Here is a 91,353-nt window from a genome sequence, read left to right as displayed (position 1 = left end):
CAAATGATTATGAAGAACTGTATCGTAGAATCTAGAAAGACGAATTGCTGATGGCAAGTTAAGATGAGGAAAACCTCATTTTAACTTGTACTAAATCTTGACATAGGACCATGATGAGTCAGATAGTCTTCGATATCTTCCTCAAATCGTTTCTCTTTTACATCAAAATCAGACATGAGCTACACCTCCTTTTTGCCTGTGACAACTTCGTAAATGAGGGATTTTTTGTATTCTTGATATTTCTTAATAAGTTTATTTCTTTTATCAATCTCAACTTCAATATGATTTACCTTATCAGTTATGTAATCAGCTATTTTCTTCTGCTCATCATATGGTGGAATAGGAATATAAAAATTCAAAAACTTATCTGCTTGTAGTCTCCATCTTCCCATACCACTTACACCTTGTCCTAATCCATAAAAAATTCGTGCACTATAACACATTTGCATCATATACAAATAATACTTTGGACACATACCATTCTTATCATTTAATACAAAAACCCTATAATCAGGACTTGTAACTCCTTCGTACTTTGAAATATCTACCCAACCGGTCAGCAAATCCATATGATTCATTGCGAAATCACCTTTATGGACTAACTGATAATTTGCATAGCTATTTGCAAACTGTCCTTCATTGTTAGAAAAATCTTTAGGAATTATTCCTCTTTGTGTAATTGACAAAACAGTATGTCCTTCTTCTCCTGCAATATCTTTCTGAATATGGAATACATACTTTAATCTTTTCATTTCCCAATTTATAGGAATATTTCCAAACCATACACTTCCGCTATCCTTCATCTCTACATCTGGATTTATTCCACTGGTTAGGTCAGTTTACAAGGAACTACACGCAGACCGTGAAACGGGCTGCTGACAACAAACGGCGCTATGCTCCCGGCTGGGTGCATAGCACCTGTTTGTTGCGGGGGTTTCCAAAGGGGGCAGCGCCCCATTTGGCACACGACTTTGCGGAGCAAAGTGTAGTGTGTTATACGCTCTGTCGGCGTTGCCCTGAAAATACCGTTGCCGCCGGGGAGGGCAAGGGCATTTGACGCGGCAGGAAAGCAGGGCTTTGTTTGGGGCTGGTAAGCCGGAAACAAAGGGCTGATTTCAGCAGCAGACAGGGCGTATTATGAAAGCCCCCGTCCCTCGTCCTCCGCCCCCGGCCTATGGGACAAAAAGTCCCAAAGCTCTGGACACCGTGACCAGATGTGTGGCCACACTCCGGGAAAAGTAGCAGGACGGCAGGAAACCGTCAAGGCTGAAATGAATGGGCTGACGCCCGGCCTTGACCGTTCCCCGCCGCCCCGCTGGATGGGTGGACAAGGTGGCCAATCCCTAAAAGTGTTTGGCCGCACTCGTTCATTTTGGGGCCTTTCTTCTCCCAAAATTGAAATGGGCGGGAAAGCCCTAAAATGGCTTTCCCGCCTTGATTACCCATTAGCAAAGACGGGCGAGACTGTCAACGGCGGCGCTGAAAGCGCCGTTCATCTTGACCGTTGACTGGCTCGCCTGGCTTTGCTACTGCCCGTAAGAGATGGAAAAACAAGATGGAAAACAAGGTTAAAAATGGTTGACAAGTCTATCGGATGTGTGTTATACTGTGCGACAGTTTGAGATTGGAAGGAGGCTTACGTGTGTTAATTTGTGTACGCTAATAAGCAATAAAAAGTAGAAGTACCTTTCCACATGATGGTGGGCTTTTTTTGCGTGCGTATGCAAAGGAACACGTAGGTTTGACACGAGCAGTCTTTGAACTGTATCGTGGTGTTTTTTCGTGCTTTGTTGTTATGCAGGCGTCTGCCCTCTCTGTGGGACAACGCCTGCTTTTTATTGCAGAAACAAAGGAACAATGCAATAAAAAAGGAGGTTCGCATTATGACCCAAAACAACAATTCATGGAGAAAAACTTATTTTACACTTCTTGCCGGACAAGCAATATCCTTTATTAGCAGCGGTATTTTGCAAATGGCCATTATCTTTTATTTGGTTGCGAAAACTAATTCTGCAATCATATTGACGGCGGCAACACTGATTGGATTTTTGCCGCAAGCCTGTTTAGGCCCGTTTGCAGGTGCTTTTGTTGACCGGCACAGCCGTAAAAGCGTAATGATTGGTGCGGATTTGATAATTGCCGCCGCTGGCGGTATTCTGGCGCTGGTGGCGTTTTACATGGAATTGCCCGTATGGTCTATTATGGTTGTCCTGTTAATCCGAAGTGCGGGAACTGCTTTTCATTCTCCAGCATTCAGCGCAGCAACACCTATGATTGTGCCAAAAGAGGAACTTACAAAATGCGCTGGTTACACGCAGACCATGCAAGCAGTAAGTGCGATTATCAGTCCAGCTGCCGCAGCGTTTTTATATGCTGTTTGGCCTCTTAATGCAATTATATTGTTAGATATTGTGGGTGCAATCCTTGCCTGTGTGACTGTTGCGATTTCGTCCATACCAACGCCTGAACTATGTCCAGAAACGAAAAGACAACAGTTTTTACAGGATATGAAAGAGGGGTATGTGGTATTAAAGCAAAACAGGGGCCTCTTTGCTCTGCTCTGGATTGGTGTAATTTATATGTTCTTTTATATGCCAATCAGTACGCTTTTTCCTCTCATCTGTATGTCATACTTCAAAGGAACACCGGCCCATGCCTCTGCCGCTGAAATTGCTTTTGCGGTTGGTATGCTGCTTGGCGGAGTCATTCTGAGCATTTGGGGCGGTTTTAAGAAACGGCGGTACACCATCGGTCTTTCCGTTCTCCTGATGGGCGTTAGCAATATGCTCTCCGGGCTTTTGCCGCCAGACGCATTTCTTGTCTTTGTTGTGTGCTGTACTGTTATGGGAATTTCCGCTCCATTTTACGGTGTGCAAAATGCGATTTTTCAAGAAACGGTCAAACCAGAATATCTGGGGAGAGTTTTTTCTCTACTGACAAGCGCCGCTTCCCTCGCCATGCCGTTTGGCCTTGTCATTTCCGGGCCTCTGGCGGAGCGGCTGGGAGTTGAGAAATGGTTTGTCATTTGCGGAATTGGCATTATCATCGTTGCGCTTGCCGTATTTTTACTACCCGGTTTGAGAGAGATTGACAATACGCAATAATCAACTGCACCTTTTTCTATTACTAAACAAAATGCCTGGATAAGCATTGAAAAAAAGGATTTTCCCATTTTCAACATGGGCTTTTTTGTCATGCTTATTTTGCGGATGCTATACAAAAAACTAACGACGTATAGATATAGTATTGACATAGTGCAAGCTATGCCTTAGTTTTGTTGTACTGCTCTGTGCATTATAAATGCAGGTCAATGCTCATGTTGAGGATTGACCTGCATTTTTTTGTGTAAAAAGGACGAGTGAAATATAATGCTTAAAAAATATTGGATAAAATGTCCGATTTGTAACGGAAAGACGAGAGTTCAAGTATTTCATAATACTGTATTAAAAGATTTTCCTCTTTTCTGCCCTAAATGCAAATTGACGCATATCATTGATGTAGAAAAATTAGAGATTGTAATCAAAAATACAGAAAAACAAACTTTTATTATTTAGAAGAAAGGATATAAAAATGAAACGTTTACCTAAATATACGCCTGCGGAAGTACGGAATGATCCATACGGATTTACTTACAAAGAAATGTCGGAAGTTATTGGCGAGAATGAAGCAAAAGCCTTATATGAAGAATTATATAAGCAATTACCACGCAAAAAAAATCTATCAATGTTGGTAAAAAATATTTGCAAAAGCAGTGATACTGAAAAGTATGTTTACGAACTGAAAGACAACAAATACATTGAAACGGTTTTTATCAAGCGGCGAGATGGTGGAACTGTTTGCGTGAGCACACAAGTCGGTTGTCCTGTTGGTTGTATTTTTTGTGAGTCCGGGCGAAATGGCTTTGTTCGTAATCTAACATCGTCAGAAATCGTACAACAGATTATATTGTTGCGTCGAAAAGTAAACCGTATCGTTTTTATGGGTATGGGAGAGCCTTTATTCAATTATGACAACTTGATAAAAGCAATCCATATTCTCCGAGATAGATATGGGCTCAACTTTCCAACCGACGGCATTACCATATCAACAGTTGGTCCGGTCGATCAATTAAAAAAATTGCGCGAGGAACATCTTAAAATTCAGTTGACAATATCTTTACACGCAGCAACACAATCTGCAAGAAATCGTATTATTCCTCACATGCGCATATATGCTATTGAAGATGTTGTTAAGCAAGCCTTATCCTATTCTGAAAGGCATAATCGCAAAATTGTCTTTGCGTATTTGCTTTTACCGGGTATAAATGACCGGCCCTCAGATGTAAGACAACTTGCAAAATGGTTTCGGGGCAAAAAAGTTATGATTAACGTGTTACAATACAACCCAACAAGCAATTCAAGAATTAAAGCACCACAGAAACGGGAAATAGTTGCATTCAAACATCAATTAGAGCAAGCAGGACTTGAAGTTACTATGAGAGTTTCTCATGGCAGAGAGATTAACGCGGCTTGTGGACAGTTAGCTAACACATATAATAAATTCAAAAAAAAATGATTAAAAGTGCCAGACGCATAGACGCAGAGCCGATAACGCATTAGGTCAAAAAACCTATGTGTTATCGGCTTTTTTATTTAATATTGCGCAAAAGCCGCTGTTCCCTATTATAGAATGGATTGCGGGTAGTGTATTAAAGTCGCCCTTTTTTAAGGATACGGCGGTATCGGGGAGGTATCGCCGTGTCCATTTTTATTTACTGTAACCCGCCTAATGCTTTGCGGTCAAAAAAAGCTATGCTCCGCAAGCGGGATATTCCGGCTATGAATGTGAACTGTCAATACATTTAGCTACTGCTTACATTTCCTTTGCGCCCGTCCGCGTCTTGCGGACGGGCGCATTTTGCTTTTTTCAACTTTTTTCTGAAAAGCGCACTCAAGAGCCATCTCCCGAACGGGTACGGAGCGAAAGGGGCAGAGAGGACAAGCCCTTAACTCCCGTCCTCTACTCCACGCGGGAAGGAGGTGAACTCTATGGAGCTATCTTCTTCCGACAAGGAAAGAATACAACATCAGTACGACGCATTAGCAAAGAAAACTTTGGTCGGCGAAGCGAAAAGCCACCGCCGCACTCTTGCGAAACGCGCAGCACGCGAAGTTACTTTTTCGGATTTGAGCGAAAGCGAACTCGCGCAGCTTTTCACAACGGACGAATACTACTATACCGCCCTTGTCGCTCACGACATGGCGACAGGCAAAATCTAAAGGAGGATTACCACATGGCACAGAAAACAGGAGCTTTGATTTTTGACGAACAGACCGACCGCTACGACATTCGCTTTGACATTGCCGACTATTACGGCGGCTTGCATTGCGGAGAGTGTTTCGACGTATTCACAGGCGGCAAATGGAAGCCGACCCGCATTGAAATGAGCGCGGCGCAGGAATGGTACCTTGTGGGTATCCGCGCCGAGGATTTGAACGGCTTGCGCGTCCGTATCTAAAGCTTATGGGCGGCTACCGCAGCGGCGTACCACCCTAACACTATCAGACTACCGCGAAAGGAGGACGGTAAATGCAAGATGAAATCAACGAAAAGACCATAGCCCTTTACATCAAGACCGGGAAGCTGACCGCGCAGACACTTCAAAAGGCTATGAAAACGCTGCTTGCACAGATGAAGAAGCAGAAAGACAAAACGCCGCAGGGCAAGCAGACCTTAAAGCAGCTTATGAAGCAGAACGCGGGAGTTTCCAACATTGAGATTACCGAGGGCAATATCAAAGCCTTTGAGAGTACGGCGAAAAAGTACGGTATCGACTTTGCGCTGAAAAAGGACACGACGGAAAACCCGCCCCGCTACCTTGTGTTTTTCAAAGGCCGCGACGCTGACGTGCTGACCGCAGCCTTTAAGGAGTTTTCCGCAAAGAAGCTGACACAGGAGAAAAAGCCCTCTATCCGCAAGCTGCTTTCCTCTCTGAAAGAAAAGGCGGCGGGCTTGAACGCGCAGCGGGACAAGGTAAAGAACAAGGACAGGGAGGTATCGCTATGAAGCAGGAAGTCAAAAAGCTGCTTATCCTCAACCTGCCCTATCTGCTCTTTGTCTATCTGTTTGACAAGATAGGCGCAGCAATACGCCTTACCCCCGGCGCAGACGCAAGCGAAAAGCTCTTGCAGCTTGGGACGGGCTTTGCCGCCGCCTTTTCCAGTATCGCGCCGAGCCTGCACCCCGCCGATCTGCTTATCGGCATTGCGGGGGCGGTCATTATCCGGCTTGCCGTTTACATGAAAGGCAAGAACGCGAAGAAGTACCGAAAAGGCATGGAATACGGTTCTGCACGTTGGAGTGCATAATTTTAAGTGTAAAGGAAGCCTATATGGACGCACAGGAGGTTATGCACATGACTGATTATAGTAAAATTACAGCCCTTTACTCCCGCCTTTCCGTGGGCGACGAGGACAGGGACGGCGGTGAGAGTAACTCGATACAGAACCAAAAAATCTTTTTGGAGAACTACGCCAGAGGGCAGCACTTAACCAATATCCGGCACTACATTGACGATGACGAAAGCGGCAGATTTTTTGACCGTTCTGCCTACTCCCGCATGATGGACGATGTAGAGAACGGGAAAATCGGTGTCTGCATTATGAAAGACCTGACACGCTGGGGGCGTGACTATCTCCAAGTCGGCAATGCGATGGAGATATTCAGACGGAACAATGTGCGCTTTATCGCAGTCAACAACGGGATAGACAGCGAAAAGCCCGATACATTGGAGTTTGCGCCCTTTATCAACATCATGTCGGAGTGGTACGCAAAGGACATCAGCAAGAAAGTAAAGACCGGCATTAAGACGAAGGGCATGAGTGGAAAGCCGATTGCCACCGAAGCCCCCTATGGCTATGTCAAATCCCCGGACAACAAGGATTTTTGGATTATCGACGAGGAAGCCGCCGGAGTTGTTCGTTTGATTTTTCGCCTGTTTCTGGACGGAAAAAACCGAAACCAAATTGCCGTATATCTCACGCAGGCGCAAATCCCAACGCCCACATTCTACATGAAAGAGCGCGGGCGGGGAACCTGTAAAAACAGGGCGCTCAATGAGGCCAACCGCTATAAGTGGAACAAAGCCACCCTGACCCATATCCTCACACGGCAGGAGTATTGCGGTGATGTTGTCAACTTCAAGACCACAAAGCACTTCCGCGACAAGCGGAACCACTATGTAGACCGGAGCCAATGGCAGATAACCGAAAATGTGCATGAGCCGATTATTGACCGCACCGACTTTGAAACCGTACAGCGGATTTTGGAAAATGCGCCCGTCAAACGCCCCAACGGGGACGGGGAAATCCACCCTTTGTCGGGCTTGCTTTTCTGTAAGGATTGCGGTGCGAAAATGCACATTCGCATAGATTATCGGAATGGCGGCAAGCGTCATGTTGCCTATTGCAGCGAGTACCACAAGGGAAAAGCCAAAAACCCCAAATGCAATTCCCCGCACATCATTGACGCGGATTTGCTCATGCAGACCATCGCGGAAGTGCTGAAGAAAATCGAGGACTATTCTATCAGCAACTGGGCGGAATTTGAAGCCTTAGTGAAAAAGAACCTTGCCATGCAGCAGACCGACAAGACCAAGAAACAGCAGAAGCGTATCCCGCAAATCACGACGCGCCTTGAACAGATTGACAAGGTGCTGAACAAGCTCTATGAGGACAACGCCCTCGGCACGATCCCGCAAGACCGCTATGAGCAAATGTCGCAGAAGTATTCAGAAGAATACTATGCGCTGAAAGCGGAGCTTGCCGAGCTGCAAGAGCAGCTATCCGCTTTTGAGAACGCGGGCGGACGGGCGCAGAAGTTTTTGAAGCTGACGGAACGCTACGCTGCCTTTACCGACCTGACCCCCGCCATTCTCAACGAGTTTATCAGCCGGATTGAAGTGCATGAGCGCGACAAGAAAAGGGCAAAACAAGCCATTCAGCACATCGGGATATATTTCAACTATATCGGCAAATTTGAGAACGAAGTGACACAGCTTACAGAGCCAACGGAGCAGGAAATCCGGCAAATGCGGGAGGAAATCGAAGAAGCCAAAAAGGAAAAGAGCCGCGCCTATCACCGGCAGTATTCAAGGGAGTACCGGGCGCGAAACCTTGAAAAGCAGCGGGAGTATGACCGTATCAAGGCGCGGGAATACCGGGCAAGGAGAAAGGCGCAGACCGCCGCCGCACAGCCCGCACAGTAAAACAGAATAACCGACAACCAAGAGGGATTTTCCGGCTACGGGAAGTCCCTCTTTTGCGCCCGGAGAAAGGAGCCGCCTATGACAGAACAGAACGGGACGCCCACCGCGCCCCGGAACCCCGACAGTATTATCACGACGCAGAGAAACGGGCAGACTATTGTTGCGGAGTTATTTTTCAATCACAGCAGCACAGAAACATTCCGCGACAAGCTGCTCAAGACGATACTTGCCGACAGTTCGTGTTTATCTGCGTCTGACGGTCAAGAGCCGGAAAAATCGGAAATCTTGCGATAACAGCCGCCCCGACGATACATTCCACGTCCGGGCGGTTTTTATCGTCAAAAACGCCGTTTTCTCCAAGTCAAGAGCCGGAGAAAACACCCGAAAAATGCCCCTATTGCGTAACAGGGGCACAGAAAGGAGTTTGCATGAGAACAGGGCTTACCAAGCAGGAAAAGACCACCGATATTTGGTTTGACGAGAAAGACCCCCTTATCCATATCCGCACCCACAACACCGCCTTGAAAAAGCGTCTGCTTGCATACAGCCGCCGTTATCCGGCGATCTGCCAGCAGACTGACGCAGACCCGGAAACGGGCTGCATGGAGTTTGACATTGAGAAAGGCCGCTTCTCTTTCCGTCTGACCGCCCCATACAGCGAGGAACGGCGGGCGGTATGCCAGAGAGAGCAACGTCGCCGACAGGCTGAAATAGAGTTGAAATGTTCATAGTTTTGTGCTATACTTTTTCTAAAAGCAGAGTAATACTGCGGAATTGATTGGAGGACAACACAATGGTTACATTTATGAGATTAAGATAAAACCGCGAGTTATGTTGCGGTTATCCATATTGCATAACTCGCTTATTGAAGCAGAGATGTAATTACGGAGGAAAAACAAATGAATAATAATTTATCACGCTTTGCAGACAGCAAGGTTTATTTTCAATGCCCAATTTGCACAAAATCAATGGATATACAAGGCAATAGCCTAATTTGTAGACATGGACATTGCTTTGATATTTCAAGATATGGGTATGTAAATTTGTTGTTAAAATCATCGCCCAAAACCAAGTACAGCAAGCGGTCTTTTGACAACCGGCACCAAATTTTGGAGTATGGCATGTATGATGTTGTGTTGGAGAAAATCATACAGTTTATTTCTGATACGCCATCTATAAGAAACATTTTAGATGTTGGTTGCGGCGAGGGTTTCTATGCAAGGCAGATACAGCAAAGAACAGAACGAAACATCTTTGCCTTTGACTTGTCAAGGGAGGCAATACAGATTGCATCAAAAAAAGACAAGCGCAAAGCAGTGAAGTGGTTTGTTACTGACTTATCAAAAATCCCTTTGAAAGACGGAAGTATGGATTGTATTTTAGACATATTTTCGCCTGCACACTACAAAGAATTTCAGCGATTGCTATCTCCTAACGGATATGTTGTGAAAGTAATTCCTACGAAAAATCATTTGAGGGAAATCAGGACTAAAGTGCAAGCACACTTGAAAAATCCAGATTATTCAAATGAGTCTGTCGTTGAATATTTTGAGAAATATCTTAAAACCATTTCAAGAGAAACGGTTTCAGCCACCGTACAGTTGTCATCAGAACAAAGAATGTCGTTTATTGAAATGACGCCGCTTCTCTTTTGCGTTGAAAAAGATTGCGTTGATTGGCGTACTCTCACACATTTGACAATCGAAGCTGATGTTTTAATAGGAATGTATTAAAGGGCGTATTGATATTTAATATTCCCATTTATTGAGCAGAACGGAGTAAACCAAACACCCTAATCAAAAGGACAGCCGAGGAAATCGACTGTCCTTTTTCTATGCCGACAGGTAGAAAGGAGTGACCACCCATGACGAAACCGAGAGAAAAAAACGCGAGGAATTGCAAGCCGAGATTGAGGACGGGAAGAAGAAAATCCGGCAGCTTGAAAATCGGGAAAAGGTGTTGCGGCAAAAGTTATCCCAAGAGGAACGCAGGACGCGCAGCCATCGGCTGATCGTCCGGGGTGCGGTCTTTGAGAGCATTGTGCCAGAAGCAAAGACCATGACCGACGAAGAAGCCGCCGCCTTTCTCCGGCTTGCCCTGACGAGCGAGGAAGCGCGGGGCTATCTGAAAAAACGCACCGAGGGCGGGAAAAGCGAATAATCCCTTTGGTACAAAGGGCGCACTTATACACCCTTACGGGTGCGTGCGCTCTGCCGAGGGCTTGTCGGCACAGAGAGAAAGCCGCTTGCTTCCCTCTCTGACCGACATTGGCGGCTTTGCCGCAACAAGGGGCTGCACCCCTTGCGCCGCTTACGCGGCTATCCCTGCACACCCACAAAAACAGTATACCCGCCTTTGGCGTCTGTACCATTTTTGCGGGTTTTCATTTTATCCGGGAGGTGATACCCATAGCCATCTATCATTGTAATATCAGCATTGTCAGCCGGGGCAAGGGCAAATCAGCCGTTGCCGCAGCCGCCTACCGAAGCGGCGAAAAGCTGACAAATGAGTGGGACGGAATGACACACGACTACACCCGCAAAGGCGGTGTTGTCCATACGGAAATTATGCTGCCACCCCACGCCCCGCCCTCTTTCTCTGACCGTTCAACCTTGTGGAACAGCGTGGAGCTTTACGAGAAAGCCGGGAACGCCCAGCTTGCCAGAGAGATTGACGCGGCGCTCCCCATAGAGTTATCCAGAGAGGAACAAATCCGACTTGTCCGGGAATACTGTTCCTCTCAATTTGTTTCCAGAGGAATGTGCGTTGATTATGCCATTCACGACACCGGCAAGGGCAATCCCCATTGTCACATCATGCTTACCATGCGCCCCCTTGACGAGCGCGGCGCATGGGCGGCAAAGTCCCAAAAGGAATATGACCTTGATGAAAACGGCGAGCGTATCCGCTTGCCAAGCGGCAGATACAAGACGCACAAAGTTGACCTGACCGGCTGGAACGACAAGGGCAACGCCCTCTTGTGGCGTAAGGCATGGGCGGATATTTCAAACGCCTACCTTGAACGAGCCGGAAGCCCGGAGCGTATCGACCACCGCAGCAACGCCGAGCGCGGCATTGGCGAGATACCCACCGTCCACATGGGCGTGGCGGCTTGCCAGATGGAGAAGAAAGGTATTGCCACCGAGAAAGGCGAACTGAACCGGAATATCCAAAAGGCAAACCGCCTTATACGGGAAATCCGAGCGCAGATTGGAAAGCTCAAAGAATGGATTGCCGACCTGTTCAAAGCGTGGGAAACCGCCCCGGAACAGCCGCAACAATCCCCCGGCCTTGCAAATCTGCTGATGAAGTATTTGAGCGTTCAGAGAGAAAAGAGCCGGAAGTATTCGCAGCGTTGGCAACAACAGCACACAGCCGATGAACTGAAAACCATAGCGGCAGCGGTCAACTATCTGACCGAGCATGGTATCTCTACCCTTGATGAGCTGGACGCAGCCCTTTCCTCTGTCAGCGAACAGGCCGACACTATCCGGGCAGGAATGAAAACCGCCGAGGAACGCATGAAGAAGCTGCAAAAGCTGATTGAATACGGGAAGAACTACACCGAGTACAAGCCCGTTCACGATGAGCTGAAAAAGCTGCAAAACGGCTGGACAAACAAGCGCGACAAGTACGAGGAAGCCCACCGCGCCGAGTTGACCCTATGGAACGCAGCAAGCCGCTATCTCCATGCAAATCTGCCGAAAGGAACAAAGACCTTGCCTATTGCGGAATGGGAACAGGAATATGCCGACCTCAAAACACAGAGGGACAGCGATTATGCCAAACTGAAAGATACCCGCGCCGATGTTTCCGAACTTCAAAAAATCCGCAAATGCGTGGATATTGCACTCCGCGCCGACCAGCCGGAGCAGACACAGACCCGCACAAAGCGGCACGACATAGACCGATGAAAGGAGTGAGTTTTTTGTACTACACCCAAGAACAGATAGACCGGGCGAACCAAGCCGACCTTGTTTTGTTCCTGCAATCGCAGGGGGAACCGCTGGAACGCGCCGGACAGGAATACCGATGGAAACGGCACGACAGCTTGACCGTCCGGGGCAACAAGTGGTATCGCCACAGCCAGAGCAAGGGCGGCGGCCCCATTGATTTTGTCATGGAGTTTTTTGGCAAGAGTTTTACCGAAGCCGTTGAACTTCTCACAGGAGAAAAGGGAGCCGCACCGCCGCCGGATAGACCAAGCTCCGCGCCCCTCTCCGACTTCCGGCTACCGCCCCGCAGCCCCGACAACCGAACAGCGAGGAACTACCTCACAGCCGCCCGCCGCATTGATGAAGATGTGACGGGCTTTTTCTTTGCCAGCGGCGATATTTACGAGGACGCAGCCCACCACAACGCCGTATTTGTGGGGCGGGACGAGGACGGAATACCGCGCTACGCCCACAGCAAGGGAACGGCGGGAAACTTCCGCCTTGATGTGAAAGGCAGCGACAAAGCCTTTAACTTCTGCTACCGGGGCGAGGGCGAAAGAGTGTTTGTCTTTGAAGCCCCCGTTGACCTGCTTTCTTTCCTCTGCCTGTTCAAAAAGGATTGGCAGAAGCAAAGCTACCTGTCATTGGGCGGCGTGGGAGAAAAAGCCCTGCTCCGCTTTCTCTCTGACCGTCCGAACATCAAGACCGTTTATCTCTGCCTTGACAGCGACGAAGCCGGAAACGACGCTTGCAGCCGCCTTGTGAAGCTCATGCCGGAGGGCTACACCGTCCACCGGCTTATCCCTCTTTTCAAGGATTGGAACGAGGTATTGCAGCACCGGGCAGAAATCACAGACGGGAAGTATTTGCGAGAAGCGGTCTACGGCTTGAAAGAGCCGCCGCAGGAAGAAACCGTTGAGATTATCCGCATGAGCGAGGTGGACACGCAGACCGTCGAATGGTTATGGGAGCCGTATATCCCCTTTGGGAAAGTAACCATTGTGCAGGGCAACCCCGGCGAGGGCAAGACCACCTTTGCCCTACGCCTTGCCGCCGCTTGTACCAACCGCAAGCCGTTCCCCCACATGGCAGTGCATGAGCCGTTCAATGTGATTTACCAGACTGCCGAGGACGGTTTGGGCGACACCATCAAGCCCCGCCTTATGGAAGCCGAAGCAGACCTTGACCGCATTCTTGTCATTGACGAGAGCAAGCAGGGGCTTTCCCTGTCCGATGAGCGCATAGAGAGAGCTATCCGACAGACCGGGGCGCGGCTGATTATCCTTGACCCCATACAGGCGTATGTGGGCGAGAAAACCGACATGAACAAGGCCAACGAGATACGCCCCATGTTCCGCCGCCTTGCCGAGATTGCCGAGCGTACCGGGTGCGCCGTTATCCTAATCGGACACCTCAACAAAGCCGCCGGAGGACAGAGCGCCTACCGGGGTTTAGGCTCCATCGACTTCCGCGCCGCAGCAAGGAGCGTCCTGCTGATCGGGCGCGTGAAACGGGAACCGAATGTGCGCGTTATCGTCCATGACAAATCTTCTCTTGCGTCAATGGTATTCGGCGCATTGAACAGCACCGCTTTAAGGTACTGTTTGATGTTGCGGATTTTGGTGGTATTCTCTTTCATGCAGTCAAAGACAAATTCAATGTGACTGCTGTTGAGCTTCATAAACTTTGCCTTGACAAGCTCTGCCGGGTAATCGTCCCCGGCGATACGGATTGTCTTTCTCTTGCTGCATACCGTTTCAAGGATAATCGAAACAATTTCGTCCAGACGGTCTTTGTCTACCTGCCCGTAGCGTACAAAATGGTCGTACTCGATATTGTCCTTGATGATTTCCTCATAAACGCTGTATGCGTCTGTCGCTTCCTTTCGTTTCCGTTCCGGCGGCTCTGCCGCTTCCCCGTCGTAAGGCAAGGGATTTAGGGAATGGATAGGAATGGAATCGGTACTTGATAAATCTATATTTGATTTTTCTTTTTTGGGTAAGTTAGTCTTTTGTATATCTTTATTTAATTGCGTTGGATTTTCCAACGTAGGTTTTTTCTGCGTAGGTTTTTCCAACGTTGGATTATCCAATGTTGGATTTTCCAATGTAGGTAAATCCGATACAGGCGGGGTCTGCGGCTGCTCAAAAATCACATAATCTGCGCCGCGCAAGCGTCCTTTCTCGTCGCGTTCCCTTGAACGCACGATATACCCGGCGCGTTCCAGTTCCTTAACGGCTTCCCGGATAGCGTCGATTTTCTCCCGGTTGATAAAGGACAGCCCCGCAAGGGTGTAGTCCCAATCCTCTGGCAAGGACAGCATTTGCGATAACAGCCCTTTTGCCTTTAGGGATAGCTCCTTATTGCGTAAGTGGTGGTTGCTCATAACCGTATAGCCCTTGTTGCGCTCCACTCTGAAAACTGCCATAGCTTCATCACTCCTTTGCTGCATACCTGTTACGCAATAGAAACGCGATTTTGAGGGTTTAGGTATCAATCCCTTATCCGCTGAAAACCGCGTCCGCAAAGCCGCGTAAATCAAGGGCTTTTTCATGCCTACTGCGTAACAAAGGGCATGAAAAAAGCGGCGTTCCTGTTCTTCCTTGTGGGAAGTGAGAAACGCCGCCTGTGCGGTGCGTTATTCTGCTTCTTCGGCTATGAGGTCTTGTATGACTTCGCCAAAGTCTGCCGTAAAGGAAAAAATGAAGTATTCCAAAACGGCGGGGTCTGCGTCCATAGGCTCGGCTTCCTCGGAAAAGGGCAAGCCCATAAGCCCATAGAGCATTTTTATGATTTTGAACAGCTTCCCCCGGTCGGCGGGGGTGTTCATGGTAACAAGTACGTCGGTCAAGCGGTTTACGGTTTCCATGTCGCCGCCTGTCGTTACCCATACCATTTCTGCGAATGGCTGCGTGATTGCTCCGGTTACAAGGTTTACCTTATCCTTGCTGATTTCGCCGGACGGGAGTATAATACCCTTGTCTAAAAGTACGTTTTTCATGTCGTCCTCCTATAATTTGTGGTGCCAAAATGGTGCCCGGTCTTACAAAATCATCTTATACGGAGATATGGCAAGATAAATGACGATATGCAGAAAACCTTGATTTTAAGCCATTTTCGCGAGGTTTTATAAACACTTGCGCGGGCTTATAAGAAGATTTCCGTCTATCAAATCAATAAAAAAAAGATGCCAGGATTTCTCCTGACACCATAGTGACTATGCCAACTTCGTGCCCACTGGGCACAAGGTTGATTGTATTATTCTTCATTTCCTAATGATATTGGTTCTTTCTTTGTTTTCTTGTTTTTAGATATCATCTTATGACCTGTGTAAATAGCCATAATCATACAAAGCAAAGAACTTGCCGCAAAATATTTATGGCTTGATTTTGAACCTTTATATCCGCTATAAAAAGTTCCTAGCATCGTTATCAATGCTCCGACAGACCAATATTCATGAGCTTTCATTCTAACATCTCCCTTTGTGTTAATTTTAATATGTACCGTTTGATGAAATATGCAAACAGGAATTTGGAACGTGCTTTATAAATTTTTTCCGATCCCCTCAAGTTCGTTCATGGAATCCTTGTTTTTTTCAAGTTCATCTCTGGCTGTTGCATAATATGATTTTTTGAAAAGCATATCCCATGAAAGATATTTTGCCATACAGTCAAACTGCTTATCAATCAGCTCATACTGGATACTGTCTACGGGAGAACCGCCTACAACAATCGTGCCAACTTTTTTATTTTTTAACTGCAATCCACGGCAGTAGCACTTATCAATGATAAGTTTCAATTGTGCTGACATTCCCCACCAATAAACTGGTGTAGCAAAAAGAATCATATCTGCGGCAGCAATTTTATCAATTGTAGGATTTGTATCATCCTTATCGACGCATCCCTTAGAGCATTGACAGACACCACATCCCTTGCATGGTGCAATGTTGAGTTTGTCAGGTTCAATGATTTCAATTTCATTCTTTTCTGATGCTCCTTTTATAAATGCATTGATTGCTGTCAGCGTGTTTCCTTTTCTGGCACTTCCATTAATGATTACAATTTTCATGCGTGTATCCTCCAACTTCCGATTTCATGATATCATTTCTAATACAGATTTTACCGTATTTTTCAGATTCAGTCCATCTTTTAATCCCAGTCGATAGAAAAATTCTTCTGTTTCTGCTCCACTGCTAAAAATTGCATTACAGTATTCCGTAATCACTTCTTCCTGTTCTTGGGATAACGTTTCCAGTAATTTCTGGTATTTCTTATCAATCTCACTTACTGGCTCTTTATCCTGCTTTAACTTCCATTCTGAATATGCTTTCCCCATATGCTCTGTAATTGTCAGATTCACAAATTCCTGCACTTCCTCGGATATGGTGCTCGCAGATTCCTGTTTATCTTTCTTTTTATCATTTGATTTTTCAAGTGTCGTGTCATCAATATAACGAATGATTTCTCGAATATTTGACTTCATCGACTGCAGATATCCTTTCATCAGCACAGCTACTTTTCTAGCATCCGATTTTTCGGTTTCTTTTTCCAGCATATAAAACTCTTCCAGTTCTTTCAGAATATCCATCCCTGCTTTCATCTGAAATTCCACCTCAAGCAAATCATCCATCACTTTATATAATTCTTCCATTGTTTATTTCTGCCTTTCCATATAGCGCCACTATATTTTCCACAATCATCCAAAAATAAATTCCTGTAATCCACATTTCACAACTTCAATTACTGCAACTATCCCCATACCGATATGTGGGAGTAGAACAAACACTACTGTCGTAATAATCGCTGATTTCATTGTCCAGTCCGTACTGATTCCAAACCCAATACTCAAAACTTCTGTCACAACAGAGATTCCGGCTATCAGATAGCAGAATCCAGCAGATAACCCAACCAGGAACACCAGCACAATATTCACCGCTGCAAGTACCAGCCAAACAGGAGCTGCAATAATTCGAAATGGCAGTTTTATCATAAATCTCAACATAATTCTTCCTCCTACTTTGTGCCCAGTGGACACAAGGTTATTTTAGCATATCTGCCAGATATGACTATCTCTTTTTAAACTTCGTGCCCAGTGGGCACAAAGTTCTTACCTGTCTGGAATATCCTTCCCCCAGTACATGTCATGTCGAACTTCAGCATCATAAAACTGATTGATTGTTGCAGGAGCGTTATACAATACCGTCAGCATATACTGCCGGATATTCTTCACTTTGCTTGTACTCCTGTCAAGACTGAAAAACACATACTGGATGTGTTCATACCCGACTTTGAGCAAACGGCTCTTGACCACTTGTGTAGGCACAGCTTCCCCATTGATCTGTTGATATGTCTTTGTCGAACATATTGCATCCAGCATCAGCTCTACCAGCTCTTCTACTCGTCCAGTTCCATAGCTCTGACAAAGGATCTCATATTCGATATTATCATGAATTAACTGTCGATACTCATTTCTCTCCTGTATCCTATCTCTCCCTTTCTCTTGTTCAGATAGATATTGATAAGATTCATTCTCACTAAATTCAGTATAATTATATTCAGTATTATTACAGTTTGTTTTTGAAACTTCTTGAAGTTTGTTTTCTAAACTTCTTGAAGTTTGTTTTTCAAACTCCTTGAAGTTTGTTTTTGAAACTTCTTGAAGTTTATTTTTCAAACTTCCTGAAGTTTGTTTTTCAAACTTCTGTGTATTTACGGGCTTTTCCGGCTCTTTTTTCGCATATTCTTCTATTTCTGTCTCTGTATTTTCTTTTCTCTCTGCTACATTTTCCGGTGTTTCTTCCGAATCAAAGATTGCTGGCTCATCTGGATATTCTGTCAGGCTGAAATTTTTCACGTAAATAACATTTGTTTTTCCAAGTCCGATTCGCCTCTTCTCAATCAATCCAATCCCTTTTTCCTGATCCAGCTCTTTTAGACAATTCACAGCCTTATTCCTGCCACAGTTAAGCATTTCCATAATCTCTTCCACCGAAAAGAAAATATATGCCCTGTCCTCTTCATCAAACCACCGGTTCTTGATGGACAGTGACATCCGGTCTAACATCAGTCCGTACAGCACCTTTGCTTCGCAGGAGAGATTTTTAAAATATTCACTTGTAAACAGCAGTTTGGGAATACGATAAAAACTGTACATATCGCATTCCATTCCTTGAAAATAATGGAATGTTGCTCTTATACTCATGACACATCCCTCCCTTCGTACTTATCAATGATTCTGATTGCTCCATTCCTCCAAAAGCTGACATATAACAGTCCGTATCTTCTGTTCATCATACTCTGGAGGAAAATACTTCTTAATTTCATCCTGTTTTAATGTTACCGTTGTTTTCTTTTTACGCTCTCCTATAACCAGGAGCCGCACAATCTCTTTTGTCAGCGTTTTTTCTTCTCGATGTTGCCTTATTTTTTTTGCCTGTTCCAGACTTGGATATTTTCCGGTACTCTCATGCACTTCCTCCACCATCTCCTGTTCTGGAACCGTAAGGTAGGAAAGCTCTACACCTACCTGCAATCCGATCACATCACGATCTACTGCGTTTAATAGGTCATTCATCAGATAAGTAAGCCGGATATAGCGATACACCTGCCTTGCACTGTCATTTGCGTTCTTTCCAATGTCTTTCGCACTGATACCGCCTGATGTTCCCTGATGATTCATTGCTTCCATCTTCATACGGTAAGCAAATGCCTTTTCACTTGGGAGTATATTAGGTCTCTGCAGATTGCTGTCTACCATCGCACGGACAGCTGTATCTTGATCCATATTTCTGATAATAACCGGAACCTCTTTAAGACCAGCAAGTTGTGCCGCATGTCTCCTTCTGTGACCGGCGATGATTTCATATTCACCATCACCCAGCGGTCGTACCAGTAATGCTGTAAGAATTCCCTCTTCTTTCACACTTTCCACCAGTTCCGCCATTGCCTCATCATCATTTACTTGAAATGGATGGTTCTCGAAAGAATGTAAATGCTCAAGTGAAACCTGCTGGATATCGTTCGTTTCTTCTCCTCCTCCAAGTAATTCATCATAAGATGTCAGTTTTATCTTCGATGCACTTCTACCTTTCATCCAAAAGCACCTCCTGTGTCATCTGCCAATATGCAGCCGCTACTTTTCCTTTTGGATCATGCTCAAATATGCTGATTCCTTCCGCACTGATTTCAGCTGCTCGTACTGAAAATGGAATACTCTGTGGAAAAATCTTAATCTGGTTTCCATATGTATCAAAAATCAGATCAGATATATCTCTTGCATAGTTCGTTCGGTTATCCACCATTGTGATCAATATACCTCCAATTTTCAGTTGTTTGTTAAGCTGTCTTCGCACCTTTCCTATCGTCCGTATCAGCTGTTCTAGACCCTTTACAGGAAGATAAGCCGCCTGGACAGGTATAATAACTGCATCGACACTGGCAAGTGCATTGATCGTCAGCATTCCAAGTGATGGCATACAGTCAATCAATATATAGTCGTATTCTTCTCTCATTCTTTCTATATATTGTTTTAAGACAAGTTCCCTGCTCATAATATTTACAAGTGAAACTTCCATTCCAGAGAGTTCGATGTTTGCCGGAATCAAATCAATTCCTTCCTGGTGATGTAAAATTCCCAGTGTATTTTCAAATAGTTCATCTTCTACAATCTTTGTCAGAATAGTAGCCAGTGTGATTGGTAATTCATCTGGGTTATGATACCCAAGACTTGCTGTCATACTTCCCTGCGGATCATTGTCAATCACAAGCACTTTCTTCCCTGCTTTTGCAAGTCCGACTGCCAGATTCACGCAACTTGTTGTCTTGCCAACCCCGCCTTTTTGTGAACACAATGCCAGCACTTTACAATCCTTCATTACTTTCTCTTCCATCCTTTTTATCCTCCCATAAATAACTTGAACCTTTCAGCATCCATAATGCTGCTTCCAAAAATGCAAGATACCGTTCTGTCATACTATCAAGAACCGGTTCTGAAATAACTGGTTTTTCAGACTTCAAATCTTTTGCCACATCCTCCAAAACCAAACTCATTTCCTTCATTTCTGACCGGATAATCTCAATTGTTTCTTTCTTTCCAACAACACATACATGATTGTAAATGCATGATCGGACGATATAATCCTGTTTTTTCATTCCGCTCACTTTCACTCGTTCTTCAATTGTTGCTTTTTCATAAGAATTCACCCGAAAAGAAATGGTCGTTGTGTTGTGTTTTCCATGTCTGTCACCAGCCATCGCTTATTCCTCCTCTTCCTCATGTTTCTTATCTAGCAAACCTGCTAATTTACTCTGTGTAGACGGATACAGATGTGAATAAGTGTTCAACGTGGTTTCCACCTTTTCATGTCCAAGGCGTTCTGCAATCTCCAATGGAGCCACCCCCATATCAACCAGCATACTGGCATGGGAATGGCGGAGATCATGAAGTCGTATCCGCTTTACACCAGACCGCTCGATTCCGGTAGCCATACAATGTTCCATATGCGATTTGGTAAACCGAAAAAGTCTTTCCTTTTTCATAATTCCATACAAATGACTGCAATACTCCCGAAATTCCTCTGCAAGAAAATCCGGCATCGTAATCACACGGATACTCTTTGGAGTTTTCGGCTGCGTGATCATATCCTTTCCTTTCAGTCTCTGATAAGATTTATTGATTGATATGGTTTTCTCTTCAAGATTGATGTCATTATAAGTAAGTGCAAGCAATTCACCGATACGCATTCCGGTCCAGTACAACAAAAGAAACGCCATTCTTGTCTCCGGCTTATCACTTACTGTCTCCAGAAAAGCATTGAACTCTTCCTGCATCCAGAAGTCCTTCGGTTCTCCTTTACTCTTGCCAATCGCTCCTGCCTTCCTGCAGGGATTATCCTGCAGGTTATAATACCGCATTGCATAATTGAAGATTGCAGTCAGCTGGCAGTTCACTGTTTTCAGATAAGTAGGAGAATATCCTTTTCCATTCTTATCCTTATACGTCAGCAACTCATTCTGCCATGCACGGACGTCTGCCACCGTAATTTCACTGAGAATCTTCTTTTCAAAATAAGGCTTGATTTTCAGGTCAATAATATATCGCTTCGTGTACATAGTGTTTTCTCTGAGACGGACATCCATATCTTTGTAATAAATCTCCAGAAAATTTCCAAATTCAATATCCACACCCTGGCTCTGCTGTTGCAGGAAATCTCTTTCCCATTCTTTAGCTTCACCCTTGGTCCTGAATCCTCTTTTCTGTTTTCTTTTCCGATTTCCCTGCCAGTCTTTGTAATAGACCTGTACTTTCCAGTTTTTTCCTTCTTTGTAAACCCCCATTGCTAATCCTCGACTTTCATGCCATAAATCTTTTCTGCCAGGAATTTCGTAGAGATTTTTCCAGCTACTACAATATAGCCTTTTGCCTTCAATTCTTTGTTGTATTCTCGCATCAGACTATATGCATAAGTTTTTGAAACTCCAAGAATTGCACACACATCATCCACATCCATATACATTTTTTCCTGCATCATACTCATACCGCTTTATCCTCCTTCAAATACTGCTCAACATGTTCCAGACCATAGATCTTGTCCTCTACATAGCGGGTTGGCACCCGACCGAGAATCACATAATAGTTCTTGCTTGCCAGATCGGCATTCATTCTTTCCACTACCCGGTAAGCAAACGAAACTGATAATCCAAAGAGTTCTGCAATGTCTTCCACTGATAAATACATTTTTCTCTTACGCATGAAACCATTCCTTTCCCTCTTCCTGTGGAATCTCACAAGTATCTTCTACTCCGTAGAAACGCTTCACAAAATACTTTGTCGGAACTTTTCCTCTAAGCGTCAGGTAGCCCTGTTCTTCCAGTTCCTTGTTCAGATTTCCGATGATTTCATAAGCCGATGTCTGTTTTACTTCCAGAAGTTCACATATATCGGCTGCCTTTAAAAATAATTTATTCTGCATAATCAGTACCTCCTCTGTTTTGAATATTTATCTCTTCATATACTCTGTACTGGCAGATGCAAAATCGGACATCATTTTCCGAAATTTATCAAATTTTCTTGTTTTTTAATTCTCCATCAGTGTGATTACTGTGTCATGGAGTTTAAGCTCATCGAAAGTAAAGAACCTTTCTGTGGTATCTGTTTTCTAAATGCAGGCAACAAAAAAACAGTCTGCCTTGACGAAAATCACTTCAATCAAAACAAACTGTTCTTCATATTTACTCTAATTTTATTTTATGAGAATAACCGATTTCACGAAATTTGCAGGTGAATCTGGAATATAAACAAGAGAAAAAAATAATTTTTAAACTCCATTTGCACTCCATTTGGTCTTTTCGACACCCCGCAAAGCCTTTATTTATGGGCTTTTCCGCGATTTTTCAAGCTACTCAAACTCAATTGTAGCCGGTGGTTTCCCCGTGCAGTCATAAAGTACTCTGTTCACGTGTTTCACTTCGTTCACGATCCTGCTGGTCGTTTTTCCGATTACTTCCCACGGGATTTCTGCGCTCTCGGCGGTCATGAAATCGGTGGTGGTCACGGCTCTCAGAGCGATGGCATAATCATAGGTTCTCTCGTCACCCATGACACCGACGGATCTCATATTGGTCAGGGCTGCGAAATACTGGTTTACTTTCTTGTCCCAGCCGGCTTTGGCGATTTCTTCACGCCAGATGGCATCGGCTTCCTGGACCATTTTTACTTTTTCAGCAGTGATTTCACCGATGATACGGATACCAAGTCCAGGACCCGGGAACGGCTGACGGAATACAAGGTAATCCGGGATGCCAAGTTCCAGACCGGCTTTGCGCACTTCGTCCTTGAACAGGTTGCGCAGAGGCTCGATGATTTCTTTGAAATCTACATAGTCAGGAAGGCCTCCCACATTGTGGTGGGATTTGATGACGGTAGATTCGCCGCCTACACCGCTCTCAACTACGTCCGGATAAATCGTACCCTGTACAAGGAAATCTACAGCACCGATTTTTTTGGCTTCTTCTTCAAATACACGAATGAATTCCTCACCGATGATCTTACGTTTTTTCTCCGGCTCAGTCACACCGGCAAGCTTGCTGTAGAATCTTTCCTGGGCATTGACACGGATAAAGTTCAGATCATACGGACCTTCCGGGCCAAAAACAGCTTCTACTTCATCACCTTCGTCTTTTCTGAGAAGGCCATGATCTACAAATACACAGGTCAGCTGATTGCCGACTGCTTTTGACAGAAGAACTGCTGCAACAGAAGAATCCACACCGCCGGACAGGGCACAGAGAACCTTGCCGCTGCCTACTTTTTCACGAATAGATTTGATGGAATCTTCTACAAAAGAATCCATTTTCCAGTCACCGGCACAGCCGCAGACATTGTAAACAAAGTTGGAAAGCATCTTGGTTCCTTCCTGCGTATGAAGAACTTCTGGATGGAACTGGATTGCATAAAGATTCTTATCTATATTCTCCATACCTGCTACTGGGCAGTCATTGGTCCATGCAGAAATCTCAAATCCCGGTGCAGCCTTGGAAATATAATCATTGTGGCTCATCCAGCAAATGGTTTTCGGAGATACATTCGTAAAGAGTTTGGAATTGGTATCCACGTTTACTTCAATCTTACCATACTCGCGGACAGGCGCTTTTTCAACCTTGCCACCAAGAAGGTGCATCATCAGCTGAGCGCCATAGCAGATTCCAAGAATCGGAACTCCCAGTTCAAAAATTTCTTTTGTATAGGTCGGAGAATCCGGCTCGTAACAGCTGTTCGGTCCGCCTGTAAAGATAATTCCCTTAGGCTGGATATCTTTAATTTTCTGAATGTCTGTCTTGTAGGAATAAATTTCACAATATACATTGCATTCTCTGACACGGCGTGCAATCAGCTGATTATACTGTCCACCAAAGTCAAGTACAACAACGGTCTCTCTCTTCATCGTCTTCCTCCTAAAAGTAGTTGTGCCGCAGGAAAGAGGTTTCTGCTGCATTTCTTTTTATTCTTATACTGTTTCTGCAATCATTATAAGGGAGCTCCGAAAATTTTACAACATTTTTTTAAAACCGTTTGCTTCTATTGTTTTATTGCAGTTTTATTGCAGTTTTACTGCCGTTTGCTTCTATTGTTTTATTGCGGTTTTACTGCCGTTTGCTTCCACATTTTTTAACAATTCTCCCATTTGATTTCTCACCCGTCACTTTCGGCAAAATTTCCTTTATACCTTTTTCATCTCCCATGTTTTTCCGCGATAACGAATCACAAAGAACACGCCTCTCACAGCCCAGTCGATCGTCATGGAAACCCAGACGCCAAAAACTCCCATTCCCATATATTTCCCCAGTACAAAACTAAAGCCAATACGGAAAATCCACATGGAAATAATGGAAACCCACATGCAGTATCCCACATCATTTGCAGCTCTCAGTGTATTTGGCAGAGTGAACGACAACGGCCAGATCAGGACCGCAAGCACCGCATGATACACAATAATCTCCCGTGCCATCTCGCCTGTTTCCGGTGAAAGTCCATAAATTCCTATGATAAAAGGCAATACTGTTACAATAATAATATTCATCAGGATAACGCCGCCATAAGAGTATCTCATCAATTTTCTGGTATAATACCGGACCTGTTCGTAATCCCCGCTTCCGACACACTGCGCACTTACGGAAGACAATGCATATCCCATGGACATTCCTCCCAGAATAGCAAATCCACAGACACTGTTGCACACCGCATTTGCCGCGATAGAAGCTGTTCCAAAACCGGAAACCAGACTTAATACCAGAATTTTTCCCAGCTGGAACATGCTGTTTTCCATACTGTACGGAATACCGATATGTAAGATTTTTTTCAGTATCGGCCATTTCAGACGAATGCCAAGAATCGTACGCACATGAATGATTTTCTGAGGATTTCTGATCAGGAAAAGCATCCAGATTCCGGCAAAAACTCTCGACAGAAGTGTAGGAATCGCAGCTCCTTCCACACCCCTTCCAAGGCCATAAAGAAGAATGGCATTTCCGATCAGATTGATTCCGTTCATCACCAGCGACATCAGCATAGGCGTCCTGGAATCTCCCATAGCACGGTACATGGCAGCTCCGGTATTATATACTGCAAGAAATGGAATCGATGCCGTTACAATCATAAGATACAGATTGCAGTTTGTCATAACTTCCGGTTCGATTTTGCCAAAAACCACATGAAGTATCAGCCATTTTCCCGCGTACACAAGTACCATAATAATCACAGAAAAAGCAGCTGCAAAAAGTAATGTCTGCTCCGCCGCCTCACAGCTGTCATCCTGATGCTTCCGTCCCAGAGCCTGCCCGGCCACGATTGCCCCGCCTGTGGCAAGCGCCGTAAAAATATTAATAAGGAGTACCATAATCGTATCGATCAGTGAAACTGCCGACACTGCTGTTTCTCCCACAGAGGCAACCATAATAGAATCCGCAAGCCCCACAAAAATCGCCAGAAACTGTTCAATAAACAATGGCACAATTAATTTGCGCAGATCCCGGTCACTGAATAAATACTGTTTTTTTACTTCTGTCTGTTCTCTCATTTTCCTCTCTCCCACCGGTTACTCTCTCTATTGTAAAATCATTATACAACCACTTTTATAAAATGTCCTGCCTTATATCACATTTTATATCATATTTTTATATTGCATTTTCTATTATATTTTCATCTATAAATGAGCAAATACTGAAAGGTGAACAAAACTCATGATTAATTGTGTGCACTGTACAGACATTAATCGTCTATAGGCTTCTTATTGTCCGCATATAACAGACTCTAGAGCGTGTTTGAAAATTCATTCCCGACAGATGCACGCCCCACTTTGCGGGAAATTTTTCAAATTTGCTCATTTATAGTTTTCATCACATTTTAGAAGTTTTTTAGAAAACCATCATCTTTTTTTCAAATCTTTCTCACACTTTCATCACATTTGGACGGTATATTATTAAGCAAATAAAGCGAAAGCTTTTTTACATAGATTAGACAATTTGGATGTGGCCTCCGCCACTCCTCATACTATTTTTTCTTTTTCATACTTGCCGGACTCCGCAAGGGTCCGGCCCTCCTTCTTTTTACGTCCCTTTTCACACTGCTTTTTCAATCCTTTTTCCTTTACACAATTTCAGCAAAATCCTCTTTATTTACAAACCCGTTACATATATAATAATAACAAAATTAATATCATAATTTTCATACTTGCATGAAAAATCCTGGAGTGTGTTTGAAAATTACTTTCCTGCAAAACGGGAGTGCGCAGATGACAGTAATGAATTTTCAAACAAGCGCTGAGGCATTATGGGAGGCAACCACTTTTATCCCTCCTCATACAACAAATAACCATAAAATTTCCGGAGGTATTATTATGAATCATCACTATCAAACCATCACAGAAGTTTTTGATTTTGGCCCGCACGTCAGCAAGGTAATTCTCAATGTCGGAACATCTCTGAAAGGAGCACATCTGGAAACAGACATGTTTACAGTATTTGCCAAACGCACCTCTGTCAAAGGCGAAGATTATGAATGGCCTGCATTTATGGGCGAACAAATGGAAGATCCCATGGAAGGCGAACGGAAAATTACCGCCATTTATTCATCGGACAAAAATGGAACTTCCTGCAATGACGGAACTTACCTGACACTGGAACTTTACTGCGACCCTCGTGATAATCTTGGATCTATTATCCGTTTTGACGGTGACCACAATGTTTTTGTGAACTTCCACTATACCATCACTCAGCAGAAACCTCTGATCCTTTCCGAAAGTACCCTGACTGATCTGATTTTTGATCAGGATGACGGCAACCGCATCATCTATGGGGAATGGCTGAAAGAAGGCTTTCACGCCCATCCGGACATGCCTCTTTCTTATGTATATTATGAACCGGAAACAGAAACAGGAGAAAAGGTTCCGCTCATCATCTGGCTTCATGGAGCAGGAGAAGGCGGCAAAGACACTGCCGTCGCAGCTGTCGGCAACAAAGTTGTTAATCTGATTTCTCCGGAAATACAGGCTTACTTCGGCAAGGCACTGCTTTTGGCTCCCCAGTGTCCTACCATGTGGATGGACAACGGTTCCGGGGAATATACCACAACAGGCATTTCCATGTATACCGAAGGTCTGGAAGCATTGATCGGGGACTTTGTAAAAGAACATTCGGACATTGATACCTCCCGAATCTATATCGGCGGCTGCTCCAATGGCGGTTTTATGACGGTACGTATGCTTCTTCGCAACCCTGACAGATATGCTGCCGCTTATCCGGTATGTGAGGCTATGTATGACAAAGCCATGAGCGATGATGATATCCGCACTCTGGCAGGAATCCCGATCTGGTTTGTCCATGCCAAAAACGACCCTGTCGTAGCACCGGAAGATTATGTACTTCCCACCTATCAGCGCATTATGGCAGCAGGTGCCGGAGATGTTCATTTTACCTATTATGACAATATTACGGATCCTTCCGGCAAATATTTTCTGGAAGACGGAAAGCCATTCGAATATGTCGGTCACTGGGCATGGGTTCCTATGCTGGACAACCGCTGTACGGAAGACTTTGACGGAAGCCCTGTAACAATCAATGGCAAAACCGTTACCATTCTGGAATGGCTTGCCGCTCACCATAAATAATTTCCGGAAAGCAGTTTTCAAACACGCTCTACAGCATAAAATGATTATATAACAAAATAAACGGTTCTTTTACCAAACAAAAACATCCTAATTCTGTCCTCACCGTCACTTTACTTTCTCAAAGAACTTTTGTATAATATGTAAAGTTTGTTTTTCACATATTTTTTGTATCACAGGGAAATGCCAGGCACTTTCCTGTGATATCAAAAGATCTGCTCCTGCATACATGTCTATGCACAAAACTAAAAACATATAAAGTGAGGAAGCCATGTTTGGATTAGGTACACTCATCAATACTGCCGCAGTCATTGCCGGCGGACTCATCGGAGTCACTTTAAAGAAAGGAATTCCGGAAAAACACAGCCAGATTCTCATGCAGGCCTGCGGCATTTCCACAATTTTCATCGGAGCTGCCGGCGTTATGGAAAAAATGCTGGTCATCAAAGACGGGACATTGTCTTCTCAGGGAACGATGCTGCTGATTTTTTCTCTGGTACTTGGGAGTCTTGCGGGAAGCCTTCTGGATATTGAAGCCCATCTCGAAAATTTCGGAGAATTTCTGAAACGAAAATTACATACAGAAAATGATACACATTTTGTCGAGGGTTTCGTTACCTGTACACTTGTGATCTGCATCGGAGCCATGGCAATTGTCGGATCCATCAAAGATGGTCTGACCGGCGATTACTCCACGCTCACAGCCAAGGCAATCCTTGACTTTGTCATTGTGATCATTTTTGCTTCCACACTGGGAAAGGGTGTCATCTTCTCCGCACTTCCCCTGTTTCTTTATCAGGGGCTCATCACCTGCGCTGCAGCTGCTTTTGGTGATTTTATGAGTGCTGCGCTGATTTCTGATATTTCCTATGTGGGTTCCGCGTTGATTTTCTGTGTCGGCATAAACATTGCATTTGGCAAAAAATTCCCGGTAGGCAACATGCTCCCGGCACTGCTGATTCCGGCATTTTATGCAGGAATCCAGAGCTTTTTATAAGAAAGGATCATATTGTAAAAATGGCGTCCGCAAAATCTCAGAAATCCATGGACACACTTTATATCATCATTCCTGCATATAACGAGGAGGAAAATATCCGCCAGGTCATCGAGGACTGGTATCCCGTCATTGAAAAACATCATGCCAATCAACAGTCCAGACTGGTGATCATTGATGACGGCAGCAAGGACAACACCTACAAAATAGTCAAAGACTGTGCCAGCTCCCGTCCTCTTTTACAGGCAGTCACCAAAAAGAACAGCGGTCATGGTCCCACCATTCTTGACGGATATCATTATGCCCTGATCCATGGCGCAGATTACATTTTTCAGACAGATTCCGATGGTCAGACACTTCCCGGGGAATTTGAAGAATTCTGGACTCAGCGAAACCATTATGATCTGGTAATCGGAAACCGAAAAGGCCGTCAGGATGGATCATCCCGTATCTTTGTGACAAAAACATTAAAGCTGGTCCTTCGTCTCTGCTTCGGAGTGACCGTTCAGGATGCAAACACGCCTTTCCGTTTGATGAAGGCAGAAACACTCAAAAAATATATTGATTTGATTCCTGATGGTTTTAATCTCCCCAATGTACTGATTCCTGTAATCTATCTCAAGCAGAACTGCTCAGTAAAATATATCCCCATCACTTTCCGGCCGCGCCAGGGGGGAACCAATTCCATTAATCTGAAAAAGATCACCAAAATCGGAATTCACGCAGTCAGGGATTTTCGAACGATCAATAAGACGATATCTGCATCTGCTCCGCACAATAAAAAATGACCGGTTTTCACCAATTACCGGTCCTCACCAGCTAATTCCGTGTGCAGACAACATTCAGATCCATCAATAGTAAAAACTGCATAAATATCCGTTTTTCGAAGTTTTACAGCACAATAAAAAACAGAGAGATGTTCATGCCCAAGCTTGAACATCCCTCTGTTTTTTTACATACCATGACAGACTTTCTTACCACCAGATAATATAGATCAATGTCAGACAAAGTCCGATTCCCACCAGCATCAGTCCGAACGACAGACTTCTCTGGATAATCATATTCGTCTCTTTAAACTCTTCATTCCGAACAGCCAGCAGATGAACATAATTCTTCTTTCCCGGTTTTTTGCGGTTCCAGAAACGATTTCCCAGATTCTGGATTCCATTCAGAACTCTTCCGACAAATTCCGTAACCGCATTGCCCTCCGGCCGTTCATGCGGCAGCGGACTGTCCGAATAAATCGTCTTCCTCAGAGCAACAATCAGAAGCTCCAGGAAACTGTCTGCGATTCTGCAGAACACCCCGCATACAAACGGCAGGAACTGAAGAAGTACCGGCCGGTAGATCAGATTTTCAAGATCCAGCCACTTTGGCCATGCATCCACATAGCACTTCACACTGTTCTTCTTCTCCGAAAGATTTCTCACCAGATAACGGCGGATCACAAACAGATAAACAATCGCTCCGATGCTTATGGAGATCAGCGCTCCGGAAAGATTTTTCAGACTGAAATAAGCTACCACATGTCCTGTTTCTTCCAGGTTCATGAGTCCCTGTCCCAATTCTGCCGCCCGGTCCATCATCGTATGCGGAAACAGTCCCCAGATCAGCAGCACAGCCGCACTGATTCCCAGGGCCAGACCACTCTGCAGGTTCATATATTTTTTCATCTGATCAAATTTCCGCTGCACCTCAGCATTTGCGTTCTTTTCCACAAAAATCGCCACATACAGCTTCGTCATATAGGCCACCGTCAGGCCGCCACTGAACAGGAAAATATATTCCACAGCGCGCATCACCCATCCGCCCCCGTATTCCACAATACTTTCGTGGATCAGTGTTTTGCTGATATATCCGCCAAAGAACGGAATTCCTCCAATAGCCAGTGCCCCTGTCAGAAAAATCGCTTTCAGCAGTGGTTTTTTCCTTCCGAAACCCCGAACCTCATTCAGATTCAGCGCATGTACATTCATGAAAATCACGCCCGCAGCCATAAACAGCACCAGCTTGATCATGGAGTGATTCACCATATGAAGAAATGTTCCATGCACAGCCATGGCATTTTCTTCTCCAAGCAGCCCCTGCATACCCACTCCTGTCAGTATAAAACCAATCTGTGACATGGAGGAGCATGCAAGAGTCCTCTTCAGGTCAATGGAAAATACTGCAAGCAAAGCTCCGCCGAACATGGTCAGCACACCGATTCCCAGAATCAGATTTCCCCAGGCTACATCGTGAAGAAACAGATTGCTGCTGATGATCAGGATTCCAAAAATACCCGTTTTTGTAAGAATACCGGAAAGCAGAGCAGATGCCGGCGCAGGTGCAACCGGATGTGCTTTCGGCAGCCAGATGTGAAGCGGAAATGCTCCGGCTTTTGCACCAAAGCCCACAAGCATACAGGCACCTGCCGCATAAAGTGCATCCTTATTCTCACATGCCTTCGCTGCAGGCAGCAATTCGGAAATCACCATGGTTCCCAGTTCCCGGTAAAGCAGGAACAGTCCCATGAGCATCACCAGACCTCCAATCACCGCAACTGCCAGATAGGTAGCTGCTGCCCGGAGAGACTCCGCATTTTCTTCCTGTGCCACCCAGACATAGGAAGTAAAGGACATAATTTCAAAAAAGATAAACGTTGTGTACAGATCCGCTGACAGGAACACTCCCATCGTTGCTCCCAGTGTTAACAAAAGAAACAGATAAAACCGGTTCCTGTTTTCGTGATGACGGAAATATTCTCTGGACAAAAGTGTCGTCATCATCCACATCAGGGCTGCAATCACACTGTAGATCACACGGAATCCGTCCAGTGTAAAATGCAGTCCAAATCCGCAGATTTCCGGGATGTGTACCTGGGCAAATATCCTGGCAGCTCCCTCGCTGACATGTTCCAGCACAGAACTCCCGGCTCCTGACAGTTCCCCGGAAGCCACATTTCCCCATCCGCCTCCAAGACTCATTCCCGCCAGCACTGCTGCCAGCGCAAATTCACTGATCACCACAAATTCCGCCACATAATCGCGGTATTCCTCACGGCATCTTCCAGCCGCATAAGAAAGGAGTCCGCCCAGAAATGGATAAAATACCAGAATTACCAACATGATATTCATTTTCTCTACGCCTCCTTTAATTCATTGCCGCAGCAATCGATTCCAATGCTGTAATCACCGGTTCTGAATGAAGTCCAAACACAAACATGGCAATGACAAAAATCACCAGCGGCAGAATCATCATCCAGTTGGGATCTTCCACATCAGAAATCATATCGTAGTCAAAATCTCTGCCCGGGAAAAATGCCCGCAGAGAAATGGTCATCATATAAATGGCAGTCAGCAGCGCAGACACCAGAAGTGCCGCAACTCCCAGATAACCAAGAGGATTTTCACTTGCAGCCGCAGCTTTTGCCAGGTTCCATTTGCTGACAAAACCGCACAGCCCCGGAACGCCCATCAGCGCCATTCCGGAAATGGTAAAAATAGTAAATACCTTCGGCATTTTCCTTCCAAATCCATTCAGTTCATGAATATAATTTCTGCCGGTCTTGTAAATAACCGCTCCTGCGCAGAAGAAGGAACAGATTTTCATAACCGCATGAAATACCATGTGACTCAGCGCGCCCACCAGCCCCAGCGGTGTCATCAATGCCGCACCAAACAAAATGTAAGAAAGATTGCTGACCGTAGACCAGGCTAATCTTCTTTTCAGATGCGTTTCTTTCAGCGCTCTGCTGCAGCCGTATACAATCGTAAAAATCGTCAGGCCAAGCACCACCGTCTGAGCCCAGGTTCCCCGCAGAAGCTCTGTACCAAAGCTGTAATAAGTCACCCGGATCACCGTAAAAGCTCCTGCTTTGACAACTGCTACCGCGTGGAGAAGTGCTGTTACAGGAGTAGGCGCCACGCCGGCTTTGGGAAGCCAGGACGAAAATGGAAACATCGCCGCCTTGACACTGAATCCGCAGAAACACAGCACATAGATCAGAAGCATCAGCCCCTGTCTGTCCCCCAGTGCCGTGGTGTCAATCACACCACCCGGCACAAACACAGAAGTAGTTCCAAAAGTCAGAATAAAAATCATTCCGATAAACGCAAACGCCGCACCGCCCAGAGAATAATACAGATATGTCCGGCTGGCCAGTATTGCTTCTCTCGTCAGCGTATGCATGATCAGAGGCAGTGTTACCAGACTCAGCATTTCATAGAAGAAATACATGGTCAGAATATCCTCTGCCAGAGCGATTCCAAGAGTCACTCCATACGTAATGACATAAAACATAAAGAAAAATTTCTCATGTCCCTCATGTTTCATATATTCAAAAGAATACAGGGTGGCAAGCGGCCACAGAGAAGACACGATTCCGGCAAACACGGTTCCCAGTCCGTCCAGACGAAAGCTGACACTCAGATTGCCGGTGAAACGGAACAGAACGAAAGAACCGTCCGGCTGAGAGATCAGAAGTCCCCACACCAGCACAGAAGTAAGAAGGACAACACCTTCCACATACCAGGTCATATGTCTGCGGGTTTTAAACGGAATCAGGGGAATCAGCACCCCGAAAACAATCGGAAGCAGAACGGCTACTACCATTATATTTGCACTCATTATCACGTCCTCCTTCCTACATCAGTCCCGAAACCAGCTGACTGATATAATGAATCAGCGGATTCGGCAGCACACCCAGAATGATGGTCAGACTTGCCAGAATCCCCAGCGGAATCAGCATCATCAAAGATGGCTCTTTTTTGCCAGTATCTCTGTCATCTGTAATCCCGTTCTGCACTCCGGAAATCTCCACAGATGCTTTCTTCATACCGGAATTTTCTCCGTTTCCTTTTCCCGGAAAAAATCCCTTCATCGTTACCGGAAGCAGATATCCCGCAGTCAGCAGTGCACTGACCAGCAGTACCACCGGTCCCAGCCATCCGAATATCCCCACATCCGCATGCAGCGCGCCCTCCGCCAGATACCACTTGCTCACAAACCCGCAGGCAGGCGGAATACCAATCAGCGCCAGAGATGCAAAGGTATAGCACCAGATCGTTTTCGGCATTCGTTTTCCAATTCCTGTCAGTTCACTGACTCTGGCCTTGCCGCATTCAAAAATAAACACTCCTGCAGTCAGAAACAGGGCACTTTTGATAAATGCATGAAATACGGTATGGAGCAGCGCTCCTGTCATTCCCATCGGTGTCAGCAGAGACAGGCCGAATAGAATATAGGAAATCTGACTCACCGTGGAATATGCCAGTCTTTTTTTGAAAACAGGTTCCCGATAAGCCATCATCGATCCCATAAAGACCGTAACCAGTGCCAGTACCATCCACGCAGTCTGCACCCAGGTTCCTCTGATAAAATCCGGTCCCACCACATAATAAACCGTACGGATAGCAGCAAGCACACCCGCTTTTACCACAATTCCGGAAAACACTGCGGATGCCGGAGAAGGCGCTACCGGATGGGCTGCCGGAAGCCATGCATGAAGCGGCAGCATACCGGCCTTTGCGCCAAAGCCCACAAGCATGGCAAAAACCGCAATCAGAAGAATTGTCCTGTGGTCCTGCGCCAGAGCGGGATTCAGTGTTCCTCCAGGCGTAAATGTCAGAGTATCACAATTCTGATACAGGAAATAAATACCGAACAACCCCATATAGGCTCCGCACAGGGAATAAAACAAATACTTCAGAGCTGCCATAATTGCTTCCCGGGAACCATTATGCAGCACCATCGGCGCTGATGTCAGTGTCATCAGCTCATAAAAAAAATACATCGTTACCAGATTTCCCGAAAATTCCAGAGCCACCAATACCCCATATACCATGAGATAAAATCCGAAAAACCTTTTTTCTGCTCCTTCATGCTCCATATAAACAAACGCATAAATTCCCACGCACACCCACACAATACTTGTGAAAGTGACAAAAATCCTGCTGATACCGTCAATATGAAAATACACAGGAATGTCTTTCATAAGATAAAACAGTGTTACACTTTTTTCTCCGGTCCAGGCTGCCAGCAATACCAGCAATGCGGAAATGACCAATACCGTACCCGCAGCCTGATGCAGACGGCGGCGTTCGCAGGACGACATCAGCAGCAGAAAAATCCCGGCGATCACCGGCAGAAATACCGGCAGCAAAATCCAACCATTCATATTCTTTTCCTCCTATGCAGATATCTTAAGCGAACATTGCAAGACCGCTTCGAAGCAGTCCGATAACCGGTTCCGAGCTGAGGCCGAGAAGCATGTTCAGGATAATAAAGAAAACAAGCGCTGTCGACTTACACGGCTGTTCCTTCATAGAGATACACCGGTACTCTTTTTTCTGCAGAACTTTTGCCGGAACAGGTGTATAGATCCGGATCACTGTTTTCATAAAATATACTGCATTCAAAATCGTACTGATCGCAAGAGCGATCAAAGTCGGCAGCATCTTGTGCATGCTCTCCATACCTGCCTGAGCAAAAAGCAGCTTAGAAATAAATCCGGAAAACATGGGAACGCCGACCATGGAAAGCGAGCCTACCGTAAACGCCACACCTGCCAGTTTATTTCGATACCCTGCTCCTGTCAGTTCCAGAAATTCCGTATGATCCCCGGAAGCATCCGTGATACCGGAAGCTGCCACAAAGAGCAGTGATTTTGTAGCTGCATGAGAAAGAACATGATAAAGACTCGCAATCACGCCGGCAGTCGTTCCAAGACCAAATCCCATATAAATATAACCGATCTGGGCAACCGATGAATATGCGATCATTCTGCGGATATTATTCTCCCGGATCGCATTTACAGATCCCATGATCATACCTGCAACACCAAACACAAACAGCACATTCACCACTTTGCTGTCCCGCACGATTCCAAATCCGATCACGCGGAAGAAAATCTTGACCAGAAGGAAAATGTATCCTTTGGAAACCAGAGAAGATAAGATTGCGGCAGAGGACAGTGTGGAATATCCATAAGCGTCCGGAAGCCAGGCATGAAACGGGAACAGCGCACTTTTGATCGCCAGACCTACGGAAATCAAAGCAAGTGATACCAGAAGCGGAATATTATATTCACCGGCCTGATGAAGCAGCTGCACCTGCTCTCTGATATTGCTCATCAGAAGATGCCCTGTCAGATCATACAGAAAACAGATTCCAAGAAGCAGAAGACCGGACCCCATCAGACTCATGATCATATATCTGGTCGCCGCCTCAAGTGTACGGCCGTTCTGCCGGATCATAATCAATCCGCAGGCAGAAATCGTATTGATTTCCACAAACACATACGCGGTAAACAGGTCATTGGTATAGATCAGCGCAAGCAGAGAAGACAAAAGCAGATTGACCATCACATAATACAGATTCTGCTTGGTATCCTCCAGCTCCTGTTCCCTTTCATAGACACCGCCAATGACACAAAGGAGCATGATAACACAGAAAAAAACTGCCATAAATGCTTCCAGAACTCCCACCCTGATCTCATTTCCCCAGGGAGCCGGAAAATGTCCCATTGTATAAACATAAGCACTTCCGGAATTTATCACAAAAACCAGCACCGCACAGGACATCACCGTAATCAGCGACATCACCGCCAGATTGACGCGTTTGGCTTTTTTCCCGTCCAGAATCGAAGAAAGAGGACCGGAAAACAGGGAAAGGATAATCGTCATAAACGGAAAATTCTGTACAAACTGCATCACAATCCCTCCTTTTTCAGTTTTGTGGAAATCTCGTCAAGATCCAGCGTATGATATCTCCGGTAAAGTCGGATCGTCAGAGAAAGCATCAGAGCTGTAACCGATACGGACACAACAATACCGGTAAGAACCAGACCGCTGGGAATGGGATTGATATAGGCATCCACACTCTGTACACCGTTTGTCACGATCGGTGCCTTGTGTCCGTCAACATATCCCTTCAATGCCAGAAACAGATACATGGCTGTATCCATGATATTCAGCCCGATGATTTTTTTGATCAGATTTCTCTGCAGAAGCAGATTCGAAAAGCCGATTCCAAAAAGGATCATTGCAATCGCCTCTTCATAATTGGTGAAAAGATTTGCAATATTCATATCAATAAGCTCCTTTCCGGAACATAACATAAAACGTATACATGGTTCCTGCCACAACGATTCCGACGCAGATATTCAGAATCAGGATCAGACCGCTGCTCAAAATCGCACCGGGCGTACCAAGAGGGATCACACTCTCAATGTGGTTGGCACCGGTGTAGAAAGAATAACTTTTTGCCAGAGCATAACATGCCAAAGCACAGAAACTGGTTCTCCGGTAGGTCTTCTGGGTAAAAAAGCGCTCTGTTTTTTCAAATCCGAAAGCATTCAGGTACAGAATCAGCCCGGCTCCAATCACGGCTCCTCCGGAAAAACCACCGCCCGGTCCCAGGTGTCCGCACAGAATGATATAAATTCCGAAAATAAAAATCGGCGGAACCAGGATTCTCGCAACCGTCTGAAGAATGATATCATTTTTGGGCTCATAGATCCGGTCATTTTCCATACTGTATCCCATACCGCTCCGGCCCTTTTTGTCCCCGTCGATGCGCAGAAGGATCAGCACCGTACAGGTCGCAATAAATAATACATGAGACTCTCCCAGTGTATCAAAAGCCCTGTAGTCCAGAATCATTCCTGTTACAAGATTCACAGCTCCCGTTTCCTGAAGACCATTTTCGATATACCGTTCTGAAACTTCATTGTTTACCGGATTGGATGCATTTCCGAAACTTGGCAGATTGGATACTGCAGTCAGAAGCATCGTCACCAGAAACAGACAGAACAAAACACTGAAAATCCTATATACCTTCCGGAAAATACGGACCTCCGGGTTATTTTTTAGATCGTAGACTTTTTCAAACGTCTGTTTCTTCTCTTTTCTTCTTTTGATCACCGTAATTTTATCTTCTGTAAACGGCTTCTGAGGCTTCATTTCCACGTTGTCCAGAAGAAGATCCCGGGAACCGTCCAGCCACTGTTTTATCCGAAAGGACAAAGTACGCTCAAAATCTTTTTCTGACACTTTTTTACTCATCCTTTTCCTCCTCATACGACTTCATGATTGCATGAATTTTTTTCAGCGTGATAAAAAACAGAACACTGGTAATTCCGGCGCCCACTGCGGCCTCTGTAATGGCAAGATCCGGAGATTCCAGAAGTATCCAGATCACTGACATCACAAGACTGTAGGACATAAAGATCAGAATCGAATTCAGCAGGTTTTTGGAAAAGCTTACCGACACTGCACAGACTACCAGAAAGCCCAGCAAAATACAGGTGAAAATCTGCATATTACGCCTCCTCCTTCTGTGCTTTTTCTTTTTCCAGTTCCTTCAGCGGCATTTCACGGTAATGTTTCTGCGTATCTTCATTCGTGGTCACTTCCAGTCGGGCGATCAGATGAGAAGATACCGGAGAAGAAAACCACAGAAACACAATCACCAGAAACAATTTCAGAGTGGTAAAATTCCATCCGCTTATAATCATCAAACCCACTATAGAAAAACCGATACCCAGTGTATCCCCCATGGCAGCCGCATGCATCCGGTTCAGAACGTAATGGAACCGGAAAACGCCTATCATTTCAATTGCAAAAATCCCAAGTCCGAACAGCAGAAGTGCTGCCCCGGCAAGGAAACGAATCCACTCAATCACTGCCATTTTTCTTCGCCTCCTCTATTTTCTTCTCCTGATAAACACCCAGGTAAACTTTTGTCAGACAGACAACTGCCAGAAAACTGATCATCGCATAGATCAGACAGATATCCACCAGATACCCTTCCTGCATCATCAGTGCCAGAATGGCGATCATAACCATGATCATCGTTCCCATCATATTGGTGGCAACGATACGGTCTGCGACTTTCGGCCCGATGATCGCACGGATCAGGCACAGCACAACCATGATTGCCAGAAATATCAATGCTGCAGTAAAAAGAACATAATAAGCCTGTCCGAGAACAGTCGATGTATCTTCCATAATGCTTCCTCCTCTTTTATTATTTTTCAAACACGAATGTCTGTTTACGCAGGCATTCTTATATTGTTGAAAGACTTTTCTCTCACTATTTTCTGCTCCCGCAGTTATTTGTCTTTTTCCAGATCTGAAATCAGATGTACAAAAACGGAGTCCGCCATTCCCACAGCAAGATCATCATCCAGACAGTGTACGACAAATTCGGAATTCTCCAGAGATACCGTAATGGTGCCAGGTGTCAGCGTAATGGCATTTGCCAGAAGGGCCTTGCCTACAGGTGTTTTCATGTCCGACTGAAAACTTACCAGCGCAGGTTCCGCTTCTTCTTTTTCTGACAAAATCATGTGAATAACGGCAAAATTTGCTTTCACAATTTCCATGATCAGCACACAGACATATCGCAGAAATTTAAACACTTTCCGGTAATTCTGCTTTTCTTTTTCCACGCTGTAATCCATAAATTTACAGGTAAATGCAAAAATCGCACCAGCGATCACAATTCCGAATATGCATATTTCCAGTGTAAAGTTCCCGTTAAAAATAACCCATAACAAAAAATACAGCAGATACATTCTTGTCTCCTTTCCTGTCGTTGATATAAACAAACCTAAGTATACCATATTTTTTTTCAAAATACCTCATATTCTTACAAAAAAAGAACGCTGCAAAGCGCTCTTTTTAGTCAACTCCTCTATCTTATTAGCTTTTTTATGCATTCGTGCTTACATCTTGCACAAATCTATCCCCCTATATTACTGTTTCCATCAACAAAATTTACTCTCCACCGTTAAAATACCGGATAATTTCCCTCAGTTCCTCCATAGCCTGCTCATTCTGCGCAGCCGGAACGTCATCCGTATGATTGCAGAAGACTTTGCGGATGTCGCGGCAGTTCATATCATGAAGAAGAATGCAGGCCGTATCGTATGCCTTATCCATCCCTCCGCTTCCGCCGCCAACCAGCAGAACCGCACCTTTTTTCGGCTTTGCGATACATTTTTCCTTTCTCAGAAAGCTGGCACTGAAGTATGTCTGCAGTCTGCTTCCCACATCCAGCAGCTTTCCGGTCAGTTCCGAAAAATAAAGCGGGGATGCGATCACAATATTATCGCACTCCTGAATATAATCATAAACACTCTGCATTTCGTCCTGAATGGCACATCCGCTGTGCTTCCAGCAGTATCTGCAGTCCACACAGGGAGAAATATCACACCTGTAGGCATTGACAAGCTTGTATTCCCCTTTGATATTCTCTGTCACCATATTAATCAGACTCATCGTATCTCCCTTTACTCTTGGAGACCCGTTAAAAATCAGTGTTTTCATTATGAACTGTTCCTTTCTTTCCTAAAATCTTCCTGCATGTCACAAAATAATACGGAATTTCAAACATCAGCATTACAGACCAGCCGATCACACAGGCAAATGCAATCCCCGTAATCCCCATAGACGGCGCCAGCAGACAGGTACACAGCGTGCGGATGGAAATCTGTATGGCAGTTCCGAGAATGGTCGTATACATTTTGCCCATCCCGCGGAAAAATCCCTGAAATCCGTTGGTAAGGGCAGGCCAGAGATAAAATACAGACATATACATCAGATATCTGCTTCCCAGATGGATCACCTCATCCGCTCCCTCTCCTGTCACAAAAAGGGCGGTTACAGGTGTCCGAAAAACAGCCGCCGCAGTCCCGATCAACAGCCAATAACAGACTTCCAGCCGGATTCCCGCACGGAATCCCTTTCTGATCCTGTCATATTTCTCCGCTCCTCTGTTCTGTGCAATATAAGTGGAAATAGAAAAAGCAATTCCCTGCTCCGGTATACATGCAAAGTCATCCACTCTCGTTACCGCATGAAATGCTGCGATCGATTTTCCACTGTCCTCTGCTGGGCCAGAGTTCCTTCACATTTTTCAGCATATAACAGCAGGCAAGCACTGCAGAAAAAGCTTCCGCAGCAACTGTCGTAACTGCACTGCATACAATTCCGAAACCAAACATCCCAAGAAAGATTAGATCCAGAACTGCATTCAGAATTGCGGAAAAAGCCAGAAACTTCAGCGGAGTTTTGGAATCTCCCACACTTTTCAGACCGGCTGCCAATGCATTATACAAAAATGTAAATGGCATTCCCAGAAAAATGATTCTCAAATAGATAACCGTAATATCATAAATTTCTTCCGGCACAGCCATCCATTTCAAAATCCCCGGTGTACCCGCTATGCACAAAACCGCCGCGACCACAGATACACCGGTGCCGCAAAGCAGCATAGTTGCCGTAGACTGACGCAGCTGTTCCCATTCTTTTCCGCCAAAATATTCGCTCATGAGCACGCCCGCACCAATACACAATCCTGTAATTGCAAGGATTACCAGATTCATGACCGGACTTGCAATTCCTTCTGCTGCAAGCGCATTTTTTCCGATAAAACGTCCTGCAATTATGGAATCCACTGCATTATATGCCAGCTGCAGCCAGTTTCCCAGAAGAAGCGGCAGCGCATATCTCCATAAATGACTGTGAGGCGACCCTTCTGTCATATCCCTCATAATTTTCTGTACCTCTGTTCCGGAGCGTATTTGAAATATCTGCACCAAATCATTCTCAAACACACCAAAGTATATCGTTTTGCTTCTGCACCCAATATACTGAAATTCACATATGTATAACTTATAACATTATTCTTTCTCTGGCAATCATTTTTTAAGCTCCTGACTGAAATAAATTTTATAGCCTTCTGAAAGAGTACATTTTCAGAAGCCTGACAAAAATGCATTTTATAAATTCTGACAAATCATCTTTCATAAAAAAAGAGCTTCTGTGTCACAGTTACTGCCTTCACTGCTTCACAGAAGTCCCTTATTTCTCAACATATCTTAATCCAAACGATACACAGCCATATTCCCGCAAATTGTGACGCGCATCTGTCGGAAAGCAATTTTCAAACACACTCTATCCTTTCACACCACCGGAAGTCAGTCCGCCTACCAGATGCTTTTCAATGCAGACAAACAGAATCACAACAGGTATGGTTGCAAATAAAGAAGAAGCAAACAGATACTGCCACTCAATCATATTATAGCCGTTAAATACTGTAATACCAACGGTCAGCGGTTTCAGCAGATCGCTGGAAATCAGCGTCAATGCAACCGTATACTCATTCCATGCATTGATAAACACAAAAATAAGGGCTGTCACAATACCTGGAGCTGCTACCGGAATCAGAACTCGGATCATTGCCTGAAGCTGATTACATCCGTCAATCGTCGCAGCCTGCTCCATTTCCGGAGAAATCGACATAAAAGTTCCTCTCAGAAGCCAGATTGCAAACGCCTGATTAAATGCAGCATTTACAAAAACAAGTGCCAGAAGTGTATCTGTAAGATGAAGGACACTCATAACCTTATAGATACCAACCAGAAGTACTACCGGAGCAAACATCTGGGAGATGATTACCAGGCCAAGGAAAAACTTTTTGCCCTTGAATTTCATACGGGACAATGCATACGCCGCTGGAATTCCACAGATAATTGCTATCGCCGTAGCTCCTCCTGCCACAATGATCGAGTTAAGGAAGTACCTTGTCAGAGGCGCCAGACTCCAGATATCCGTAAAGTTCTTCCATTCCCATTCAATCGGAAAGACGGTACCCTTCATGGCATAAATCTCCGCACGGGATTTGAGAGCAGTGGTAAACATTGCAAAATATGGATACAGCGTAATGATCGATACAATGATCACAGATACATAAAGCAGTACGCGAAGCGCTTTTTCTTTAGGTGTACGCGCTTTTTTTATGAATTTTTTCTCTTTTGTCTTACTCATCCTGCTCCTCCTTTCTCAAAGATACCACCATATAAACAGAGGCACAGATACACAAAATCATAAAGCCGATTACGGAAATTGCTGCTGCTTCGCCGGTTCTTCCTTTGTAGAAAGCCTGCTTATACAGATATGTAACCAGTGTATCCGTTCTGTTCGCAGGATCGCCCTTCGTGATCGTCCATACGATCGGGAAGGAGTTGAATACATAAATAATGTTCAGTACGGTGCTGACTGTAAGAGAAGATTTCACAAGCGGCAGGGTGATTCTAAACAGTTTCTGCCAGAATCCTGCACCATCTACTATCGCTGCTTCATAATAAGAATCATCAATACTCTGCAGTCCGGAAAGTACACAAAATGTTACAAAAGGTACCGTTACAAAAATACCTACCCAGCATTCCCATGCAAAATAAGCAGCCGGGGAAGGAGTCCAGTTCACAGCTTTACTGATAATTCCCAGTTTCATCAGCAGAGTGTTCAATGTACCATAATCTCCATCAATAATAAATTTCCAGACACTTGCCTGAATAATCAAGGAAGTTGCCCATGGAAATACAATGATCGCGCGAACCACTTTTCTTCCGCGGAATTCATTATTCAGAACAAGCGCCAGCACAACTCCTATCAGGGTAGATAATCCTACTACCACGATCGTCCATACAAGCGTATTCTTCAGAACCATTCCAAAGCTGGAGCTTTTCACAACTTTTACAAAATTGTCCAGACCGGCAAAACCTTTGATCAGACCTGATCTGCTCACTTCGCTTAACGATGTACGGAACACTTCAAAAATCGGGAACAGGATAAATACTATCATTAGCAATATGCTTGGCAACAGCCAGATATACGGACCGACTGCCCTCAGAATTTTCTTTTTTTTCATATTTCACCACCAGTTCCAAACTCACCTGTACAAAGAGCCGGACCTTCTTAGCCCGGCTCTAGGTTATCATTTCGTGAAATTTATCTTATTCTTTCTGTTTATCAGCCTGCAATATCAGCCTGAAGTTCGTCTAACAGTTCTCTCACATCTTCACCAAGAAGTGCTCTCTGTTCCACATCGATAACACCCTGTTTTACATCTGCCCATTCAGCTTTTGCTGTCGGATAGAATTTGCTGGAACCTACAATGTCAACCCATGCAGCCATGCTCTCGTCTGCAGCTGCAACTGCTTCGCCGCCTGCCTCAGTTGCCGGAAGGAAGCCTTCCATCAGTACCCAGTCAGAGTAACGTGCATCATCATAGAAATAATCGAAGAATTTAGTGATGGCTGCAAGTTCTTCATCTGTATATCCGTTGTCAAAGCACATGAAACGGTCCATAACGCCTGCAGATACGGATTCTGTTCCGTTAGACGGAATAGCTGCCACGCCATAGTTCACTTCGTGTCCGCCATCTGCAATGTAGGTCGGTAAGCTGTTCGGTGCGATTACCATAGCCACCTGGCCTGCTCCGAACATATCCTGAAGGTCATAACGGGTATCATTTGCCGGATCACCGTTGGTATAACCGGAGTTTACAAGTCCGATCGCATATTCGATTGCTTCTACGTTCGCATCACTGTTCAGAGCCCAGTCACCGTTCTCATCCACAAATCCACCGCCATTATTCCAGGTATAGTAAGCAAAAGCTGCCTGACCTTCATCTGTGGTCATATCAATACCCCATGGATAAATGCTGTCATCATAAGCCTTGATTGCTTCACATGCAGCGGTCAGTTCTTCCCACGTAGTCGGAACTTCTACACCTGCTGCCTCAAGAATGTCTATGTTGTAATACATCGCACGTGCGGAAGCCAGGTCCGGAACTGCCCATACAACATCGTCCACTACAGACTGTTCCAGGAAAGAAGGATACATTTTTGCATAGGTTTCTTCAGAAACGTAGTCCTGTGCCGGAAGAAGAAGTCCGTCAGCCTGATAATCTGCAAATACGTCGATATTCAGAATATCCGGTGCATTATTTCCCTGGATACGGGTGTTTACTACAGTATAAATGTCGTTCCAGGAAACAACTTCTACATTCAGATTAATGTCAGGGTTGTCTGTATTAAAAGAATCTACAAAATTTGCCCACCATTCTTTTGTGTTCTGACCGTACTCTGCTGCAATGACATTAATTTCAGTCTTGTCGCCTTCAGATGCCATAACTCCCGTTGTCATGGAACCCACCATAGCCATTGCTAAAAATGCTGCAAAAATTCTTTTCTTCATCTTGAATCTCCTTTCTTATTCAGATCTTAAAATAAATAAGGCGTAACCCAATCTGATTCTGATATCTGATTTGTCACGCCATTGTTATTTTTCGTCCTGTTTTTTGTTTATGTAGATATTTTACATAATATCTTTTTATTTGTCAATTGCTTTTATCAATATTTTTTGAATATTCTGTCTTTCTCGAAAAACAGCCGCTATTCATAGTATTATTCGGACTTTAATACCGTATCGTCATCTTCTGATACAGTACTGTGATTCTCTGATAAATCGCTGCTGACTTCTGTCACATCGCTGTCTTCAGCCCCGTTTTCCTCTTCCTCAGGTTCCTCCTGAAGTCTCGCCTGCATGACTGCTCTTTCATGAATACTCTTCTTCTTCGGAGCTGCTGCTGTCGGTTTCTGTACTATTTTTTTTGCCGGTTTCACTGCATAGACCCGTTCCGGTTCTGCTTTTGCAATTTTACGGTATCTTCCTGCACCCCACAGCAGAAACAGCGGAATGGCAATTGCCGTGAACAACATTCCCAGATTCATCATACGAACTGCAAACAGGAATACCTGCATCACCACTTCCACAACAAGAAGAGAAAGAATCAGCCGGAAAGTCTTAAGAGATCTGTCTATCCTGTTATTACTTCTTACCGCCCACAGTCCGACAGTTGTTTCCCAGACTCCCACTACCAGAAAACAAATTCCCACACCTCGTGCAAGCCCGATGCTGATTCCTGCCTCTTTCAAAATATCCACGCATTCACTGGTGCCTTTAGACGCCTCATACGCAATTGTAAAAAAATTGACTCCATACATAATGGTTGATGTTACCGCTGTAAAAATCAGAAAAATACCGCCGGCAAAAAGTATCATTTTTGCATTCATTGCCTGACGCAGCTGTTTCTGCCGCTCCATTGGATCCATATCATACGCCGCCTTTCTTAATAAAAATTTGCAATACAGGTATTATAGCATTTCTGTAAGAATATCACAAACAATATTAATGGCTGCTTCGACTTTTATAAACTACACATATGCTATCCCGCTGTCACTATCCAAAAAAATCCCCCATGAACTTGCACGTCATGAGGGATTCCCTGTATTCTTAATACGTTTCTTTCATTAACTTTCTTTCCAATCAATATAAAACTTTTATTTCCCGGATTCCGTCTGTTCGATCATCAGATTCAGAATCGTTACATCCGTAGATTTCATTCCAACTCTTCCCACATATCCCATATCCCGGATCGTATCCTCCACGTTGTCACGCACAAGGCCCTCTCCCGGAAGGAAACTGTGATCATCCTGTTCCAAGGTATAGGCCAGAATCGCGGCATCTACCGCTGACGCAATTTTGGCAGCACAGGAAGACTTGGCCCCATCACAGACAATTCCGCCTGTATTGGCAAGCGTATTGGTAATGGTTTTTGATACCGCTTCATAATCTCCGCCGTTCAGCCATGCAATTGCAGCTCCTGCGCCGCACGCTGCACTGACTGCACCGCAGTATGCAGAAAGACTTCCTATATATTTTTTCTGATGAATGGACACAAGATTGCTGACCACCAGTGCACGGTACATCTGCTCTTTCGATGTATGCAGTTCCTGTGCATACTCAATGACAGGAAGAGAACATGTCATTCCCTGATTGCCGCTTCCTGAATTAATCACTACCGGCATGGAACAGCCATTCATACGGGCATCTGAGCCGGCGGCTGCGCGTGCTTTTGCCCGGACACGGACATCATCCCCATAAGCCCGAAGCAACGTTCTTCCCACTTCTGCACCATAATGATTTTTTAAACCTTCCTCAGAAATCGCCATATTCATCTCTGCCTGACGACCGATAATATCCTGAATATCCTCCATCCGTACTTCACTGGCAAAGGTAAGAATATCCGCCACATTCAGAAGATTCCGTTTGTCCTCACTCTGCGCATCACCCGATTCGGATTTTTCCTCTTTCTGGAAAAGAGTCTCACCGTCTTTCTGAATCAGGACAATATTCGTATGCGTTCCTTCAATCGTAACAGCCGCATTGTGCGTTTTTCCTGCACACTCCACACGGATATAAAGATTGGAAACCCCTTCCTGTAAATGGCACGTACAGAAATTTTCCTTAAGGAGCTGACGGGTCTTCTCGCAATCCTCCTGATCTGCAGTTTCCAGAACTTCCAGCTCCTTCTCTGCCCGTCCTCCCACAGCACCGAGAATCGCAGCAGATTCAATTCCGCGCATTCCTCCGGAATTCGGCACGGTAACACTTTTTACATTTTTAATAATATTCCCACTGCAATAGATGTCCATATGTTCCGGAAATTCGCCAAGAATCTCCCGTGATTTTGCCGCCGCAAACGCAATTGCAATCGGTTCCGTGCAGCCAAGCGCCGGAACAAGTTCTTCATGCAGTATTTCCAGATAACTCTGATATGTTATACTGTCCATCATGCTCCTCCATTTACCTCAATTCTCTTCTTACGGCAGCTGTTTTCCTGCAGCAAGATAAAGCTCATACCATTCTTCTCTGGTCATCTGCACTGCATCTGCCTTAGCGGTTTCCTGAATCCTTTTTTTGTTTGTACTGCCCACAATTGCCTGGATTCCAGCCGGATGACGAAGAATCCATGCAATCGCAACGGCATTCTGTGTCACCTGATATTTCTCTGCCAGACGATCCAGAACTGCATTCAGTTCCGGGAATTTCGGACTTCCGATAAACGTACCTTCAAACATACCATACTGGAACGGTGACCATGCCTGTAATGTCATTTTTTTCAGTCTGCTGTACTCAATCAGGCTTCCATCACGATTGCATCCTGCATCATTGTGAATATTCACATTCAATCCGGCATCAATGGTCGGACAATGTGCTACGGAAAACTGCATCTGATCAATACAGATTTTCCCTCCGCAATAGCTGTTCAGCAGTTCGATCTGCATGGGATTATGATTGCTCACGCCAAATGCCCGTACTTTTCCTGACTTTTCCAGAATCTCAAAAGCCTCTGCCACTTCCTCCGGATCCATCAGTGCATCCGGACGATGCAGAAGAAGAATATCAATATAATCTGTCTTCAGACGTTTCAGGCTTCCGTCTACAGACTGAAGAATGTAATCCCTGGAAAAGTCGTAGCACACACCCGGACGAATCGCACACTTTGTCTGAATAACCATCTGCTCACGCAGTCCCGGAGTCAGCGCATTTCCGAAAATCTCCTCTGCTTCTCCGCCTGCATAAATATCTGCATGGTCAAAAAAATTAATACCGCTTTCCATCGCACTGTCGATCAGTTCTCTTACCTCTTTTTCACCGCCAAGACCGGTAATTCTCATACATCCCAGCCCGATTCGAGATACATCCATTACTTTTTCACTGATTTGAAACTTTCTCATGATTTTTCTCCTTATATCATAAAAATTTATTTTCTTTCTGTTTCCCAATCCACTGATCCACCCGAATCAGTGCCTCAACATAAATCTTCACCGCATTTTTCAGATTTTCTGCTGCTTCCGCCTCATCTGCGCAATGACCGTTTCCATGTCCATCCGGCAATCCCGGAATTCTGAAATCTCTCTGCTGTCCCGGTCCAAAGGCAACCGCATTCGGGATTTTCCGTGCATAGGTACCGCCTCCCATTACAAACGGCTCACCTGCACGACCGGAACTTTCCTTCCAGGCGTCCATCAACACCTTTACAAAAGGATGATTTTTTCCATGTAATATGGCGGGTCATCCCTCACCTCAACAGGTACAAAACCTGCTTTTTCTGCCAATTTCAGAAGCTTCGGCAGGAAATCATCCTGATGCATACTTACCGGATAACGAATATCCACTTCTGCACGCAGCTTTCCTTCCTTCATGAAAACCACTCCAAGATTACAGGTAAGCTTTCCGGAAATCGAATCTTCACAGCTGATTCCCGCTGCCTCTCCGTAACCATCCGCAGCAAGAACTCCAAGGAATTTCATCATATTCTCTGTCTTTTCAGGAAGATCGAACTCTGTGAACCTCACATGACTAAAGTCACATGCTTCCAGCCGCTTTAAGCGGCCAGACTAAATATCGGCGGATACGCCTGTAACTTAGGAGCGCGCAGTCATGCGCATTTTCCCATGCCGGATACGGCAGGTTCCCACATTGCAGGTAGTCCGCTGTATATCTGCCTGTATTTATGATACTTTTAAGGAACTCATTTTCGAGCTGAGTTCCCTTAGATCTGCATAAACACATGAGGTTCTGCGCTTTACAGAAGGAACTTCTGCCTCCAGTAAAGACCTTTCCGTTGCCGGAAGGGGTTTTAAAAGTTCACGGATAAAATATCTTGCTCCGATATTATAAGATGCTGATAAATCGCAGTGATACCTTTTTCCCGTCGCAAACGTACATAGACTATGGTTTTTCGGATCACGCAGGACCATTCCCGAACCATCATACGCAAGTCTGCTGGTATTCCATGCACAGATCCTGGATATCCGCATCCCTTTCCTGTGCGCCTGATGACCGCAGCGTTTCTGGATGTCCCGTTTTCTCCACAGATGCAGTTTCTGCTTCTTTTTTCCGGAGATCTTTCCCTCCATTTCCAGATACTCAAACACGATCACATCCGCTTGATTTTCCTCTGCATAGTTCACAATCGCCTCTGCGGTCTTCCTGCCCAGTTCTGAGTTCAGACGTTTTGTATAAGCCCATGTTCCCTGTGACTGTGCAGACCCATGTTCCCTCTGGAACCTCCGGATCCTTCCCAGCGTGCGGTACATCCGGTCTTTGTCACTGGGAAACTTGATAAACTTTCTCCCCAGGATAGTTCCGTCTGCCTGCATGATCGTACAGACCGCATCCGTATTGATTCCCAGATCCACACTGCAGATGACCTGTTCTTTTACAGGCGTTTGGGAAAGTGTTACTTCTTCTGTATAGGAAAAGCGGAGGAAATATTTATGGTGTCTTTTTTCCAGTGTCGGGGCAGATGCCTTTTTTCCGGACCAGTTCTTCCGCAGATATTCCATATCCGTATGCTTTAACCGTACACGGAACCATTTCCAGTCATGGCCGTCATACAGTTTCAGACAGGCTTCCTCTTTTCCTTCCGCACTCTCACGGTACATCACATCACGGTAGAAGACCGGCATGGCATGGTTTCCATACACCAGTCTGGGCTTTCCATCCTTCTCCCCCGTCCTTTCCCACAACTCCAGACGGCTTTCATACGACGATACACTTCCCAGTGCGTGCCGGATTGCAGCCCTTCTGAGGTAGGAAGGCATCTTTGGATAATGGATATCAAAGTCAAATCGGGCCTGGTTCCTTTTCGTTGTATGTATCAGATGCTCTGCAGCATTAAAACATCTCTTTGACTCCGAAATCCCTGCCAGTTCTTCCCATATCTGTCCATATATTTCTGTCAGGTAACTGACTGCGGACCGGTAGATCTCCAGGGTCTGGCGGATCGGGATATTCTGTTTACGCAATTCCACACCATAGCTGGATACTGTCTGCATCTTTTTCCTCTTTCCATTAATAAATAACAAAATCTTCTGTCAGACTTTCTTCTTTTCTTTCTGTCCTTCGATATAAGCAAGCACCTGGTCCCGGCTCCTGTCACTCACTGTTACGGCACAGTAAGACGGGTTCCACAGATGTCCGCCCCACAGCTCTTTCTTTAACTCCGGATGTACAAGAAACATCTGGCGCGCAAGATTTCCTTTCATGATCTTGATCATATCCGAGATATAAAACTGGGGTTTGCAGTCAACAAGCAAATGAATATAATCCGGCATGACCTCCATCGCCAGGATCTGAAATTTATATTCTTCTGCAAGACCTTGCAGCATTTCTTTACATTCTGTATCGATCCCTTCTTTTAAAACCTTTTTCCTATATTTCGTGCACCAGACAAGGTGATACTGCAGGGAATACACATATCCCCTACCATATGAAAGCTCATTTTTATTTATATTGAATATATTTTTTATCATGTAGATATTATACCATATGTAATCCCCATAGTAAACATTTGTTCTGTATTTTATATAAAAAATTTGCGCGTCTAACTCATCACTAAAGTAACGAGAATGCGACGCGCAATTATTCAATTTCATACGGAAGTCCTCTCATATAATTTACAAATAAAAAAACACCCTGTGTCAGACTGAATGCCGCATAAAGAATAATCAGTCCCGCGTGATTCAGCATCTTCAGATTGGACATCATTTTTGTCACAGGAAGCAGCACCACCTGAGACGGAATAAATAGCCCCATTAAAAGATAATAATAAACCATTTTGTAATACCGTTTCTGGAAATTCCGTGCAATCGAATAGGACACCGCCGGCACCAGAGTCAATACGATCAAAATTGCAATAACCGTAATTTTAAATGAATTTCTCAAAAAAATCCAGTAATTGCTATTGGTAAATAATTCTTTATAATTTGAAAGGTTAAATTTTCTGTCCGCTCTTTCTGAATTCAGCAACACACTGGAAAATGCGGATGTCACCACAACAGACGAGCTTACTGCCGGAACAAAGCATTTTACAGTCAATGGATGCATGAATTCCACAACACGATGGAAGCTTGTTCAGCTGGTGGATAACAATACCATCACGCATCTTTATCACGATACAATGGTCACCTACATCAATATTTTTTTCCTTTCCATATTCCTCGGACTGATTCTTGCCGCCTTCCTGTCCCGTTTCCTGACAAAGCCTGTTTCCCGGCTCTGCAGCGAGATCGATGCACTGAATCCGGAAAGTGAAACTTTGATTGATGAAAAAGCCTGCGGCGGTAATCAGGAACTTCTGAAGCTGGTCAACAGTTTCAATGGTTTAAATCAGCGTCTTACCCGCAGTCTTCAGAACAATTATGAGATTCGTCTCAGTGAACAGCAGATAAAAGTACAAATGCTTCAGTTTCAGATCAATCATCATTTTCTTTACAATACACTGAATGTGATCAAATCTCTGGCCAGCATCCACAGGATTCCGGAAATCGAAACCATTTCCATGTGTATGTCCGATCTGATCCGCTACAACCTTGAAAATTTCCCGGTAGCACGTCTGGAAGAAGAACTGATGCAGATCAGGCGCTACATGACCATACAGAACATTCGCTTCCCGGAAAAATTTCATTTTGACATCAATATTCCACCTGCTCTCCTGAAAATGGAAATCCCGGCCTTTCTTCTCCAGCCGCTTGTGGAAAACAGTATTGAACACGGGTTTGCCGACCGTGAAGACAATTGTTATATCAGTATTTCCTGCCAGTTTGATCAGGAAACGCTGCACTTCCTTGTTGCCGACAATGGAAGCGGCATTCCCGCAGATCGTCTGGCCCGTCTTCAAAAAGCCTGCCGTGAGGACACACCGGACTGCCCGGACGAAAACGGACACCACTCTATCGGAATCCGGAATGTAAGCCAGCGTCTGCGCAGCTACTACGGTGAAAAATACGGACTCTCCATCGAAAGTGCCGAGGGTGAGGGAACCATCATAGATGCCATACTTCCTGCATCTGCTTTGAAAGATTGAAAAATAAGAACATAGAACACTTGAAAATATAGATTGTAATTTCTTCCAGACATGGTTAAAGATTGTGTTACACAATCTTTAAGGGCAGAAAATAGCCGCCAACTACCGCAAATAGTTGACGGCTGTCAATATATAACAGTTTTCAATATTTCCTGATTTCTCACAAAAAAAGCACCGTCCCCGCAGCAAACACATTGTCTGCAAAAACAGTACTTCTTAGTGCGCCTTCAGGGGCTCGAACCCTGGACACCCTGATTAAGAGTCAGGTGCTCTACCAACTGAGCTAAAAGCGCTTATTCCTTAACGCAAGTGATATTATACGAGATGTTCCAACCAAAGTCAAGTTCTTTTTTATATTTTTTTAACTGTTTTTTCATTTTTCTTCATCTTTTTCTTTAGCATCGGATTTTTTATTGTTTTTCAGCGGGAGATTTTCCAGCATACGACTGATTTCTCCCGCTGATCTCTGGATTTTAGTAAATTGTATGTGGAGATTCTCATGATCATAACCAAACTGTGCCAGTCTGTTTTCCCAGCTCTTTTTTCTCATACAACTCCTGCCTTCCGCCAGAATGAATTTTCAAACACGCTCTAGAATGCCGTTTTTTTATTATATGAGCAAAACCACACTTCGTTACGGTCTGCAGATCAGTTTGCAGATGGGATTTCCCATTGACGAAAATTTCTCCTCATACTCTGTCATCACATTGCCTTTTACCATTTCCTCGTCATGATGAAGATCAAACGTATGCGCAAGCAGTGTCCATCCGGCTTCCTTCACTTCCTCAAGAGAAAACTCAAACAGATCCCGGTTGTCTGTCTTGAATTCCACAACTCCGCCTTTCGCCAGGATTTTGGTATATCTTTCCAGAAATTCTCTGGAAGTAAGGCGACGTTTCGCATGGCGGGCTTTTGGCCATGGATCTGAGAAATTCAGATAGATTCTGTCTACTTCTTCTTTATCAAAAACATCCGGCAGATTTCTGGCATCCATGCGCATAAAATACAGATTAGGAAGTTTTTCTCCCTCTTCCGCGAGTTCCCCGCGTTTCTGCAGTGCACGGAGAAGTACACTGTCATACATCTCAATTCCCACATAATTGATTTCCGGATGAAGCCGGGCCATATCCATCAAAAAACGGCCCTTGCCCATTCCTACTTCTATATGAAGCGGCTGTTTCTTCGGAAATGCCGCTGCCCAGAGCCCCTTACGTGACTCCGGCTCCTGAATCGTAAACGGGCTCTCCAGAACCGCGTCCTTCGCCCCCGGTATGTTTCTTAATCTCATAGATTTCCTCCGTATTTATATAATCTCTGTTGTTACAACCTGTATAGTATCGGACTGCAGTTTTATATAGTCGGTTCCATAATTCAGCCCATTCTGTAGTTATTATGTCCTGTATCATAACTTTCCATATTCAAACATGCTCGATCTCACAGCTGCATTCTTCCTACAATATACATGTTTTTTCCCTCTCAGGCAAGCACAATAAGCATCTTTTATCTCCTTCTTCCCTGCAAATTATCCCGTCCGCATCCATTGGTAATAATGCACAATTTTCCCCATCTTTTTTATACGCTTTGTCAGTCCATTTTTCTCTCTCCTCACAATCTGCACTGATTTTTCACAAAAAAATCCGCATTCTTCATTAAAATATTGGCGGTATTTTATTGGGATTTTTTTAACAAACGATGTATAATAGGGCATCATAAAAAAAGGAGGGTGCAAATGGAACAAATCTTAAGTAAATTATCCGAGATTGAACTGGCGGCCAAAGCTGTGCAGGAAGAAGCGGATAAAACCAAGAAAGTGCTTTCTGAAGAAATGGAAAAGCAATCCAAAGACTTCAACGCTGTATTGGAAAGTAAAACAAACACCAGAATTCAGCAGATACGCGATGGACTGGAAAAAGAAAAGGATGCTCAGCTCACTGCTCTCAGGCATGATACAGAAGCGCATTTTGCCGCATTGGATACCTACTATGCCGCAAACCACGAGCGTCTGTCCGAAGACCTTTTCCGTCAGATTCTGCAAAGATAAATCTGCTCTGTATCAGAAAATAGTACATCAGAAAAATACCCGACATCATCTGATCAGTTATTTATTTTTCGATGTACCAGATTTACCTGCAGAATAGAACAGAAAGGAAGTGAGAACAATGGGAAGTATCCTCTCGTACAGCGGACTTTCCACAAAAATACGAGCCATGCAGAGTAAACTGATCACGGAAGATCAGTTGGCAGAAATCATCCGGCTGTCTGGCGTTCCACAGGCTGCAGCCTATCTGAAACGTACCCCGGCCTACGCGGATACCTGGGCCTCGGTGGATGAGAACAACCTGCACCGCGGACAGATTGAGAAAATGCTCAAGGCATCCATCTTCCGGGATTTCTCCAAAATTTATAATTTTGCCAACTCCAGGCAGAGAACATTCCTGGATCTGTATTCCAGGCGCTATGAGATCCGTGTTCTTAAAGAAATGATTACGAACCTCTTCGATCACAGAGATACCGATCCTGTGGACCTCTCCCCTTACAGAGAGTTTTTCCGCAGACATTCCAATCTGGATCTGGACGCACTGAATACCTGCAAAACAATGCCGGAGTTCATCAATCTTCTGAAGGGCAATGAGTTTTATCTCCCGCTGTCCCATATTCAGGACCATGAAAATGCCCTGCTGTTTGATTACGGTATGGCTCTCGACCTGTATTATTTCACACAGATCTGGAATGTCCGCAAAAAGCTGTTTTCCGGAAATGATCTGAAACAGATCACAACCGCTTACGGGGAAAAATTTGATTTGCTGAATCTTCAGTTTATCCAGAGATCCAAACAGTGTTTTCACATGCAACCCGCTGATATCTATGCGCTGCTGATTCCGATCAATTATAAACTGAAAAAAGAAGAGACACGCTCTCTGGTGGAAGCTTCTTCCGCTGATGAATTCAATGCTGTTTTTCGCCGTACTTATTATGGTAAAAAATACACCAAACTGTCTGCCGCCAGTCTGGAGGAATTTTATAACTATATCCTCCGGAATATTCTGGAAAAAGAATCCCGCAGGGATCCCTACTCCGTGGCAACACTGTATTCCTACCTTTACCACAAAGAACACGAAGTAAACCGTCTGACCATTGCCATTGAATGTGTAAGATATGGCGTAGAACCGGACGATGCCATGCGATATATTCGCAGTAATTAACATCCCGGAGGTAACATTTTGATTGAAAAAATGAAATTCCTGAGTATTACCGGGCCCAAAACGGATATTGACCGGGTGGTAAACACGTATTTGTCCAAATACGAAATCCATCTGGAAAATGCCCTCTCCGAACTTTCTGAAGTTGCGGCATTATCTCCGTTTCTGGAAATCAATCCTTATAAAGAATCGATTTCCGCTGTGGATCGTTTTTATGAGGAACTGGAAAATCCGCAGAATATCACTCCCGTGTCCATGACCGCGGAGCAGGCGATTTCCACGATCCAGAATCTTCAGGCCCGCGCGGATGAACTGACATCCACCCGCAAAAGACTCGAAGACGAACACGCTTCTCTCATCGAGCCTTTAAAAATTATCCGTCATTTCCGGAACATCAACTTTAAGATTTCTGATCTCTTAAAGTTCCAGTATATCCAGTGCCGTTTCGGAAGAATTGAAAAAGAATACTTCCAGAAATTTGAGAAGTATATTTACCACAGTCTGGATACCATCTTTATCAAATGCGAAGAAGGCGAGCGCTACGTCTACGGAGTCTATTTTATTCCGGCCAAAGAAGCCTCAAAGATCCATGCCGTCTACGCTTCCATGCATTTCGAACAGATCTATCTTCCGGATCAGTATCACGGAACAGCTGCCGAAGCATGCGAGAGCCTGGAAAAACGGCACAGCGAAATCCATGCGGAACTGGCCGCATGCAAAGAAGCTCAGCAGAAATTCCTGCAGGACAGCGCCCGGGATATCATTTCCGCAAAAGCTGCCCTGGAACAGTATTCCACCCGATTTGACGTCCGGAGACTGGCCGCATGCACCAAGAGCAAAACAGACGACGTCTTTTACATCCTCTGCGGATGGATGTCCGAAAAAGATGCCGCAGCTTTCCAGAAGGACATTGCAAACGATGTCAGCGTTTTCTGCCTGATGGGCGACGACATGCCTGATACGAAAGCTTCCATGCAGCCGCCAACCAGACTGAAAAACCCGAAACTCTTCAAGCCCTTTGAAATGTATGTAAAAATGTATGGTCTCCCGGCCTACAACGAAATGGATCCCACATGGTTCGTTGCTATTACGTATTCCTTCATTTTCGGAGCCATGTTCGGCGATGTGGGGCAGGGACTGATCCTTTTCCTTGGCGGACTGTTCCTGTACAAAACCAGGAAAATGGATCTTGCCGGAATCATCAGCTGCGCCGGTGTCTTCTCCGTTTTCTTCGGGTTTATGTATGGAAGCTTCTTTGGTTTTGAAGATGTTCTGAAACCCATATGGCTGAAGCCGATGAACGCCATGATGAATCTCCCTCTGGTCGGCAGACTAAATGTGGTATTCGTTGTCGCCATTGCCTTTGGTATGGGAATCATCCTGATCTGTATGATTTTCAACATCATCAATGCCATACGTTCCAAAGACGTGGAGCGCACCTGGTTTGACAGTAATGCAGCCGCCGGACTGATATTCTACGGTTCCGTAGTCGCTGCCATTGTACTGTTCATGACCGGCAGAAAATTTCCGGGAACCGCCGTTCTCATAATCATGTTCGGTGTGCCGCTGCTTCTCATGTTCCTGAAGGAGCCGCTTACCAACCTTGTCAATAAAGAGAAAGACATCCTTCCCGCAGACAACAAAGGGCCTATGTTCTTTGTGCAGAGCTTTTTTGAACTGTTCGAAGTTCTCCTGAGCTACCTGTCCAACACCCTTTCCTTCCTGCGAGTAGGAGCATTCGCAGTCAGCCATGCCGCCATGATGGAAGTGGTACTCATGCTGGCCGGCGCTGCAAACGGAGGAAGCCCCAACTGGATTGTAATCATTCTTGGCAACCTTTTCGTAAGTGCCATGGAAGGCCTGATCGTTGGTATCCAGGTTCTTCGTCTGGAATACTACGAACTGTTCAGCCGTTTTTACCATGGAAACGGACGCGAGTTCCGCCCGTTCCTGAAAAAGACAGCAGAATAAATCACTTCATTATTATTGAACATTTAGGAGGATAATTATTATGACAACACTTATTCAGATTGTAACAGCCATTGCATTAGTTCTCAGCATCATCGTACCTTTCGGATATTTCTTTCTTGGTGAAAAAAACAAAGCACGTTATACCAGAACTGTAAAAGCCAACTGCTTTTTCTTCTTCGGAACCCTGCTCGTTGCAGCCGTTGTCATGCTTGCCGGAACCTCCAGCGTACAGGCAGCCACTGATGCTTCCAATGGCCTTGCAACCGGTCTTGGATATATCGCAGCCGCTCTCGTTACCGGTATTTCCGGTCTTGGTTCCGGTATTGCCGTTGCAAGTTCCGCAAGCGCAGCACTTGGCGCCATCAGCGAAGACGGCAGTCTGTTCGGTAAATCCATTATTTTCGTAGCTATGGCAGAAGGTATCGCACTTTACGGTCTGATTATTTCCTTCATGATCCTGGGCAGTCTTTAATCCATAAGGCAGGTTTTCTTTATGAAAATGTATTTGATCAGCGACAACATTGATACTTACACAGGAATGCGGCTGGCCGGCGTGGAAGGCGTAGTCGTCCACGAGAGGAAGGAACTCCGTGACGCACTGGAACGCACCATTGCAGACAAAGAAGTAGGAATCATCCTTCTTACAGAAAAATTCGGCCGGGAATTTCCGGAGATCATAGATGAGGTAAGACTTCATCACAAAACACCGTTGATCATCGAAATTCCCGACAGACACGGCACAGGCCGCAAGCCCGACTTCATTACTTCTTATGTAAATGAAGCAATCGGCTTGAAACTATAACTTCCCTGCTGCGGCTCCTGAATTCCATACAGCCGCAGTACCGGATCACTACAGACTAAACGATACAGGCAGGTGTAATTATGACAATCGACGAGAAATTAGAGCATTTCTATAAAACTTCCGTAGAAGCCGCCAAAGAAAAAGCCGCCCGGGACATTGAAGCACATAAAGCCTCTCTTGCAGAAATGCTGGCACAATACAAAAAGTCACAAACAGAAAATGCCGAATATGAGATCAAGGCAGAGACCGAAAATGTCCGCCGCGAAATCAACAAAGCACTTTCCGCAGAAATGATCACCCTGAAGCGTGACTGGTCTCAGAAGCAGAACCAGCTTGCAGACCAGTTATTCGCAGAAGTAAAAAATCATCTGGAAACCTTCACCGCCACCCCCGAATACCTGGATTATCTTTCAGAGAAAATTCAGGATGCCCGGAATTTTGCCGGTGAAGATGAACTCCATATTTATCTTTCCGCCAGTGACAGCGACAAACTGGAGCCCATGGCCCAAAAAACAGGCTTTCCTCTGGAGCTTTCCGAAGAATCCTTTATCGGCGGAATCAAAGCAACCATCCCCGGCAAAAACATCCTCATTGACAACTCCTTCCAGGAAAATTTCAATGCAGTCCAGGAAGAATTCAAATTTGACGGAGGGCTGAAAGCATGAGCAAAACAGGTATCATTTACGGCATCAACGGCCCTGTCATCTACTTAAAAGACGATGCCGGATTTAAAATTTCCGAAATGGTTTACGTAGGACCGGAACGTCTGGTAGGCGAGGTCATCGGTCTGAAAAAAGGCATGACCACAGTCCAGGTCTTCGAGGAAACCACCGGACTGAAGCCGGGCGAGATTGTAGAAGGAACGGACGATGCGATTTCCGTTCTCCTGGGCCCCGGCATCATCCATAATATCTTTGACGGTATTCAGCGTCCGCTGGAGGAAATTGCCAAAACATCCGGCAAATACATCTCCCGCGGTGTCAGCGTAAGCTCTCTGGATACCGAAAAAAAATGGAATACCCATATTACTGTAAAAGAAGGAGATCTCATCGGTCCCGGCACCATTATTGCCGAGACACAGGAAACCTCCTCCATCCTTCATAAATCCATGGTTCCTCCGAATCTTTCCGAGGGAACCGTAATCAAGGCGGCACCGGACGGAGCCTATACCATCCTGGATCCCATTGTAACTGTTCAGTTTGCTGACGGAACCACAAAAGATCTGGCTCTTGCGCAGAAATGGCCCATCCGTATCCCGCGTCCCACACACAAACGTTTCCCGGCAAGCGTTCCCCTTGTCACCGGACAGCGTATCCTGGATACCCTGTTTCCCATCGCCAAAGGCGGAACAGCAGCCATTCCTGGCGGGTTCGGTACAGGAAAAACCATGACTCAGCATCAGATTGCCAAATGGTCTGACGCAGATATCATCATCTACATCGGCTGCGGCGAGCGTGGAAACGAAATGACACAGGTTCTGGAAGACTTCAGCAAACTGATTGACCCGAAATCCGGAAACCTGATGATGGACCGCACCACCCTGATCGCCAACACCTCCAACATGCCGGTTGCCGCACGTGAAGCTTCTATTTATACCGGTGTGACTCTGGCAGAATATTACCGGGATATGGGCTACGATGTGGCGATCATGGCAGACTCTACTTCCCGATGGGCCGAAGCTCTTCGTGAATTATCCGGACGTCTGGAAGAAATGCCTGCAGAGGAAGGTTTCCCGGCCTATCTTGCTTCCAAGCTTTCCGCATTCTATGAGAGAGCCGGAATGATGCAGAACCTCAACGGCACAGAAGGTTCCGTTTCCATTATCGGAGCGGTATCCCCTCAGGGCGGTGACTTTTCCGAGCCTGTTACTCAGAACACCAAGCGTTTCGTCCGCTGTTTCTGGGGACTGGACAAATCCCTCGCCTATGCCCGTCATTTCCCGGCCATTCACTGGCTCACCAGCTACAGTGAATACCTGGAGGATCTTTCCCCATGGTACAGAGACCATGTATCACCCAAATTTGTCACTTACCGCAACCAGATCATGGCAATCCTGAATCAGGAAAGTTCCCTGATGGAAATCGTCAAACTGATCGGAAGTGACGTACTTCCGGATGATCAGAAACTGACACTGGAAATCGCCAGAGTCATCCGTCTCGGCTTCCTGCAGCAGAATGCCTTCCACCCGGATGACACCTGCGTACCTATGGAAAAACAGCTCAAAATGATGGAGACCATCCTTTATCTCTATGAAAAATCCCGTGCTCTGATCAATCGCGGAATGCCGGTCTCCGTTCTGAGAGAGGACAATATTTTTGAACGTGTCATTTCCATCAAATATGACGTTCCCAATAATCATCTGGAAAAATTCGACGAATATCATCAGGCAATCGATGATTTCTATAACCATGTATTAGAGAAAAACGGCTGATAAGGAGGAAAAGTTTATATGGCAATCGAATATTTAGGTTTAAGCGAAATAAACGGCCCTCTGGTCGTCCTGGAAGGTGTGAAAAATGCCGCAAACGAAGAAATCGTGGAATTCCGTATGGACGACGGCACCAGAAAGATCGGCCGTATCATTGAAATCTATGAAGATAAGGCGGTTATTCAGGTATTTGAGGGAACCGACAATATGTCTCTTTGCAACACCCATACCCGTCTGACCGGTCATCCCATGGAAATCGGACTTTCTCCGGAAATTCTCGGACGTACCTTCAACGGTATCGGCCAGCCCATTGATGGTCTTGGTGCGATCACTCCGGAGGTCAGCCTGAACATCAACGGTCTTCCGCTGAATCCGGTTACCCGTGAATATCCAAGAAACTACATCAACACCGGTATTTCCGCCATCGACGGACTTACCACACTGATCCGGGGCCAGAAACTTCCTATTTTTTCCGGAAACGGCCTTCCCCATGACAAACTTGCTGCGCAGATTGTTCAGCAGGCTTCTCTTGGCGGTGACTCTGATGAAAATTTTGCTATCGTATTTGCCGCTATGGGTGTCAAATACGATGTTGCGGAATTTTTCCGCCGTACCTTTGAGGAAAGCGGAGCTTCTGACCACGTTGTTATGTTCCTGAATCTTGCAAACGATCCGGTAGTGGAACGACTCCTGACTCCAAAGATCGCCCTGACAGCTGCAGAATACCTTGCATTTGAAAAGGGAATGCACATCCTTGTTATCCTGACGGATATTACTTCTTTCTGCGAGGCAATGCGTGAAGTTTCCTCTTCCAAGGGGGAAATACCTTCCAGAAAAGGTTATCCGGGCTACTTGTACAGCGAACTTGCCACCCTGTACGAACGTGCAGGTATCGTCAGAGGCGGCACCGGCTCCGTTACACAGATTCCGATCCTGACCATGCCGAACGATGATATTACACATCCGATTCCTGACCTGACAGGTTATATCACTGAAGGGCAGATTGTTCTGGATCGTCAGCTTCACGGACAGGCAATCTACCCTCCGATCAATGTGCTTCCTTCCCTTTCCCGTCTGATGAAGGATGGTATCGGTGAGGGCTTCACCCGGGAAGATCATCAGGATGTTGCCAACCAGCTTTTCTCCTGTTATGCGAAGGTCGGTGACGCACGCGCCCTTGCTTCTGTTATCGGTGAAGATGAGCTCTCACCGCTGGACAAACAGTATCTGGTATTCGGCAAGGCATTTGAAGCTGAATTTGTCGGCCAGGGCGAAAGCGAGAACCGCAGCATTCAGGAAACCTTAGACAAAGGCTGGGAGCTTCTCGGACTTCTTCCCAAAGAAGAACTTGACCGTATTGATACGAAGATTCTTGATAAATATTATCATGAGACAGTCCGGAGCTGATTCTCCGGCAGATTTTATGCAATTCAGAATCTGATTCTCTGACTGGTTTTATGGAATTCAGCATCCGGCATACTTAGTCATTTACTGTAACAAATAAAAAAGATTGGAGGTGGTTTCATGGATCCGAATACCTTTCCTACCAAAGGAAACCTGATTCTTGCCAAAAATTCACTGGCACTTTCCCGTCAGGGTTACGAACTGATGGATAAGAAGAGAAATATCCTTATCCGGGAAATGATGGAACTCATTGACCAGGCCAAAGATATCCAGACGCAGATCGATCACACATTCCGTACTGCCTATGCAGCACTGCAGAAAGCCAACATGGAGATTGGGATTGCGTTCGTAGAACAGATTGCCTGTACCGTTCCTGTAGAGGATTCTATTCGCATCAAAAGCCGCAGTGTCATGGGGACGGAAATCCCTCTGGTGGAATATGACAAAACAGCAGGCAGCAAACCCACCTATGCTTATTACAGCACAAAGATGTCCCTGGATGAAGCCAAAGCTGCCTTTGAAAAGGTCAAAGAGCTCTCCATTCAGCTCTCCATGGTGGAAAATGCCGCTATCCGTCTTGCCGCCAATATCAAAAAAACGCAGAAGCGCGCCAATGCTCTGAAAAACATCACCATCCCAAGATACGAAACACTCACCAAAGATATTCAGAACGCACTGGAAGAAAAAGAACGTGAGGAATTCACCAGACTGAAGGTCATCAAGCGGATGAAACAAAACACTTAGGGAACTGCAATCAGCAGTATACCAAAAAAGAGCTTTCCACATGGCAGAACCGTTCTCAGAAGTCAGATTCGAATATCTGACAAATGAGAATACATTATCCACATGGAAGGCTCTTCTTCTGTTTTGATATGTGTATAACTTTCTTATCATTTCCACTATGACAATTTGTTACAGTTTTATTACATCTCAGCATTTATCCTATTTGCTCATTATTTTGTACAAAACGCTCACTCTGCAAAGTTTTTCCGGATTGGAACCTGTCTTTAAACATTTCCTTTAATATTCTGATAATATAATTATTTTAATCCTTATTGTTTATGTTTGATAAAAATATTCTATACTTTTTTCACATTTTAAAAGTCAATCATTTTTTTAATATCCCTGTCATATTTTGTCAGTTTAGGACATTTTACCAGAACATGTGTTTAAAATATCATTATGTAAATCTAATAATCCACATGTTATCACTGTGGATAATGTGGATAACTTTGTGTATAACTTGATTTTTCTAGGGTTTCCAAGGTTTTCTAATGTGGATAGTTTTTGCACCAAGTTATCCACAATCCACATTTTTCGTTTTCTTTTGTGCATTTTGCTTAAAATGCGATTTTATTCTACAATTCCGGATAAGTCTCGACATTGTCTGGGCGAACAGTTGGAAGAATTCATTGACAACTTTGTTCAGTGTCTGCCAAAATATATACAAGAAAGATGAGTGTGCTGATGGACAAAAATCATTTTGATTTTAAAGACCTGATGGCTTTTGGAACGTTCATTTTAGCATTGCTGACATTCGTTTTTACGTTTATCAGATAATGTTTTAAGGCATAGAAAAACCACCCTCATACTTTGACCGGTAATGGGTGGCATTTTCTATGTTACGCTATAATAGGTCAACCCCTTGTGGGCGGTTGTTTTCCTTATATTCATAATATCACAGAAGCTCAGCGTGTTCAATAGCAACTTCAGAGAAAACAAATTGCTGATCAATTTCTTCAAAGACAGATGTTAAAAGCAAAGGTAATAAACTTTTGCACGTTCTGACATTGTGCTCATAATTGCGTTCCCTTCTATAGTTATGATTCCAAATATGTCCCGACAGCCACCGGGGTCTCATAATCATAATCGGAAATTTTGATTCCGCTGGCAGAGGTGCTGGCATGAATGATCTGGCCATCTCCGATGTACAGCGCCACATGACTGATGCCCCCGTTGCCATAAAAGACCAAATCCGCCGGCTGAATATCCTCTATACTTTTCTGCGTGGAGGAATTGCACTGATCCGCAGCCACCCGCGGAAGCTCATAACCGAATTCCTGAAAGACTGACATCACAAATCCGGAGCAGTCCGCCCCGCCTGTCAGACTGGTACCTCCATAGACATAAGGATTCCCCTCAAACTGCACCGCAAACTCCACAATTTCCTCACGAAGTTCTTCCTCTGCTGTCTCCGTTTTCTTTACCGGTTCTGCAGACACAGAGGAACCTGCCGCCAGCATACATACACATAACAACAACGCAGTGATTTTATTTTTTCTCATGATAATATACTCCTCTTTTGAATCATATCCGTTTATTCCGTCAACAATGTTCCGGCAGTTTTATACATTTCTGCTGACACAGATTTCATGCATTTTCCCGACACAGATATCACACAGATTTTCTAAGATAGAATCCTGCTATGCAAGATTCTCCGCCGAAACATTTGCGCATACTATCATACAAAAAATTTTCTGTCAAATTTTGACAGTTATAAAAATCACCGCTCAAAACAGCATATTTACCATACAAAAATGCACATGCCTATTTTTCCTTTAGTAAATATTTCTGAATCGAATACACAGCATTTGCCCCGTCAGACACCGCTGTGACCACCTGACGGAGCGATTTGGTGCGGATATCCCCTGCAGCGAAGACTCCGGGCGTATTTGTCACCCCTTCTTCCCCTGCAGCAATGTAGCCATTTTCGTCCATTTGCACAAAATTCTTAAATTTTTCCGTATTTGGTACAATTCCGACTGCAATAAACACACCATCCACATCCAGAAAACGTTCTTCCCCGGTCTTTCCATTGCGCACCAGAAGCCCTGTTACCTGCTCATTTCCCCGGATTTCCAAAGGAATACTGTCCCATACCAGTTCCACGTTTGCGCATTCCATCAGACGGTCCTGAAGGACTTTATCCGCACGAAGCTTGTCTCTTCTGTGTACCAGATAAACCTTCCTGCAGATTCCTGCCAGAAAAAGCGCATCTTCTACTGCTGTATTTCCTCCGCCGACAACCACCGCCGTCCTGCCTTTAAAAAAAGCACCGTCACAGGTGGCACAATAGGATACTCCCATGCCTCCCAGTTCTTCCTCTCCCGGAATACCAAGTTTCCGGTGGGAAGCACCGCAGGCAATGAGAAGGGTCTTTGCCCTGTACGTATTTTTTTTCGTCCGCACGATCTTCTCTCCTGCCTCTTCTTCCACAGAAAGCACATTCTCTCTCACTGGAGAAATCCCAAGCTTCTTAGCATGTGCAGCCATCGCTTCCCCAAGATCCATTCCGCTGATCCCCGGCATTCCCGGATAATTATCCACCTCATAGGTACTGATGATCTGGCCGCCCGGCGCAAACTGCTTGTCCAGCCACAACGTATGAAGACCGGCACGTGCCGCATAAATTGCAGCACTGATTCCTGCCGGTCCTGCTCCCAATATAATCAAATCATATACTTCTGACATCTTTTCGCTCCCTTTCTTCCAATCAACATCTGCAAAAACCGGCACATGATTTCTCCGAAAAAATCACGGTACACAAATTCGCAGCCTGTTTTTCTCCATGATAGCATAGATTTCCCGCTTTTCCAATATGATAGTAAAAACAGCCGCCAGCGAAAGGACATCTATGTTTCCCAGAAACTGTTCTCCCAAAAAGGCTCTGAAGATCACCGTTTCACTGATTTTTGTTCTTTTCCTCGGTATTTTCACCGGCTATCTTACCAATCATGTTTTATCAGAAAATGCCAGATTTGAATCCTTTGCAGAATCCATTTTCAAAAAAGAGGTTTCCCAAAATTCCCTGACCCTTCATTATTCTCTGGCCCTCCCGGAAAAACAGGGAATTTCCGCTGCTGCCCCATCTCTCGGAACAGTCAGTTCCGACCGAAGCGAAGCTCTCAGCCAATGTCAGGAATATGAAACCATTCTGAAAGATTTCGCCTATTCCAGACTATCCGAAGAAAACCAGCTGACTCTGGATATGCTTCTGCTTTATTATCACACGGAATGTTCCCTGGATGGTCTGACTCTTCTGGAAGAGCCCTTAAGCCCCAGCCTTGGTATCCAGGCTCAGCTGCCCGTACTTCTCGCAGAATATACCTTCCGCAGAGACGAGGACATCCGTGATTATCTGAACCTTCTTACCACCGTCCGGCCATATTTCCAGAGTATCCTTGCTTTTGAGCAGGAAAAGTCAGCTGCCGGACTTTTTATGAGTGATACCACACTTGACCGCATTCTGGAACAGTGCAGGGCTTTTATCAAAGATCCAAAATCCAATTATATGCTTGAAATTTTCAGTCAGAAACTCTCCGAATACGGAAAATTTTCCGAAAAGGAAAGGGAAAAATTAGAGGAAACACATGAGAAAATCTTTTTAAATGAAGTGATTCCCGCCTACCGGGAACTGATCGAAGGTCTGGATGCTCTTCGCGGCACAGGCAAAAGCAGCCGCGGACTTGCCGCATTCGAGGGTGGAAAACAATACTATCTCTACCTTCTCAAAAGTCAGGTTGGGTCCTATGTCCCTGTCCGCCAGACAGAAAAACGGCTCCTGCAGCAGCTTCTTCTGGACAGCAAAGAAGCCGGTGAAATTCTGAGTCAGGATTCCTCACTCACAACACAGCTGAAGGATTCCTCATGGTTTCCCGAAATGGAGCCTGATACGATTCTGAAAACACTGAAGACCTGTATGCAGGAAGATTTTCCGCAAATCGACGAGACCGCCTGGGAAATCCGATATGTTCCTGATTCCATGGAAGAATATCTAAGTCCGGCCTTTTATCTCACACCGCCGCTGGATACGGGAAGTCCCAATGTTATTTATATCAATCGCTCCGGGCAGTCCTCTTCTGCGGAATTATTCACCACACTTGCGCATGAAGGATATCCGGGGCATCTTTACCAGACCGTATTTTTTGCCGGACAGACGCCCTCAAACATCCGGCAGCTGATTACTTCCAGCGGCTATATCGAAGGTTGGGCCACCTATACGGAGCCATATGCCTGCCTCTATGCGGGAGAGCTTTCCGATTCCGAAAATGCCCCGGAAATCGCCCGTCTGTCATGGCTGAACCGCAGCATCAATCTCTGTATCAATTCTCTCCTGGATATCGGAATTCATTACAGAGGATGGAGCGAAGCACAGACAGCCGATTTTCTCAAGGCTTTCGGTATTCAGGATGAAAAAACCGCCCGGAATATTTTCCAGTATATCGTGGAAACACCCGCCAATTATCTGAAATACTACTGGGGATATCTCAACTTCCTGGACCTTCGGACTGCCTGCGCCAAAGCAGCCGGAGATGATTTTGACCTGAAAGAGTTTCATCAGAAAATTCTCCAGATCGGCCCGGTCCAGTTTCCTGTACTGCAGAAATACATACTCCGGGAGTATACTTCTTAGAGCGTGCATCTGACTTTTCTATTTTCCTGACAGCACATCTCAAAAATACTCAGCATAGCAACACGCTCTAGGTCACAATTTACTTATCATAAGTACGGAAAAATTTCTGCAATTTGAGCAGTGCACGCGTAAGGCTTTCCGTCTCCTGCGCATTCAGATCCTGCAAGACCGCCAGGACCATTTTGTCATGGAAACCTTTGTGGTGATAATATGCTTTTTCACCCTTTGGTGTCAGAGAAATCAGAACGACTCTCCGGTCCTCCTCACTTCGCACACGCTTCACATATCCTTTTTTTACCAGACTGTTTACCGCTGTTGTAAGCGTTCCTACAGTCACCGACAGATCCCTGGAAACGGCCGACATATTTCTCGGCTCCTTCATCCCAATTGCTTCTATCACATGCATATCATTAACGGAGATATCCTTGTATTCTCCGTTAATCAGCGCTTTTCGTTCGATATCCAGGATTTCGTTAAACAGATTTACCAGTACGTCATTAATTGCTTTGTAATGATCCATTTCCTCTCCCCTTCCTGTTTTCCCCTGTTTATAAAAAATAACGGAACACTGCCATTTTGCTTTTATCATACTACAGATTAATTTGATACACAAAGCATTTTTTTTCAATAATTACTTTCTTTACATTATTGAATTTGCTATAATATGAAGTTAAGTAACCTTGCCTGTATCAGAGCGCGTTTGAATAACTGCATCAAATAACTTGTGTAAAGGAATTTCCTATGAAAAATAATCAGAATACTCCGCTGAATTTTAAAGAAAAAAGTAATTCCAAAATCAGTTTCATCGCTTCCTGCGCTGCACTTGTGATTCTGGTTCTGGTATTTTATCAGGTGGATTACCAGATGATCCGCAAACCGGTGGAAGATGCGGCCAAAGCAGCCGAAGCAGCCCGACTGAAGGAGGAAGAAGCAGCCCGCACTCCTGTCGTTTCCACTGCAAAAGTCATTGCCGTAGGTGACAATCTCTACCACGAATCGCTTCTGTATTCCGGTCAGAATGAATCCGGCACCTGGAATTATGATCACATATATGCCAATGTTCTGGATGAGATTCAGGCGGCAGATGTTGCCATGATCGACCAGGAAACCGTATTAACAACAGACCATGACTCCATCAGCTCCTATCCCTCCTTTGCCACCCCTGTAGAAGTGGCAGATGCTGTAGTCAAGGCAGGTTTCAATGTCATTGAATCTGCTACCAATCATTTCGACGACTATGGATATGACTTCATGCAGCAAACCTTTGATTTCTGGAAAACCAATTATCCGGATATTCCGGTACTTGGTATCCATGAAACGCAGGAAGATGCGGATACTGTTCAAACACTGGAGATCAACGGCATTACCATTGCATTTCTGGATTATACATACGGTACCAATAATTCCGGTGCAGGAGAGGGCAATGATTTCATGATCAGTATTTTTGACAAAGACCAGGTTGCCGCTGACATTCAAAAAGCGAAACAGGTCAGTGACTGCATCATTTTTGTAGCCCACTGGGGTACAGAAGATGAGACCATGCCTAATGAATATGAAAAACAATGGGCAGCTTTTCTCCTCCAGCAGGGTGTTGATGTGATCATCGGCGGACATCCGCATGTGCTTCAGCCTTACGGACGCATTTCTGATGATCAGGGCCACAGTGCTGTGATCTTTTATTCTCTCGGAAACTTCGTATCTACACAGCAGCAGCTGCCGGAACTTCTGGGAGGCATGGCAAGCTTTACGATTCAAAAAACCGTCCTTGGAGATACCACCACTGTTGAAATTCTCTCCCCGGAAGTGAAGCCTCTGGTTATGCATTACAACCATGATTCCGGAGAATACGGTCCCTATATGCTGGAAGACTATACGGAAGAGCTTGCTTCCCGGCACAGCGTCCGAGACCTGATCGGTGACGAATTTACTCTGGAAAATCTTAAGACCAAATATGAAGAGATCATGTCCATGAATGTCAAACCATCCACAAACACCAATCTTCTGAATGTGCGGCTTGACTCGGAGGGAAACATGGTCGACAAGACTACCGGAGAAGTGGTAGAAGATACCGAATCCATTCACGCATGGGAATATTATGAACAGCTTCATTCCGGCAGCAGCGATTCCGACAGTTCAGAAGAAGATGAGTACTATGAGGATTCCTACTGACATCTGAATTCCTGGCAGTTTCAAGAAAGAATCCTGCCCGGAGGGTTTATTTATATTACAGGCAAATGCCCGGGTACTGCTATAAATTCAGCAGTTTCCGGGCATTTTTTTCTGTAATTTCAATCACTTCTTCCGGGGTAATTCCCTTCAGTTCCGCTATCCTGTTTACCACATAAGGCAGATTCCGTGAGGAATTTCGCTTACCGCGGAACGGAACCGGGGCCAGATACGGACTGTCTGTCTCCAGCACAATCTGCTCCATCGGTGCATATTCCACCACTTCTCTCAGCTTCCGGGCATTCTGAAATGTAACCACTCCTCCGATTCCAAGAGAAAGTCCCATATTCAGGTATTCTCTCGCAATTTCTTTGCTGTAGGAAAAGCAGTGGATAATTCCTCCATACATTCCGCCTTTCATATATTCCCGTACGATATTGAGGGTATCCTCCGCAGCTTCCCTGCTGTGAATCATAAAAGGAAGCTTCTCTTCCCTTGCAATCTCCATCTGGGCACGGAACATGTTCTGCTGGATCAAATGCTCTTCTTTTTCTTTGTGCCAGTAATAATCAAGCCCGATTTCCCCCACAGCAACCGCTTTTTCATGCTGCAGCAGCGTTCTTATTTTGTCCAGCGTTTCCTGGGTCATCTGGTCTGCGTCATCCGGATGAACTCCGATAGCGCCATAAACAAACGGATATTTTTCCATTAATGCAATGGTCTTTTCCAAACCATCTATGGAGGCACAGACATTTACAATTGTCCCGATTCCATTTGATTCCATAGACTCCAGAAGTACATCTCTGTCTGCGTCAAAAGCCTCATCATCATAATGCGCATGTGTATCAAAAATCATTATTTTTCCTCCTGGTATCATTCGGTAGTGTCTACTTTATACATCCAAAATCGGCTCAACCCCAGCAAAATCAAGGCTTCCAGGGTCTATGAGCCTTTACCTCCCCTTTCTTTTGCTTGATTGACCCAAATTTTACTTCGGGAATCCAGTCAAGGCCGGGCTGAAAGCCCGTTAAATTCAGCCTTGACGGGGTTTCCGTAAGTAAAATAGAATTGCTCAATCCAAAGGAAAAGGGGGTGATTTTTTCATATCGTACTTTACACTACCTATCATTCATTTTCGACTGCCCGCCTCGTCCTATTACAACAGAAATGCTTCCCGGTTCGTGCAGTAAGCAATATCTTCTCGGCCACTCATCATCTCAAGAAATTCTTCAAATCGCTTCCACTCATTTCTGATATCAAATTCATAGGCATGTCCCCATACATAAAAAATTTTGCGTTCATCTGTCTTCAATTCCAGAAACTCACGTCCCATCTCAAACATCCGATCCATTTCCGTATGATGATAAACACTGGGCTGAAACTGATACAAATGATTCTGAAGATCAAAGCTGTGAGATGAGCACGTTGTTCTGGCATACCTGATACCGGTATGTTTCCGGATCACATCACTGACATGATCATTATAATTCACTCCGCCGCCCGGGTATGCCATTCCAATCACTTCATATCCGCATAAATCGCTCAGCTTTATCCGATCCTCTTCCACCTGACGGATGATTTCCTGAACATCCTCGATCTGTGTCAGAAGAGGATGGGTAAGCGTATGTGCTGCTACTTCATGTCCATCATAGATAAAACGGACATCTTCCGGCTTATTCTTATTATGGGAAATACGAACGCCATCCCGTACAAGTTCATTCTCCTGTCCCAGCAGCCCGCTGTTTAAATTAAAGGTGGCCTTCATATGGTATTTATGAAATAACTCAATCAGGCGAACATCCTGCGTTACCCCGTCATCATAACTAAATGTCAAAATTTTATTTTTCTTATGCTCAACTGTCATTTCGTCTCCCTCACTGATAAATCCGCCGTGGAGAACCTTTGTAAAAACACCTTCCCGCGGCATAATGCAATCCCCCATTTTCTGGAAAATTTCGCAGCCATGGTGGCATTTTTTCCCCACCTGAGTCAGTTCCAGAACAACATCATTGCACCGGAAAATGGTTCCCACCGGAAGCGAGGAAAAATCGATTCCCTCCACTACCAGATTTTCTCCAAAAGCACCGTCTTCCACCTGTGCACCTCTGGCGCGGAACGCTTCTATTTTTTCATGGGAAAGCAGGCTGACCTGACGGTGCCATTTGCCTGCATGAGCATCATTTCTGATTCCCCAATCCTCGATAAATTCCGCACGGTGTATGTTTTTTTTCTGTGTTCCCTTTGCTTCACTGATGCATACCGCAATTACTCTGCCCATTTTTTCTCATCCTTCATACACATTTTTACTTCCCATACTTCATGATTTACAATTAATTTTCCTCATTTCCGGGCACAATCTGTGGCTTCACCGGTCAGAATTTCAATGCCATGGACAAGAGAATCCACGATATATTCCAGACTTTCCCTGACTGCCTTAGGACTTCCCGGGAGATTAATGATCAGCGTTTTTTTCCTGATTCCTGCTGTGGCACGGCTCAGCATAGCCCTCTTCGTAATCGTCATACTGTAAGCACGTATCGCCTCCGGAATCCCCGGAACTCTGCGCTCGATGATGTCCTCTGTAGCCTCCGGCATCACATCCCTCTGGGAAAAACCGGTTCCTCCTGTGGTCAGAATCAGCTCTGCTGCATGGGAGTCCGCAATCTCTGCCATCCGTCCTGCCAGCATCTCCCGGTCATCCGGAAGAAGATCCATGGAAACCACTTCGTACCCTTCCCGCTCCAGAATTTCTCTGATTGCAGGACCGCTCAGATCCTCCCGTTCCCCTCTGTATCCTGTATCACTTGATGTAATAATTGCTGCCCGTTTCATAATGTACCTCCATCTTCTCAAGAACATATTCCCATACATCGTGTTTCAATTTTTATTCTAAGCTCTATGCATCCCGATCTGTTCTCATCTTCTATCCAAAAGCCCATAACCAATCCATCATCCGCCAATCTGGGACATACATAATTTCTCTGTCTCATCTTCCGGCGCTTTTTCCAGAAAAGCATGTCCTTCCGGCTTCTCTGCAAGCGCCTCTCTGATTACTTTTTTCAGATCTTCATCCGTCCCGCCGGAACGGATAACCTCCCGTAGATCCCTTCCTGCGGTATACTGCAGGCAGGTCTTGAGATACCCCTGCGAAGTCAGCCGGATCCGGTTGCATTCCCTACAGAATTTATGGCTGATCGCACTGATAAAACCGATTTTCCCCATAAAACCGTTCACAGAATAATAATGACACGGTCCATTTCCAATTTTCTCGCCCTCATAGGGAATCAGTTTCCCGAAACACTTCTCCAGAAGTTTGATGATCTCTGCTTCCTGCATTCCCCGGAATTCTTTGCCATATCCAATCGGCATCATTTCTATAAAACGAACATGAAGCGGATACTTCTGCGCCAGTGCTGCAATCTCACACAGATCCTGCTCTTCCAGTCCCAGCGGAACACAGTTGATTTTCAGAGAAACCGACGGATACTTCAGTGCTTCCCGGATTCCTTCAAGAGTTTCATGAAGATTGTCTCTTCCTGCAATCTTCTGATAACACACTTCCTCCAGACTGTCCAGGCTGATATTCAGTCCGTCCAGACCGGCGTATGCCAGGTCTTTCATTTGTTCTTTTAGCAACACACCATTCGTGGTAAGAGTCACCTTCCGGATACCGGGAATCTCTTTCAGCAGCCTGATCAGAGACGGCATCCCGGGCCTCACCAGAGGTTCTCCGCCGGTCAGTTTGATCTTGCAGATTCCAAGCTCTGCCATTACACGGACGACCCGTACCAGTTCCGGCTCCTGCAGAATCATCGAACGGTCTACCAGCTTTACTCCGCCCTCAGGCATACAGTAAATACAGCGGAGGTTACACCGATCTGTCACAGAAATCCGCAGATAGTCTATTTTTCGTCCACAGCGGTCTATCATTTCTTATCAATCAAAACGGAAAGTTCCGCTTTTTCCTCCTGTCTTTTCTACCAGATGGATATCCGACATCACCATATGCTTATCAATTGCTTTACACATATCATAAATCGTCAGAAGAGTCACCTGCACCCCTGTAAGCGCCTCCATTTCCACCCCTGTTTTTCCTTCTGTTTTTACGGTGCAGAACACACGAATCATATTTTTTTCTCTGTCCAGTTCATAGTCAATGGAGCATTTCTGCACAGGAAGAGGGTGGCACATCGGCACCAGATCGGAGGTTCTTTTGACCCCCATAATTCCAGCTACGCGAGCGACTCCAAGTACGTCACCTTTTTTTACCGTTCCCCGGGAAACTGCTTCCATAATCTGTTCGCCAACATGGATCGTCCCTGTGGCAACTGCAGTCCGGAATGTCACATTTTTCCCTGAAACATCCACCATTACCGCATTTCCATTCTCGTCAAAATGAGTAAAACCCTCTCCCATCATCCTTCTCCTTCCACCTGCCGCAATCTCATTATAGTATAAAAAATAACCACCGCCTCGTCAAGTAAACCTTCCGGATAACTCTCTGCGGTAAACCTTCCGGATGACTCTCTGCAACAGTAAATTTCCCGGTTAAATCTCTACGATTGCAGTCTTTTTAATAACTGTATCACCGGCAATGTCAGAAATGCAAGTCCATATACCGTCAGAAGCTGTATCAGATTCAGTGTCTGCACAGCAAACATCCTGTGCAGGGCAGGAACAGTCAGCACCGCTGTAAGAAGTACAAATCCTGCCAGAAATGCACCCTGCATGTATTTATTATTGAAAAACTGTTTTACAGAGCAAATCGGTTTTGTGCTTTTGCAGTTATATCCATGTATCAGTCTGGAAAGACAGAGCACGCCAAACGCCATCGTACTGGCAAGCTTTGTATTCCCGCCCTGATAACCGACCAGAAACGCTCCCATCGTAACGATACCGATTACACTGCCCTCGATTCCTACTCTCTGAAGAAATGTTCCGGTAAGAATGGATTCATTCACAGGACGGGGTTTTTCCTTCATCACCGTATGTTTATGCGGCTCCAGTCCAAGAGCAATTGCCGGCAGGCTGTCTGTCACAAGATTGATAAACAGCAGATGAACCGCCGCAAAAGGTACCGGAAGGCCAAACAGAGAAGCTGCGAGAACCACCAGTATTGCCGCAAAATTCCCGGACAGAAGGAACAAAATGGAGCGCCTGATATTTGCATATACGTTTCTTCCATTTTCCACAGCCTGAATAATGGTGGCAAAATTATCGTCCGTCAAAATCATAGAAGAGGCATCCTTGGAAACTTCCGTTCCCGTAACTCCCATGGCAACACCGATATCTGCCTGTTTCAGTGCCGGTGCGTCATTAACGCCATCTCCGGTCATAGCCACAATATTGCCTTTTTCCTGCCATGCACGGACAATCCGGATCTTATGCTCCGGAGTCACCCGCGCATATACAGAAATATGCTCCACAAAATCCTTCAGTTCCTCATCACTTAAATGGTCAATTTCCGCACCCTCGCACGCTTCAGACGGATCTTTCAGAATACCGATGCGTCGGGCGATCGCTGCAGCCGTTACTTTGTGGTCACCTGTGATCATAATCGGACGGATTCCCGCACTGATACAGTCTGCAACTGCACCAGCACTTTCCTTACGGGGCGGATCCATCATTGCGATCAGGCCGAGAAACACCAGATAATTTTCATCTTCGGGCTCCAGCGCTCTCTCCTGGTCCATCCTCCGGTAACCCATGCCCAGAACACGAAGTCCATCAGAAGAATACACTTCATTGGCTTTCTCAATCTCTCGTACATCTTCCGGTGTTATTTCACGCACCACTCCATCCTTCTGGATATATTTCACACGGTTCAGCATCACATCCACAGCACCCTTGGTGATCATCGTATATCCGTCACGCAGCTGGTGCAGCGTAGACATCAGTTTTCTGTCACTGTCAAAAGGAAGCTCACCGAGACGAGAATAAACCTCCCTCACACGCTGCGCAGGCACACCCCTCTTATTGCCAAGGTTGATCAGTGCTGTTTCCGTAGGATCTCCAATTTCCTGTCCGTCAATGTTTGTGGAATCATTGCAGAGGATGCTGTAACGCATCATTTGTTTATGCAGCGGATTCATTGGATTGATTTCCTTCGCCGGAATATCCTGTACGTCCAGGTAATAATGCTCTACTGTCATTTTGTTCTGAGTCAGAGTTCCGGTTTTGTCAGAACAGATTACAGAAACGCTTCCCAGACCCTCCACTGCCTGAAGCTTACGCACAATGGCTCCCTCTTTCGCCATCTTCTGCGTACCGAAACTCAGTACAATTGTTACAATGGAACTCAGAGCCTCCGGAATAGCTGCAACGGCAAGAGCCACCGCAAACAGAAATGCATCAGCCGCATTTCCGCCTTTCAGCACCTGCATGCCGAACAGCACAGCACACAGCACAAGGATTATAATAGACAGCTTCCGTCCGAACTGATCCAGATTCACCTGCAGAGGAGTTTTTTTCTCGGATGTATTCTTCAGAAGGTCGGCAATTTTGCCCACCTCTGTTTTCATCCCGATGTCTGTAACCAGGTACCGGGCCCGCCCATAGGTAGCAAAGCATCCGGAATACACCATGTTTCTGCGGTCTCCAAGCGCTAATTCTCCCTTGAGAGTTTCTCTTGTCTTTTCAACGCCCAGGCTTTCACCTGTCAGAGCGCTTTCATCTACTTTGAGACTGGCACTTTCCAGGATTCTGCCGTCAGCCGGTATGGCATCCCCTGCGTCCAGATAAACTTCATCTCCTACTGTTACTTCCCGGCTGGGAATTTCCACTACAATCCCGTTTCTCAGTACCTTTGCCGTTGGCGCAGACAGTTCTTTCAGACTATTCAGGGAATATTCTGCCTTGATTATCTGAACTGTACCAAGAATCGCATTCATGGTAATAACCACCAGAATGACTGCCGCACTTTCTGTTTCTCCCAGAAACATAGAAATCACAGCAGAACCGATCAGAATTATCACCAGAAAATCCCGGAACTGCTCCAGAAAAATCTGCAGAGTTGTTTTCTTCTTTGCCTCTGTCAGTTCATTCATTCCGTATTTCTGCTGTCTGGCTTTTACCTGACTGTCTGTCAGAGGCTCCAGAGTTCCGTTCAATTCCATCCGGATTTCTTCAGATGTCTGATTGTAATACGCTTTCATAGAATCACCCTTTCTTTTACTGATAAGATTTTCTTTACAGGATTCTGTTTGTATGCATTTTCTTTATATGGGCTGCCTTACAGGATTCTCTTATATAGGTTCTCTTATATATTTCTCCTTACAGGATTCCCGTTATACAACAAAAGCGAGACTTTCATTGTATGAAAAAACATACAATAAAAGTCTCGCTGTTTCATTACGATACGGACGGATAATTCACAGGTATTTCTGCTGACCTGGAGCGTACTTGAAAATTGCTCCGGGATTTTACCAACGATTATCCATCGAGATTGACGACATCGCAAACACAAATGTGCCAGCTACTCCCTTTTATCATTCATAATGTCCGTGTGGAACAGACATTTCCTTACTCTTACTATAATATTCTTCAGGAGCCTTTGTCAACCCGGTTATCCAAAAAATTCTGTATAATTTTTATTTAATCTCATCTTATCAGACGATTCCAAAAAAACACCTTTTGTCTCCCGGAAATAAATTTCCGGCTTTTCAGCATCTGCGGTGATCAGCAGATTTCCGCACCTGCAGGCATATCTTTCTCCGGAGCGACCAGAGCCAGATTGCCGTCAGCATCTTCTGCGCAGAGAATCATTCCCTCACTTAAGATACCGGCAAGCTTCGCGGGTTTCAGATTGGTAAGAACCATAACCTTCTTGCCTACCATTTCCTCAGGTGAATAACTGGATTTGATTCCGGATACAATCTGGCGCACCTGGCTGCCGATCTTTACCTGGGAGCAGAGAAGCTTACGGGATTTCTTCACCGCTTCGCAGGCGATGATCTCGCCAACCTGGAACTGTAATTTCTCAAAATCTTCAAATGTGATCTCCGGTTTTGCTTCAACATCGATCACATTCTCTTCTTCCAGCGGCTGTTCCTGTGTTTCCTCCACCTGCGGATGGCGTTCTGCAACTTTTGCCATAACCTCATCCAGTTTCAGACGTGCAAAGAGGATTTCCGGTGCTTCTGTTACTTTTGTTCCGGATTCATACAATCCAAATGTTTTCAGATCCTCAAGCGTTCTCTTGCCTGCATGTAACTGAGCAAGAATCTTTTCTGTAGTTTCTGGCATAAAGGACTCCAGAAGAGTCGCACCGATGCAGATGCTCTCTACAAGGTTGTAAAGAACGGTAGCAAGACGGTCCTGTCTGGTCTCATCTTTTGCCAGCGCCCACGGCATAGTCTCGTCAATATATTTGTTGCAGCGTTTGAACAGAGAAAATACCTCTGTGATCGCATCTGCCACACGGAGTTTTTCCATTTTTGCATCGACTTTTGCAGGGATGGACAGCACGAATTCTTTCAGATCGTCATCTACCGGCTCTGCTGTGCCTTTGTTTTCAACCACACCGCCAAAATATTTATTGGACATGGAAATGGTACGGTTTACAAGGTTGCCGAGGGTATTGGCAAGCTCAGAATTCAGACGTTCCACCATCAATTCCCACGTAATCACGCCATCGTTCTCAAACGGCATTTCGTGAAGTACGAAATAACGGACAGCATCTACACCAAAGAATTCCACCAGTTCATCTGCATAAAGAACATTTCCCTTGGATTTGCTCATTTTACCATCGCCCTGAAGCAGCCACGGATGTCCGAATACCTGCTTCGGAAGCGGCAAATCCAGTGACATCAGGAAAATCGGCCAGTAAATAGTATGGAAGCGGATGATATCCTTACCGATCAGATGAAGATCTGCCGGCCAGTTTTTCTGGAACTGCTCTGTACTTTCACCGTCACAATCGTAGCCGATACCGGTAATATAGTTGGTCAGTGCATCCAGCCATACATAAACCACATGGCCCGGATCAAAGTCTACCGGAATTCCCCATTTGAAGGAAGTTCTGGATACACAGAGATCCTGAAGTCCCGGAAGCAGGAAGTTGTTCATCATCTCATTCTTGCGGGATTCCGGCTGGATAAATTCCGGATGTGTATTGATATGCTCGATCAGGCGGTCTGCATATTTGCTCATTTTGAAGAAATAAGCTTCTTCCTTTGCAGGAACGCAAGGACGTCCGCAGTCCGGACATTTGCCGTCGACAAGCTGGGATTCTGTAAAGAAAGACTCACATGGAGTACAGTACATTCCTTCGTAATGTCCTTTATAGATATCTCCTTTTGCGTACATTTTTTTGAAAATCTTCTGTACCTGTTTTTCATGATCTGCATCTGTTGTACGGATAAATTTGTCATAAGATGTATTCATCAGATCCCAGATACCTTTAATTTCGCCGGATACATTGTCCACAAATTCCTTCGGAGTGATGCCTGCTTCTGCAGCCTTCAGCTCAATTTTCTGTCCATGTTCATCTGTTCCGGTCTGAAAAAATACATCATAGCCCTGCTGTCTCTTATAGCGGGCGATTGCGTCTGCCAGCACGATCTCATACGTATTTCCGATGTGCGGTTTGCCTGATGTATAGGCAATGGCAGTAGTGATATAGTATTTCTGCTTTTCCATTTCTGATTCCTCCTTAAATGGGAAATTCTCATAATTTCCCGTGTTTTATATCACAGGAAAATGCGAAGCACTTTCCTGTAACATAAAAAAACGCCCTCTCTGTTCTTATTCAGAGAAGACGAGTAAAACCCGTGTTACCACTTCTGTTCATTTCTGCCTCGCGGCCAGAAACCTTGCCAGGTACAGGATTCCTGTGAAAATTCCCTTCAAAAATAAATCTCCTCTGCTCCCTGTCTGAACAGACGTGACTTATGATTTCCGGATTCCGTTCACATCCGATACCTTCCCGCTGTAACAGGCGGTCCTGTCGCAGCCTACCATGTGCTGTGCTTCCGAAGTCCTCTCTGGCACATATTCTGCAAAACAATCTCTGTACCAGTTTCTCCGGAACACGCCCATATTCGACAGCGCCCCTCTGAAGCCATCTTCCATATGCCCCATACACATCCCTCTCAGCCCCGGGCAAAAGTCCCTTCGGGGATTTCTCTGTAATGCGGTATGCACGTGTACTCTCTTCTTCCACGAGTTTTCTCTCTGCCCTGATTCTCCAACGGTGTGTCAGACCGGACAGTTATTGATTTTGACAGTATTTTTCCTGTCGTATGTTCAAATACTAGCACACTTTCCGTGGTTTGTAAACCCGGGATTTTGATCTAATAATGCCGCAGAACAGGATGTGAAATTTCCACCCATTCTGCGGCTTATTGCCCTGCATAATTCTGTTTACATGAAAGATCTCCAGTATCCGACCTTGCGCTCATTGATCTCACGGATGATTTCCGGATCAATCTTGAAATTGCGTTCCATATCCATCAGGCCATTGATCTCCTGCTGTACATCCGATACCTGTGTATAGCAGAAACCACAGCAGTACGGAATTTCTTTTACCGCTGTTGTGATACGGTCAAAACGGTCAATAAACGCTTCTTTTGTTGCCACAGTATTACCATATCCCCACTGTCCCTCTGAGCCGCCGGAGAACGCAATTCCGCCGTACTCACTGATGATGATCGGCTGACCCTTGTAAGCAAATCCATTTGCCAGTGCACTGTGATGACCGCAATGATAAACATCATTATTCAGAAGTTCATCCTTATATTCTGTATAACGGGCTTTCAGAACCTCTCCGCATTCTTCATAATCATGCAGAGTAATGATATCGGAAATGGTGTGCTCCCATCCGTCATTGACAATTACCGGACGATATTTATCAATACTCTTGGTCAGATGATACAGCATCTCTGTAAAATGCTGCTGTGTCCGGTCTGTCTTGACCATTGGAACACCCCAGGATTCATTGACCGGCGTCCAGGTGATGATACACGGATGATTGTAATTCTGTCTTACGATTTCCAGCCACTCACGCGTGAATTCTTCCACAGCTTTATCAGAATACTGATATGCTGCAGCCACTTCACTCCATACAAGCATACCTTTCACATCACACCAGTACAGGAATCTCTCATCCTCTGTCTTCTGATGTTTGCGCAGGCCGTTATAACCCAGTGCATGAATCTTATCAATATCCTCAATCAGTGCTTCTTCTGAAGGCGGTGTCAGATGAGAATCTTTCCAGTAACCCTGATCCAGAATCAGTCTCTGGTACAGCTGACGTCCGTTCAGGAGAATATTCGGTCCGTCAATTCTGATCTCACGCATTGCAAAATACGATCCAATGGTATCCACTACTTCTCCGTCTTTTACCACTTGGAATGTCACATCATAAAGGCTTGGATCTTCCGGACTCCAGGTACGCACGCCCCACTCAAATCCATTGCCGCCCTTATGGTACACATCTGCAGTTGTTTTGATATGAGAAGAAGTCACTGCTGTTTTGGTTCTGCTGATCAGCGTGTCGCCGAAAGTCACTTCTGCCACAACTTCGATCTGTCCGTCAAGCAGGCATTCCGGTGCTTCCACCTCATATTCCAGTTCCAGTGCTGCATCGTGAAGAACCGGTGTCATTTTTACTTTGTCCAGGCGGACTTCCGGAACATATTCCGTCCATACGGTTTTCCAGATTCCGGTTGTCTGTACATACCAGCAGCCAAAATTATCATCTGTCCAGCGCTGTTTTCCACGCGGCTGCTGAGTATCAAAAGAATCCTCCGCCTTAACAGTAATCTCATTCTCTCCATCCTTCAAAAGCTCGGTAATGTCAAAAGAAAATCTTGCATAACCGCCTTTGTGATCTCCCGCATACTGACCGTTTACCCAGAGTTTTGTATGGAAATCACTGCCTTCAAAATGGATCATAAAACGTCTGCCTTCCAGTTTTCCGGCATCTACCTGAATGGTACGGTGATACCAGACATTGTCATGGCGTTTTTCATCCTGAATCCCACTCATTTTTGTTTCATAGGTAAATGGCACCTGAATCTTCAGATCTCCTGTAAATGTTTCAAACCATTTCTCACGTTCTCCCTGATTTGCATCATCAAATGCAAAATTCCAGGTCCCGTTTAAATTTTCCCAATCCTCACGAACAAACTGGGGTCTTGGATAATCTTTGATATAGCATTTCATGAACTATTTCCCTCCATCAATCATTTTTTATCCTTTTGTTTTATTAGCCTCTCCACACGAATGGGAGAAGACAACGCTTTTCCCAGATCGCAAAGGGTATCTACCTCCAGAATATCACACTCTTTAAATTTTGCCATCTTGTTCCATCCCCCGTAAATTCAATTGATACAATTATATCGAAAACAAAGAAAAATGGCAATTAGGCAAAAATAAATTTGAATTGCCAAAGAATATGTATTCCTATCGCGATGAATCAGCCTGAATAATTTACTGCAGAAGCTCCATGACATATAGCCTATATAAATCTAACAAATAAGCTGATAGTATATCGCTCCCTGTATTCCTTCCTGTAACAAAACAGTATACTTGGAAAAAGAATCTCTTACCGCAAACGTTAAAGTTGTAGTTACCTCCACCCGGATATCATTCGTTCCTGTCCTTGATAGTTCAGAGATATCAAATGTATACGGCTCACCGACAGCAGTCCCTGCGCATATTCCGTTTACCCATACTGTAACTGCTTCCTTCGCATATTGAAATTTCAATAGAGCCATCTTTTTATCTCCACTGTCAATCTTAAATTCGTAAGTAAGAATCCCTGCAAAACCCGGATATTCTTCCTCTATGTCAAAATTTTCCCATTCTTTTTGTTCTTTCCATACAGAAAAATCTGTATTATGAAAAGAATCTGCTCCGAAAATCCTTAATCCCCCAGTAAATCGTTTCCATTCTCCACCACTTTCTCTCATGTACCTTTGAAATGCCACCTGACCCGATTTTTTCATTTCCTGCATTTCTTTGTCTGATATATGACTGATCAATAACCAGACTTCCCCTGGATTCAGTTTCACATTCACATGTCCATCGTCAGATTTTTCCAAATTATACAATGCATTATTAAACGCATCATACCGTATAAGTTGTTCCATAAAAGGCAATTCAAGATTTCCTTCAATCACTCCCTGCTTTCCTTCATGAAACAGCATATAAATATGATGTTCATCTTCTGTTAGATAATGATAATAGCGGAGCCATTCCAATTGCTCCTGTTGAGTATTCATAGATATCGTCATCTGACAAAATCCCTGTTGTCTCAATCTGTCTGCCAATTCGTCCAGTTCAATATTAACACATCCTTCTAAGTACTCTCCAGAATAGTTTTCCGGTATTGACCATATTTCACCTTCCCTGCTGTTATTCGGTAACTTCCCATTTACCTGATAGACACAGATGTGAAATTTCAAACAGTTATTGATACATATTTTCAATTCTTCAGGATAGCAATCAGCCATAGGAATCAAAAGGCAGCGAAGACGCAGGCTTCCAATTATAATTACACCCTCCTGATATTCTGCATTTTTTAACGCTTCCAATGGAATCACTTCGTAATCCATCTGACTTTTCATTAATCTTTCCCCAACTGTGTGAAAATACATGGTCCTGCCAAGCCATTCCGCTTCTGCATGATACAATACACCTATATCCGTCAATGGTTTTCCACCGCTTAGAAGATGAGCGGTACGATTCATATACTCAAAAAGCATACGCATATATGGATATTGCGGATTTCTTCCATGACAGTAAAAATGCGGCGGACAATCCTCATCAGGAAATTCTTTTTCTGTAAACGCATGTGGGACAAATACATTCAAACCGCGTACAAGCATATGATCCGCAAGCCATTTCATCATGCTAATCCCTTCTGTCCAACCATATGCTCCAAATATTTCGCACATCGCCCTTCCATGAGTTTTTGTATCTATATGAGCCATCGAAGCCCCTAATTTCCCAAGTCCATAAAAATTAAACGCACCATCCTGAGTTCCGCAGGAACAAAATCCATATTGCAAATAATCCTTTTGAGGAAGAATCTGCTGTAACACAACATCAATACCAGACATGTCCTGACCTGTCAATGCCCTGAAATAATGCCCCGGTCCACAACCAAGTCTGGCATGACAATTATTATCTTCAATCACATGTCCCACATAAAGAACATTATGACTATGACACCAGGCTGAAATCTGTCCTGTAAAATTTCTGCGATACAAATCAGTCAATGTATCCATATACGCTGCTCTGATTTTCTTTGTATCTTTTCCACAGGGAAACCATAATGCCGGAAGCAGCTTTCTCATCAGCTTTTCCTTATTATCTGTAAGAATTCCCTGTTCAAAAAGCTTTTCACTTAATTCTTCAGCAATATACTCATTCCATGGCAAATGCATATCTGCACCTATCTGATATTGGAACGAATACCCCCTTTTATTATCAGAATTATAAAATCCAGGTTCATCAGAAAAGAACCCTTCTATTACATTCCCAAAATATTCTTTATAGTGTTGATAATGTTTTTCATAAGTTTCTTCTAAAAGTAATTTTACAGAATCCGGATTTGTCATATCTATATAATCGATAAATGTATTCTGTTTTCTCAGCATTTTCGTTATGATATAAAGGCGATGTTTTCCTTCCGGCAAATTCAATTTCAGCCACCCAGCCTCTACCTCTTCAGTCATATCCTTACAAACACCATCAGAATCAAAACTTTCTCCGCTTACTCTTTTTACAAGAATTGCAGCAACTAACTCCTCACCTTCCTGAAGTAAGCCGCCATTTCTATTATTTTCAAGATAAACAGAAACTCTTCCATTTTTGACCGGTCCTGCAATATCCATTTCTTGATGAAAGATTTGCCATTGCTTCAAATTCTCCGGTGAATTTCTGATTCTTCCATTAGCATACCCTGTAGGAAAATGAGCATCATCCAGAATCCATACCTTCATACCCAGACTTTGAGCCTTGTTAAGCAAAATATCCATATCATTCCACCACTTTTCTCCAAGAAAATCCGGATGTGGTCTGGATTCCACACAAAAAGCTCTGCAACCCGACTGGTAAATATGTTCTACATAATCTTCCAGAGTGTTTCGATCCGCTCCATGCAGCCACAAAAAAGGATAAAGATAATTACTTTCTTTTCCATAAAGCACTTCCTGAAGCCTATTTCTACATTTTTCCATTCTTTCACCCCTTTACAGCTCCGATTGTAATGCCCTTTACAAAGTATTTTTGAAAAAACGGATAGGCAAGCAAGACAGGAAGAATCCCTATTATTCCAATAGCCATACGCATAGTTGTTGTTGGAAGAGTAGAAGCATTCATCACCATTCCTGCCTGCGAAGAATTATTTGCCAGAAAACTGATATTTTCATTAATTCGATTTAAAACATTCTGAATACTATAATATTGACTTCCATACTTGTCATCAAGAAAATAAAGACCATTTGTCCAGTCATTCCAATAACCAAGAGCATACATTAATCCTACCGTTGCAAATATGGGTTTTGACAGCGGAATCACAATACAGCGGAATATTGTCAGTTCTCCTGCTCCATCAATTCTCGGAGCTTCCAAAAGTTCCGTTGGAATATTGTTTGCAAAATAATTCCGCAATAGAATTAAATTAAAAGCATTCATAAGCAAATTTGGTACCAGCAAAGCAAATATCGTGTTTTTTATATTGAATATTTTTGTATAAACCAAATATGTGGATACAATTCCTCCATTAAATAACATTGTAAAAACTACATAAAATGTAAGAATACTTTTTCCGGGTAAATCTTTCTGCGCCAATGTATAAGCAAACATCGAAGAAATCAGTAAAGCAATAAACGTACCTGCTATAGTCACAACAATTGTCACAAAATATGCTCTCCCTATACTGCTCCATTCTCTGATAATATATTCATATGCAGCAGTACTGAATTTACCGGGAATAATACGATATCCCTCCACAATAGCCGTTTCATTATCCGTAAACGATGCACTTACCAATAAAATAAATGGAAACAATGCCAAAACAGATCCCACAATAAGAATTACATGTGCAATACCCTCCATAATTTTATCTTGTTTCGTATACATATTTATCTCCTTCTTTCTTCAGAATAGCGCGTTATCTTTATCTACTTTTCGAACTATCCAGTTCGCAAGCAAAATCAGAATAAATCCTACAATCGATTGGTAAAAGCTTGCTGCTGAGGCTAACCCATAATCAGGATTTTTCATCAATGCATTATAAACATACACATCGATTGTCCTCGTAACATCATATAACATACCTGAATTTCTGGGAACCTGATAAAATAAACCAAAGTCAGAATAAAAAATATGTCCAATGTTCAACAATGTCATCGTAATAACTGTAGATTTCAACATAGGAAGTGTAATATAACGAATCTGATTCCATTTTCCAGCACCATCAATACGTGCTGCCTCATAATAATCTTTACTTATACCTACAATAGTCGATAAATAAATCACCATCGTAAAGCCCAGACCTTTCCATTCACTGACAAATGTCAGAATCAATGGCCAAAATTTCTTCACCGTATACCATGAAACTCCTTCTTTTCCCAATGCCGGAAGAATTGTTTTATTTAAAAATCCTGTATCTGAAGAAAGAAAAGCATACGACAGATACCCGACAATCACCCAACTCATCAAATAAGGAATCAGCAACACACTCTGATATAAACTTGAAGCTACTCTGCTTCGTATTTCACTCAGCAGAATTGCCAGAGCAATCCCCATCACTGTTCCCAAAATAATAAATGCCAGATTATACAAAAGCGTATTTCTTGTAATTGTCCATGCATCTTTGCTTCGAAACAAAAAACCGAAATTTTCCAGTCCGCACCATGGACTTTTCAGAATCCCCTCGCGAAAGTTTAATTTTTTAAAAGCAATAACCAGTCCAAACATCGGCATATAGTTATTGATAAAAAAATAAATAATACCCGGAACTGCCATAAGATAAAAAGGAACATATTTTTTCCATTTATTCTTCTTTTTTTTCATAACATACCACCTTCAGACTATTATTACAGACAGAGCCAGGTTTATCCCTGGCTCTGTCTGTATAAATCACTTATTAGCTGCCCATTCATCAAGCTGTTTCTGATTTTCTGCGATAACCTCCTGAATTCCTGCTGCATCTAATGCTTCCAGGAACTCCGGAAGTACAACTTCAGGATCAACTGATCCACTTTCCAAAGCAGCCTGATATTGCTGAATAACAGTACCTACCGCTGATATTTCACTCTTCACAGGATCACTGTTAAAACAATACCCTAATGCCTTTGACTGTTTCTCCGGTTTATTAGCTTCCTCATTGAAAGCACTCATACGTTCAAAAATGTCTGCCGGAGCCGGTTCCCACTGATAGATTTTAGATTTATCACCATACAGACCAAGGGTATTCACATAACCACTGGTGTTTGCATCCAATCCTTCCGGATATGTAATAATTCCTTCGTTGTCTGTTTTAACATAATGCACGCCTTCAATACCATAACGAAGTAAATTTGCGATATCCGTATCCTTATACATCAAATTTACAAATTCTAATGTTTTTTCAGGATTTTCACAGGTAATCGGAAGAGCCCATTCCGAAATCTGATAACAGGAAGTTTTTGCAACAACATCTGTTAACGGAATTGCTGTCATTGTATAGCCATAATCCTGCGAACACAAAGCAGGCATGTCCGGTTCAACGGAATTCAGGTTTCCAAGATACCTTCCTGAACGCATCAAATCAACCTGACTCTCAGTCATAGTTGTACAATCTTTAGCAAAATATCCTGCTTCATACCACTTACGCATCCAGGTTAAATGTTCCTTATATTCTTCTGTTGCATACAGATTTACAACTTCCAAATCATCTCTTCCGCCATTCATCAGAACACCAGACGCAGTTGATGATCCCAATTCATCATACAAATTAAAAACATTATATGTACCAAGACCGGAACCAACACTGTTAAACATATAGAAATTCTCTCCCTCGCCTTCTTTTACTTTGGAAAGAAAAGCATCCATCTCTTCGTAGGAAAGACCATCATACTGGTTAAACCCATATTTATCCAACAGGTCCTGTCGCATCAGAATTCCATACTGTCTGCCCATTTTTTCTTCATCAGGAATGGCATATAGTTTATTGTTAAAATATCCGCCCGCCATTGCAATTCCTTCAGCTGCCGCTACATCAGGGCAATATTCTTCAAATAAGTCATCAAGTTCTAAAAGTTGCCCCTTATTTGCATAAACTCCCGGACCATTTTCTAAAAGAATCATCATTAAATCAAGTTTTTCACCAGAAGCAATCATCAAATCCTGCTGTGTATGTCTTTCTGCTATACTGATTGGATACAGAGAAACTTTTACATTAATCTCGGGTACTGTAATTTCATTTACTGCATCCTCTACCATCTGAAGGTCTTTCGGCACTGTTCCTGGATGCATATATGTCATTACCATTTCAAAAGGTTCTTCCGCACTTGCCTCTTCTGCCATACATACCGCTGAACTACTGCCCAGAGTCATTGATAAAGCCATAACTCCTGCTAAAAGTTTTTTCGTATTCTTTCTATTCATTTTTTTCCTCCATCTTTTTTAGACTCAACACGTTTTATCTAGATAAAAGCTACTATAAAAATAACAAGGATATGGCAAAATTGCCATATCCCAAAACGATTACATGTTATTCTTTTCCGATTTTTCACTATTTTCTAAATTCTGCCTGTATTGAGTCGGTGATATATCGTATATTTTTTTAAACATTTTCACAAAACTTGGATAATTTGCATATCCGAGTTCAACAGCAATAACATTAGCAGAAATATTTGTCTCTTCCAGCATACATGCAGCAATCGACATTTTTTTCTCAATAATATAACGATTTATGGATTTTCCCGTTTCCTTCTTGATCAGGCGGCTTAAATAATCCGGATGCAAAGCAAGTAATTTGGCAATTTCTTCAACCATGATATCCTGGTTTAAGTGTTTTATTACATAATCATCCACGATACTCAGAATTTCCATCGAATTTATACGTTTTCCGTGCTGAATCTCAACATTTTTAATTCTATCATCAATAAAGTTTTTCCCAAAAGTGGCCAACTGTTCCTTTTTCTGATCCATTTTCACTTTATCGACTATTCTTTTTACTACTTCTTCCACTTCCTGGAACGGTACCGGTTTTACAAGATACTCGCTGCATCCCAGCCGAATAGCTTCTCTGGCATATTTAAAATCTGCATGGCAGGTAAGAAACAGACACTCCATCTTACCATACTTATCTCTAATCCAACGAATCAGTTCAAGTCCGCTCCCACCCGGCATTTCAATATCACAGAGTACGATTTGAATTTCATTTTCTTCAATAACTTTTTTGGCCTCTGACACATTGTAGGCTTCAAATACATTTTCTATTCCACAAACCTCCCAATGAACGCCCATCATAAGACCTTGCAAAGATATCCATTCATCATCAACAATCAGTAAATTCATTTTTATGATTCCTTCTTCCCTTCATCCAAAATCAACTTTGGAATGATAACAGTTACCTTGCTTCCTTCTCCATATTTCGATTCAACAACCATAGTTGCTTCTTCTCCATACTGATACTCCAAACGTTTTCTGCAATTCCACAACCCAATATGTTCCTCTTCCTCTTTATGTACAATATCTCCTCTGCTAATTTCTTCCAATACTTCCGGAGGAATGCCATTTCCGTTATCCTCTACAACAATCTCTATTTTTTGATTTTTTTCAGCAACACTAATCTGAATGGAAATTTTTTCACCTATTTTCAAACCATGTGATATGCTGTTTTCTACAAATGTATAAATCAAAAATGTTGGTATTCTTTCATTTTTCAGATTTTCATCCACATCTATATTTATCTCAAAAGAATTTCTGTAGCGAATATTTGCGAGTTCTAGGTAATTTTCTATAAACATTATTTCATCATTAACTCTTCTAACATCTTCCACTCCACACATACTTTTCCTGTAATAGGTCACTAAACAGATAATCATTTCCTGAATTTTTTCAAAATCCTTCATCTGCGCCAGATTAAAAAGCAGATTGAATGAATTCAAAAGAAAATGTGGTCGGATTTGTAATTGAAGATTTGATAATTCTATTTTCTTTTTCTCCAGCTTTCTTTCATAATTATCAATTTTCAAACACATAATCTGATCCATCATAGAATTAAATGTATGATTAATATTTTGAAACTCATACGAAGTACGATATTCCGGAATGCGATAATCCGTTTTTTCCTTTTTTACCATCTCCATCGCCATATTGATTTTCTTCATAGGTACCAGTACAATCCTTTTTAGTATTACAAGAATCAACGGTGTCACCATTAATAATAACAACGACATATAATAATTTCGTTTTTGGATTATTGGAAGCTGTTCTGTAATCTCTTTCTTAGGAAGAAGCATCGACAATACAAGTTCCACTCCATAGAGTTTCGATTTGGAGATAACTGCTACATAGCCGTTTTCTGATTTTTGGGGCTTTTCTTCAAGAAAAAAAGCCATTCTTTCATAAGAAAAAGAATCCTCTATCTCTTTCAAAATTTCATTAATACTCATCAGTCCACCAAGAAATGCATCTCCCTGATCCATAATGTCTACCAGAAAATATTCTTCTTCAATACGAATAATTTTCCATCGACTTTTTCTATCATACATATTATCAATCAGCGTATTCTCCAATTTCTCCTTTTCTGATAAAAAAGATACATTTATATTCAACAACATATCTTGTCCATCTTTATAATAAAATACCCCTGCAGTTCTTGGGTTTACAATAATTTGCTCATTAAATTCCCGATTAAGATTAATCTTGGCAAGTGTATATTTATTCTCATTCTTTTTCTGGACCATCTGCATAAAAAATGTATCATTGCCCATTCTACTCAGATATTTGTCCATAGCATTCATGTCCCGTTCTAACTGAGCCATAAAAATATTTAACGTACTTTCAATTGCGTCCACTGTATGTTTTTCCATAATTTTCATCGAATCATATGTTACATAAACCAACATAATACTTAAAGGCAATACCAATAACAAAATTAATAAAAAAATTTTTGTAATAACAGATTTTCGTAATCTACTCATACAGCCACCCCTTCTCTGCTTCTCCATTCTCTTCCATTATATCTGTTTCATCATTTTTCTTAAGCACACATAATCTCTCACTGTATCTATTTTATATAATTCATATTCACAAATTCATCTCACCGATGTTTGTCAGAAGCTTATTCATTATATCAAAAATATATTCAATTTTATGATGATGGGGTCAAAAGGTATTTTGACCCCTCTGATACACGGATTTCTCCGCACTTTGTGCTCCCGAAATCCTAAAAACATTCGAAATCCGCCCTATTCGGGCTACTTTCTCATGTTTTTGCGGGTCCCAAAGTCATGTTTTTTCATGCAAGCTGAAGTGGTAAACTAATTTTGGACACGGAGGGGTCAATTTTTAGACACATATGAGTTATAATCTAAACAGTGAACTCTCATATTTAGTCATGATTGATTCCCAGTTCCACA

At 44.2% G+C, this 91,353-nt stretch carries 89 protein-coding genes, 1 tRNA gene and 3 pseudogenes; 30 read left to right on the top strand and 63 right to left on the bottom strand.

The genetic code is table 11. From position 1 onward, the window contains the following. Positions 1-179: 179 nt before the first annotated feature. The gene (locus ACTNEW_RS10515) at positions 180-803 is read right to left on the bottom strand and encodes a restriction endonuclease subunit S (protein WP_268804095.1); all 624 of its coding nucleotides are present in this window, start codon (positions 801-803) and stop codon (positions 180-182) included. A gap of 1,080 nt (positions 804-1,883) precedes the next feature. Between ACTNEW_RS10515 and ACTNEW_RS10510 the strand changes: the two genes are divergently transcribed. From ACTNEW_RS10510 to ACTNEW_RS10445, 14 genes and pseudogenes are all read left to right on the top strand, one after another. Further along, positions 1,884-3,104 carry an MFS transporter gene (locus tag ACTNEW_RS10510; protein ID WP_002584949.1) on the top strand — a complete coding sequence of 407 codons (1,221 nt, stop codon included), beginning with the start codon at positions 1,884-1,886 and terminating at the stop codon, positions 3,102-3,104. A gap of 264 nt (positions 3,105-3,368) precedes the next feature. Next, complete coding sequence (locus tag ACTNEW_RS10505) at positions 3,369-3,554, top strand: cysteine-rich KTR domain-containing protein (RefSeq protein ID WP_003431289.1); 186 nt, start codon at positions 3,369-3,371, stop codon at positions 3,552-3,554. A gap of 16 nt (positions 3,555-3,570) precedes the next feature. Further along, positions 3,571-4,554, top strand: a complete 984-nt coding sequence (rlmN, locus tag ACTNEW_RS10500) for a 23S rRNA (adenine(2503)-C(2))-methyltransferase RlmN (protein ID WP_002584956.1) — start codon at positions 3,571-3,573, stop codon at positions 4,552-4,554. A gap of 473 nt (positions 4,555-5,027) precedes the next feature. Continuing rightward, positions 5,028-5,258, top strand: a complete 231-nt coding sequence (locus ACTNEW_RS10495) for a hypothetical protein (RefSeq protein ID WP_441060586.1) — start codon at positions 5,028-5,030, stop codon at positions 5,256-5,258. Positions 5,259-5,272: 14 nt separating this feature from the next. After that, entirely contained in the window at positions 5,273-5,497 is a 225-nt protein-coding gene (locus tag ACTNEW_RS10490; protein ID WP_002584988.1) for a DUF5348 domain-containing protein, read from the top strand. Between the two features lie 71 nt (positions 5,498-5,568). Then, the gene (locus tag ACTNEW_RS10485) at positions 5,569-6,045 is read left to right on the top strand and encodes a PcfB family protein (protein ID WP_058351589.1); all 477 of its coding nucleotides are present in this window, start codon (positions 5,569-5,571) and stop codon (positions 6,043-6,045) included. Next, positions 6,042-6,338, top strand: a pseudogene (locus tag ACTNEW_RS10480) (VirD4-like conjugal transfer protein, CD1115 family); the annotation flags it as partial. The gene ACTNEW_RS10485 and the pseudogene ACTNEW_RS10480, both read left to right, overlap by 4 nt. Before the next feature lie 56 nt (positions 6,339-6,394). Continuing rightward, positions 6,395-8,245, top strand: coding sequence for a recombinase family protein (locus tag ACTNEW_RS10475; RefSeq protein WP_015572847.1), 1,851 nt, complete (start codon positions 6,395-6,397; stop codon positions 8,243-8,245). A gap of 78 nt (positions 8,246-8,323) precedes the next feature. Then, a complete protein-coding gene (locus ACTNEW_RS10470) occupies positions 8,324-8,539 on the top strand; it encodes a transposon-encoded TnpW family protein (protein ID WP_002584971.1) in 216 nt (71 codons plus the stop codon). A 134-nt stretch (positions 8,540-8,673) separates the two neighbouring features. Further along, positions 8,674-8,976 (top strand): hypothetical protein, encoded by a 303-nt coding sequence (locus ACTNEW_RS10465; RefSeq protein WP_002584970.1) that lies wholly within the window; start codon positions 8,674-8,676, stop codon positions 8,974-8,976. A gap of 168 nt (positions 8,977-9,144) precedes the next feature. Continuing rightward, positions 9,145-9,978: a methyltransferase domain-containing protein gene (locus ACTNEW_RS10460; RefSeq protein WP_441060583.1), complete on the top strand. Its 834-nt coding sequence runs from the start codon at positions 9,145-9,147 to the stop codon at positions 9,976-9,978. 121 nt (positions 9,979-10,099) lie between these two features. Continuing rightward, on the top strand, positions 10,100-10,405 hold the full coding sequence (locus tag ACTNEW_RS10455) for a DUF3847 domain-containing protein (protein ID WP_002584968.1): 306 nt from the start codon (positions 10,100-10,102) through the stop codon (positions 10,403-10,405). Between the two features lie 239 nt (positions 10,406-10,644). Then, a complete protein-coding gene (mobQ, locus tag ACTNEW_RS10450; RefSeq protein WP_131743550.1) occupies positions 10,645-12,159 on the top strand; it encodes a MobQ family relaxase in 1,515 nt (504 codons plus the stop codon). 14 nt (positions 12,160-12,173) lie between these two features. Beyond that, positions 12,174-13,739 (top strand): annotated as a pseudogene (locus tag ACTNEW_RS10445) (AAA family ATPase); the annotation flags it as partial. Here ACTNEW_RS10445 and ACTNEW_RS10440 read toward each other — a convergent pair. The 17 genes from ACTNEW_RS10440 to ACTNEW_RS10360 all read right to left on the bottom strand — a co-directional run bounded on the left by ACTNEW_RS10440 (position 13,622) and on the right by ACTNEW_RS10360 (position 26,060). Next, positions 13,622-14,608 carry a DUF6017 domain-containing protein gene (locus tag ACTNEW_RS10440; protein WP_441060580.1) on the bottom strand — a complete coding sequence of 329 codons (987 nt, stop codon included), beginning with the start codon at positions 14,606-14,608 and terminating at the stop codon, positions 13,622-13,624. The pseudogene ACTNEW_RS10445 and the gene ACTNEW_RS10440 overlap by 118 nt on opposite strands. A 210-nt stretch (positions 14,609-14,818) precedes the next feature. Further along, positions 14,819-15,181 (bottom strand): hypothetical protein, encoded by a 363-nt coding sequence (locus ACTNEW_RS10435; protein ID WP_002584990.1) that lies wholly within the window; start codon positions 15,179-15,181, stop codon positions 14,819-14,821. Between the two features lie 257 nt (positions 15,182-15,438). Beyond that, positions 15,439-15,648 carry a DUF6219 family protein gene (locus tag ACTNEW_RS10430; protein ID WP_009300563.1) on the bottom strand — a complete coding sequence of 70 codons (210 nt, stop codon included), beginning with the start codon at positions 15,646-15,648 and terminating at the stop codon, positions 15,439-15,441. Between the two features lie 75 nt (positions 15,649-15,723). Beyond that, the gene (locus ACTNEW_RS10425; protein ID WP_008119059.1) at positions 15,724-16,248 is read right to left on the bottom strand and encodes a flavodoxin family protein; all 525 of its coding nucleotides are present in this window, start codon (positions 16,246-16,248) and stop codon (positions 15,724-15,726) included. 24 nt (positions 16,249-16,272) lie between these two features. Continuing rightward, the gene (locus tag ACTNEW_RS10420; protein ID WP_044925306.1) at positions 16,273-16,830 is read right to left on the bottom strand and encodes a hypothetical protein; all 558 of its coding nucleotides are present in this window, start codon (positions 16,828-16,830) and stop codon (positions 16,273-16,275) included. Positions 16,831-16,875: 45 nt separating this feature from the next. After that, positions 16,876-17,181: a hypothetical protein gene (locus ACTNEW_RS10415; protein ID WP_028087788.1), complete on the bottom strand. Its 306-nt coding sequence runs from the start codon at positions 17,179-17,181 to the stop codon at positions 16,876-16,878. Positions 17,182-17,286: 105 nt separating this feature from the next. Next, a complete protein-coding gene (locus tag ACTNEW_RS10410) occupies positions 17,287-18,381 on the bottom strand; it encodes a DUF6017 domain-containing protein (protein WP_028087787.1) in 1,095 nt (364 codons plus the stop codon). A gap of 24 nt (positions 18,382-18,405) precedes the next feature. Next, positions 18,406-19,272 carry a ParB/RepB/Spo0J family partition protein gene (locus ACTNEW_RS10405; RefSeq protein ID WP_026650282.1) on the bottom strand — a complete coding sequence of 289 codons (867 nt, stop codon included), beginning with the start codon at positions 19,270-19,272 and terminating at the stop codon, positions 18,406-18,408. Further along, positions 19,262-20,068: a ParA family protein gene (locus ACTNEW_RS10400; RefSeq protein WP_026650281.1), complete on the bottom strand. Its 807-nt coding sequence runs from the start codon at positions 20,066-20,068 to the stop codon at positions 19,262-19,264. Before ACTNEW_RS10400 ends, ACTNEW_RS10405 begins: the two co-directional genes overlap by 11 nt. Beyond that, positions 20,040-20,432 (bottom strand): plasmid mobilization protein, encoded by a 393-nt coding sequence (locus ACTNEW_RS10395; protein WP_044925303.1) that lies wholly within the window; start codon positions 20,430-20,432, stop codon positions 20,040-20,042. The genes ACTNEW_RS10400 and ACTNEW_RS10395 overlap by 29 nt, the downstream gene beginning before the upstream one ends. Positions 20,433-20,435: 3 nt before the next feature. Beyond that, a complete protein-coding gene (locus tag ACTNEW_RS10390; protein ID WP_024854000.1) occupies positions 20,436-21,515 on the bottom strand; it encodes a site-specific integrase in 1,080 nt (359 codons plus the stop codon). Positions 21,516-21,517: 2 nt separating this feature from the next. Beyond that, positions 21,518-21,715, bottom strand: a complete 198-nt coding sequence (locus ACTNEW_RS10385; RefSeq protein WP_024853999.1) for a hypothetical protein — start codon at positions 21,713-21,715, stop codon at positions 21,518-21,520. After that, positions 21,712-21,930 carry a hypothetical protein gene (locus tag ACTNEW_RS10380; RefSeq protein WP_008393122.1) on the bottom strand — a complete coding sequence of 73 codons (219 nt, stop codon included), beginning with the start codon at positions 21,928-21,930 and terminating at the stop codon, positions 21,712-21,714. Before ACTNEW_RS10380 ends, ACTNEW_RS10385 begins: the two co-directional genes overlap by 4 nt. Next, the gene (locus ACTNEW_RS10375; protein WP_008705329.1) at positions 21,923-22,150 is read right to left on the bottom strand and encodes a hypothetical protein; all 228 of its coding nucleotides are present in this window, start codon (positions 22,148-22,150) and stop codon (positions 21,923-21,925) included. Before ACTNEW_RS10375 ends, ACTNEW_RS10380 begins: the two co-directional genes overlap by 8 nt. 426 nt (positions 22,151-22,576) lie before the next feature. Next, positions 22,577-24,121 carry a glutamine-hydrolyzing GMP synthase gene (gene guaA, locus ACTNEW_RS10370; protein ID WP_441060578.1) on the bottom strand — a complete coding sequence of 515 codons (1,545 nt, stop codon included), beginning with the start codon at positions 24,119-24,121 and terminating at the stop codon, positions 22,577-22,579. Positions 24,122-24,397: 276 nt separating this feature from the next. Then, entirely contained in the window at positions 24,398-25,753 is a 1,356-nt protein-coding gene (locus ACTNEW_RS10365) for an MATE family efflux transporter (RefSeq protein ID WP_441060576.1), read from the bottom strand. A 199-nt stretch (positions 25,754-25,952) separates the two neighbouring features. After that, positions 25,953-26,060: a DUF6783 domain-containing protein gene (locus ACTNEW_RS10360; RefSeq protein ID WP_441060574.1), complete on the bottom strand. Its 108-nt coding sequence runs from the start codon at positions 26,058-26,060 to the stop codon at positions 25,953-25,955. Positions 26,061-26,572: 512 nt separating this feature from the next. Between ACTNEW_RS10360 and ACTNEW_RS10355 the strand changes: the two genes are divergently transcribed. From ACTNEW_RS10355 to ACTNEW_RS10345, 3 genes are all read left to right on the top strand, one after another. Continuing rightward, positions 26,573-27,841 carry a prolyl oligopeptidase family serine peptidase gene (locus ACTNEW_RS10355; RefSeq protein WP_441060572.1) on the top strand — a complete coding sequence of 423 codons (1,269 nt, stop codon included), beginning with the start codon at positions 26,573-26,575 and terminating at the stop codon, positions 27,839-27,841. Positions 27,842-28,109: 268 nt separating this feature from the next. Further along, complete coding sequence (locus ACTNEW_RS10350) at positions 28,110-28,835, top strand: DUF554 domain-containing protein (protein WP_441060570.1); 726 nt, start codon at positions 28,110-28,112, stop codon at positions 28,833-28,835. 20 nt (positions 28,836-28,855) lie between these two features. Continuing rightward, a complete protein-coding gene (locus tag ACTNEW_RS10345) occupies positions 28,856-29,620 on the top strand; it encodes a glycosyltransferase family 2 protein (protein ID WP_441060568.1) in 765 nt (254 codons plus the stop codon). A 186-nt stretch (positions 29,621-29,806) separates the two neighbouring features. Here the strand turns inward: ACTNEW_RS10345 and ACTNEW_RS10340 are convergent, their stop codons facing one another. From ACTNEW_RS10340 to ACTNEW_RS10280, 13 genes are all read right to left on the bottom strand, one after another. Then, the gene (locus tag ACTNEW_RS10340) at positions 29,807-31,948 is read right to left on the bottom strand and encodes a complex I subunit 5 family protein (protein WP_441060566.1); all 2,142 of its coding nucleotides are present in this window, start codon (positions 31,946-31,948) and stop codon (positions 29,807-29,809) included. Between the two features lie 16 nt (positions 31,949-31,964). Next, a complete protein-coding gene (locus ACTNEW_RS10335) occupies positions 31,965-33,440 on the bottom strand; it encodes a complex I subunit 5 family protein (RefSeq protein WP_441060564.1) in 1,476 nt (491 codons plus the stop codon). A gap of 16 nt (positions 33,441-33,456) precedes the next feature. Next, a complete protein-coding gene (locus ACTNEW_RS10330) occupies positions 33,457-34,989 on the bottom strand; it encodes a complex I subunit 5 family protein (RefSeq protein ID WP_441060562.1) in 1,533 nt (510 codons plus the stop codon). Positions 34,990-35,014: 25 nt separating this feature from the next. After that, entirely contained in the window at positions 35,015-36,523 is a 1,509-nt protein-coding gene (locus ACTNEW_RS10325) for a complex I subunit 5 family protein (protein ID WP_441060560.1), read from the bottom strand. Further along, positions 36,523-36,900 carry a sodium:proton antiporter gene (locus ACTNEW_RS10320; RefSeq protein WP_441060558.1) on the bottom strand — a complete coding sequence of 126 codons (378 nt, stop codon included), beginning with the start codon at positions 36,898-36,900 and terminating at the stop codon, positions 36,523-36,525. Before ACTNEW_RS10320 ends, ACTNEW_RS10325 begins: the two co-directional genes overlap by 1 nt. 1 nt (position 36,901) lies before the next feature. Continuing rightward, the gene (gene mbhE, locus ACTNEW_RS10315) at positions 36,902-37,876 is read right to left on the bottom strand and encodes a hydrogen gas-evolving membrane-bound hydrogenase subunit E (RefSeq protein ID WP_441060556.1); all 975 of its coding nucleotides are present in this window, start codon (positions 37,874-37,876) and stop codon (positions 36,902-36,904) included. Then, the gene (locus tag ACTNEW_RS10310; protein ID WP_441060554.1) at positions 37,869-38,132 is read right to left on the bottom strand and encodes a hydrogenase subunit MbhD domain-containing protein; all 264 of its coding nucleotides are present in this window, start codon (positions 38,130-38,132) and stop codon (positions 37,869-37,871) included. The genes mbhE and ACTNEW_RS10310 overlap by 8 nt, the downstream gene beginning before the upstream one ends. A 1-nt stretch (position 38,133) precedes the next feature. Then, positions 38,134-38,502: a cation:proton antiporter gene (locus tag ACTNEW_RS10305; RefSeq protein ID WP_441060552.1), complete on the bottom strand. Its 369-nt coding sequence runs from the start codon at positions 38,500-38,502 to the stop codon at positions 38,134-38,136. Beyond that, positions 38,489-38,821 (bottom strand): monovalent cation/H+ antiporter complex subunit F, encoded by a 333-nt coding sequence (locus ACTNEW_RS10300; protein ID WP_441060550.1) that lies wholly within the window; start codon positions 38,819-38,821, stop codon positions 38,489-38,491. The genes ACTNEW_RS10305 and ACTNEW_RS10300 overlap by 14 nt, the downstream gene beginning before the upstream one ends. A gap of 104 nt (positions 38,822-38,925) precedes the next feature. Beyond that, complete coding sequence (locus ACTNEW_RS10295; protein ID WP_441060548.1) at positions 38,926-39,390, bottom strand: Na+/H+ antiporter subunit E; 465 nt, start codon at positions 39,388-39,390, stop codon at positions 38,926-38,928. A 202-nt stretch (positions 39,391-39,592) separates the two neighbouring features. Next, a complete protein-coding gene (locus ACTNEW_RS10290; protein ID WP_441060546.1) occupies positions 39,593-40,144 on the bottom strand; it encodes a flavodoxin family protein in 552 nt (183 codons plus the stop codon). Beyond that, the gene (locus tag ACTNEW_RS10285) at positions 40,125-40,661 is read right to left on the bottom strand and encodes an MATE family efflux transporter (protein WP_441060544.1); all 537 of its coding nucleotides are present in this window, start codon (positions 40,659-40,661) and stop codon (positions 40,125-40,127) included. Before ACTNEW_RS10285 ends, ACTNEW_RS10290 begins: the two co-directional genes overlap by 20 nt. Continuing rightward, positions 40,654-41,370 carry an MATE family efflux transporter gene (locus ACTNEW_RS10280; protein ID WP_441060542.1) on the bottom strand — a complete coding sequence of 239 codons (717 nt, stop codon included), beginning with the start codon at positions 41,368-41,370 and terminating at the stop codon, positions 40,654-40,656. The genes ACTNEW_RS10285 and ACTNEW_RS10280 overlap by 8 nt, the downstream gene beginning before the upstream one ends. Positions 41,371-41,682: 312 nt before the next feature. Between ACTNEW_RS10280 and ACTNEW_RS10275 the strand changes: the two are divergent. Beyond that, a pseudogene (locus ACTNEW_RS10275) lies at positions 41,683-41,751 on the top strand (hypothetical protein); the annotation flags it as partial. A gap of 22 nt (positions 41,752-41,773) precedes the next feature. On the opposite strand, the gene ACTNEW_RS10270 reads toward ACTNEW_RS10275, so the two are convergent. The 11 genes from ACTNEW_RS10270 to ACTNEW_RS10220 all read right to left on the bottom strand — a co-directional run bounded on the left by ACTNEW_RS10270 (position 41,774) and on the right by ACTNEW_RS10220 (position 51,403). Continuing rightward, positions 41,774-42,646, bottom strand: a complete 873-nt coding sequence (locus tag ACTNEW_RS10270; protein ID WP_441060540.1) for a carbohydrate ABC transporter permease — start codon at positions 42,644-42,646, stop codon at positions 41,774-41,776. After that, complete coding sequence (locus tag ACTNEW_RS10265; protein ID WP_441060538.1) at positions 42,639-43,529, bottom strand: carbohydrate ABC transporter permease; 891 nt, start codon at positions 43,527-43,529, stop codon at positions 42,639-42,641. The genes ACTNEW_RS10270 and ACTNEW_RS10265 overlap by 8 nt, the downstream gene beginning before the upstream one ends. Before the next feature lie 101 nt (positions 43,530-43,630). Continuing rightward, a complete protein-coding gene (locus tag ACTNEW_RS10260; RefSeq protein WP_441060536.1) occupies positions 43,631-44,860 on the bottom strand; it encodes an ABC transporter substrate-binding protein in 1,230 nt (409 codons plus the stop codon). Positions 44,861-45,069: 209 nt separating this feature from the next. After that, positions 45,070-45,777 (bottom strand): hypothetical protein, encoded by a 708-nt coding sequence (locus tag ACTNEW_RS10255; protein WP_441060534.1) that lies wholly within the window; start codon positions 45,775-45,777, stop codon positions 45,070-45,072. Between the two features lie 228 nt (positions 45,778-46,005). Then, complete coding sequence (locus ACTNEW_RS10250; protein WP_441060532.1) at positions 46,006-47,298, bottom strand: L-cysteine desulfidase family protein; 1,293 nt, start codon at positions 47,296-47,298, stop codon at positions 46,006-46,008. Between the two features lie 30 nt (positions 47,299-47,328). After that, the gene (locus ACTNEW_RS10245; RefSeq protein ID WP_441060530.1) at positions 47,329-48,246 is read right to left on the bottom strand and encodes an aldo/keto reductase; all 918 of its coding nucleotides are present in this window, start codon (positions 48,244-48,246) and stop codon (positions 47,329-47,331) included. A gap of 16 nt (positions 48,247-48,262) precedes the next feature. After that, positions 48,263-48,538, bottom strand: a complete 276-nt coding sequence (locus tag ACTNEW_RS10240) for a hypothetical protein (RefSeq protein WP_441060528.1) — start codon at positions 48,536-48,538, stop codon at positions 48,263-48,265. A gap of 8 nt (positions 48,539-48,546) precedes the next feature. Beyond that, positions 48,547-48,825, bottom strand: coding sequence for a hypothetical protein (locus ACTNEW_RS10235; protein WP_441060526.1), 279 nt, complete (start codon positions 48,823-48,825; stop codon positions 48,547-48,549). A 198-nt stretch (positions 48,826-49,023) separates the two neighbouring features. Next, positions 49,024-50,352 (bottom strand): IS200/IS605 family accessory protein TnpB-related protein, encoded by a 1,329-nt coding sequence (locus ACTNEW_RS10230; protein WP_441060524.1) that lies wholly within the window; start codon positions 50,350-50,352, stop codon positions 49,024-49,026. A 39-nt stretch (positions 50,353-50,391) separates the two neighbouring features. Continuing rightward, positions 50,392-50,829, bottom strand: a complete 438-nt coding sequence (gene tnpA / locus ACTNEW_RS10225) for an IS200/IS605 family transposase (RefSeq protein WP_441060523.1) — start codon at positions 50,827-50,829, stop codon at positions 50,392-50,394. Between the two features lie 109 nt (positions 50,830-50,938). Continuing rightward, positions 50,939-51,403, bottom strand: coding sequence for a hypothetical protein (locus ACTNEW_RS10220; protein ID WP_441060521.1), 465 nt, complete (start codon positions 51,401-51,403; stop codon positions 50,939-50,941). Between ACTNEW_RS10220 and ACTNEW_RS10215 the strand changes: the two genes are divergently transcribed. Beyond that, complete coding sequence (locus ACTNEW_RS10215) at positions 51,402-52,382, top strand: sensor histidine kinase (protein ID WP_441060519.1); 981 nt, start codon at positions 51,402-51,404, stop codon at positions 52,380-52,382. The genes ACTNEW_RS10220 and ACTNEW_RS10215 overlap by 2 nt on opposite strands. A 220-nt stretch (positions 52,383-52,602) precedes the next feature. On the opposite strand, the gene ACTNEW_RS10210 is transcribed toward ACTNEW_RS10215, so the two are convergent. The 3 genes from ACTNEW_RS10210 to trmB form a co-directional block, all read right to left on the bottom strand. Continuing rightward, positions 52,603-52,675 (bottom strand) — tRNA-Lys (locus ACTNEW_RS10210). Positions 52,676-52,755: 80 nt separating this feature from the next. Further along, positions 52,756-52,932, bottom strand: a complete 177-nt coding sequence (locus tag ACTNEW_RS10205; RefSeq protein WP_441060517.1) for a hypothetical protein — start codon at positions 52,930-52,932, stop codon at positions 52,756-52,758. Between the two features lie 84 nt (positions 52,933-53,016). Next, entirely contained in the window at positions 53,017-53,670 is a 654-nt protein-coding gene (gene trmB / locus ACTNEW_RS10200; protein WP_441060515.1) for a tRNA (guanosine(46)-N7)-methyltransferase TrmB, read from the bottom strand. Positions 53,671-54,111: 441 nt separating this feature from the next. On the opposite strand from trmB, the gene ACTNEW_RS10195 reads away from it, so the two are divergent. The 9 genes from ACTNEW_RS10195 (at position 54,112) to ACTNEW_RS10155 (ending at position 62,931) form a co-directional block, all read left to right on the top strand. After that, complete coding sequence (locus ACTNEW_RS10195; RefSeq protein ID WP_441060513.1) at positions 54,112-54,423, top strand: hypothetical protein; 312 nt, start codon at positions 54,112-54,114, stop codon at positions 54,421-54,423. Between the two features lie 118 nt (positions 54,424-54,541). Next, positions 54,542-55,585, top strand: a complete 1,044-nt coding sequence (locus tag ACTNEW_RS10190; RefSeq protein ID WP_441060511.1) for a V0D/AC39 family V-type ATPase subunit — start codon at positions 54,542-54,544, stop codon at positions 55,583-55,585. Positions 55,586-55,603: 18 nt separating this feature from the next. Beyond that, entirely contained in the window at positions 55,604-57,553 is a 1,950-nt protein-coding gene (locus ACTNEW_RS10185) for a V-type ATP synthase subunit I (protein ID WP_441060509.1), read from the top strand. Positions 57,554-57,593: 40 nt separating this feature from the next. Further along, complete coding sequence (locus tag ACTNEW_RS10180; RefSeq protein WP_441060507.1) at positions 57,594-58,025, top strand: ATP synthase subunit C; 432 nt, start codon at positions 57,594-57,596, stop codon at positions 58,023-58,025. 21 nt (positions 58,026-58,046) lie between these two features. Further along, positions 58,047-58,355, top strand: coding sequence for a V-type ATP synthase subunit F (locus ACTNEW_RS10175; RefSeq protein WP_441060505.1), 309 nt, complete (start codon positions 58,047-58,049; stop codon positions 58,353-58,355). Between the two features lie 80 nt (positions 58,356-58,435). Beyond that, complete coding sequence (locus ACTNEW_RS10170; RefSeq protein WP_441060503.1) at positions 58,436-59,020, top strand: V-type ATP synthase subunit E; 585 nt, start codon at positions 58,436-58,438, stop codon at positions 59,018-59,020. Further along, positions 59,017-60,786 carry a V-type ATP synthase subunit A gene (locus ACTNEW_RS10165; protein WP_441060501.1) on the top strand — a complete coding sequence of 590 codons (1,770 nt, stop codon included), beginning with the start codon at positions 59,017-59,019 and terminating at the stop codon, positions 60,784-60,786. Before ACTNEW_RS10170 ends, ACTNEW_RS10165 begins: the two co-directional genes overlap by 4 nt. 18 nt (positions 60,787-60,804) lie before the next feature. Continuing rightward, a complete protein-coding gene (locus ACTNEW_RS10160) occupies positions 60,805-62,190 on the top strand; it encodes a V-type ATP synthase subunit B (RefSeq protein WP_441060499.1) in 1,386 nt (461 codons plus the stop codon). Positions 62,191-62,307: 117 nt separating this feature from the next. Continuing rightward, positions 62,308-62,931: a V-type ATP synthase subunit D gene (locus tag ACTNEW_RS10155; protein ID WP_441060497.1), complete on the top strand. Its 624-nt coding sequence runs from the start codon at positions 62,308-62,310 to the stop codon at positions 62,929-62,931. A 1,076-nt stretch (positions 62,932-64,007) separates the two neighbouring features. Here the strand turns inward: ACTNEW_RS10155 and ACTNEW_RS10150 are convergent. Then, positions 64,008-64,472, bottom strand: coding sequence for a C40 family peptidase (locus ACTNEW_RS10150; RefSeq protein ID WP_441060495.1), 465 nt, complete (start codon positions 64,470-64,472; stop codon positions 64,008-64,010). Between the two features lie 262 nt (positions 64,473-64,734). After that, positions 64,735-65,658, bottom strand: a complete 924-nt coding sequence (gene trxB, locus ACTNEW_RS10145; RefSeq protein WP_441060493.1) for a thioredoxin-disulfide reductase — start codon at positions 65,656-65,658, stop codon at positions 64,735-64,737. Positions 65,659-65,821: 163 nt separating this feature from the next. Between trxB and ACTNEW_RS10140 the strand changes: the two genes are divergently transcribed. Next, the gene (locus tag ACTNEW_RS10140) at positions 65,822-67,600 is read left to right on the top strand and encodes a DUF885 domain-containing protein (protein WP_441060491.1); all 1,779 of its coding nucleotides are present in this window, start codon (positions 65,822-65,824) and stop codon (positions 67,598-67,600) included. A gap of 79 nt (positions 67,601-67,679) precedes the next feature. Here the strand turns inward: ACTNEW_RS10140 and ACTNEW_RS10135 are convergent, their stop codons facing one another. Continuing rightward, positions 67,680-68,120, bottom strand: coding sequence for a MarR family winged helix-turn-helix transcriptional regulator (locus ACTNEW_RS10135; protein WP_441060489.1), 441 nt, complete (start codon positions 68,118-68,120; stop codon positions 67,680-67,682). 221 nt (positions 68,121-68,341) lie between these two features. Between ACTNEW_RS10135 and ACTNEW_RS10130 the strand changes: the two genes are divergently transcribed. Further along, positions 68,342-69,769, top strand: coding sequence for a CapA family protein (locus tag ACTNEW_RS10130; protein WP_441060487.1), 1,428 nt, complete (start codon positions 68,342-68,344; stop codon positions 69,767-69,769). A gap of 79 nt (positions 69,770-69,848) precedes the next feature. On the opposite strand, the gene ACTNEW_RS10125 is transcribed toward ACTNEW_RS10130, so the two are convergent. The 15 genes from ACTNEW_RS10125 to ACTNEW_RS10055 all read right to left on the bottom strand — a co-directional run bounded on the left by ACTNEW_RS10125 (position 69,849) and on the right by ACTNEW_RS10055 (position 90,915). Beyond that, positions 69,849-70,622 carry a TatD family hydrolase gene (locus ACTNEW_RS10125; RefSeq protein WP_441060485.1) on the bottom strand — a complete coding sequence of 258 codons (774 nt, stop codon included), beginning with the start codon at positions 70,620-70,622 and terminating at the stop codon, positions 69,849-69,851. Between the two features lie 300 nt (positions 70,623-70,922). Further along, positions 70,923-72,044, bottom strand: coding sequence for a polysaccharide deacetylase family protein (locus ACTNEW_RS10120; RefSeq protein ID WP_441060483.1), 1,122 nt, complete (start codon positions 72,042-72,044; stop codon positions 70,923-70,925). 62 nt (positions 72,045-72,106) lie between these two features. Beyond that, positions 72,107-72,598, bottom strand: coding sequence for a MogA/MoaB family molybdenum cofactor biosynthesis protein (locus tag ACTNEW_RS10115; RefSeq protein WP_441060481.1), 492 nt, complete (start codon positions 72,596-72,598; stop codon positions 72,107-72,109). A 117-nt stretch (positions 72,599-72,715) separates the two neighbouring features. Beyond that, positions 72,716-73,696 carry a GTP 3',8-cyclase MoaA gene (gene moaA / locus ACTNEW_RS10110; RefSeq protein WP_441060479.1) on the bottom strand — a complete coding sequence of 327 codons (981 nt, stop codon included), beginning with the start codon at positions 73,694-73,696 and terminating at the stop codon, positions 72,716-72,718. Between the two features lie 6 nt (positions 73,697-73,702). Next, positions 73,703-74,182, bottom strand: a complete 480-nt coding sequence (gene moaC, locus ACTNEW_RS10105; RefSeq protein WP_441060477.1) for a cyclic pyranopterin monophosphate synthase MoaC — start codon at positions 74,180-74,182, stop codon at positions 73,703-73,705. 140 nt (positions 74,183-74,322) lie between these two features. After that, complete coding sequence (locus tag ACTNEW_RS10100; protein WP_441060475.1) at positions 74,323-76,920, bottom strand: cation-translocating P-type ATPase; 2,598 nt, start codon at positions 76,918-76,920, stop codon at positions 74,323-74,325. Positions 76,921-77,443: 523 nt separating this feature from the next. Beyond that, positions 77,444-79,405: a methionine--tRNA ligase gene (gene metG / locus ACTNEW_RS10095; protein WP_441060473.1), complete on the bottom strand. Its 1,962-nt coding sequence runs from the start codon at positions 79,403-79,405 to the stop codon at positions 77,444-77,446. Between the two features lie 249 nt (positions 79,406-79,654). Then, a complete protein-coding gene (locus tag ACTNEW_RS10090) occupies positions 79,655-79,846 on the bottom strand; it encodes a hypothetical protein (protein ID WP_441060471.1) in 192 nt (63 codons plus the stop codon). A 282-nt stretch (positions 79,847-80,128) separates the two neighbouring features. Then, entirely contained in the window at positions 80,129-81,931 is a 1,803-nt protein-coding gene (locus ACTNEW_RS10085; RefSeq protein WP_441060469.1) for a glycoside hydrolase family 2 protein, read from the bottom strand. A 305-nt stretch (positions 81,932-82,236) separates the two neighbouring features. Beyond that, complete coding sequence (locus ACTNEW_RS10080) at positions 82,237-84,954, bottom strand: hypothetical protein (protein WP_441060467.1); 2,718 nt, start codon at positions 84,952-84,954, stop codon at positions 82,237-82,239. 4 nt (positions 84,955-84,958) lie between these two features. After that, positions 84,959-85,858 (bottom strand): carbohydrate ABC transporter permease, encoded by a 900-nt coding sequence (locus ACTNEW_RS10075; protein ID WP_441060465.1) that lies wholly within the window; start codon positions 85,856-85,858, stop codon positions 84,959-84,961. A gap of 18 nt (positions 85,859-85,876) precedes the next feature. Then, on the bottom strand, positions 85,877-86,794 hold the full coding sequence (locus tag ACTNEW_RS10070) for an ABC transporter permease (protein WP_441060463.1): 918 nt from the start codon (positions 86,792-86,794) through the stop codon (positions 85,877-85,879). Between the two features lie 66 nt (positions 86,795-86,860). Then, positions 86,861-88,369 (bottom strand): ABC transporter substrate-binding protein, encoded by a 1,509-nt coding sequence (locus tag ACTNEW_RS10065; RefSeq protein WP_441060461.1) that lies wholly within the window; start codon positions 88,367-88,369, stop codon positions 86,861-86,863. Between the two features lie 99 nt (positions 88,370-88,468). Next, a complete protein-coding gene (locus tag ACTNEW_RS10060; protein ID WP_441060459.1) occupies positions 88,469-89,284 on the bottom strand; it encodes a response regulator transcription factor in 816 nt (271 codons plus the stop codon). A 2-nt stretch (positions 89,285-89,286) separates the two neighbouring features. After that, a complete protein-coding gene (locus tag ACTNEW_RS10055; RefSeq protein ID WP_441060457.1) occupies positions 89,287-90,915 on the bottom strand; it encodes a sensor histidine kinase in 1,629 nt (542 codons plus the stop codon). Positions 90,916-91,353: the final 438 nt, after the last annotated feature.

It is taken from the genome of Blautia sp. HCP3S3_G3, from assembly GCF_052063365.1.
GTDB lineage: Bacteria > Bacillota > Clostridia > Lachnospirales > Lachnospiraceae > Blautia_A.
Note: the sequence above shows the minus strand (reverse complement) of the source record. Positions and strands in the feature narration are given on the sequence as shown.

Bases quoted from the DNA above. Each gene is read 5' to 3' on its own strand.
- mbhE (WP_441060556.1), bottom strand. From the start codon at position 37,876: ATGAGTAAAAAAGTGTCAGAAAAAGATTTTGAGCGTACTTTGTCCTTT.
- ACTNEW_RS10465 (WP_002584970.1), top strand. From the start codon at position 8,674: ATGAGAACAGGGCTTACCAAGCAGGAAAAGACCACCGATATTTGGTTT.
- ACTNEW_RS10335 (WP_441060564.1), bottom strand. From the start codon at position 33,440: ATGAGTGCAAATATAATGGTAGTAGCCGTTCTGCTTCCGATTGTTTTC.
- ACTNEW_RS10360 (WP_441060574.1), bottom strand. From the start codon at position 26,060: ATGAGCAAATTTGAAAAATTTCCCGCAAAGTGGGGCGTGCATCTGTCG.
- ACTNEW_RS10140 (WP_441060491.1), top strand. From the start codon at position 65,822: ATGTTTCCCAGAAACTGTTCTCCCAAAAAGGCTCTGAAGATCACCGTT.
- ACTNEW_RS10265 (WP_441060538.1), bottom strand. From the start codon at position 43,529: ATGAAAAAAAAGAAAATTCTGAGGGCAGTCGGTCCGTATATCTGGCTG.
- ACTNEW_RS10300 (WP_441060550.1), bottom strand. From the start codon at position 38,821: ATGGAAGATACATCGACTGTTCTCGGACAGGCTTATTATGTTCTTTTT.
- ACTNEW_RS10180 (WP_441060507.1), top strand. From the start codon at position 57,594: ATGACAACACTTATTCAGATTGTAACAGCCATTGCATTAGTTCTCAGC.
- ACTNEW_RS10235 (WP_441060526.1), bottom strand. From the start codon at position 48,825: ATGATGAAATTCCTTGGAGTTCTTGCTGCGGATGGTTACGGAGAGGCA.
- ACTNEW_RS10505 (WP_003431289.1), top strand. From the start codon at position 3,369: ATGCTTAAAAAATATTGGATAAAATGTCCGATTTGTAACGGAAAGACG.
- ACTNEW_RS10165 (WP_441060501.1), top strand. From the start codon at position 59,017: ATGAGCAAAACAGGTATCATTTACGGCATCAACGGCCCTGTCATCTAC.
- ACTNEW_RS10150 (WP_441060495.1), bottom strand. From the start codon at position 64,472: ATGAGAAAAAATAAAATCACTGCGTTGTTGTTATGTGTATGTATGCTG.
- ACTNEW_RS10190 (WP_441060511.1), top strand. From the start codon at position 54,542: ATGGGAAGTATCCTCTCGTACAGCGGACTTTCCACAAAAATACGAGCC.
- ACTNEW_RS10470 (WP_002584971.1), top strand. From the start codon at position 8,324: ATGACAGAACAGAACGGGACGCCCACCGCGCCCCGGAACCCCGACAGT.
- ACTNEW_RS10415 (WP_028087788.1), bottom strand. From the start codon at position 17,181: ATGTTGAGATTTATGATAAAACTGCCATTTCGAATTATTGCAGCTCCT.
- ACTNEW_RS10475 (WP_015572847.1), top strand. From the start codon at position 6,395: ATGACTGATTATAGTAAAATTACAGCCCTTTACTCCCGCCTTTCCGTG.
- ACTNEW_RS10490 (WP_002584988.1), top strand. From the start codon at position 5,273: ATGGCACAGAAAACAGGAGCTTTGATTTTTGACGAACAGACCGACCGC.
- ACTNEW_RS10215 (WP_441060519.1), top strand. From the start codon at position 51,402: ATGAATTCCACAACACGATGGAAGCTTGTTCAGCTGGTGGATAACAAT.
- ACTNEW_RS10290 (WP_441060546.1), bottom strand. From the start codon at position 40,144: ATGAAAACACTGATTTTTAACGGGTCTCCAAGAGTAAAGGGAGATACG.
- ACTNEW_RS10380 (WP_008393122.1), bottom strand. From the start codon at position 21,930: ATGCGTAAGAGAAAAATGTATTTATCAGTGGAAGACATTGCAGAACTC.
- ACTNEW_RS10405 (WP_026650282.1), bottom strand. From the start codon at position 19,272: ATGAAAGGTAGAAGTGCATCGAAGATAAAACTGACATCTTATGATGAA.
- ACTNEW_RS10330 (WP_441060562.1), bottom strand. From the start codon at position 34,989: ATGAATGGTTGGATTTTGCTGCCGGTATTTCTGCCGGTGATCGCCGGG.
- rlmN (WP_002584956.1), top strand. From the start codon at position 3,571: ATGAAACGTTTACCTAAATATACGCCTGCGGAAGTACGGAATGATCCA.
- ACTNEW_RS10485 (WP_058351589.1), top strand. From the start codon at position 5,569: ATGCAAGATGAAATCAACGAAAAGACCATAGCCCTTTACATCAAGACC.
- ACTNEW_RS10390 (WP_024854000.1), bottom strand. From the start codon at position 21,515: ATGGGGGTTTACAAAGAAGGAAAAAACTGGAAAGTACAGGTCTATTAC.
- ACTNEW_RS10385 (WP_024853999.1), bottom strand. From the start codon at position 21,715: ATGAGTATGATGCAGGAAAAAATGTATATGGATGTGGATGATGTGTGT.
- guaA (WP_441060578.1), bottom strand. From the start codon at position 24,121: ATGAAGAGAGAGACCGTTGTTGTACTTGACTTTGGTGGACAGTATAAT.
- tnpA (WP_441060523.1), bottom strand. From the start codon at position 50,829: ATGATAAAAAATATATTCAATATAAATAAAAATGAGCTTTCATATGGT.
- ACTNEW_RS10345 (WP_441060568.1), top strand. From the start codon at position 28,856: ATGGCGTCCGCAAAATCTCAGAAATCCATGGACACACTTTATATCATC.
- ACTNEW_RS10295 (WP_441060548.1), bottom strand. From the start codon at position 39,390: ATGTATCTGCTGTATTTTTTGTTATGGGTTATTTTTAACGGGAACTTT.
- ACTNEW_RS10250 (WP_441060532.1), bottom strand. From the start codon at position 47,298: ATGGACAGTATAACATATCAGAGTTATCTGGAAATACTGCATGAAGAA.
- ACTNEW_RS10170 (WP_441060503.1), top strand. From the start codon at position 58,436: ATGACAATCGACGAGAAATTAGAGCATTTCTATAAAACTTCCGTAGAA.
- ACTNEW_RS10305 (WP_441060552.1), bottom strand. From the start codon at position 38,502: ATGGCAGTGATTGAGTGGATTCGTTTCCTTGCCGGGGCAGCACTTCTG.
- ACTNEW_RS10310 (WP_441060554.1), bottom strand. From the start codon at position 38,132: ATGCAGATTTTCACCTGTATTTTGCTGGGCTTTCTGGTAGTCTGTGCA.
- ACTNEW_RS10375 (WP_008705329.1), bottom strand. From the start codon at position 22,150: ATGCAGAATAAATTATTTTTAAAGGCAGCCGATATATGTGAACTTCTG.
- ACTNEW_RS10260 (WP_441060536.1), bottom strand. From the start codon at position 44,860: ATGAAGAAAAGAATTTTTGCAGCATTTTTAGCAATGGCTATGGTGGGT.
- ACTNEW_RS10365 (WP_441060576.1), bottom strand. From the start codon at position 25,753: ATGAGAGAACAGACAGAAGTAAAAAAACAGTATTTATTCAGTGACCGG.
- ACTNEW_RS10080 (WP_441060467.1), bottom strand. From the start codon at position 84,954: ATGGAAAAATGTAGAAATAGGCTTCAGGAAGTGCTTTATGGAAAAGAA.
- ACTNEW_RS10430 (WP_009300563.1), bottom strand. From the start codon at position 15,648: ATGAAAGCTCATGAATATTGGTCTGTCGGAGCATTGATAACGATGCTA.
- ACTNEW_RS10350 (WP_441060570.1), top strand. From the start codon at position 28,110: ATGTTTGGATTAGGTACACTCATCAATACTGCCGCAGTCATTGCCGGC.
- ACTNEW_RS10070 (WP_441060463.1), bottom strand. From the start codon at position 86,794: ATGAAAAAAAAGAAGAATAAATGGAAAAAATATGTTCCTTTTTATCTT.
- ACTNEW_RS10410 (WP_028087787.1), bottom strand. From the start codon at position 18,381: ATGAGTATAAGAGCAACATTCCATTATTTTCAAGGAATGGAATGCGAT.
- ACTNEW_RS10270 (WP_441060540.1), bottom strand. From the start codon at position 42,646: ATGAGTAAGACAAAAGAGAAAAAATTCATAAAAAAAGCGCGTACACCT.
- ACTNEW_RS10435 (WP_002584990.1), bottom strand. From the start codon at position 15,181: ATGAAAAACGTACTTTTAGACAAGGGTATTATACTCCCGTCCGGCGAA.
- metG (WP_441060473.1), bottom strand. From the start codon at position 79,405: ATGGAAAAGCAGAAATACTATATCACTACTGCCATTGCCTATACATCA.
- ACTNEW_RS10160 (WP_441060499.1), top strand. From the start codon at position 60,805: ATGGCAATCGAATATTTAGGTTTAAGCGAAATAAACGGCCCTCTGGTC.
- ACTNEW_RS10320 (WP_441060558.1), bottom strand. From the start codon at position 36,900: ATGAATATTGCAAATCTTTTCACCAATTATGAAGAGGCGATTGCAATG.
- ACTNEW_RS10195 (WP_441060513.1), top strand. From the start codon at position 54,112: ATGGAACAAATCTTAAGTAAATTATCCGAGATTGAACTGGCGGCCAAA.
- ACTNEW_RS10135 (WP_441060489.1), bottom strand. From the start codon at position 68,120: ATGGATCATTACAAAGCAATTAATGACGTACTGGTAAATCTGTTTAAC.
- ACTNEW_RS10130 (WP_441060487.1), top strand. From the start codon at position 68,342: ATGAAAAATAATCAGAATACTCCGCTGAATTTTAAAGAAAAAAGTAAT.
- moaA (WP_441060479.1), bottom strand. From the start codon at position 73,696: ATGATAGACCGCTGTGGACGAAAAATAGACTATCTGCGGATTTCTGTG.
- trmB (WP_441060515.1), bottom strand. From the start codon at position 53,670: ATGAGATTAAGAAACATACCGGGGGCGAAGGACGCGGTTCTGGAGAGC.
- ACTNEW_RS10115 (WP_441060481.1), bottom strand. From the start codon at position 72,598: ATGAAACGGGCAGCAATTATTACATCAAGTGATACAGGATACAGAGGG.
- ACTNEW_RS10495 (WP_441060586.1), top strand. From the start codon at position 5,028: ATGGAGCTATCTTCTTCCGACAAGGAAAGAATACAACATCAGTACGAC.
- ACTNEW_RS10280 (WP_441060542.1), bottom strand. From the start codon at position 41,370: ATGAGGGATATGACAGAAGGGTCGCCTCACAGTCATTTATGGAGATAT.
- ACTNEW_RS10230 (WP_441060524.1), bottom strand. From the start codon at position 50,352: ATGCAGACAGTATCCAGCTATGGTGTGGAATTGCGTAAACAGAATATC.
- ACTNEW_RS10440 (WP_441060580.1), bottom strand. From the start codon at position 14,608: ATGGCAGTTTTCAGAGTGGAGCGCAACAAGGGCTATACGGTTATGAGC.
- ACTNEW_RS10205 (WP_441060517.1), bottom strand. From the start codon at position 52,932: ATGAGAAAAAAGAGCTGGGAAAACAGACTGGCACAGTTTGGTTATGAT.
- ACTNEW_RS10085 (WP_441060469.1), bottom strand. From the start codon at position 81,931: ATGAAATGCTATATCAAAGATTATCCAAGACCCCAGTTTGTTCGTGAG.
- ACTNEW_RS10240 (WP_441060528.1), bottom strand. From the start codon at position 48,538: ATGGACGCCTGGAAGGAAAGTTCCGGTCGTGCAGGTGAGCCGTTTGTA.
- ACTNEW_RS10100 (WP_441060475.1), bottom strand. From the start codon at position 76,920: ATGAAAGCGTATTACAATCAGACATCTGAAGAAATCCGGATGGAATTG.
- ACTNEW_RS10060 (WP_441060459.1), bottom strand. From the start codon at position 89,284: ATGAATTTACTGATTGTTGATGATGAATGGATATCTTTGCAAGGTCTT.
- ACTNEW_RS10155 (WP_441060497.1), top strand. From the start codon at position 62,308: ATGGATCCGAATACCTTTCCTACCAAAGGAAACCTGATTCTTGCCAAA.
- moaC (WP_441060477.1), bottom strand. From the start codon at position 74,182: ATGGGAGAGGGTTTTACTCATTTTGACGAGAATGGAAATGCGGTAATG.
- ACTNEW_RS10340 (WP_441060566.1), bottom strand. From the start codon at position 31,948: ATGAATATCATGTTGGTAATTCTGGTATTTTATCCATTTCTGGGCGGA.
- ACTNEW_RS10510 (WP_002584949.1), top strand. From the start codon at position 1,884: ATGACCCAAAACAACAATTCATGGAGAAAAACTTATTTTACACTTCTT.
- ACTNEW_RS10125 (WP_441060485.1), bottom strand. From the start codon at position 70,622: ATGATTTTTGATACACATGCGCATTATGATGATGAGGCTTTTGACGCA.
- ACTNEW_RS10515 (WP_268804095.1), bottom strand. From the start codon at position 803: ATGAAGGATAGCGGAAGTGTATGGTTTGGAAATATTCCTATAAATTGG.
- trxB (WP_441060493.1), bottom strand. From the start codon at position 65,658: ATGTCAGAAGTATATGATTTGATTATATTGGGAGCAGGACCGGCAGGA.
- ACTNEW_RS10460 (WP_441060583.1), top strand. From the start codon at position 9,145: ATGAATAATAATTTATCACGCTTTGCAGACAGCAAGGTTTATTTTCAA.
- ACTNEW_RS10055 (WP_441060457.1), bottom strand. From the start codon at position 90,915: ATGAGTAGATTACGAAAATCTGTTATTACAAAAATTTTTTTATTAATT.
- ACTNEW_RS10065 (WP_441060461.1), bottom strand. From the start codon at position 88,369: ATGAATAGAAAGAATACGAAAAAACTTTTAGCAGGAGTTATGGCTTTA.
- ACTNEW_RS10245 (WP_441060530.1), bottom strand. From the start codon at position 48,246: ATGAGAAAGTTTCAAATCAGTGAAAAAGTAATGGATGTATCTCGAATC.
- ACTNEW_RS10175 (WP_441060505.1), top strand. From the start codon at position 58,047: ATGAAAATGTATTTGATCAGCGACAACATTGATACTTACACAGGAATG.
- ACTNEW_RS10425 (WP_008119059.1), bottom strand. From the start codon at position 16,248: ATGAAAATTGTAATCATTAATGGAAGTGCCAGAAAAGGAAACACGCTG.
- ACTNEW_RS10090 (WP_441060471.1), bottom strand. From the start codon at position 79,846: ATGGGGCATATGGAAGATGGCTTCAGAGGGGCGCTGTCGAATATGGGC.
- ACTNEW_RS10395 (WP_044925303.1), bottom strand. From the start codon at position 20,432: ATGGCTGGTGACAGACATGGAAAACACAACACAACGACCATTTCTTTT.
- ACTNEW_RS10120 (WP_441060483.1), bottom strand. From the start codon at position 72,044: ATGGGCAGAGTAATTGCGGTATGCATCAGTGAAGCAAAGGGAACACAG.
- ACTNEW_RS10075 (WP_441060465.1), bottom strand. From the start codon at position 85,858: ATGTATACGAAACAAGATAAAATTATGGAGGGTATTGCACATGTAATT.
- ACTNEW_RS10400 (WP_026650281.1), bottom strand. From the start codon at position 20,068: ATGGAAGAGAAAGTAATGAAGGATTGTAAAGTGCTGGCATTGTGTTCA.
- ACTNEW_RS10420 (WP_044925306.1), bottom strand. From the start codon at position 16,830: ATGGAAGAATTATATAAAGTGATGGATGATTTGCTTGAGGTGGAATTT.
- ACTNEW_RS10325 (WP_441060560.1), bottom strand. From the start codon at position 36,523: ATGCAGTTTGTACAGAATTTTCCGTTTATGACGATTATCCTTTCCCTG.
- ACTNEW_RS10355 (WP_441060572.1), top strand. From the start codon at position 26,573: ATGAATCATCACTATCAAACCATCACAGAAGTTTTTGATTTTGGCCCG.
- ACTNEW_RS10255 (WP_441060534.1), bottom strand. From the start codon at position 45,777: ATGGATCCAATGGAGCGGCAGAAACAGCTGCGTCAGGCAATGAATGCA.
- ACTNEW_RS10220 (WP_441060521.1), bottom strand. From the start codon at position 51,403: ATGCATCCATTGACTGTAAAATGCTTTGTTCCGGCAGTAAGCTCGTCT.